At 48.2% G+C, this 89,281-nt stretch carries 56 protein-coding genes, 2 tRNA genes and 1 pseudogene; 26 read left to right on the forward strand and 33 right to left on the reverse strand.

Translation table 11 applies throughout. The features are described from left to right. The 6 genes and pseudogenes from KVT36_RS25695 to KVT36_RS25720 all read right to left on the reverse strand — a co-directional run. Positions 1-977: pseudogene (locus KVT36_RS25695) on the reverse strand (glycoside hydrolase family 65 protein); the annotation flags it as partial. Positions 978-1,082: 105 nt separating this feature from the next. Further along, positions 1,083-1,724: a beta-phosphoglucomutase gene (pgmB, locus tag KVT36_RS25700; protein WP_217606314.1), complete on the reverse strand. Its 642-nt coding sequence runs from the start codon at positions 1,722-1,724 to the stop codon at positions 1,083-1,085. Between the two features lie 171 nt (positions 1,725-1,895). Further along, positions 1,896-3,740, reverse strand: a complete 1,845-nt coding sequence (locus KVT36_RS25705) for a glycoside hydrolase family 13 protein (protein ID WP_217606315.1) — start codon at positions 3,738-3,740, stop codon at positions 1,896-1,898. 207 nt (positions 3,741-3,947) lie between these two features. Further along, positions 3,948-5,549, reverse strand: coding sequence for a RagB/SusD family nutrient uptake outer membrane protein (locus KVT36_RS25710; protein WP_217606316.1), 1,602 nt, complete (start codon positions 5,547-5,549; stop codon positions 3,948-3,950). A 19-nt stretch (positions 5,550-5,568) separates the two neighbouring features. After that, a complete protein-coding gene (locus KVT36_RS25715; RefSeq protein WP_254640201.1) occupies positions 5,569-8,514 on the reverse strand; it encodes a TonB-dependent receptor in 2,946 nt (981 codons plus the stop codon). A gap of 184 nt (positions 8,515-8,698) precedes the next feature. Continuing rightward, entirely contained in the window at positions 8,699-9,703 is a 1,005-nt protein-coding gene (locus tag KVT36_RS25720) for a LacI family DNA-binding transcriptional regulator (RefSeq protein ID WP_217606318.1), read from the reverse strand. Positions 9,704-10,054: 351 nt separating this feature from the next. On the opposite strand from KVT36_RS25720, the gene KVT36_RS25725 reads away from it, so the two are divergent. Then, complete coding sequence (locus KVT36_RS25725; RefSeq protein ID WP_217606319.1) at positions 10,055-10,897, forward strand: DMT family transporter; 843 nt, start codon at positions 10,055-10,057, stop codon at positions 10,895-10,897. 56 nt (positions 10,898-10,953) lie between these two features. On the opposite strand, the gene KVT36_RS25730 is transcribed toward KVT36_RS25725, so the two are convergent. After that, on the reverse strand, positions 10,954-13,362 hold the full coding sequence (locus tag KVT36_RS25730; RefSeq protein WP_217606320.1) for a M1 family metallopeptidase: 2,409 nt from the start codon (positions 13,360-13,362) through the stop codon (positions 10,954-10,956). A 156-nt stretch (positions 13,363-13,518) separates the two neighbouring features. Between KVT36_RS25730 and KVT36_RS25735 the strand changes: the two genes are divergently transcribed. Beyond that, positions 13,519-14,328 carry an AraC family transcriptional regulator gene (locus KVT36_RS25735; protein WP_217606321.1) on the forward strand — a complete coding sequence of 270 codons (810 nt, stop codon included), beginning with the start codon at positions 13,519-13,521 and terminating at the stop codon, positions 14,326-14,328. A gap of 44 nt (positions 14,329-14,372) precedes the next feature. On the opposite strand, the gene uxaC is transcribed toward KVT36_RS25735, so the two are convergent. The 4 genes from uxaC to KVT36_RS25755 form a co-directional block, all read right to left on the reverse strand. Continuing rightward, on the reverse strand, positions 14,373-15,803 hold the full coding sequence (uxaC, locus tag KVT36_RS25740; protein WP_217606322.1) for a glucuronate isomerase: 1,431 nt from the start codon (positions 15,801-15,803) through the stop codon (positions 14,373-14,375). Between the two features lie 11 nt (positions 15,804-15,814). Then, positions 15,815-17,347 (reverse strand): tagaturonate reductase, encoded by a 1,533-nt coding sequence (locus KVT36_RS25745; protein WP_254640202.1) that lies wholly within the window; start codon positions 17,345-17,347, stop codon positions 15,815-15,817. Between the two features lie 103 nt (positions 17,348-17,450). Further along, positions 17,451-19,346 carry a glycoside hydrolase family 88 protein gene (locus KVT36_RS25750; protein WP_217606323.1) on the reverse strand — a complete coding sequence of 632 codons (1,896 nt, stop codon included), beginning with the start codon at positions 19,344-19,346 and terminating at the stop codon, positions 17,451-17,453. A 14-nt stretch (positions 19,347-19,360) separates the two neighbouring features. Continuing rightward, complete coding sequence (locus KVT36_RS25755) at positions 19,361-21,697, reverse strand: glycosyl hydrolase family 28 protein (RefSeq protein ID WP_217606324.1); 2,337 nt, start codon at positions 21,695-21,697, stop codon at positions 19,361-19,363. Between the two features lie 439 nt (positions 21,698-22,136). Here KVT36_RS25755 and KVT36_RS25760 point away from each other — a divergent pair, with 439 nt between their 5' ends. Continuing rightward, positions 22,137-23,150, forward strand: a complete 1,014-nt coding sequence (locus KVT36_RS25760) for a LacI family DNA-binding transcriptional regulator (RefSeq protein WP_089915637.1) — start codon at positions 22,137-22,139, stop codon at positions 23,148-23,150. A 241-nt stretch (positions 23,151-23,391) separates the two neighbouring features. On the opposite strand, the gene KVT36_RS25765 is transcribed toward KVT36_RS25760, so the two are convergent. Further along, positions 23,392-25,602 (reverse strand): hypothetical protein, encoded by a 2,211-nt coding sequence (locus KVT36_RS25765; protein ID WP_217606325.1) that lies wholly within the window; start codon positions 25,600-25,602, stop codon positions 23,392-23,394. A gap of 27 nt (positions 25,603-25,629) precedes the next feature. Then, positions 25,630-28,104, reverse strand: coding sequence for a glycoside hydrolase N-terminal domain-containing protein (locus KVT36_RS25770; RefSeq protein ID WP_254640203.1), 2,475 nt, complete (start codon positions 28,102-28,104; stop codon positions 25,630-25,632). A 316-nt stretch (positions 28,105-28,420) separates the two neighbouring features. Between KVT36_RS25770 and KVT36_RS25775 the strand changes: the two genes are divergently transcribed. The 6 genes from KVT36_RS25775 to KVT36_RS25800 all read left to right on the forward strand — a co-directional run bounded on the left by KVT36_RS25775 (position 28,421) and on the right by KVT36_RS25800 (position 41,479). Beyond that, positions 28,421-32,542 (forward strand): hybrid sensor histidine kinase/response regulator transcription factor, encoded by a 4,122-nt coding sequence (locus KVT36_RS25775; RefSeq protein ID WP_217606327.1) that lies wholly within the window; start codon positions 28,421-28,423, stop codon positions 32,540-32,542. A 450-nt stretch (positions 32,543-32,992) separates the two neighbouring features. Then, positions 32,993-35,845, forward strand: a complete 2,853-nt coding sequence (locus KVT36_RS25780; RefSeq protein WP_217606328.1) for a TIM-barrel domain-containing protein — start codon at positions 32,993-32,995, stop codon at positions 35,843-35,845. Between the two features lie 144 nt (positions 35,846-35,989). Continuing rightward, positions 35,990-37,177: a SusC/RagA family TonB-linked outer membrane protein gene (locus KVT36_RS25785; RefSeq protein WP_217606329.1), complete on the forward strand. Its 1,188-nt coding sequence runs from the start codon at positions 35,990-35,992 to the stop codon at positions 37,175-37,177. After that, positions 37,174-39,102 carry a SusC/RagA family TonB-linked outer membrane protein gene (locus KVT36_RS25790; RefSeq protein WP_217606330.1) on the forward strand — a complete coding sequence of 643 codons (1,929 nt, stop codon included), beginning with the start codon at positions 37,174-37,176 and terminating at the stop codon, positions 39,100-39,102. The genes KVT36_RS25785 and KVT36_RS25790 overlap by 4 nt, the downstream gene beginning before the upstream one ends. Before the next feature lie 26 nt (positions 39,103-39,128). Next, on the forward strand, positions 39,129-40,688 hold the full coding sequence (locus KVT36_RS25795) for a RagB/SusD family nutrient uptake outer membrane protein (protein ID WP_217606331.1): 1,560 nt from the start codon (positions 39,129-39,131) through the stop codon (positions 40,686-40,688). Positions 40,689-40,711: 23 nt separating this feature from the next. Beyond that, a complete protein-coding gene (locus KVT36_RS25800; protein WP_217606332.1) occupies positions 40,712-41,479 on the forward strand; it encodes a hypothetical protein in 768 nt (255 codons plus the stop codon). A gap of 158 nt (positions 41,480-41,637) precedes the next feature. Here the strand turns inward: KVT36_RS25800 and KVT36_RS25805 are convergent, their stop codons facing one another. The 6 genes from KVT36_RS25805 to KVT36_RS25830 all read right to left on the reverse strand — a co-directional run bounded on the left by KVT36_RS25805 (position 41,638) and on the right by KVT36_RS25830 (position 55,288). After that, positions 41,638-44,022, reverse strand: coding sequence for an ABC transporter permease (locus KVT36_RS25805; protein ID WP_217606333.1), 2,385 nt, complete (start codon positions 44,020-44,022; stop codon positions 41,638-41,640). A gap of 150 nt (positions 44,023-44,172) precedes the next feature. Beyond that, positions 44,173-46,899 carry a glycosyl hydrolase gene (locus tag KVT36_RS25810; RefSeq protein WP_217606334.1) on the reverse strand — a complete coding sequence of 909 codons (2,727 nt, stop codon included), beginning with the start codon at positions 46,897-46,899 and terminating at the stop codon, positions 44,173-44,175. 12 nt (positions 46,900-46,911) lie between these two features. Then, on the reverse strand, positions 46,912-47,970 hold the full coding sequence (locus KVT36_RS25815; protein ID WP_217606335.1) for a glycoside hydrolase family protein: 1,059 nt from the start codon (positions 47,968-47,970) through the stop codon (positions 46,912-46,914). Positions 47,971-47,991: 21 nt separating this feature from the next. After that, positions 47,992-49,479: a RagB/SusD family nutrient uptake outer membrane protein gene (locus KVT36_RS25820; protein WP_217606336.1), complete on the reverse strand. Its 1,488-nt coding sequence runs from the start codon at positions 49,477-49,479 to the stop codon at positions 47,992-47,994. Positions 49,480-49,483: 4 nt separating this feature from the next. Then, a complete protein-coding gene (locus KVT36_RS25825; RefSeq protein WP_217606337.1) occupies positions 49,484-52,630 on the reverse strand; it encodes a TonB-dependent receptor in 3,147 nt (1,048 codons plus the stop codon). Between the two features lie 252 nt (positions 52,631-52,882). Next, positions 52,883-55,288 carry a glycoside hydrolase family 31 protein gene (locus KVT36_RS25830; RefSeq protein ID WP_217606338.1) on the reverse strand — a complete coding sequence of 802 codons (2,406 nt, stop codon included), beginning with the start codon at positions 55,286-55,288 and terminating at the stop codon, positions 52,883-52,885. A 246-nt stretch (positions 55,289-55,534) separates the two neighbouring features. Between KVT36_RS25830 and KVT36_RS25835 the strand changes: the two genes are divergently transcribed. After that, positions 55,535-59,836: a hybrid sensor histidine kinase/response regulator transcription factor gene (locus tag KVT36_RS25835; RefSeq protein WP_217606339.1), complete on the forward strand. Its 4,302-nt coding sequence runs from the start codon at positions 55,535-55,537 to the stop codon at positions 59,834-59,836. A gap of 54 nt (positions 59,837-59,890) precedes the next feature. On the opposite strand, the gene KVT36_RS25840 is transcribed toward KVT36_RS25835, so the two are convergent. The 3 genes from KVT36_RS25840 to KVT36_RS25850 all read right to left on the reverse strand — a co-directional run bounded on the left by KVT36_RS25840 (position 59,891) and on the right by KVT36_RS25850 (position 61,588). Then, a tRNA-Gly gene (locus tag KVT36_RS25840) sits at positions 59,891-59,963 on the reverse strand. 95 nt (positions 59,964-60,058) lie between these two features. Further along, the gene (locus KVT36_RS25845) at positions 60,059-60,259 is read right to left on the reverse strand and encodes a hypothetical protein (protein ID WP_217606340.1); all 201 of its coding nucleotides are present in this window, start codon (positions 60,257-60,259) and stop codon (positions 60,059-60,061) included. Positions 60,260-60,529: 270 nt separating this feature from the next. After that, positions 60,530-61,588, reverse strand: a complete 1,059-nt coding sequence (locus tag KVT36_RS25850) for a glycosyltransferase family 2 protein (protein ID WP_217606341.1) — start codon at positions 61,586-61,588, stop codon at positions 60,530-60,532. Positions 61,589-61,811: 223 nt separating this feature from the next. Between KVT36_RS25850 and KVT36_RS25855 the strand changes: the two genes are divergently transcribed. Both KVT36_RS25855 and KVT36_RS25860 read left to right on the forward strand, forming a co-directional pair. Then, on the forward strand, positions 61,812-62,957 hold the full coding sequence (locus KVT36_RS25855) for a HAMP domain-containing sensor histidine kinase (RefSeq protein ID WP_217606342.1): 1,146 nt from the start codon (positions 61,812-61,814) through the stop codon (positions 62,955-62,957). Positions 62,958-63,094: 137 nt separating this feature from the next. After that, a tRNA-Leu gene (locus tag KVT36_RS25860) sits at positions 63,095-63,178 on the forward strand. Positions 63,179-63,334: 156 nt separating this feature from the next. Here the strand turns inward: KVT36_RS25860 and KVT36_RS25865 are convergent. From KVT36_RS25865 to KVT36_RS25875, 3 genes are all read right to left on the reverse strand, one after another. After that, positions 63,335-63,964, reverse strand: coding sequence for an NAD(P)-dependent oxidoreductase (locus KVT36_RS25865; RefSeq protein WP_217606343.1), 630 nt, complete (start codon positions 63,962-63,964; stop codon positions 63,335-63,337). Between the two features lie 75 nt (positions 63,965-64,039). Then, positions 64,040-65,287: an MFS transporter gene (locus KVT36_RS25870; protein WP_217606367.1), complete on the reverse strand. Its 1,248-nt coding sequence runs from the start codon at positions 65,285-65,287 to the stop codon at positions 64,040-64,042. A 22-nt stretch (positions 65,288-65,309) separates the two neighbouring features. Then, positions 65,310-66,461 carry an NAD(P)/FAD-dependent oxidoreductase gene (locus KVT36_RS25875; protein ID WP_217606344.1) on the reverse strand — a complete coding sequence of 384 codons (1,152 nt, stop codon included), beginning with the start codon at positions 66,459-66,461 and terminating at the stop codon, positions 65,310-65,312. Between the two features lie 184 nt (positions 66,462-66,645). Here KVT36_RS25875 and KVT36_RS25880 point away from each other — a divergent pair, with 184 nt between their 5' ends. Continuing rightward, entirely contained in the window at positions 66,646-67,518 is an 873-nt protein-coding gene (locus KVT36_RS25880) for an AraC family transcriptional regulator (protein ID WP_217606345.1), read from the forward strand. 136 nt (positions 67,519-67,654) lie between these two features. Here the strand turns inward: KVT36_RS25880 and KVT36_RS25885 are convergent, their stop codons facing one another. Both KVT36_RS25885 and KVT36_RS25890 read right to left on the reverse strand, forming a co-directional pair. Beyond that, entirely contained in the window at positions 67,655-67,924 is a 270-nt protein-coding gene (locus KVT36_RS25885) for a hypothetical protein (RefSeq protein WP_217606346.1), read from the reverse strand. A gap of 133 nt (positions 67,925-68,057) precedes the next feature. Then, a complete protein-coding gene (locus KVT36_RS25890; RefSeq protein ID WP_217606347.1) occupies positions 68,058-68,435 on the reverse strand; it encodes a hypothetical protein in 378 nt (125 codons plus the stop codon). A 369-nt stretch (positions 68,436-68,804) separates the two neighbouring features. Here KVT36_RS25890 and KVT36_RS25895 point away from each other — a divergent pair, with 369 nt between their 5' ends. Then, entirely contained in the window at positions 68,805-69,041 is a 237-nt protein-coding gene (locus tag KVT36_RS25895) for a PepSY domain-containing protein (protein ID WP_217606348.1), read from the forward strand. Positions 69,042-69,248: 207 nt separating this feature from the next. Here KVT36_RS25895 and KVT36_RS25900 read toward each other — a convergent pair whose 3' ends face one another. Further along, positions 69,249-69,476 (reverse strand): hypothetical protein, encoded by a 228-nt coding sequence (locus KVT36_RS25900; RefSeq protein WP_217606349.1) that lies wholly within the window; start codon positions 69,474-69,476, stop codon positions 69,249-69,251. A gap of 714 nt (positions 69,477-70,190) precedes the next feature. On the opposite strand from KVT36_RS25900, the gene KVT36_RS25905 reads away from it, so the two are divergent. From KVT36_RS25905 to KVT36_RS25920, 4 genes are all read left to right on the forward strand, one after another. After that, complete coding sequence (locus tag KVT36_RS25905) at positions 70,191-71,435, forward strand: DUF2130 domain-containing protein (protein ID WP_254640206.1); 1,245 nt, start codon at positions 70,191-70,193, stop codon at positions 71,433-71,435. 47 nt (positions 71,436-71,482) lie between these two features. After that, positions 71,483-72,109, forward strand: coding sequence for an HAD family phosphatase (locus tag KVT36_RS25910; RefSeq protein ID WP_217606351.1), 627 nt, complete (start codon positions 71,483-71,485; stop codon positions 72,107-72,109). Positions 72,110-72,479: 370 nt separating this feature from the next. Then, a complete protein-coding gene (locus tag KVT36_RS25915; protein ID WP_217606352.1) occupies positions 72,480-73,121 on the forward strand; it encodes a DUF4136 domain-containing protein in 642 nt (213 codons plus the stop codon). Between the two features lie 26 nt (positions 73,122-73,147). Then, positions 73,148-73,768: an OmpW family outer membrane protein gene (locus KVT36_RS25920; RefSeq protein WP_217606353.1), complete on the forward strand. Its 621-nt coding sequence runs from the start codon at positions 73,148-73,150 to the stop codon at positions 73,766-73,768. A gap of 90 nt (positions 73,769-73,858) precedes the next feature. Here KVT36_RS25920 and KVT36_RS25925 read toward each other — a convergent pair whose 3' ends face one another. After that, positions 73,859-74,869: an FAD:protein FMN transferase gene (locus KVT36_RS25925; RefSeq protein ID WP_217606354.1), complete on the reverse strand. Its 1,011-nt coding sequence runs from the start codon at positions 74,867-74,869 to the stop codon at positions 73,859-73,861. An 8-nt stretch (positions 74,870-74,877) separates the two neighbouring features. Further along, on the reverse strand, positions 74,878-76,056 hold the full coding sequence (locus KVT36_RS25930; RefSeq protein WP_217606355.1) for an acyl-CoA dehydrogenase family protein: 1,179 nt from the start codon (positions 76,054-76,056) through the stop codon (positions 74,878-74,880). Between the two features lie 71 nt (positions 76,057-76,127). Here KVT36_RS25930 and KVT36_RS25935 point away from each other — a divergent pair, with 71 nt between their 5' ends. From KVT36_RS25935 to KVT36_RS25950, 4 genes are all read left to right on the forward strand, one after another. Continuing rightward, the gene (locus KVT36_RS25935; RefSeq protein WP_217606356.1) at positions 76,128-76,556 is read left to right on the forward strand and encodes a YciI family protein; all 429 of its coding nucleotides are present in this window, start codon (positions 76,128-76,130) and stop codon (positions 76,554-76,556) included. Positions 76,557-76,956: 400 nt separating this feature from the next. Beyond that, entirely contained in the window at positions 76,957-77,703 is a 747-nt protein-coding gene (locus tag KVT36_RS25940) for a DeoR/GlpR family DNA-binding transcription regulator (protein ID WP_217606357.1), read from the forward strand. Positions 77,704-77,862: 159 nt separating this feature from the next. Then, positions 77,863-80,970 carry a SusC/RagA family TonB-linked outer membrane protein gene (locus tag KVT36_RS25945; protein ID WP_217606358.1) on the forward strand — a complete coding sequence of 1,036 codons (3,108 nt, stop codon included), beginning with the start codon at positions 77,863-77,865 and terminating at the stop codon, positions 80,968-80,970. 17 nt (positions 80,971-80,987) lie between these two features. After that, positions 80,988-82,283 (forward strand): RagB/SusD family nutrient uptake outer membrane protein, encoded by a 1,296-nt coding sequence (locus KVT36_RS25950; RefSeq protein ID WP_217606359.1) that lies wholly within the window; start codon positions 80,988-80,990, stop codon positions 82,281-82,283. 80 nt (positions 82,284-82,363) lie between these two features. On the opposite strand, the gene pyrF is transcribed toward KVT36_RS25950, so the two are convergent. Then, positions 82,364-83,188 carry an orotidine-5'-phosphate decarboxylase gene (gene pyrF / locus KVT36_RS25955; protein WP_217606360.1) on the reverse strand — a complete coding sequence of 275 codons (825 nt, stop codon included), beginning with the start codon at positions 83,186-83,188 and terminating at the stop codon, positions 82,364-82,366. 380 nt (positions 83,189-83,568) lie between these two features. Between pyrF and KVT36_RS25960 the strand changes: the two genes are divergently transcribed. Then, positions 83,569-84,477 (forward strand): sugar phosphate isomerase/epimerase, encoded by a 909-nt coding sequence (locus KVT36_RS25960; protein ID WP_217606361.1) that lies wholly within the window; start codon positions 83,569-83,571, stop codon positions 84,475-84,477. A gap of 86 nt (positions 84,478-84,563) precedes the next feature. Continuing rightward, positions 84,564-85,922 carry a Gfo/Idh/MocA family protein gene (locus KVT36_RS25965; protein WP_217606362.1) on the forward strand — a complete coding sequence of 453 codons (1,359 nt, stop codon included), beginning with the start codon at positions 84,564-84,566 and terminating at the stop codon, positions 85,920-85,922. Between the two features lie 140 nt (positions 85,923-86,062). On the opposite strand, the gene KVT36_RS25970 is transcribed toward KVT36_RS25965, so the two are convergent. Both KVT36_RS25970 and KVT36_RS25975 read right to left on the reverse strand, forming a co-directional pair. Next, on the reverse strand, positions 86,063-86,677 hold the full coding sequence (locus tag KVT36_RS25970; RefSeq protein WP_217606363.1) for an FMN-binding negative transcriptional regulator: 615 nt from the start codon (positions 86,675-86,677) through the stop codon (positions 86,063-86,065). A gap of 4 nt (positions 86,678-86,681) precedes the next feature. Beyond that, the gene (locus KVT36_RS25975; RefSeq protein ID WP_217606364.1) at positions 86,682-87,779 is read right to left on the reverse strand and encodes an Mrp/NBP35 family ATP-binding protein; all 1,098 of its coding nucleotides are present in this window, start codon (positions 87,777-87,779) and stop codon (positions 86,682-86,684) included. A 134-nt stretch (positions 87,780-87,913) separates the two neighbouring features. On the opposite strand from KVT36_RS25975, the gene KVT36_RS25980 reads away from it, so the two are divergent. Both KVT36_RS25980 and KVT36_RS25985 read left to right on the forward strand, forming a co-directional pair. Further along, on the forward strand, positions 87,914-88,561 hold the full coding sequence (locus tag KVT36_RS25980) for a carboxypeptidase-like regulatory domain-containing protein (protein ID WP_217606365.1): 648 nt from the start codon (positions 87,914-87,916) through the stop codon (positions 88,559-88,561). 141 nt (positions 88,562-88,702) lie between these two features. After that, on the forward strand, positions 88,703-89,281 hold a 579-nt coding region (locus tag KVT36_RS25985), incomplete at its 3' end, for a 3-hydroxyacyl-CoA dehydrogenase family protein (protein ID WP_254640204.1).

Here is an 89,281-nt window from a genome sequence, read left to right on the forward strand (position 1 = left end):
AAAATATTGAAACGGATGCCCTGCTGCGCGGCTGCGTCACCGGTGATGATAATATCACTCTCCTCCCATTTGGCGGCCCATGCTGCCGCCTGCTCTTCCAGCATGCGGTCAAAACCTTTGGCGTAAATGTGCGCTATCACCTGTTTGCAGGCGCCTATAAGATCTTCCCTTGCATGATTCTCTGAAGAAAGATTAGCGGCATATTTAAAAATGGTGATCTCCTGGTTAGCACTCACGGATACCACTACACGGCCAGCCACGTATTTTTCTGCTTCTACCGGAAGGGCCGGGGATGCTACTTCCACGCCTTCCCTGCAAACTTTGAATTGCATACCGGTGCATACATCAAAACCCGTTTTCCTGGTGCGCAGGGTCAGGAAAGAGCCCTGGCTGGTGGCTTCACGGCTTACCTCTTCCCAGAATTTTTCGTCATAGTTAGCATCCTGGTTCTTTACATCACCGTCTATAAAAGGCGTGATGGTAAGCTGGCCGTCAAAGTTCAGCGGGGTAATGCGGTAACGGATGGCGCCTGCTTCATCATCTGCAATGCTGCAGAAACGCTGTGTGTGCACGCGCACCTGTTTGCCGCTGTTAAGGGTGGCTGTAAAGGAACGTTCCAGGTAACCGGCCTTCATATTCAGCACCCGACGGAAATTGCTCACCGTGCAGGTGTGCAGATCCAGCACCTCATCATTTATACGTATATCTATACCGATCCAGTTGGCGGCATTCAGCACTTTGGCAAAATATTCGGGATAACCGTTCTTCCACCATCCCACGCGGGTTTTATCGGGATAATACACACCGGCTACATAATTGCCGGACAGTGTTTCACCGGAGTAGGCTTCTTCAAAGTTGGCGCGCTGGCCCATACGGCCATTGCCAATACTGAAAAGGCTTTCAGATATTTTATTGCGATGGGGATCAAATCCTTCTTCGATGATATTCCATTCATCTGTTTTGATGTACTGCTTCATTTTTGTTTTTTTGAGCTGAAAGCAGAAAGGATAAAGCATAAAGCTTATTATGTTTTGCTGCATTCCAGCTTTCTGCTTTATGCTTTATGCTTTGCGCTTTCTGCTTTATGCTTTAAGCTTTCCAAGATTCATATGATCTAACCCGGGGATCACTTCATCTGCGCCTTGCAGTATGGTGGAATCCCCTATGCCAATGACTTTCATGCCGGCGGCTTTGGCTGCTGCTATGCCGGCAATGGCATCCTCAAATACCACACAATGTGCGGGTGATATATTTAATAGTTTGGCGCATTGGAGAAATACTTCGGGATCAGGTTTGGATGCGGTAACGGTATTGCCGTCCACGATCGCATCAAAGAGGTGTAATAACGCTGTCTTTTCCAGGATGAGGCCTGCATTTTTGCTGGCAGAACCTAATCCGGTTTTTAAACCGGCAGCCCGTGCCTGCTGCAGGAATGCCTCTACGCCGGGTAATATGTCCTGCGGCGTCATGCGGTTGATCATTGCTACATACCAGTCGTTCTTGCGGGTGGCCAGCTCCTGCTGTTCCAGCGGCGTTTTATCTACCCCGCCCCATTCCAGGATCAGCTGCAGGGAACGCATGCGGCTAAGGCCTTTCAGCTTTTCGTTCTGTGCTTCGGTAAAATCAAATTCCAGCTCCTGGGCCAGTTTCTTCCAGGATTTGTAGTGATACACGGCTGTATCTACTATTACACCATCGAGATCAAAAATACATGCTTGGATCATAAAAAAGCTGAAGGCAGAAAGCGGAAAGCATAAAACTGCCTGTGTTTTGTTGTTAATGTTTATTGCTATGCGGCAACGGTAATTAAAGAACGCTGAATACCAAACGCCAAACGCTATTTTCAATTCCCTTGTGCTGTTGCAGCGTCCGGCATTTGGCATTCAGCGTTCTGATTATTTTAATTCCAGCACCAGCGTGGTATTCGCCGGGACGCTGATGGTATCTGTTATGGATTGTTCTTTACCGGTGATAATGTCCAGGGCTTTGCTAAACCCATTGATCCGTTCTGTAAATCTTGCAGCAGCCAGGCTTTGGGGAGTGTCATTTGCATTCAGGATCACCATCACGGTTTTGCCGTTGTTGTAACGAAAATACACATATATCCCGTTTTCCGGTACATATTGCATCAGCTTACCGGTTTGCAGCACTTCGTTCTGTTTGCGGTAATTAGCCAGCTTACGCAGGTAGTCAAACACTTCGTTCTCTGCAGCAGTACGGCCGGCAGCGCTGAACTTGTTCACGCTATCACCTGCCCATCCGCCCTTAAAATCTTCCCGCACCAGGCCATCGGGATTACAGAAATTCTTCATTAATATTTCTGCGCCGTAATAAAGCTGCGGAATACCACGGGTGGTCAGCATGCAGGCCAGCGCCATCTTATACTTAGCAATGTTTTCGTTGGTAACGGAAAAGAAACGGCTCAGGTCATGATTATCCAGGAAGATCACGTTACGGGTAGCATCCTGGTATACAAAATCATTGGACAGCATATTATACAGGCCGGTAACGCCGTCCTGCGCTTTGGTTTTGCCATTCACCAGGTCTGAAACAGCCCAGAGGAACTGGAAGTCCGTTACACCCTGTAATTCCGTATCAAAGCCATGGTTAAGGGTATTGCCTTGTGTAAACACGGCCTGGTTAGGCACGCCATGCACAAAGGTTTCGCCAAAGAAAGTAAGCTGGGGATATTCTTTTTTCATGGCCTCCGCCCACTCTTTCATATACCCGGCATCGTTATAACCGTAGGTATCCAGGCGGAAACCATCCACACCTGCATATTCTATCCACCAGATATGGCTTTGTGTAAAATAATTACGCACGTAAGGGTTCACCTGGTTCATGTCCGGCATGTGAAGATCGAACCAGCCATCGGTCATGAGCTTTTTATCGGCTTGTGCTGCGTAGGGGTCAAAGATGGGCTGCTCCTTGAAATTAGAGCGGGTAAATTCCGGCCATTGATGTACCCAGTCTTTGGAAGGCAGGTCCAGCATGGTCCAGTGACGGCTGCCAATGTGATTATGCACCAGGTCCTGGATCATTTTCATGCCGCGCTTATGCAGCTCGTCTGTTAGTTTTTTATACAGCTCGTTGTTACCATAACGGCGGTCAATGCGGTAATTTTCCGTAGCGGCATAACCGTGATAGGATGCGGAAGGCTGGTCGTTTTCCAGTACAGGGTTTAGCCACAACGTGGTAATGCCCAAGTCCTGCAGATAATCCAGGTGATCAATAATGCCCTGCAGATCGCCGCCGTGCCGGTAATACATAGAATCCCGGTTGAGGGTGGTTTGCTGCATACCTTTTACAATGTCGTTGCTTTTATCGCCATTGGCAAAACGGTCCGGCATTATAAGATATACCAGGTCCTTATTGGTGATGCCCTGCGCTTTTGCTGCATGGTTACGGGCTTTCAGCTCATAGTTATAGCTGATCTCCTTTGCGCCGGGTCTGGTAAACCGGAGCTTAAAAGTACCCGGTTTAGCGGCCGTGGTAATATCCAGGTCTACAAACAGGTAGTTTGGATTTTCTACCTTATGCACCTCCTTTAAGGTTACGCCGGGGTATTCCAGCTGCACATTACGTTCCGCTATCTTATCCCCATGTACAATTAACTGCAGGAAGGGCTGCTGCATCCCTGCCCACCAGGATGCGGGCTCGATGCGCTCCAGCGGCGGCAGCTGTGCAGAGGAAGTAGTTACGGTTAGAAATAGTACGATTATTAGACAAAGCTGTTTCATGTAAAACTCTGTTCTTAAATTACGAATTATCAATTACGAATTACGAATTAAAATGCAGCGATTAAATAACGCGATTGTGTTGCAACCTTCACAATAAACAATCTGCCTCCACGTAGTACTCTATTCGCAATTATTCATATCATGATTATTTTCAATGGCATTCATGCACCGCCTTGGCGGGGTCGTAATTGCCAATTCGTAATTGAATCAATATCCTGTGTTTTGTTCCAAATTCGGATTTGCAGTTCTGTCAGCAGCAGGAATGGGATACAATGTGCGGTAATCATCCACTGCCTTGCCTTCCTTCACATTGCCTTTCCAGGGCCACAGGTAGCTGCTGCCGGTAAATTTACCAAAGCGGATCAGGTCTGTTCTGCGCTGTCCTTCCCAGAACAGCTCACGGCCTCTTTCTGCAAGAATGAAATCCTGTGTAAGCTGTGGCGCCGTAATAATACCATTAGCATTTCCGTAGGCACGTGTACGTAAGTCGTTCACATATTGCAGGGCTGTTGCAGCACTGCCGCCGGTACCGCCGCGCACTACTGCTTCTGCATACATCAGGTACACATCTGCCAGGCGGAACATCGGGTAATCCGTATCCGGAAAATCGCCTGTCTGGTCAGAGCCGTGCACACCTGTGCTGCTTACGTTACGGTACTTGCCAATGGCATAACCATCGGTAAATGTAAAGATGTCGTTGATCTCCAGGTTTTGCCCGCTGGTGTAGAACATGGCGCGTTTGTCCGTGTTGCCGGAAGGATCGGCAAACTGTCCTACAAAAGCTTTGGTAGTACGCAAACCGGCCCATCCGCCGTTAATGCCAAAGCTGGCTGCGGGCATGCTGCCGCCTACTGCTGCATGCACCAGGAAGGTCATGCCGCCGTAGGTTTTGGTGCGGATGCCATCAAACGTGATGGGGAAAATGATCTCAGGAGAGGTGTTGTTATCTGTCAGGAACAGCTTACGGTATTCGTCTGACAGTGCATATCCTGCACTAATCACTTTAGTGCAATAAGCAATGGTTTCCGTGTATTTCGGTTGTTTAATATATACTTCTGCATTCAGGTACAGCTTTGCCAGCAGGGTCCAGGCAGCGGCTTTATCTGCGCGGCCATACTCATTCTGGCGGGCATCTACCAGGTCAGCATCAATAGCTTTCAGCTCTGCTTCTATGTAATTGAACAGGTCGGTGCGGTTGATCTGTTTTGGAAAAAAGGATGCGCTCACCTCATCTGTTTCTGTAGAAAAAGGCACGTTACCAAACAGGTCCAGCGCATGCCAGTAAGCCAGGGCTCTTAAGAAACGTGCTTCTGCGCGGAAGTGTTTTGCCTCTTCCAGGTCTGTGCCGCTGATGCTGTGGCTACTCAGCTTATCGTCTGTTGTTTCACGAATGAACTCATTACACACGACTATTTCGTAGAAGATACGATCGTATGTAGCTTTAATAAATTCATTGCTGGAGGTCCAGGTCATTTTGTGATAGTCCGACAAAGTACCGTCGTTCCAGGATATTACTGCTTCATCTGTAGACAGCTCCTGTGCGGACCAGTACTGGCGGATGTAGTTGGAAAAACCTTCGTCAATACCGGTAAGGTCCGGTTTGCCTGCAGGCCCTTGCTGACCGCTGATAGCATAACCTGCATACAGCTTGGCCAGGATGGATTTGTAATTCTTAAAATCGTTATATACACTGGCCGATGTTTGATCGTAGAACGGCACACGGTCCAGGTCTTTGGTGCAGGATCCTGCCAGTAAGGTCATACTCACACAGCCGGCCACTACCCATTTATTGATATATTGCTTTATCATTTTTTCCGGTTTTGGTCAATTAAAAATCAAGATTCACACCCAGGGAATACACGCGGGGACGGGGATAGAACTTATTGTCTATACCTTCGCCTACATTGGTGGTGCCCACTTTATCATTCCCCAATTCAGGATCCAGGCCGCTGTAACCGGTGATCACGAACAGGTTTTGTACGGTGGCGGATACACGCAGGTTTACCTTATCCCTTAACAGGTGTTTGAAGTTATAACCCAGGCTCAGGTTATCCATGCGCAGGAAAGAAGCATTTTCTACGTAATAATCAGAGAAATACTGGTTCACTGCAAAACCGGTTTCATTTATGCTGGTTGACATGTTGGCCAGGTAGTTCTGGTAAGAGAAGTTGCGGTAAGCGCCGTTGTTGGAGCTGGCATTGTTATATACATAGTTGCCAATGCTGCCGCGTAAAGAGAATCCCAGGTTCCAGCTTTTATAACCGAACTGTGAGTTGAATCCTAACAGGAATTTAGGATTGGGTGATTTATAACGGTAACGGTCATCCTGTGTTATCTGCCCGTCCTTATTCAGGTCTTCATACTGCCCTTCTACCGGTTTACCATCTTTATACACTTGTTTGTATACATAGTAAGAGAAGGGTGCGTAACCTACAGAGTGGATCTCAACCGTGTTACCGGTACCGCCGGAAATAGTACCTATGGGTATGCCCTGCGCCTTGGGATCCTGTACCTTGGTAAGGTTAGTGATCTTTATGGTATTGTAGGTGAAGTTAAAACCTGCATCCCAGCTAAAGTCTTTGGTGCTGATGGGCGTAGCATTCAGGGTGAACTCAATACCTTTTGTTTCAATGTTACCTACGTTGGTAAGCAGCTGGTTGGTAAGGTTGGAGCCGGCTGCTACCGGTATTACGCTCAGCAGGTCTTTTGTTTTCTTTACATAATAATCCACGCTGCCGGAAATACGGTTATTCAGGAAACCGAAGTCCAGGCCGGCGTTGTAGGTTTTTGTTTCTTCCCATTTGATGTTGGCATCATAACCTTCCGGGCGCAGGGTAAGGTAATAGCTGTTACCAAACTGATATTGCGCAGTAGGATCACTGAGGGTATAACGGGGCAGGTAAGGATAATCCGTTAAGAGTCCGGCAAAATCCTGCTGGCCTGTAACACCATAGCCTACACGCAGTTTCAGGTCAGAAACGGTTTTGGAATTTTTCAGGAAAGCTTCCTGGTTAATACGCCAGGCCAGTGCTGCTGAAGGGAAAGTACCCCAGTGCTGCCGGAAACGGGATGATCCGTCGCGGCGTATGGTAACTGTTAACAGGTAGCGGTCCAGCAAGGTATAATTCAATCTTCCGAAAAATGATACTAAGGTATTCTGTGTTTTGAATGGTACACCGGCGGCGTTGATGGTATCTCCTTTTGCGTTCAGATCAGCGTAAGTTGGTTCTGTACGGATGAAATCCTGGTAAGAGTAACCACCTGTTACATCAATACGGCTGCTGATGCCTTTCAGGTCTTTTGCATAGTTCAGGTAAAAATCCAGCAGTTTGTTATTGCGCGTTTGTGAATAAGGTTTATTCATACCGCCGCGGTTAAATAAGTTACCTGCATTAGCCGGTACCAGGGTACGACCTTCTGTTTTGGATACATCGTAACCCAGGTTCAGGTTAGCTCTTAATTCCGGCAGGAAATGAAATTTATAATCGAATGCGATATTACCCAGGCTTCTTTTTACTTCGCCTTTATCATTCTTCAGCTCCAGCATGCTCAAAGGGTTGCGGGTAGCCAGCGTGTTAGGCGCGGTGTTATTGGTGGTAGGATCCAGCCATTCAAAATAGTTACCAAATGCATTTGTTGTGTGAATGGGTTGCGTGGGATCAAAAGCCACGGCAGCATTAATGGCTTCCTGGTCTGCAAAACGGTTGTTGGTGATAGCGCCTCTTACATTCAGGTCTATTTTTAAATGATCATCCAACAGGTGCGGGCTTAAGCTGATACTGGCAGACTGGCGGCGCATGCTGGAGGTTTTAAGGATACCATCCTGGTTTGTAAAACCTACTGATACGCGGTAGGGCAGTGATTTCAAAGCGCCGCTAAGGTTCAGGTTATTATCCGTACTAAAAGCAGTGCGGTAAATAGCATCCTGCCAGTTGGTATTGGCGGTGCCCAGCAATGCTTTCTGCGCAGCGGTACCATGCTCGTTCACTACCTGGCGGAACTGGTCTGCAGATAATACCGGCACAATACCTTCTTTCTGCGACAGGGAGTTGATGGTGCTGAAGTTCACACGCAGCTGATCCCCTACTTTTCCTTTTTTGGTGGTGATGATGATCACACCATTGGAAGCGCGTGAACCATAGATAGCTGTTGCAGAAGCATCTTTCAGGATATTGAAGGTTTCAATATCATTGGGGTTAATGAAGCTTAAGGGGTTGGAGGTACCTTTTACTTCGGCGTTATCCAACGGCACTCCATCTACCACTATCAGCGGATCGTTGCTGGCATTCAGGGAAGAACCGCCACGGATGCGGATCTTACTACCGGCGCCCGGTGCACCGCCGTTGGAAGAGATTTGCACGCCTGCTACCCTGCCGGTGATCAGCTGTTCCGGTGTGGTAACAGTACCTTTATTAAAATCTTTGGAGCTGATGGCGGTGATAGATCCGGTAAGGTCGCTTTTCTTTTGGGTACCATACCCTACTACCACTACTTCATTCAGTCCCCGGGTATCTGCGCTGAGCTGGAAATCCTGCTGCAATGCGCCGTTAATGGTGAAAGGCCGCTCTATGGGCTGATAACCGATCATTCTTATTACTACAATAACATTACCGCTGGTAACCGGCAATTTGAAACTGCCATCCGGGCCTGCGATGGTATTCTGATTAGTTCCCTTAATGAACACGGTGGCTCCGGGTAGCGGCTGACCTGTTTCGTCGGTCACCTTTCCGCTGATATTACCTGTTTGTGCATAGGTGATAAGGGAACACGCCATAAAGCACAACAGTAATAAATACTTGAGAAGGCGTAGTTTTTGCATCCTGTGAAATTTTTGTTCAGTTTAGTTAAGCCCGGGAACGATACCGGGAACGTTCCCGAAACGTGGTAAAAAAATATTACATAACGATGCCGCTAAAGTAAATGAATTTCCGGAACTGCAAAAAAAATTTTAAATCCGTTCAGGAACTGGTAGATTTCCGCGGAATGATCTTAGACTTCAGCACTACGTGATCCTGTACCGGCGCACCACTTTCCAGTGATTTGAACAGCAGCTGCGCAGCGTGCACACCCAGGTCCCGTGCGGGTTGCGTGATGGTGGTGAGCGAAGGACTTAACAGCGGTGCAATTTCCAGGCTGGAAAAACTGATGATCTTTACTTTTTTTGGGATGTTGATATTCAGATCCTGGCAAACATAATAACTCACAATGGCCAGGCGCTCTACAGCGGCAAACACCCCATCCGGTTTTATGGTGGTTAAAACTTTGGAGATGATATTGTAGCTTTTTTTATGATCATTGCTGCAATCTATCACCAGGTCTTTGTTAAAGGGAATGCCTTCTGCTGCCAGCGCATCCACATACCCCTGCATACGTACGTTACCGATAGACAGGCTTTTGTTGATCACCAGGAAAACGATCTTCTTACAACCGGCTGCTACCAGGTGCCTGGTGGCATTAAAGCTGCTTTCATAATCGTTGGTAGTTACCTTGGCTACATCTATATCATCATACACCCGGTCAAAAAATACCAGGGGCATATGCCTCTTTTTCAGCTGTTTCAGGTAATTATGATCTTTGGCCTCACCGGAGGCCGACATAATAATGCCATCTACCCGGCCATTGGAGAGATCATTGATAATGGAAACTTCCAGCTGGTATTCATCATCCGTAACGTAGATCAGCGAATGATAACCCTTTTCCCTTGCTACCCGCTCAATCCCTTTGATGGCCTGTGAAAAGAAATCGTTGGCCAGCTCCGGTACAATGATGGCAATAGTATTACTCTTTTTCTCCCGCAGGTTGCTGGCATAGAGGTTCGGCTGGTAGTTCAGCTCCCGTGCGCGGGCCAGGATGCGCTCTTTTGTTTGCGCATTGATATCGCTATTGCCCCGGAAAGCTCTTGACACGGTTGATGTGGACAATTTCAGGTCCTTTGCCAGCTCTTTAATATCAACTTTATCCATCGGCGCGAAATTACAATATATTTGAACGATAAAATTTAGCTAATAAATTGCGTATTTTTATACGGATTAATTTTTTGATATGACTTTGCCCGGAATATTTCACCTTACTGCTGCCCGCCTGAACGCCATTGGCAGCTTTTCCACCCCTCCCCCGCCGCCTTATACAAAGGCAGGCAAATAAGTACAGGCTCCCTGTTACTTTCTATTTATAGCCGGCAGCTAATGCCGGTGCTGTAATCCCCTGCCCTTCCTTTTTTAGATCCGGTTTATTCACCGCGCTTTACCAAGGCTGTGAAAGGCTTTGTGGCAGTGCATTACAATGTTTTTTATTCAATGCTCAAATATATTATCATGGTTTTTGCCGGGGCCTGCTGCTTCGGCATCCTCTCTACTTTTGTAAAAGTTGCCTACCAGGAAGGTTATGCCACCGGCGATATTTCCGGCTCCCAGGCTTGTTTGGGTATGTGCGTTTTATGGTTATTATATATACTGACCCGTAAGCGGGAAGGGGGCCGGGGGCCTGTATGGCCGGTGCTGCTGGCCGGCACCACCATTGGGTTATGCACGCATTTATATTACTTGTCTGTTAAATGGATCCCCGCCTCCGTAGCTATTATTTTCCTGATGCAATTTACCTGGATCAGCATGCTGCTGGAATGGGCATTTTTCCGGAAACGGCCTGCAGCGCTGCAGCTGGCGGCCATGCTGCTGATCATGGCTGGTACAGTAATGGCCAGCGGGGTAGCTGATGCACGGGGAACATTGTCGCTGAAAGGCATCCTGTTATCCATGGGTTCCGCTGCTGTTTACGGCATTTATGTAGTGGCCAGCGGGCGGGTAGGCAATACCTTGCCGGCATTAAAAAAGAGCGCGCTGATGATGACGGGGTCCACGATCATCATCTTTATAATTGCCAGGCCTCATTTTTTATTTGACGGGCAGTTATCAATGGGCTTAGCCAAATGGGCCCTGTTCCTTGCTTTCTTTGGGACTATTATTCCGCCTTTGCTGTTTGCTGCCGGGATCCCGAAAACCGGTGTAGTGCTGGGCGCTATACTCATGACAGCAGAGCTGCCGGTGGCGGTAGTTACGGCGCACCTGGTGTTAAAGGAAAACATGTCGCTGCTGCAATGGGCAGGAGTGGGTGTGATGTTGTTTGCAATGATGATTGGGCAGAAACGAAGTAAGGAGTAGGATTATGAAAAGGTAATGCAGCCAATAGCAGCTGCATTACCTTTTACATTATCATTTCACGGCGCGGTCATTTCTTTAATAGCGGCGCTTGCCATATTGGCCTGGGTATCCAGGTGTGCGGCAGTTTTCCGGTCCTTTATGGATTGCAGGATGGGTACAAACCGGCCCTGCAAATGATAGGGTTTATAATCACGCACATGTTTCAGCGCTTTTTCAAAGTTGTCAGTGAACGTAACATTATCGCTGGTTTGTTCCAGCAGCTTCAGATAACCCACTACTACGCGCGATTTCATATTAGTGAACATGCTGTCCAGCGTGCGGCTGAAGAAATCCAGCTTTGTGGTATCGCCGGACATTACGTACACCGCAGCCAGCGCCCAGTTTAAATAATCTTTACTGTCTTTTTCCAGCATGGCGGCGTAACGTTTTGCTTCCGGCATATTCACGGCTGCCATGGCGCTTAGCGCAGCTGCCTGTACGCCATAGGAACGGCTGTTTATTTTTTCCCGGAACAGGGGCATGTAAGTAGTGTCTTTCAGCCTGCCAATGGCTTTGATGGCCGCGGCCTGCACCAGGGTAAAACTGTCTGTCCTGGCCAGGTTCAGTAATACCGGCAGTGCAGCAGCTTTTACTTCCGGCTGCTGCATGTTCAGCGAATCCATGGCGGTAATGCGCAGGCGGAAGAATTTATCTTTACAGGCGGCTACCAATACTTTGCGGGCATCAGCATCCTGCTGTACGGCTGCTGTTTTTTGAATGGCTTCCAGGCGGTCCATGTACAGGGGGGCATGAAAATACTGACAGGCATATTCCTGCAAAGATTTATGATCTGTTTTTACCGCGATCAATACTTTATCTGCATCTACATTCACCAGCTCCGGGCGGGTGGGCAAAGCAAAGCGGAAAGTATCCGCTTTTTGCTTCATCCATACTTCGTGGCGTTCTTTTTTCCCGTTAGTATATATATCAATGGCGAAAGGAAGAGTAAATATTTTACCGGCCTGTGTTTGCTGTACATACACGGTTTGTGTTTTCGTAGCAGCGTCCCAGTTATACTGAATGTCCAGGTAAGGATGTCCGCTGCCATAGTACCATTGGTTAAAGAACCAGTTAAGATCCAGTCCGCTAGCTTCTTCCAGGGCTAAACGCAGCTGCTGCACTTCTCCTGTTTTAAAGGCGTTCTGCGTAAGGTACAGGCGCAGGCCTTTGTAAAACACTTCCTTACCCAGGTAGTTGCGCAGCATGTGCAGGATACGGCCGCCTTTCTGGTAAGTAACGCGGTCTATCACATCTTCCTGCGTATCGTAATAAAAACGCACCAGGTTCTTTTGTTCGTCTGCCGGGCCGCCATCCAGGTATATTTCCAACGCTTTGTTGTTGGTGTAATCACCGGCATCCTGGCCGTATTTGTATTCCTGCCACAGGGTTTCGCTGTAGTTGGCAAAAGATTCATTCACGGTAAGGTAACTCCAGCTTTCCGTGGTTACATAATCGCCAAACCACTGGTGAAACAGCTCATGTACAATGTTGCCGTCCCAAACGCGGTCATCGATCAGCTGCCGGTCGTTCTGGTAAGTGAAATCGCCATGTACAGTGGCAGTAGTATTTTCCATGGCGCCGCTCACAAAATCCCGTACAATGATCTGCGCATATTTATTCCATGGATAGTCTACACCCAGGGTATTGGAAATAAAGTTCATCATCTCCGGGGTGTTGGCAAACAGCTTTTTTGCATAAGGCGCCTGTGCCGGCTCCACGTAATAGCTTACTTCTTTATTCTTCCATTTGTCTTTATAGATGTAATACATACCGGTGGCCATCATTACCAGGTAAGGCGCATGCGGCAGCTCCATTTTCCAGGTATCTGTACGGGTGCCATCGCCATTGGAATGTTGCGCCGCTAAACGGCCGTTGGAGAGGGTTGTATAAGCAGCAGGCACCCTCATGCGGATCTCTGTGGTCATCTTCTGATTGGGCTTATCGATGGTGGGAAACCAGGCGGAGGATGCTTCTGTTTCGCCCTGGGTCCAGATCTGTACCGGCTTTCCGGGAATAGTGCTATCCGGGTTCGTGAAATATAAACCGCGGGCGCTGGTAATGGCACTGCTGCCTTGCGATTTAACCAATGCCGGCTGCGCGGTATAGGCAATATAGATGGTATACTTTTCGCCGGGGCGGTAAGTTTTATCCAGCCTTATGTGCAATTGGGCGCTGTCATAAGTATATTTTAGCGGTTGCTTTTTACCGGCTTTTATTAAGGCCAGCTCGTGGATGAGCATAGTCTTTGCATCCAGCGTAAGTGAATTCACCGTATAAGCATACGGCTGTAATGTGATCCAGGCCTTACCAAACAGCAGCTCTTTGTGATTGTCAAAACGCACTTCCAGCTCCGTATGCACCAAGCTATTGACCTTCGGAGCCGTCTCCCGGTAAACACCCGGCTGCTGCGCTTTAGCAGGTAACATGATAAGAAGGAAAAAGACCGTTATTAAAAAAAATTGCGTGTTCATCCGTTGGCATTTAATGCCACAAAGCTAGGATGGCGCATTGGCACGGGATAGTACGTTATTGCGGTTTTGTTACTATCTTGCTATTGGTACCTTTATTCATTAAATACATTTATGAGCCGCAGTATCTTACACCAGGGGGATTATTATGGCAACATTCAGAAGAAAGTGCAAACCAAAGGGGTGATCCTTACTTTAAGCAACTACCCTGTTCACACTACGTTGCCCGATCATTTTCATGAAAACAGCTATCTCTGTTATGTACAGCATGGCAGCTACCAGGAGCAATCTGTTTCCGGTAAGCTGATCTGCGAACAGGAAGATATTGTTTTTCACCCGGCGGGTATTGCACACAGCAATGCATTCCCGGTAGCTGCTGCCAGCTGCTTTAATATAGAAATAGATGCGGCCTGGCTCAGTAAATTTGAAGCAGGACCTTTCACCCTTACTAAAATTGCCCGCTTAAAAAGCACGGCATTAAAACTACTGATCCATAAAATGCAGGCGGAGTTCCAGCAATACCATGCCTGGTCTAACCTGATGATAGAAGGCCTTACGCTGGAATGCATGGCTTTATTCCTGCGGGAAAAAGCATTGCATAACGATGTGCCCAGCTGGCTGCGCATGGTAAAAGAAATACTGCATGAACAGCAGGAACCGGTAGCGCTGGCAGAATTATCAGCCATTACACAAATGAGCCCCTTTCATATTGTGCGGGCATTTAAGAAAGCGTATGGCGTAAGTATCGGTGAATATGTAAACCAGCTAAAGACAGACCGCGCCTGCACGTTATTGCGGCACACGCAGCAGAACCTGGCGCAGATTGCCGTGGAGTGTAACTTCGCTGATCAAAGCCATTTCGGCCGCATCTTCAAAAAGATAACCGGCCTTACACCGCTGCAATACAGGAAAGCAACAGCGTAGGCCGGCGTGTAAAAAGGGAAGCTTAAAACAATGTGAAAGATGCGTTATGAAATGGCTACCTGTTGTTCCAGGAACTGCCAGTTGAAATATTGTTGTGCATTAAAATAGCAGATGTCCTGCACCACCTTACCTACCCAGGGCAGATCATCCGGCAGCTCGCCGCTTTCAATTTCCTGGCCAAACAGCTCACATACTATACGGCGGAAATATTCATGGCGTGGATAAGACAAAAAGCTGCGTGAATCAGTGAGCATGCCTACAAAACGGCTCAGCAAACCCATATTGGATAAGGCGTTCAGCTGTTTGATCATACCATCTTTCTGATCCAGGAACCACCAGGCAGAACCAAATTGTACTTTGCCTGCAACAGAACCATCATTGAAATTACCGATCATAGTAGCCAGCAGCTCATTATCGGATGGGTTCAGGTTGTACAGGATGGTTTTGGCCAGCTTGTCCTGCCCGTCCAAACGATCCAGGAACCTGGCAAGGGCGCGTGCCTGTGAAAAATCTCCGATGGAATCCCAGCCGGTATCAGGCCCCAGCTGGCGCAGCATGCGGGAATTGTTATTACGCAAAGCGCCCAGGTGGTATTGCTGCACCCAGCCTTTTTCCCAGTCCCACTCTGCCAGCTCCAGCAGCAATGCGGATTTAAACTTGCGGTTCTCCTCCCGTGACAGTGCGGCGCCCCCTCTTATTTTTTTGAAGATGGCCGCTATTTCCGTACCGGTAAAATCATCTGCATAAATTTCTTCAATACCATGGTCTGATACGGAGCAGCCATTAGCGGCAAAGAAATCGTGCCGGTTACGCAGCGCATCCAGCAGGTCCTGGTAGGTATTGATGGTAACATCAGAAGCCTTTCCCAGCTTTTCCAGGTATTGATTATATTTTACCGGATCATCCACATTCATAGAAGCATCCGGGCGGAATGCGGGCAGGATGGGGATTTCGAAGCCTTCTTTTTTCAGCTGCTGATGGTATTCCAGCGTATCTACCGGATCGTCTGTAGTACATACCAGCGCTACTTTCATTTTCCGCAGCAGGTTGCGTACGGAGAAATCAGGGCCCTGCAGCTTTTCTGTACACTCGTCGTAGATCCTGGCAGCAGAAGATGGATTGAGCACTTCGTTCACATCAAAGTAACGCTGCAGCTCCAGGTGCGTCCAGTGGTAAAGCGGGTTACGTAAAGTATAGGGTACGGTGGCGGCCCATTGCTCAAATTTTTCCCAATCCGGCTTATTACCGGTGCAGTAACTTTCATGCACGCCGTTGGTACGCATGGCCCTCCACTTATAGTGATCGCCGTATAACCAGGCCTGTGTTAAATTCTCAAACTGCATATCCGCTGCTATTTGTACGGGCGGCAGGTGGCAGTGGTAATCGATCACCGGCATTTCTTTCGCATACTCATGGTATAATCGCTGAGCAGTGGCTGTGTTTAATAGGAAATGCTCATCCAGGAACTTTTTCATACTTTATTAATTTATACACTCATCTTAACATGATTAACTTTTTTCAGCAGGCTGCCCGCGCCTTCCTGTAACAGGGCGGAGAGCATATTGGTAACCGCGGTGGCAAAACCTTTCAGCTCCGTAAGATCCGTACCCCACAGCGCGGTATTGCTTAACACAGTTCTCACCAGCACGCCAGGTTCCAGGCTTTTCCACTGGGCATGGTACCAGCCCGCATGATCGTCTGTTATCGTGTATGCCTTGCCGTTTGCAGTGCCTTTGTACTCCCCTTCTGCTGTTTGCTCACTGCGCATAAACAGCAGGTAGGCAGCAAAGCCTAATGCCATCAGCTGCGGCGCTTCCTGCGTGCGGCTGTAATGGCGCAGCAATACAGGCACATTACGCATCTTCATTTTAGAGGTGTATTGCATAGTGATGCTGATCCACTGGTGCGCGAGGTGCGGATTACGGAAGCGGTCCAGCACACTATGTGCAAACTGTGTGGCTGCTGCAGCAGTGATATAAATATCAGTAATAGCCGGTACCATTTCCTGTAACATGAGCGTGGCAATGGCGGCTTCCATATCCGCATCTTCCATGGCCTGGCGTACTGTAGTAAAACCAGCCAGCACTGCCAGTCCGCAGCTAAAAGTATGGGTACCGTTCAGGAGGCGCAGCTTCAGCTCCCGGAATACATTGATGTCCGGCGCCAGCACTACACCGTTGTCTGCTTCACTGAAGCTTAAACGTTGTTTTACCAGATCGCTGCCGGTTTCAATGGCCCATAAACGGTAAACTTCCGACATGATCATGAGCTCATCTTTATAACCCAGCTCCTGCTGCATGGCCTCCTGCTCTTTTGCAGGTAATGCTCCGGGCACAATACGGTCTACCAGCGAGCTGCAGAAATAATTTGACTGCGCTACCCAGCTGGTAAAAGCTTCCGGCAAACTATTACGGGCAGCCAGCTCTAAAACTATATCCTTTAACTTTTTACCATTGTCCACGATCAGCTCCGTGGGAATAATGACCATACCTTTATCTGCTGCGCCGTTAAAATGCTGGTAACGGTGGTACAAGAAGGCCAGTAATTTACCCGGGAAAGAGGCCGGTGGCGCGGCATGTACGTTATCATCCGTGAGGGTGATGCCTACCTCCGTAGTATTGGATATGATCACCTGCATATCCGGATTTTCCGCGCATTGTAAGATGGCCGGCCATTCTGCTGCTGCGCTTAATACACGGCTGATAGATGCGTTCAGGATATTTTCTTCTACCTGCTGCCCCTGCTCAATACCACGTACACAAAGCGTGTACAAGCCATCCTGCTCTGCAAAAGCATCAGTAGTGCCTTTGCCGGTGGACTTTACGATCACCACCCTGCCGTTGAATATGCCGGCTTTATTGGCTTTGTCTATAAAATAATCCGGCAGGCCGCGTAACAGCACACCGGTACCAAACTGTAATACCTTTTCCGGCAGCTGCAAATGGGAGGCTTCCGGTATCTGTACAGCTGTATTGCTTTTTAGTGCTGATAATTGTTCTTTAGACAATTGTTTCATCATGACATTATTTTAGTCCCTGGTCCATGGCTGATAGTCCATGACCTATACTTGTATGATATGTTGTGCTTTGTAATCTATGGTCCATGGATAATGGACCATGGACTTATTTTTTAGCCTGTTTAATCAACCAGTTCACCAGGTCTGTAGCGGCCTGGTAGTTTTCGTATTCCGGCGGCAGCTTTCTGCCATCCACGTACTCATTGTAAAACCAGGGATCGCCTACGGCGAATACGGCGCCCTTGCCTACCTGCGCCACTGACATCAACACATGGTCCCCATCTTTATATACAGCTGTAGCGGGAGATTTCACCGTCATGCTGCTCAGCTCTTTAATATATACTTTTTTGGTGTGCGCAAAAATGGGATGCCCGGCAGGGATCTGTAATGCGCCCTGCTCAAACCGCCGTCCCTGCACATGGTTGCGGCTGTCCTCATTAAAGTGAATACCAAAACGTTCTGTTAACAGGTTAATATGCTGCAGCTCTGCATTGGCAGAATCATTTTCCATGATCACCAGCACACCGCCCGCTTTTACCCAGTTGTACAGCTGCTCCGCATCCTGCGCTGTCATGTAATTAGGCCGGGCTGTTTCCTTTTGCGTATCCGGATCTACTATGAGATAAATGTTGCTGTGCTTCAGGTTGGCGGCAGTAGGCGCTACAGACAAGGTATCCAGCGCTACGCCATAACGGTTAAATACATGGCCTAACAGGGAATAACCATTGTTATCCTTTTCGTTCCATACGTAGTGCCAGCGCTGCATTTGGCCGGAAGCATCCTTACGCCATTCGTTATTAAAGTACTGATCTAAAGTAACGGTAAGCCCTTTGCCGGTATTTAATGCAGGCAGCATTTCCATTTCATTGGCAGCCATAATATAAGCGCCTGCGCCCTTGGGGTCATTGGTCACCACCTTTTCGCTGAGGTAATAGGCATAACTGCCATCGCGGTAGGGATTACCGCCCAGACCCGCTACGCTGCACACGCCATCCAGGTTTACGCCGCCTGCTTCTGCCGGCTTAACGAACTGTTTCTGAATACCGGCAAAACCTTTTTGTGCTACTGCACGATAGGTAAGCGGCAAATATCCTTTTCTTACCCCTTTCTCCAACGCATATACGAACATGCAGGAGCCGGAGGCTTCCAGGTAATTACCTTTTTCCTTTGCTTTATCCATTACCTGGTACCAGCAGCCGGAAGCAGGGTCCTGGTATTTCTTTACTGCAGCGGCATAGCGGTTCAGGATAGCAATGAGCGTATCCCGGCCTTTATGATCTGCGGGGAAATAGTCCAGCACATCTACCAGGGCCATACCATACCAGCCCATAGCCCGGTCCCAGAAATTGGGCGAGCGGCCGGTAGTTTTATCTGCCCATTGCTGTTGCCGGGATTCATCCCAGCCATGGTACAACAGGCCGGTACGATCATCCCGGGAATGTTTTTCCATCAGCACAAACTGGCGGGTAATATCATTGAAAGCAGTATCCTCATGAAACAGGGCTGCATATTCTGCATAAAAAGGTTCGCCCATATACAGGCCGTCCAGCCACATCTGGTAAGGGTAGCGTTTCTTGTGCCAGAAACCGCCGTCATTGGTGCGGGGTTGCGCACGCAGCTGCTCCCGCAGGTGTTCTGCTGCTTTTTTATATTTCTCGTGGCCGGTTACCCTGTATAACAACAGTAACAGCGTGCCGTTCTTTACATTATCTATGTTATAGTCCTGCGCTTTATAGGTGCGTATATTGCCCTGGTCATCTATATAATGATCCATGCTTTGCTGCACATAGCTGAAGTACCTGGCGTCGCCGGTATTTTGCCACAGGCCGGCAATTCCTTCCAGCACTACCCCGTGGTCGTAGGTCCAGTTGGGGGGGCTGGATGCGGAATCTTTCCATTTACGCATCATGGTAGTGGCCATAGCAGCGGACTGCGCGTGAGCAACGGTGGCGCTGAGGGCCAGGGCCAGTATGGTGATGAATAATGCGTTTGTTTTCTGCATGTGATCCTGTTTGCTTACTTTACCTGCAATGCCTTGTTAGTGGCGCCAGCAGTGAATTGTGTACCTTCTTTTGATTTACGTATATCGGTGCCGGTTACCAGTATGTTGCTGCACTTTTCTCCCTGCAGCGCCATAAACCGGTTAGCCTGGTCATACCTGATGTTATTGAATATAAGATCCTGGCTGCTGCGTACTGTGATCAGCGGGTCAGTATCTTTGATGAGCAGGTGCACATCAGACAGGTGTACATTTTTTGCTTCCATGCATTCAATACCCTTCTTTGCGCTGATGGTCATATGATCCATGAAAATGCCGGAGATGGGCATTTCCGGTAAACCGCGTATGAATACCGCTTTAGCAGCATTGTTACATACAATATTGCTGATATGAAAATCCCGGAACTGCGGCGTGGCTTCTGTTACAGGAAAGACCTCCACTTTGGGCGCTTCCCTTTTTTCGCCGGATAAGGGCACCGGGTCTACAGCAGCGTAGTACATATCAAACAAAATAGCTTCGCCGGGAATATCTTTCATCTTAATGTCTGAGATATAGATTTTTTCCACCACACCTCCGCGGCCACGGGTGGTTTTAAAGCGCAGGCCAATATCAGTACCCATAAAAGTACAGTTGGATACAAACAGGTTACGCGCTCCGCCCGACATTTCACTGCCTATTACAAAGCCGCCGTGGGCGTGGTATACCGTGCAATTATCCACGATGGTGTTTTCTGTTGGTTTCCCCCTTTTCCGGCCTTGCTCATCACGCCCGGATTTAATGCAGATGCCATCATCCCCCACATCAAAAGTGCAGCCGGTGATACGTGCATAACTGCAGGATTCCAGGTCTACCCCATCACCATTCTGCGCATACCAGGGATTTTTTGCATATACATTCCGTAAAGTAATGTTCTCACATAACAGGGGATGCAGGCACCAGGCCGGAGAGTTCTGGAAGGTAACGCCTTCCAGCAGCACGTTCTTACAGCTGCTGATGCTGATCAGGTTTGGCCGTAGGAAATCCTTTACATCTTCATAATCGCTCATCTTTTTCCCGGGCATGATAACGCCCACCAGCTTCATTTTGGAAGCATTATAATAGTTACGGGAAGGGTACCAGCCACTGCTGTCCTTACCTTCACCGACCATGCCGCCGGAAGCTACCAGTTTCTTCCACTGTGTTTCCGTGAGCTTATCTTTTTTCACGGCGCGCCAGGCATCGCCCGCGCCATCAATGATACCACTACCGGTAATGGCTATATTTTCCAGGTCAACCCCGGATACCGGCGCCTGGCAGCGTACGGCGCGTAATCCCTCATAGGTTGTTTCCACAAGGGGGTATTGATCGTGACTGGCTGAGAACTGTAATACCGCGCCGGCTGCCAGGTGCAGGTTCACGTTGCTTTTGAGTACAACAGGGCCGGTGAGCCACATACCTTCCGGTATCAGCACTACCCCGCCGCCTTTACTGCTGCAGGTTGCTATAGTAGTATTAATGATCTGTGTGTTAAGCGTAATACCGTCTGCCTTTGCCCCTGCATCTGCAATGTTAAGCGTATCCCGGCGGAAATGCGGTTCGTAGATCTCCGGCAGGTCAAAACGGTACTTGCCTTCAAAGGGTGTTTTGGCCAGATACCGGGCCAGCGGTAAATGTTTTTCGGAGATCTCTTTTGCTACCAGGCTTGCAATGCAGGTAGCGCCATAGGTATTGAAATGCGTATTATCTTCCACTCCCTGGGGCAGCGTGCTGTAATGGCCGGCTGGTGTGGTCTTGAACATTTTTACTGAACCTTCGGTACCCAGCTTTACCAGCAGCGCTTCGCTGCTTTTATGCAGATCTATCAAAGGCACTTTATTAGCGGCTGCTACTTCCCTTACTACGCCGGGATAGTCGCCATGCTGGTCTACAAACTTCCCATTCTCATCAAACTTACGGCGCATTACCGGCGTAAGCAGAATGGGATTGGCGCCTTTAGCGCGGGCCTCCTGCACAAAACGCAGCAGGTTCTCTTTGTAGGTGGTATGCGGGGCTGCATAACGGGTGCTGTCTGAGATCTTCTGATCGTTATGTCCAAACTGGATCATTACATAATCGCCGGGCCTTAGCTGCGCCAGCACACTATCCCAGCGATGCTCATTAATAAAACTTTTGGTGCTTCGGCCATTCACGGCATAGTTCTTTATCTCCACCCCTTTTTCAAAGAACAGCGGAAACAGCTGCCCCCAGCCTCTTTCAGGGTTATCTACCAAAGGCTTATCGGCCATGGTGGAATCTCCTATCATGAATACACGGGGCTTTTGCCCGCTTTGCAACCATCCGAATAACGACAACAGTAAAGTGATATATAATTTCATTAACTCAACAGCTTTAGGCAAAATCAGCAGCGCTAAACACTTCCGGTATGCCCTCTACTTTAAGGCACCGGCGCGGGTAAAGATCAGCAGTCAGTTTGCGGTGATTTATTCATAACGTTCATGTAAGTATGTGCATGGAAAATACCGGATAGCGGCGTGTATACTGTGGATATGCAAAGTTAACACTGTGGCTAACGAATGACCGGTATCTGCGTTAACAATTGTACAGCTATATTCAGTAATACAAAAGCATTTAGGATGATTTTTTTACGCAAACGTTGCCGGGAACGATGCAGGGGGGCCAAAGCAGAAAGCAAAAGGCTGCTTATGTTTTGAATATACGCCGCTGGAAATGCATAACAAGCAATTATTATGCGTAAAGCACACTAATTATTCACTATTAAAACCTGTTAAAAAACCTTATTTTTACTGATCCGTTATGAAATTTGCAGCAGCCACTATAAAGGATATTGCCAAAGCTTTGGGTCTGTCTACCTCCACGGTTTCCCGTGCGTTGCGTGACAGCCACGAGATCAGTACTGAAACCAAACAGCTGGTGCTGGAATATGCCACCCGTATCAACTACCATCCCAATCCCATAGCCCTGAGCCTGAAGGAGAAAAGGAGCCGTTCCATCGGGGTGATCGTAGCGGAGATTGCCAACAGCTTTTTTTCGCAGGCTATTAACGGGATTGAATCTGTAGCAAATGACAAGGGATATAATGTGATCATCTCCCAGAGCCATGAATCATACGACAAGGAGGTAATGACCCTGCAGTACCTGTCGTCCCGCTCTATTGACGGCCTGCTGATCTCCGTATCTACCGCCACCAAAGACCTGCAGCACCTGAAAGCCCTGCATGAGCGCGGGTTTCCTATTGTATTCTTTGACCGTATTGTGGAAGATATTAATACGCATAAGGTAATGGTGGATAATTTCCGCGGCGCCTATGATGCTACCATGCACCTGATAAAACAGGGGTATAACAATATTGCCACTATTACCAACTCGGAGAACCTTTCTATTACCCGGGAAAGAGTGGCCGGATATGTAGAAGCGCTGGCGCAAAAGCATATAAAACCGCGTAAACAGCTGATCAAATATTGCTTTCATGGCGGCATGATGCTGTCTGAAGTAGAGGAAGCCATTACACAGCTCCTGAAAGTACGCCCCCGGCCCGATGCTATTTTTACCGGTTCTGATAAACTAACTACCGGCACCATGCGCGTGCTGAAAAGAAAAGGGATCCGCATTCCTGAAGACATAGCCGTAGTAGGCTTTTCCAACTCTGACCTTATAGAGCTCCTGGACCCGCCCCTGACCGTTGTACGGCAGCCTGCCTTTGAAATGGGACAGGTGGCCACTGAACTGCTGCTGCAGCTTATAGAAAGCAAACGGCCGGTGAAAGATTTTGAAAGGAGGATACTCGCTACAAGTTTGATTGTTAGCTGAAAAGCATAAAGCATAAAGCTCCCTATGTTTTGTTTAAGCACAAAGCCGAAAGCACAAAGGATAAAGCTCCCTATGTTTTGTTTAAGCATAAAGCATAAAGCACAAAGCATAAAGCTCCCTATGTTTTGTTGACAATGTTTTGCTAAGGGCTTTGCTTTAACAGCTTTACTGTTATTGGCCTGGTTTACTGCATTATGTCATACTTTCAGCTTTCTGCTTTATCCTTTCTGCTTTCTGCTCTCTAAGGCATTCTTGCCAATCCCTCCCACTTCACCTTCCATTTCCCATTTTTAGGAAATCCCGGTGCATCCGGGCCGGTGTAGCCATCCCAGCCGGCGCACATCATGGCAATGGCTGAAAGTAAAGCGCCATTACCGGGCAGGTATATACGTAAATTATCGCGCTGGTAATTGTGGCCGTTAGGCAGGAAAGTATTTTTGGTTACCTGCTTCAATAATATGTCCACAGCGGCTTCCGGCTGCCCCAGGCGGGTGGCTGTCATGGCCACCAGGGGATAATCCCATCCCCAGGTTTCTTCCCAGCTCCAGGAGTCCCATATTTTTTTGAAGGTGCGTAACATCATGGTGGAATCTACCAGCGTATCAGGCGGTACAAAACCATCCATACCCAATACTGCCGGATGATCTGTCATATAACGGGGATTGGTATACGAATCGGGTGCGCTGGCTGCTGCCAGGTACAAACCATCCTTACTGGGAAAAGGCGGCAGCTTTGCAATGATGGAATCCCATTCCGGCTGAGGTTCCATATTCAAACGCTTGCGCCATAACTGCGCGGTACGCAAAGCCCAGCGCCAGTAAGCCAGCTCAAACGATGGGTTGGTGGTGGTTACGGGATCAAAACGCTCCTGCGCAGGGATCAGGCCCGGCCCTAATACGTATTCATGTTTGACCGTATCGTACCAGGGATAGGAAGCCATAAAATCTGCAGTGGCAAATACCAGGTCTTTATATTGCTGAAGCGTAACATTATCAGGATGATCGCGGTAGCATAATTCAGCCATATAAATAAAATGCGGCTGCTGCCAGATGAGGAAAGGCCCTACCGGAGAAGGGCTTTCATTGCCGGAAGGATCCGTCATCTTAGGCCAGCGCACCCCTTTAAAACCTTGTTTGGCAGCAGTTTCGCGGGCTTTATCTTTAATAGTGCCATACCACGACAAACTTTTTTCAAGCAGGGCCGGCCGGTTCCATAAAGCAAAATGTGCGGCATGCCACCAATGCATTTCCAGGTGAAATTTTCCGAACCAGCTGTTATAGGTAAGGCCTGTTTCCTGCGGCGGCGTATTACCGGCGCATTGTATGCGGGTAAGGTATTGTGAAAGTACAATCCGCCGCTCCAGCTCTGCTGCCCGGGGATCTGTGCTGCCGGAAAGGTCTACCGCACCGCCGGTTTCCCAGAACTGTTGCCAGTCGTCACGGCTGTCGCCCCAGATATGCTGATGTGCTAAAGTGCTGATGCGCTGATCCGCCAGTGTGAAAGTATTATTGAAAGGACCGCTCTGGCCTTGTGCTTTAGGCGCGGGCGCTGCAGCAGGTGTAAAGTGGCAGCTGAAGGCCAGCATTTCCTCCTCCCCTAAAGGATTCAGCAAATAATCATGCGGCGCTTTTTTTTGCAAAGCCTCATCTCCGTTCCATTGTAATACTACGTTGTAATAAGTTTGATCCAGCTCACGCTCAAACAGCACCTGCCGGTCATTAAGGTACCGTGAAGTGGTTTTATGTTTGTCAGGATGCTGATAGTCGGGCGTGCCTTCCCAGTCACCAGTTGGGTAAGGAAAACGTATATGCACGCTCAGCCGGTGTTGCGCTACCAGCGGTGATTCTACGTTAGCGGCTACCATATCCAGCTGCGGATGGCAAACCGTGCGTACCTTAACAGGCACGCCTTCCACTTCAAAATAGCTGTGGATCTCCCCTTCCCATAAGTCCAGCTCCTGGCGTATGTTCTTAATATCTTCTATTTGTGCAGGCAACCCATTTTTCTTCAGGATGTTTAGCCCTACCACGCCCAGCTGCAGGCGGTGGGGGTTAGCCCGTAAAAAGTCAGATGCATCTTTTTGCCGGCCGCCTTTATCATGCGCATACAGGTAAGGCACCTGCCGGTTATTTACTTTATAGTTCTTCCACACTTCACTGCGCTGATAGCGGTAGGTATTGGGAAAGCTGTGCCAGCCCCATTCTGATTCGGTGCCCAGCGGAACCCCGCCGCGCTCAAAATATTCAGGGAAAGTTTGCAGGCCGGTGGGATCTACGGTAAAAGCAAATTCACCATTGCCCACAGAAAGGGACGACAGTGAATCAAAACGCTGCACGCTTACATTGTGCCGCGTTACCAGCGCATGCCGGTCTATTTTACCCGTGTTTTGCTGTGCAGCAGTTATATGAACGAATAAGCCGGCATAGATAAGTACAAGGAATATGGTTTTCATAATATTGTCTGAACCTAGTTTAGATCACTATTCTGCTATTAACGTATATACGTTACCTGCAGTAGTATTAAACGTGTACAGGTAACCGGTACCATCCCCTTTCAATGCGCTGAGGGCCAGGTTGTTGCTGCCTTTTATGGGCTGCAGTACCCGCAGGCGGCAGGGACCACCATTCTTTGCAAGTATAGTAGCTTTTTTTAATTTTCCATCGGCCCATTGCATATCAATAACAAAACCGCCACGGGCCACCAGCCCTTTTACCGCTCCACTGGCCCACGCATCCGGGATGGCAGACAGCAGCTGGATGGCATACAGCTGGCTTTGCAGCGGCATTTCGGTGATGCCGGAAGTGCCGCCAAAATTACCATCTATCTGGAAAGGCGGGTGCGCGCAAAATAAATTTGAATAGGTGCCGCCGGCGTTATGATAGTCAGTAGCGTCGTTACTGCTTATTTTCAGCAGCTCGCGTAAGAGCTTATAGGCATGGTTACCATCCAGCAAACGCGCCCATACATTGATCTTCCAGGCTTTGCTCCAACCGGTGCCGCCATCGCCACGGATGGCCAGCGTACGTTTGCAGGCTTCTGCAAATGCGGGTGTGGTAAGCGGGGAAATTTCCCTGCCGGGGAATAAGCCAAACAGGTGCGAGATGTGCCGGTGCTCCGGATCCTCATCTTCCCAATCCTTATACCACTCCTGCAGGTTGCCTTTTTTGCCTATCTGCAATGGCAGCAGCTTGCTTTTCTTTTGCAGCAAAGTATCGCGGAAAGCCATATCGGTTTGCAGGATGGAATCCGCGTCTGCCAGGTTGCTGAACAGGTCGCGGATAATAGACATATCCATAGTGGTTGCTATAGAAACAGCGCTTTTTACACCGGCTTCTGTAATGAACACATTTTCCGGCGAGGTAGCAGGCGCTGTTACCAGGTGGCCTTTACCATCGCTCACCAGCCAGTCCAGGCTGAACTGCGCAGCTGCTTTCATGATAGGGTAAGCAGTATCACGCAGGAACTTTTTATCACCGGTAAAACGGTAATGCTCCCAAAGGTGCTGGCACAGCCAGTTTCCGCCCATAGCCCAGTTGGCCCACTGCGGATCGCCTTTACCAAGATTGCCTACGGGATTGGAAAGCGCCCATATGTCGGTATTATGATTAGCAGCCCAGCCGCGGGTATTGTAAAAATGTTTGGCGGTATAACGCCCGGTGCTGGCCACATTCTGGATAAGCGTTAACAGGGAGCGGTGCATTTCCGGCAGGTTCACGGCTTCCGCAGCCCAGTAGTTCATTTGTGTATTGATGTTAATGGTGTAGTTGGAGCTCCAGGGTGCGCGCAGCTCTTTATTCCAGATACCCTGCAGGTTGGCAGGCACGCCATTTAAGCGGGAGCTGGAAATTAACAGGTAACGGCCAAACTGGAAGTATAGGGCTTCCAGCTCAGCATCCTGCGCGCCGGTAGCATAACGGCGTAAACGCTCGTCTGTAGGCAGTTTGGTGCGGTCTTCGCCGGGCGATGGCGGCAGGGTAAAGCTTACGCGGTTAAAGTAATGATGAAAATCATCTACATGGCGCCTGCGCAGCTCATTAAAGGGAAGCTGTGCAGCAGCCTGTAAATAACCGGTGGCCAGCTTGTGCTCATCTTTGCCTTCACTATCCGGGCATTTATCAAAACCATTAAAGCTGGTAGCGGCGGAAACTAAGATCACGGCCTGCGTAGCATTACTGATGGTAATACCGCCGCTATCTGCCTTTATGCTCCCGTCTGAGCTGCTGGCGCGGAGCTTCAGCTCAAAGCGCATGCCCTTACAGCCTTTGGTATCTTCGTAAATAATAGGCTCCTTGTTATAGTTCACATAACTGGGGTCGATCTGTGCAGGCGCTCTTCCTTTCAGCGTTATTTCCTGCTGGCCGCTTACCAGCTGCTGATGCCGTAGCTGGCTGCCTGCGCTGATCTTACAGTTTAGCTGCTGTTTTTTATTTGCTGTTAGCCTGATCACAATAACCTGGTCTTTCCCGGATGCAAAGATCTCTCTCGTATAACCTACACCGTTACTGGTGAAGCTGGTTCCGGCAATAGCATCGGCCACATTCAGATCGCGGGAATAAGCAGCAGGCGTGCCAGGCAGCTGTTGTTTAATATGAATATCGCCCAGCGGCAGGTACGACTGGCTGTACAGACCCTGCATTTCTTTGAGCTCATCGGAAGCGGCAGCATAATCGCCCTTAAAAAGTTTGGCGCGTATGGAGGGTAAATGTTTATATGCATTAGGATTCACCTGGTTATTTACCGGTCCGCCCGACCAAAGGGTAGCTTCATTTAGTTGGATCAGCTCATCACCTGTTCCTCCAAAGATCATGGCGCCCAGGCGGCCATTGCCCACAGGCAGGGCATCCGTCCACTCCTTTGCGGGCTGCTGATACCATAGCTTTAATGTGTTTCCTTTTTGTTGTGCCGTAGCAATGCCCGTTAATAACAGCAGGGCCGGTAATAGTTTCAGTTGCATCAGTTTACATAAGTTGGAGCATCCAAAATACAACTTCGTTTGCATTCTATTTTCACAAAAACTGATGGAAAATTAAACTAATCTAGCTGCAACCAGGCCCGTTCCAAACCCGCTACGGTCACTGATTCGTCAAAATGCAATCGTTTGCGTAAAAATACCGGCTAATGTTTGAACAAGGGGTTACTTTTACTCTATAATATTATGGACCTGAGTACCATAACGTGGAATTTAGCACAAAGGTCGAATTCTTTCGACCTTTTTAATTTAATTTTAGGGCAGTACAAGAAATGGAGCCGTTATGGCATCTGTCCGCTTCATGAGAAGATACACTGTTATATTTTTCCTGTTATTACTACTGCCGGTATTGCGCGTTTTTCCACAAACACCGCCTTACCAGTTTTCCCATATTGATATTGACCAGGGGCTTTCCAACAACCAGGTGAACTGTATCTTCAAAGACAGCAAAGGCTTTATGTGGTTTGGCACCATATCGGGCCTGAACCGTTATGATGGTTATACCTTCCGCATCTTCAAACATGATGTACGCGATTCTGCTTCCCTGCCGGATAATTTTATAGAACGTATCACTGAAGCGCCCGGCGGCCTGTTATGGATCTATGCCCGCGACGGGCAGCATGTATACGACCCTGCCAGGGATGCTTTCCTTTCCGCACAACCGGTATTACAGCAAATGGGCATACCCGGCGCAGCGGTAAATGATATTATACGCGATGCGCAGGGCGGCTACTGGTTCATTCATCCCACCAACGGCCTGTATTATGCTGCAGCCGGTAAAACGCCCGCTTTACGTATCCAGCATACAAAGGACAGCAGCACTATTTACGACAACAGCCTGGCAGCTGTGACCTTAGCCACAGATAATAATTTATGGCTGCTGCACAACAATGGCATGCTTGAAAAAATGGACAGGCGCAGCAAACGTATCACCTACCGTAATGATCTTTTATTCCGCCAGAGCAAAGGCGTTCCGCAACCCTATTCCCTGCTGGCCGACCGGGAAGGCGACCTGTGGATCTACATCAGCAGTGATGCGCAAGGCATCTGGTATTTTAACCATGTTACACAGGCTTTTTCACACTACGATCAGAACAGCCAGCCCATACGGCTGAACAATAATATTGTACGCGGCGTGGTACAGGATAACCAGGGCCGCATATGGATAGGTACTGATCATGGCGGCGTGAATATTATCGACAAACAACGGCAAAGCATACACTATGAAGTGAACCAGCCGGAAAACCCAAAAAGCCTTTCGCAGAACAGTATTACCATGCTGTATAAAGACAATACCGGCATTATATGGGTGGGCACTTATAAAAAGGGCATCAGCTATTACCATGAGGATATTGTAAAATTCCCCTTGTACCAGCATCAGCCTTTTAATGCGCAAAGCCTGCCGTATGACGATGTGAACCGCTTTGTGGAAGATGCAGCCGGCAACTTGTGGATAGGCACCAACGGCGGTGGGCTCATCTACTTTAACCGTAACACCAATACCTATACGCAGTACCGGCATGATGCACATAATGCCGGCAGCTTAAGCAGCGATGTGGTGGTAAGCCTGTGGATAGATCGGCAGCAGCAGTTATGGGTAGGCACTTACTTTGGCGGGCTGGACCGCTTTGCCGGCGGGCAGTTTGTGCATTATAAAAATGATCCGGCCAACCCGGCATCCCTGAGTAATAACAGTGTCTGGGAAATATTTGAAGATAGCCGGCATCAGCTATGGGTAGGCACTTTAGGTGCAGGCCTGAACCTGTTTGATCCCGCCACGCAAAAATTTCACCCTTACCGTAAGGGGCAGCCCAACTCCATTCACTCCAATTATATTGCCGCCCTGCTGGAAGATAAACAAGGCAACCTGTGGATAGGTACTGATAACGGGGTAGAGATCCGGGATGCCCAGACCGGGCGTTTTACAACCTATAATAAAAACCTGAGCAACAACAACGTTATTTGTTTATTTGAAGACAGCCGCGGATGGATCTGGATAGGCACCCGGGAAGGGCTGAACCTGTACTACCCGCAGCTAAAACAATCCCGCATTTTCCGCAGGGAAGATGGATTACCGGATAATTCGGTGCTGAATATACTGGAAGATAATGATCATAACCTTTGGATGAGCACTCCCAACGGGCTTTCTAACCTCACTATCGCAGGCGGTAAGTTCCGCTTTTTAAATTATGATGCGGCAGATGGGCTGCAGGGCAAGGAGTTCAATGAAAATGCAGCGTTAAAAACACGGCGTGGGGAGCTGCTGTTTGGCGGTGGTAACGGGTTTAACCTGTTTTACCCACATACCATTACACAAAATAAAAATGTGCCGCCCCTGGTATTAACAGATTTCCAGGTATTTAATAAAAGTATGGGGGCCGGTGAAAAAATAAACGGCCGTGTGCTGCTGCCGCGGGATATTTCCGCTACCCGGCAAATTACACTGAAGTATAAGGAGAATGTTTTCTCCATTGAGTTTGCAGCGCTCAGCTATTTTCACCCGGAGAAAAGCCGGTATGCCTATAAGCTGGAAGGTTTTAATGAAGGATGGCTAACCACCAATGGCGGCCAGCGTAAAGCCACCTACACCAACCTGGACCCGGGCGATTATGTTTTTCACGTAAAAGCCTCTAATAATGATGGTGTGTGGACGCGCCAGCCGTTGGAGCTGCATATTAAAATATTACCTCCCTTCTGGAAAACACCGCTGGCCTTTTTATTATACGGCGTGCTGATATTAGGCGCGCTGTTACTGGCACGGCGGCTGATGCTGGAAAGGGAACGCCTGCGTTTCCGTATAGAACAGGAAAGGCAGCAGGCGCACCGCATGCACGAGCTGGATGCGCTGAAGATCCGTTTTTTCACCAACGTATCCCATGAGTTCAGAACCCCCTTAAGCCTGATCATTACCCCGCTGGAAAAGATCATTAAAGGCACAAAGGAAGAAGGTACTAAAGGGCAGCTGGAGCTGATACAACGGAATGCCCGCCGCCTGTTAAACCTGGTGAACCAGCTGCTGGACTTCCGTAAAATGGAGGTACGGGAAATAAAACTGCATACTTCGGAAGGCGATATAGTGGCGTTTATCCGCGAGCTGACCGCCTCCTTCTCCGATCTTTCTGAAAAGAAACAGGTGAAGCTGGATTTCCGCAGCCAGGTGAATACCCTGGTAATGGCTTATGATGCGGATAAGATAGAAAAGATCATCTTTAACCTGCTGAGCAATGCTTTTAAATTTACGCCGGAGCTGGGCAGTGTAGCAGTAGAGCTGCAACTGGCCGAAGACGGCAGGATCCTCACCATCCAGGTAAAAGATACCGGCATTGGTATGCCGCCGGAACAACAGGAACGCATCTTTGAAAGATTTTTCCAGCATGAGGGACAAGGCTCCCTGCTGAACCAGGGCAGCGGTATTGGATTAAGCATTACCAGGGAATTTGTAAAGCTGCATGGCGGCACTATTACGGTAGACAGCGCACCTGAAATGGGCAGCTGTTTTACCATACAGCTACCGGTAAAAACCAATGCCGCCCAACCTGCAACCGTTACAGACGGAGGCGGGGATACAGTTCCCTCTCCTGCTCCCGTTCCGGTAACGCCCATGCCTGTACGCTCCGGCAAAAAACCGCTGGTATTGCTGGTAGAGGATAATGAAGACTTCCGTTTTTACCTGAAAGATAACCTGGGACTGCATTACCAGGTAATAACTGCAGAGAACGGGCAAAGCGGCTGGCAAATTTTGCAGCAAACCCTGCCAGACCTGGTGGTGAGTGATGTAAGCATGCCGGTAATGGATGGGCTGGAACTGTGCCGCCGCATCCGGGCTAACCAGCGCACCGCGCATATACCAGTAATACTGTTAACAGCCCGCACTACAGAAGCCGACCAGCTGGAAGCGCTGGAAAAGGGCGCCACGGATTTTATTACCAAACCATTCAGCTTTGAAGTGCTGCTGTCCCGCATCCGGAACCTGATTACCCAGCAGGCCACCCTGAAAAAATCGTTCCGGGAGAAAATAGAAGCAAACCCCAGCACCATCGCCATCTCATCTGCCGACGAACAATTTATACAACAGGCCTTACAGGTGGTGGAGAAACATTTACCGGACCCGGACTTTTCCGTAGAGGACCTGAGCCGTGCCCTGTACATGAGCCGCGTATCCGTTTACAAAAAGATCCTATCCCTTACCGGCAAAACGCCTATTGAGTTCATCCGCTCCATACGGCTTAAACGCGCAGCACAGCTGCTGGAAAAAAGCCAGCTGACCGTGGCAGAGGTGGCGTATGAAGTAGGGTTCAATAATCCCAAATACTTTTCCCGGTATTTTAAAACGGAGTATAACGTATTACCCTCCGCCTACGGACGGCAGCGGGCGCCGGAAAATGATACAACAAATGATGATGCAACAAATGATACCCCATAAATAACCAAAACAGGCACCTGCCCCCGGCAGGTTATTGATAGTTTTGTGCATTGATGATCATTATATATGCCTGAGAGAGACTACCATCACCGCCGCAAGTTGTACCTGACCGTAGAGATATTGTTGTATGCCCTCATTACCACCGGTCTGGTGGCAATGATGCTATTGCTATGATTATCAACATGGTTCCACAAAAGAATACCTGTCAGATTAACATTTTATACACTTCCCGCTATCATTTGCATACCCTCGGGGGTATGGTTTGTTAACATAATCACCCCAAATCGAAAACATTCCCATCCCCTGCCATTGGTGCAGTACAGCTAGATTTGGAATTACGAATTATCAATTACGAATTACGGATGATGTGCTTCAGAAATTACTTGTGGTACATAAAAATGCGCAGTACCCAATTCGTAATTGACAATTCGTAAATAAACTTCTCCACGTATGATAAGAAAAACGCTCTTTCCGTTTGTGTTATGCACGTTATGGTTTCAATGCTGTTTGGCCGGAAATGTAGAAAGGCTCAAAGATGGTTTATTAATTCACTTACAGCAACCTGCTAAGAACGGCGCACGACAGGTGCAGCTGCAGGTAGTATCTGACAGGATCATTCACGTATCTGCCGGCCCGGGTGAGGCCATTTCCACCTCCCCCAGCCTGATGGCGCTGGTTACCGGTTCCCCTTCTGTTAAATGGGAGTCTGAAGAAAAAGAAGGTATCGTAACCCTGAAAACCAGCGCGCTCACCGCCACGGTGTCCCTGCAAACAGGTGAGGTTAGCTTCCGGGATGCCAAGGGGCAAACCATTCTGCAGGAAACAGCTGCCGGCGGTAAAACCTTTACGCCCGTGAATATTGATGGAAAAGCGCTGTATCGCATTCAACAGGTATTTGAATCCCCTGCAGATGAAGCGTTTTATGGACTGGGGCAACACCAGACCGGTTTAATGAATTATAAGAACCAGGACGTAGACCTGACGCAGTATAATTCCATTGCCGCTGTGCCGTTCCTGTTATCCAGCCGCCACTACGGCATTTTATGGGATAATTATTCTATTACCCGTTTTGGCGATGACCGCCCTTATGCGCAACTGGGTGCATTTACCTTATATAATAAAGATCATAAGGCCGGCGGGCTCACAGCTACCTATGCCTCCCGCCGCAAACCGGATAGCGTGTACCTGCGCCGGGATGAAAACAAGATCGATTACACTTTCCTGCCGGACCTCCATAATATACCCTCTGCTTTTCCAATGGATAAGGGAATGGTTACCTGGGAAGGTTTTATATCACCTGCTGAAGACGGGCTACACAAATTTTTCATGACCGCCTCCGGTTATATTAAGGTGTGGGTAGATGGCACCTTGGTGCTGGATAAATGGCGTGAAGGCTGGAACCCTGGCCCCACGGTATTTCAGCACACCTTACATAAGGGACAGCAGCATGCGCTGAAAGTGCAGTGGATCCCGGAATCGTCACAGGCCTTTGTATCCCTGAAATGGCTAAGCCCTACACCAGCTGCTTTGCAAAACAAGTGGACGCTGACCTCCGAAGCAGGTGAAAAGCTGGATTACTATTTCGTTTACGGAAGCAATGCGGATGAAGTGATCAGCGGTTACCGGACCATTACCGGCCGCGCAACCCTGCTGCCACTGTGGGCAATGGGTTTCTGGCAAAGCCGTGAGCGTTACAAAACGCAGGCGGAAATAGAACAAACCGTGAGTGAGTTCCGTAAAAGAAAGATCCCGCTGGATAATATTGTGCTGGACTGGTCTTACTGGAAACAGGATGCCTGGGGCAGCCAGGAGTTTGATGCAGCGCGCTTCCCCGACCCTGCAGGCATGATCAGCCGCCTGCACAACCAATATCATACACACTTCATGATCTCCGTATGGCCTAAGTTCTACGAAGGTATCAGCAACTATAAAAGCTTTGATGAAAAGGGATGGCTGTACAAACAGAATATTAAAGACCGGCAGCGCGACTGGATAGGCAAAGGATATGTATCTACTTTTTACGACGCCTATAATGCAGATGCCCGCAAGCTGTTCTGGAACCTGATCAATAAAAACCTGTTCAGTAAAGGGGTAGATGCCTGGTGGCTGGATGCTACGGAGCCGGATGTGTTATCCAACGCTTCTATCACACACCGCAAAGCATTGATGAACCCTACTGCTTTAGGCCCTGCAGACCAGTATTTCAACGGGTATGCATTGGCGAATGCAGGCGGCATTTACGAAGGCCAGCGGAAAACCAAACCGGACCAGCGCGTATTTATTCTTACCCGCTCTGCCTATGCAGGTATACAACGTTATGCTGCAGCCACCTGGAGCGGCGACATTGCCTCCAGGTTCGATGAGCTGGCCAGGCAAATACCCGCCGGCATTAACTTTTCCCTTTCCGGCCTGCCTTACTGGACCACAGATATAGGTGGTTTTTATGTAGAGGATAAATATGACAGCCCTGCGCCTAAAGGAGCGGCCCTGCAGGAGTGGCGTGAGCTGAACACCCGCTGGTTCCAGTATGGCGCTTTTTGCCCGCTGTTCCGCAGCCATGGCCAGTTCCCCTACCGGGAAATGTTTAACATAGCGCCGGACAACAGCCAGGAATACCAATCCATGCTGTATTACGACCAGCTGCGTTACCGGCTGATGCCTTATATATACTCACTGGCAGGCGCTACTTACCATCATGACTATACGATCATGCGCGGGCTGGTGATGGATTTTGGCGCAGATACCGCAGTACAGGATATTAAAGACCAGTTTATGTTTGGGCCTTCCCTGCTGGTAAACCCCGTATACACCTACCAGGCGCGCGACCGCCGTTTGTACCTGCCTGCCAATACCGGCTGGTATGACCTGTATACCGGCAAGTACACGGCCGGCGGCGCTTACATTACTGCCAATGCACCACTGAACCGTATGCCGCTATATGTAAAAGCAGGCAGCATACTGCCCTTTGGCCCTGCGTTGCAATATACCGGCGAACGCCCGGCAGATACCATCACATTATATGTATACACAGGAAAAGATGCGCAGTTTGATCTTTATGAAGATGAGGGACTGAACTATAATTATGAGCAGGGACAGTTCAGCAACATACCGCTTAGCTATAATGAAGCTACGCAAAAGCTTACCATTGGCAAACGGGAAGGCAGCTTCCCCGGTATGCTGCAGCAAAGAACTTTCCGCGTGATAAAGGTAAGCCCGGAAAAGGCTGCAGCGCTTGATTTCAACCAGACTACCAGAGACGTAGTAATATACAACGGTCAGGAACAAACGGTGCTGCTGCAATAGCAGCGGCGCTACCTGCCTGCCTGTGCCACCTGATGAGGGGACATTATAACAATATTAATCAGCTTGAACCATCCAATAAGTTTCACAATGCGATCTGATGAAATAAGATCCAGGGTGGCCTTTAAAAATTCAAAAGCGTTTCACATGAAAAATGCGTACAAAACATGCTCTACCCGCGGGCTTTACAGCCTCCTGCTCCTGGCCCTGGTACTGGCCGGGCACAGTGCTACCGCCCAGGTGAACAAACACCCGCTGTCCGGGAAAATAACGGCAGCAAAGGATAACAGCCCGCTGCCCGGTGCCAGCGTAGCGGTAAAAGGTACTACTACCGGTACCATTACCAGCGCCACCGGCGATTTCACCCTGCAGGTGAGCGATGCCGATTCACTGGAAGTTTCACTGATAGGCTTTAACAGACAAACCATAGCGGTAAAAGGCCGTACCAGCATTACCATTGCCCTGGAAGATGGTACTACCGGCCTGGATGAAATAGTGGTGGTAGGTTACGGAACGGAAAAGAAAAGGCTCAACACCGGCGCTATTGGCCGTGTGAACGGGGCTGCGCTGGAAGAAACCCATACCCTGCGGGTAGACCAGGCATTACAGGGCCAGACTCCTGGTATACAGGTAACCTCCAATTCCGCACAACCCGGCGAACCCATGAAAGTTCGTATACGCGGTACCGGTACTATAGGTAATTCCGATCCGCTTTACATTGTAGACGGCATGCCCGTTTCAGATATCAGCTATCTGAACTCCGGTGACGTAGCCTCTATGGATGTGCTGAAAGATGCTGCATCTGCCGCCATTTACGGCGCCAGGGCTGCAAACGGCGTAGTGATCGTTACCACTAAAAAAGGCCGCAAAGGCAACATGCAGGTATCATATGATGGTTTTTACGGACAGCAGAACCCGGCCCGTAAATTACCGCTGCTGGATGCGCATGAATATGGTATCATCATGAATGAAGCCGCCATTAATTCCAACCGCGCTCCTTACTTCTCCGTAGAACAGATCAACCAGCTGGGCAAAGGCACCGACTGGCAGGAAGCAATATTCAACAAACACGCACCCACGCAAAGTCATACGGTAAACGTGTCCGGTGGCTCTGAAAAATCAGTGTATTCATCCTCATTATCCTACATGAAACAGGAGGGTACCATTGGTTTTAAAGGACAGTCGCAGTATGAGCGCCTGGCTTTCCGCTTAAGCTCTGAACATTATATGTATAAGGATGTGGTGAAGTTTGGCGAGAACTTTACCTACACCCTTTCCAATAAAAAAGGTGTTGGCGTAGGTACATCTATAATAACACCGTTCGCCCTATTGTGAATGTAAGCCCGCTGTTCCCGGTGTATGATTCTGCCGGTAATTATGCCAAATCCAATTTTAATCCAGATGAAGCCAACCCGGTAGCGATCATGGATTACCAGAACCAGAACAGGAGCAAAACCGACCGTATAGTAGGTAATGCCTACCTGGAAGTGATGCCCATTAAGGGCTTGAAGCTGCGCAGTGATTTTGGCCTGGACCTGAACTACCTGAATGAGAACCGTTTTACCCCGGTATATGACCTGGCAACCAACATCGTGAACCTTCACTCCCGCGCTTTCCAGGGCATTACCCAAACCCGCACCTGGAACTGGGATAACACCATTTCTTACCAGCGCGATTTTGGTAAACACAGCGCTACCGTGCTGGTAGGTACCACCGCCAATGAAACCAATGTGTTTTTTGTAAATGGTTATAAGGAAGATGTGACCATTGCAGACCTGGACCACAGCATTATCAACAACGGCACGAATGAAGACACTAAGCAGATCTACGGCAGCCGCAGTGAAGATGCCCTGCTCTCTTACTTTGGGCGTATCAACTATAACTACGACGAAAAATACCTGTTCACTGCTATTTTCCGCAGGGATGGTTCTACGCGTTTTGGCGCTAACAACCGCTTTGGCAGCTTCCCGGCTTTCTCTGCCGGATGGGTGGCCAGCAATGAAGAATTTATGAAAACCAACTGGCTTGACTTTCTGAAGGTCCGCGCCAGCTGGGGCCGTAACGGTAACCTGCCTGCAGTATATGCTTATGATAATATTGCTACAACCAGCTACCTGTATATGGCTACCATTAGCTCTGTAAACCAGGATTATTACTTTGGCAACGGTGATGTAAAATTCACAGGCTCCTCTCCGGACCGCGTACCCAACCCGGACCTGAAATGGGAAACTTCCGAACAGCTGGATCTCGGTTTTGATGCGCAGCTGTTAAAAGACTTCAATGTAAGCTTTGACTGGTACCGTAAAACCACCCGCGACTGGATCATTACCGTGCCGGTGCCTGCCCTTGCCGGCACCAAGCCCCCTACTGTAAATGGCGGCAGCGTAAAGAACCAGGGTGTGGAAGTAGCGCTGGGTTATACTCACCGGTTTGGAGAGCTTTCCTTTGGTATTAACGGCAACGTAACACTGAATAAGAACGATGTAATAGATATTCCCAATGCGGAGAAAGTGATCGTAGGTGATGCCAATGTACCCTTTGTAGGTATTGATGAAATATTCCGCACACAGCAGGGCCACCCGGTAGGTTATTTCTACGGTTTAAAAACAGATGGCATTTTCCAGAACGAAGCGGAAGTACAAAGTTATACGGGCAAGAACGGTCTGATACAACCCAACGCCAAACCGGGCGATGTACGTTTTGCAGACCTGAATGGTGATGGTGTGATCGACAGCCGCGATAAAACAGAGATCGGCAATCCCAACCCTGACGTGACTTACGGCATTAACCTGAACCTGGGTTATAAAGGTTTTGATCTTTCCGTATTCCTGTATGGTGTTTCCGGTAACCAGGTGTTTAACGGTGTCCGCGATTACGCAGCCCCTTTAAGCAACTACACTACAGAAATACTGGGCCGCTGGCATGGTGAAGGTACCTCTAACTACTTACCGCGTATGACCATGGGTGATGATGCCAACCAGAACTGGACACGTTCCTCTGACCTGTTTGTGAAAGATGCTTCCTTCCTTCGGGTAAGAAGCATTAACCTGGGCTACGATTTTAAAAAGGGATTGTTCCCCCGCCTGCCTTTGCAACAGTTACGGTTATACGTATCCGGCAGCAACCTGTTCACCTTTACCAAATATAAGGGCATGGATCCGGAAGTTGGCTATGGGCCTTACCCCTGGGCATCCGGTATAGATGTGGGCACTTACCCGCAGCCTAAAACAGTAATTGTGGGCGTAAACGCACGGTTCTGATCTGTAAACCAAGAAAACTCATTAGGATGAAAAAGATCTTTGTAGCAGCTATTATACTTACCACCGCAATCTCCTGCAGTAAGAGTTTCCTGGAAAGGGAACCCATAGACCGGAAGGTGGAGGAAACATTTTATAAAACACCGCAGGATGCCCTGGAATCCCTGGTGGCGGCTTATGACGAGCTGCAGTACGGCGATTATGACAACATACAGCTGGTAACTGAAATTGCCAGCGATGATTGTTTTGGCGGCGGCGGTGAATCTGATATTCCATGGAAAAGGTGGGACCGTTTTGAAAACGATAACAATACCAACCTGAATAACTGGACCAAGTATTACACCGGTATTTACCGCGCCAACATAGTGTTGAGCAAAATGGATGGTGTGAACTGGGGCAGCGATACTACGCTTAAAACCCGTTACCTGGCAGAAGCACATTTCCTGCGCGCTTACTATTATTTTGACCTGGTGCGCATGTTCGGGAATGTACCGCTGGTAACCACTCCCCTTTCACCCGGGCAGTATAATGTGCCGCAGGCCACCCCGGAGGCAGTGTACCAGCTGATTGCAAGCGACCTGAAATTTGCAGCGGCAAACCTGCCTGCCATTGCCTACTCCGGCATTCCGGCAGCAGAATACGGCCGCGTTACCAAATGGGCGGCAGAAGCGCTGCTGGGCCGTGTGTTCCTGTACTACACCGGTTATTACGGACAGAATGATATAGCCGGTACCGTTACCAAACAGGAAGCCCGTACTTATATAGATGATGTGGTGAATGCCAGCGGTTATACGCTGATAGATTCTTTCCCCCGTCTGTGGCAGTCGGCCCTTTCCCGTTTTGCCGGCGAGGATAATGCAGAAACAGTATTTGCCATTAAGTTTACCTACAAAGGCCTGGGCGACTGGAATAAACACGATGGTAACCGTATGCAGGTGATGATAGGTTTCCGGAATGATGCAGTGCCGCCTTATTATAAAGGCTGGGGCGCAGGGCCGGTGAACCCCAAGTTATGGGAAGCCTATGAAACAGGTGATACACGCCGTGCTGCCTCTATTATTTCCGTAGAAGCAGAAGGATTGAGCTACCCGGCCATTTATCCGCAGAAAACAGGTTTTATGTGGAAGAAATACATGCCCATGATGGCCTTAAAAGCAGAAGACTTTAATGGCGATTTCCAGATAGATAACTTCTACGATTATGTAGCCATCCGCTTTGCAGATGTGCTGCTGATGGGTGCAGAGCTGAACCTGGATGGAGACCTGGGCAAAGCGCAGCAATATTATAACCGTGTGCGTGACCGCGCTTTCCTGGATCAGAACCATCGCAGAATATTAACACCCGGCGCTGCCGGCAAAAAGCTGATCATGGATGAACGCCGTTTTGAGCTGGCGCTGGAAGGCCACCGTTACTGGGACCTGTTACGACAGGGAGTGCCCGTTGCCCAGCAGGCTATTAACAATACCAGCACCGATGCGCAGTTCAGCGTAAGCTTCCGCCCGGAAACAAAAGGACTTTTCCAGATACCACAGCAGGAGCTGAACCTTTCTAACGGCAGCCTGAAACAAAACGCAGGATGGAATCAATAATGATCAACCAAAACAAACAGTATATGCACAAACATATTCGTCATATTATCACTTACTGCCTGCTGCTTTGTACGCTGGCAGCCTGCGATCCGCGGGAAGACCGGGATATGCTGCCCGCGCCTTTACAAAGCAAGGACCTGCAATTTTCCGTAACCCAGCAACAGGGACATGATAACATAGTGTACCTGGAAAATAAAACGCAGGGCATTATTCCCTTCTGGAATTATGGCACCGGTATATCCAACAAAGCAAAGGATACCATTAACATTCCTTTTGCCGGTACCTATTACATTAAGTTCGTGGCGTATAGCGGCGGCGGCCCGGTAGAGGATTCTGCCAAGATAACGGTAACAGAGAACGACCCCAATTTTTTCAGCAGCCCGATGTGGAACCTGCTGACGAATGGTGAAGAAGGTAAAACCTGGGTATGGGCCATGGATACACCCGGCGGCGCGCCTTACGGAAATGGCTCCGGAGGCGCTACTGCGCCGGAATGGTGGAAACCCACACCGGCAGATGTTATTTCCTGGGGGGTAGATAAAGATGAAATGACCTTTGACCTGAAAGGCGCTGCTAATTATACTAAAGTAACGCCCAAGGGCACAGAGAAAAGTTTATTTGTGCTGGACACGCTGAATAAAACCATCAAGATCTTAGGTTCTGATATCAGCTACGGCGCCAAGATCACGTATGTGGTGGTAACGCTGAATGCAAATGAGCTAACGCTGGCGCAGCAGGGCGATGGATGGCGCAACATCTGGATGTTCAAACGCAAAGGATTTAAATATTAAAGAAGCTAGTGCACTAGGTTTTAGTTTAAATAATGAATAATGCTATACCGGGGTTGTCTAGCCCTGGTGACATTTAACACGTTTACGAATAGATAGGACATCAAAGGCCCCGACGGAATAAAACATTCCGTCGGGGCCTTTGATATTTGATGCTACTACTATTCTGTCTTTAAACTTTTTATAGGATTAGACAACGCGGCTTTAATACTTTGATAGCTTACGGTTAACAATGTGATGATGATAGCGCCGCTGCCGGTTGCTACAAAGATCCACCAGGACATGTTTGTGCGGTAGGTATAGTGCTGCAGCCAGTTATGCATAAAGAAATAAGCAGCCGGCGTGGCAATGCACAGCGCAATGATCACCAGCATCACAAAATCTTTTGACAGCAGGCTCCATAAATTAAATACCGTAGCGCCCAGCAGCTTGCGGATACCTATTTCCTTCACACGCTGCTCTGCCATGAAAGAGGCCATGCCAAACAATCCCAGGGCAGATATGAAAAGGGCCAGCACCGTAAAGAACACAGACAGCTTGCCGATACGTTTTTCATACTCAAATTTGGAAGCATACTCTTCATCTACAAACTGGTAGTTGAACGGCTCTGCAGGGGAATACTTTGCGCACACCGCTTGCAGCCTGCCCAGCGCAGTTGTTAGGCTTAATTTCGGATTAAGCCGGATATTCAGAATGCCGCCATCATCATTTGCCTTGATATGGAAAATGCTTTGTTTTACGGGTTCATAAGGGCTTTCCATCACTACATCATCTATAACACCCAATACGGTAAAAGACCGGTTGCCCCATTTTATAATTTCACCAACAGGGTTTTTAAGCCCCATGTATTTAACAGCAGTTTCATTTAAGATCAATCCAAAGCTGTCTGCAGCAAACCTGGCAGAAAAGTCCCGTCCTGCCTTTAGCTGCCAGCCTACGGTTTTACCGTATTCAGTAGTTACGCCTATGGTATTGAAAGTTGCTTTCTTATCGGGTTCTTTTCCCTCCCACTCCCAGCTAAAGGAATCATCATAATGATCATTTTCCGTGATGGGCGTATTGGATTCAGCCATTTCCGTGATAGCACCGGATGCCAGCAGCTCATTGCGCATAGCGGCAAAACTGTTGTGATAATTGGCCGTGCGCATAATAATGGTGATCAACCCTTCCCGGTTGTAACCAATAGGGCGGTTCTGTGTGAATTGTACCTGCCGGAACACTACAATGGTAGCAATCATCAAAACAGCAGAAACGGTGAATTGCAGCACTACCAATGCTTTGCGGGGCACTGCTGCAAAAGGGCCTGCCCTGAAGGTACCTTTCAATACTTTTACCGGTTTAAAAGCAGATAAGTAAAAAGCAGGGTAACTGCCGGCTACTATTCCGGTGAGTATAACAAAGCCGATGCAGGCGCTCCAGAACCAGGGATTACTCCAGGCAACGGATATTTCCTTACCCGCCACCTGGTTAAAGAACGGCAATAACAATAAGATTAGCAGTAAGGAGCAGGCAAATGAGAAAAACGCTGCCAGCAAAGATTCCAGGAAGAACTGGCTTACCAGCTGGGTACGCCGGGAACCGACTGCCTTACGGATGCCTACCTCCTTTGCACGTTTTTCACTGCGTGCAGTGCTCAGGTTCATGAAATTGTAACAGCCCAGCATCAATACAAATCCGCCATAAATGCCAAACAGCCATACATATTCTATGGCGCCACCAGTGTTTACGCCATTCTTAAAATCGGCATATAAATGCCATTTGCTCATGGGCTGCAAAAAAAGCTGGGTGTGCGAATCTGCATCTTTTTTGCTCATCCTGTTCAGCTTTACATTTGCAATTTTTGCAGATACCTTATCTATATCAGCATGATCTGCCAGCTGCACATAAACCTGGAAAGAGTTATTGTACCAGTTATCCTCACTGCCCTGTGTCCAGCTGGTAAGATCCAGGAACGGGGCTATGAATTTCACTTCGCTGAAGCTGCTGTTCAGCGGTATATCTTCATATACGCCGGTAACGGTTTCAACAAGATCATCATTTATCTTCACTATTTTTCCTACCGGGTCAGCATCTCCGAAAAGTGTTTCTGACAAGGATCTGGAAAGCAATATGGTTGAATGCTCTTTAAGCCCTGCCCTTGACCCTTTCACCATCTTTAACGACAGCATTTCCGGTCCTTCGGGTTGCATAAAGCTGCCCTGTAAACCGGCCCGTTTCTCACCCGCGCTTACCAGGGAGTTCATGCTCCATGTGGCAAGCACCACATGCTTAAAATCGCTGCCGTAGCTATTTTTCAGCTCCGGCCCAAGCGGCATGGGAACGCCCTTGCCCGTATTAACCCTGCCGTTAAATGTTTGATTTTGCATTACCTGCGCAATGCGGTCATAATGCTGGTGATACTGGTTAAAAGACAGCTCATCCCACACCCACAGGCCTATTAAAATGGCTACAGCCATACCTGCCGACAGTCCGGCGATATTTATGAAAGAGTATACCTTGTTCTTCACAAGGTTGCGGAAAGCAGCTTTGAAATAGCTTTTAAACATAGGGAATAATATTAGTTGTTACGAAAGCGGCAAGCTTCCGTTCCAAGTAATATACCAGTGTGATTTTTAATTACAGATCAATTATTTACATATTTATTTATATGTAGAATGTCCGTTTTTAATACAAACGCTGTCCGGTATTAAAAAACCCTACCTCTTTTTTAACGGCACCAGTCTTACCGGGCCCAATAACCCGGAAGGCGCCGGCGCCCAGTTGGCAGCAGAAAAAGGCTGGTAAAATACATTCACAAAATTGATCTCGTAGAAAATGCGCCACTCCTTCCCTTGCCTATCGTAAGCGGCTATACGGTTTGCGGGCAGGTTGATCACTTCCACTTCCAGTACATTTTTACCCGGCTGCAGATATTTACCAATACGTGTGCTGAAAGGCAGCGCCCATAGGGTATCCAGTGGCCGGCCATTTACTGTGATGCGCGCGCTTTCCCGCACATCGCCCAGCTCCAGCAGCCAGTCATCGGCAGCAGCAGCCGGTTTATCAAAGCTAATGCGGTAACGTGCAGCGCCTGCATAGGTTTTGGCAGCGCTATCCGGCAGCTGCGTCCAGGAGTATAAGCTATCCAGTGTAAAGGTTTTAGCAATAGCGGGCGTAGTATCTGTAAAAGCCAGCTCCCATTTGCCTGTGAGCGGTTGCGCTTCAGCTGCCGGTTGCCAGTAAGCCCATGCAGGCCCCTGCAAAGGAAACGCAGCATTGGATGTTTTCAGGATCAGCGATTCACCCGCCTTTAATTGTACGTGTACTGCTGCTTTACCTTGCTGTTGGCGAAGCTGCGCAAGCCCGCTGTTGCCGGTATAAGCATCAAACCAGGCAGCGGAAGCAGCGGCTGTGCCTAATGTTATCCAGCCATCATAATCGTGTGCCTGCTGGTTGGCTATCATGTAATAATGACCGCTAGCGTGCCTGCGGCGGGTGAACCGTAAGCCGCTATCCACCATGGTTTCCCGGGTTGCGGGCAGCTGTTTTTCCAGGGCCGCGGTAGTAGTGACCTTATTGTTCAATGACTGTTTCAATTGGGTGAATGCCTGTCTGTTTTCTTTCAAATGCGACAGCCCGGGTACATCTTTAGGTAAATGATCCAGAAATATAATTTTTGCGCCGGCTTTTGCCAGCTTGTTTAATTGCTGCAAAGTGGCCAGCGGCATATATTCACAGGCCGGTACAACAATGGTGCGGTAATGGTTACCGGTGGTTTGTATCTGGCCATTGGCTACTTTAGTTTGCTGCAGCTGCCGGTCAGAAATAAAGTCTACGTTATAACCCTTATCTACCAAGGTAGTGGCCACATCATAAAATGGGAAAGGTTTCATCCACTCTGAAGTTTTACCGATCACAAACTGGTAGTAACGGTCGCTCATAGGCGACTGCCATACATCATACACAGGCCAGTACAATAGGATATCATTATCCGATTCCCCATCCTGCAAAAAAGATTGCGTGCGGGTAATATAACCGGTGAACGCCGGCATATACCGCCAGAAGGTGTTATAGGGCGAAAATTCCACCGATGCATAGAACAGCCATCCCGGCCATGGCGCATCTTTAGGGGAATAAGGCGTGCCATGAAAAAGCACATGGTTTATGCCGGACAGCAACAGGTTATCCAGCTCGGGCCTGCATTGCGATAAGGGTGTTTTGAAATGCTCCGTTAGCCAGGTAAAGGTTTCTGCTGATACATATTTTTTGCCCGTTACATGCGCTGCCGAAGCGGCAAACCTTAGCATCAGCGGGTTGGATTCTGTATGCCGGATCTCGTTTGTATCAATGTGCAGGCCCGGTATATTGAAATGGGTGGTGCCGAATGATTCGCACTCCGGCACATCCACAGCAGCATACAGGTCCAGCAGGTTGGCGGGCGAGCCATGTGCCTGGTTACGTGTAGTGCTGCCCATTTTATGCGCCCAGCTTACCCAGTTATGGGTAAAATTTTCCAGCAGCATATCAGACATGGTTACACGATAATCGTTCACCACCCTGCGTACCGTATCCGGATCGCCATGCCCCAGGAAAGCCGGTAAATAGTCTTCCAGCTTGTATCCCCTGCGCTGTGCAAATTCCTGTAGCAGATCGGCCGACCAGTCAGCCCCAAACACTTCATAAGAATCATTGAAAAAGGTATGTGGTACAGGCGCTTTTGTTTTTTCAAATGCCCTGCTAAAGCCCTGCAAATATTCCGTTACCACTCTTTTTGAAAAGTGGTCCATTACCCAGCCTTCCCCACCCGGTGAAGCACGTTTTACCTTTTGCCCGGTTTTACCATTGAACAGTGCAACCAGCTGCCAACTGCCGGCAGGCGCGGTCCATTCTAAAACACCGGCGGGGTTAACTTTTGCAGTCAGGTTCAGGCGCTGCCCCTGCGGGCCGTAGGCCATGAGCGCCTGCAATGGCGCAGGAGGCTGCTTTTCTTTTACATTTGCTTTTATGGGTTCTTTTAAAGATTGCCCTGCCTGCAGGGTAAATTCTTTAAAGTATACTTTACCGGCTGCATCTTCCAGCGGAATACCAGGGCCGCCAAAGGGCCAGCCGGTACCGGTGTTCATATCTACGGTCATGCCTAAACGGCTGCTTTCATGAATGGTATAACCCAGCATTTGCATCCAGTGGGGCGATAAAAAATCAATGAACTTATTTTCAAATCCCCTGGTGCCATAAATAGGCGTGATCTCAACCCCGCCAATGCCGGCCTGCTGCATAGCCTGTAAGTTATAGGCCAGGCCGGGCGTATCCACCGCATTCCCCAGCCACCACCAGCGCGTCCAGGGGCGGGTTTCTTTTTGAATGGACGGCCATTTCAATCCCTGGCCAGCAGCCAGGTAACAGCAGCTCAGCAAACAGGCGGTTAATAATACGGTCTTTTGCATAACGTATCCCAATTATTTTATCTTAAAAATAAAGGCAGAAGCGGTCATATATTGCCCACCCTGCGCTGCGGTGAACAGGTAAGCAGGCTTACCCTTATGCATTAACAGCTGCGGCCTTTCAAAACGGCCATAACGTTTCAGATGCGGGGCCGGCGCTGGTTCCTGTATGTAATGAGCCGCATCGTAATAAGCAATGGATGGCGTGGTCCAATGCAGCCCATCCTTTGCTTCCATATACAAGCCTACCTTTTGACTGTATACGCCCATATCCCGCGCCAGCATTTTAAACCGGTCCTGCTCATACCACACAAAAGCATCTTCCAGCTGTTTGTTATCCCCTAATTTAGAAAAATCTATCACCGGGTTCTGCGCATATTTATGAAATGGGCCTTCCGGCTTACTGGCAATCGCCAGTCCATACTTACGGTTGCCCCGGATGGCAGCTCCGGCATCCCGCTCGTAATCGGCCGTGTTCCATGATTTGTAGTATAACCAGTATTCGCCATTGGGATGAAACACCAGTGAGGGATTAGTGGTGCAATGATCATCCCAGCTTCCGGTAGCACCCGGTTCCAGGATAGGCATTTCACTGCGCTGCCAGGGACCTTCCAGGCTGTCTGCAACGGCAAGGCCTATACGTTTGGTATTGGTTTTACCATTGCAATTGCCCATGTAATACAAATAATAGCGGTTACCCAGCTTTCGTATATGCGGGTTATGGCAGGTAGTAGCATCCCAAAAGCCGGGGCGTGGCCGCAGCACCGTATCCACATACTCAAACTTCCCCTCGGGGTGATCTGCTACTGCATGCGCAATCTCCGAACTATTGATCCAGCCGCCCATACCTTTTGCTGCCGGCCAGCGGGAAAAGAACACATGGATCTTCCCATCCGGCCCTTCAATGGGGCTGTTACACCATACATACCAGTCCTTCATTTCCAGCGCACGGCCTACAGGATGCAGATGCTTGCTGAATTCAGACACCGGAGCATCCGCACGGTACTGCGCCGCGAGCCTTGCTCCAATCAGAGAACCACCAAGCGTTATAAGAAAATTCCTTCGAGTAAACATGCTGTATTAAATTACGAATTATCAGTATCCTGCGTTCTGATCATACAGTCCTGGTTTAATATTGATCTCCGTTTGCGGTACGGGATATAAGATAAACTCATTTTTCATGGGCTTCATCACTTTCTTTTCATCTTCCTTCGCCATCCAGGCATTCATTACAGTTACTACCTTGCCGGTACGTACCAGGTCGTGCCAGCGCAGGCCTTCTGCGGCAAACTCACGGCGGCGCTCTTCCAGCAGGGTATCTGCATTTACGCCGCTAATGCCGGCCAGCCCTGCACGGGTGCGTACCTGGTTTACAATATCATCCACCGTTGCCTGGCTGCCACCCGTATGCAATAAGGTTTCTGCATACATCATCAGCACATCGGTATAGCGCAGTACCGGCTGGTTAATGCCCCAGTCGCGCAGATCAACACCATAACGTTTAGGGTCCAGGAACTTTTTGAAATAGTTCTGGTTCACAAAGTTGCCATTCTCATCTGTAAAGCCCTGTATCACGTTAAAGGTTAAACGTACATCGCCGGCCGGGTAACTGCTAATGAGATCATTGGACACATATTTAAAATCATTGCCACTGGCTACCGGGATCTTGTAGGCCCGCATATAACTGCCGGGCAGCATTTCCGCAGGTATTACCGTACCGGTGCCGGTACCGCCGCTTTTAAACTGCACCTCGAACACAGATTCCGAATTGTTCTCATTATCATAGCTGAAGATCTGCGCGTAGTTATTGATGAAAACATACTTACCGCTGTTGATGATCTCCAACAGCAGGTCGCGGGCTTTGGCATATTCATTGGAATTTAATACCGGGCCTTTATCCAGCAGCACCGGGCCGGAGCGGGTTAAATATACCCGTGCTAAAATACCTTTAGCCGCATACAGGGTAGCCCGGCCTTTACTGCCGCCACTGTAGGATGCGGGTAATAACTGTGCTGCACTTTCCAGGTCAGCAATGATCAGGTCATAAATTTCCTGCACGCTTGCACGGTTAATACTTTGCGCAGCTGTAGCGCTAACCAGGTGATCTATTTTAGGCACACCGCCAAAGAAACGAACCAGGTCAAAGTACATGAGCGCGCGTATGAACTTTGCTTCGCCGGTGAACTGGTTGCGGATCGTTTCATCCGGCACCTTATCTGCATTGATATTATCCAGCACGGAATTACAGCGCATAATGGTATTATAACAATCGCTCCATGCGCTGGACATGAGCGCATTGGAAGAATTGACGGTAAAATTATTTACCGGGTTCCAGTCGTAAGTACCGCCTTCTCCCGGCACATACAAATTATCTGACCGTATTTCCGACAAAAAGAGATGGCGGGTAGGATAAGTGGACAGCCCGTTGTAAGCCGCATTCACAGCCTGCTCAAAGTCCTGCTGGTTGCGGTAAAAGTTCACCACGCTGGGATCAGAAATGGGCTTTACATCCAGCTTGTTGGTACAGCTGCCCAACAGGAATGCCACGGTAACCACACCTAATATTTTAAGTAACTGTTGCATAGGATCAGAATGAAATGTTAAGACCAAGAATGTAAGATTTTGCCAAAGGGAATGCGCCATAATCATCCCCGGAATCATTGATAGCTTCCGGGTTAAAGCCGCCGTTGTAATGATCTTTACCCCACACATTTTCTGCCGACATATAAATGCGGCCGCTATTTACGCCGGGAATATGCTTCAGCAAACGCGATAAGTTGTATCCCAGCGTAACAGTGCGCAAACGGAAATAGCTGGCATTGTATAACCAGCGGGAATCCTTCAGGCGGCCGTATTTGATTGGATTGGCCTTGGGCACAATACCATTACCGGGATCTGCTTCCGAACGCCAGCGGTCCCGCCAGATACCCAGCGAATTATCTGAAATACCGCTGCCCTGCCGGTCAATAGCACGGCCAAACGTAGAATAGATCTTGTTGCCCCACTGCCCCTGGAACAGGAAGCTGAGATCAAACCCCTTGTAGTTAAAATTATTAGTGATGCCCCAAACATAAGTAGGGTCAGGCTGCCCCAGGATCACCGCATCTTTTACATCAATCACTTTGTCGTTGTTAGCATCAAGATATTTGGGGTCACCTGCTTCCTCGCCTGGTATAATGGTGCTGGATGCCGCTTCTGCAGCTGTTTTCAGGATGCCTATATTTTCCAGCACATAAAAAGCGCCAATGGGCTGGCCTACGGTAGTAATGTGATGGCCCATGTTATCGAAATTGCCAAAGATGATAGGCGTGTTGTTAGGTCCCAGCTGCAACACTTTATTGGTGTTATGGCTCAGGTTCATATTAGTGGTCCACTCAAATGCACCGGTAAAGTTGCGGGTGGAGAGCTCCAGCTCCCAGCCTTTATTACGCACTTTACCAATGTTGGTAATTGCGGTGCTGAAACCGGTAACAGCTGCCACCGGTATACTTAACAACAGGTCTGTATTCAGCTTGCGGTAATAATCAAATGACAGGAAAATGCGGTTATCAAACAAACCCAGGTCCAGCCCTGCATCTATGGTTTCTGATTTTTCCCAGCCCAGGTCAGGATTGGGAATGTTGGTAGCGGTTTGTCCTTTTACCAGCGCGCCTTCGCCGGTGCCTAACACATAATTGGAAAAACCCAGCAAGCCTATCTGGCTGAAATCGCCAATGTTATTATTGCCTGAAAGGCCCCAGCTGCCGCGCAGCTTCAGCTCACTCACTGCGCCAATGTTTTTCATAAAAGGCTCTTCCAGCACCCGCCAGCCAGCAGATACAGCGGGGAAAACACCCCACTTGGTATTGGCCCCAAAACGGGAAGAACCATCGCGGCGGATAGAGGCTGAAAGCAAATATTTATCGCGGAAACCATACTGCACCCTGCCAAAGTAAGAGATGAGGACGTTCTTAGTTTCGCGTGTATACGTGTCTGATAGTGTCAGGGTAGTAGCGCCGTTCAGGGTATAAATATCATCGGTGCTGTAGTTGGAACCTCCTATGCGCGCTTCTTCAAAATTAGTCTGGTTAAAGGAATAACCGGCTACTGCCGCTATATCATGGCTGCCAAAGGTTTTATTATACGATAAGGTGTTTTCATTTACCAGCGTGGTTTTACGGAAAGTGCGGGAGGAGCCGGTACCCGGGTTCCCGTTCCTGATTATACTGGGTGAAAATGCTTTACGGCGGTAATCTGCATTATCTATGTTCAGCGTGGATTTAAACACCAATCCATCAAACAATTTATAATCTCCATAAATACTGCCCAAGGTACGCAGGGTGCGCTCCTCTCCCATCTGCTCCCGTAACACCGCTACAGGGCTTATGGTGGAGCTGGCCCAGGCATACCGCGCATTGGGCACCACGCCGGTTTCCAGGCCCACGCTGTCTTCTACAATAGGGGTGGCGCTAACGGCTTTATGCAATTGCGCATCCTTACCTTCTGCACCAGGATCTGTAACTACGCCATAAGAAGGCGCCAGGTTAAGGCCCAGGTTAATACGGTCATTTACCTTCAGGTTCACATTAGAGCGGAAAGAATATCTCTTATAACCGGTATAGATCACAATACCATCCTGGTTCAGGTAATCGCCGGAAATGCGGTACGTTATTTTATCCGTACCACCTGAAGCAGACAGCTGGTAACTATGCACCAGGCCTTTTTGAAACAGCTCATCCTGCCAGTTAACATACCGCAAACCCGGGTGCCCCGGCTGGTACCAGCGTGCATCATAGATCTTGGAGAAATCAAAACCACCCAGCTTTTGCCTGCGCAGGGCAGGATCGTCTGTAGCAAGGCGGCCCAGCGCAGGATTTACATAGTTATAATCAATGATCTCGCGGGCACGGTCTATCCACTCTTCTGCAGAGAGCATGTCCAGCTTTTTAAGGGTTTGCTGCCAGCCCACATAGGTATTGAACTCCATACGGTTCTTGCCTGCCTTGCCGGATTTGGTGGTGATGATCACTACGCCGTTGGCTGCACGGGAACCGTAAATAGCCGCGGCAGAAGCATCCTTTAAAACCTGCACGGAAGCAATATCATTAGGATTGATATTATCCAGCGCTGAGCCCTGCGAAAAACCGCCGCTGGCACTGGCGCTGGCTACTTCCAGCGGAAAACCATCTATCACGTACAGGGGTTCTGTACCGGCATTAATAGAACCGGTGCCCCTTACCTTTATCTGGAAACCCTTACCAGGTGCGCCACTGATCTGTTTTACCTGTACGCCGGCCATTTGCCCTACCAGCGCCTGGTCAACACGGGCAATGGGCCGCTCATCCAGGTGCTGCGCATTCAGTGTAGCAATAGCGCCGGTTACATTGGCTTTCTTTTGTGTGCCGTAACCTACCACCAGCACTTCATTCAGGCCCTGGTTACTCTTTAACAGGTTAACCGTAATATTACGTGTGCCCGACACCGTTACCTCCTGCGTATCGTACCCTACATAGGTGAATACCAGCACAGCGCCTGCGTTTGCAGCAAAGGTAAAATGGCCGGTTGCATCAGTGGAAATGCCTTTGTTGCTGCCCTTAATACGCACATTCACACCGGGCAGCGGAGCATGATCCTGCTCATCCAATACCTGCCCGCTGATGCGGTTATCTTTTTGAAAAGCATAGGTAAATGACTGCGGCAGTAAAAGCAAACTGCATAACAGCCACCTTAAATAGTGAGAAGTAACATTTTTCATGTTGCGGAATTTTTCAAGTTTAATTAGCGGTTAAGCCAACGGAATGCCCCTTTCATAACAGGAGATAATAGAACAGTACACAAACAATGATGAATACGAGTATTAATAACTTCTCCAGCATTTGCAGCCTTGCAATACGTTTCATTTCTTTTTGGCGATTATTATTGAGTGGCTCCATGTTCAATAACTCATTCACCTAAATTAGCCACCAGTATGCCTCCCCGCCATGGAGTATTGTACAATTGCCTGTGATTATTGGTAGTTTCCCTGTATGGTTATGCGGTTTTCAGCTCCGGCCGGCACATCGCGTACATACAACACCTTAGCGGCCGCATCATACTGCCACTTAGCGGCAGTTACAGCCTTTGGTTTTTCAGCCAGGTGTACTTTCAGCTCAAAGGTTTTCAGCGGGCTGTGATAAGGGCCTGCTGCCGGCTGTATGGTAATAGCAATATTATCTTCTGAAGTTTGGCTGTGAATGCTGGTAATGGCAAACTGCCCCTGCTGGTATAACAGGCTTTTACCATCATCTGTATACAGGCGGCAGCTGGCGCTGTCGCCGGGATATATATCCAGCGTTAGTGTATCAATGATCCTTTCCCCTACATATTGCAGCGGCGCCTGGGTGGGAATAATGCTGCCTGCTTTTATGAACAGTGGTATTTTATCCAGCGGTGTAAGCACGTTCAGGTATTGCTTGCCGGGATAGGTTTTACCGGTCCAGTAATCTATCCACCTGCCTTGTGGCAAATACACCGTGCGGGTAGCAGCGCCTTTTTGCGTAACCGGGCATACCATTAGGCTGCTGCCCAGCAGGTACTGGTCTGTAATGTTGTACACATTCACATCATCCTGGTAATCCAGCACCAGCGCACGCATGAGCGGCATGCCGGTAGTGTACATTTCATATGCATGGTTGTATAAGTAAGGCAACAGCTGGTAACGCAGGCGGGCATATTGCTTAAAAATAACCTGCGCTTCCTTGCCATAATTCCAGGGCTCTTTGTACCCCGGATGATCCATACCAAATACCATGGCTACAGGGCTTAACATGCCGAACTGGCACCAGCGGATGTACAGCTCCGGATCGGCCGGGTGCTCAAAACCGCCCATACAGTGGGCCCAGTAGCCTACGCCGGATAACCCGATATTAAGGCCTGCTTTTATAACCGGCTCAAAGTACTGCCACTCACTGGGCCAGTCGCCGGCAAAAATGAAAGGATAACGCTGTATACCGGCATACCCTTCGCGCGTATGGTTCATACCACGCAAATGATTATACGCTGCAAAATTTTCATAGGCCGCTTTAGCGTACGCAATGGGGAAAACATTGTGCAGCGCACGGGCCTTCTCATCTGTAGGACCCGTTTTATTACTCTCATTGGCCAGGTGCCCAAAGGCGCTGCCCTCATCTGTTTTAAAGAATTTTGCACCGATGCGGGCCACTTTCATGGCTGCATTTTGCCACCACCAGCTTACGGCCGTGCTGTCAAAAAAGTTCACAAACTCACCGGGCCGGCCGTTTTCAGGATAGGTATAACCCAGGGCGGCAGCGCTATCCAGCAGGTGATTGTGCAAACCGTTATCCAGCCGGGGGCGGATGTGCAGCCCCACCATGTTATAGTGCAGCGCATACAGGCTGTCCATCATAGCGCGCGGGTTGTGGAAGGTTTCCCGCCACTCAAAACTGGTAGCGCCTTTGCCGCCATTTTTGCCAAAGAGGCGCCAGGTAGAGTCCAGGAACAAAAGATCTACCGGTATGCCCAGCTCCCGGAAACGGCGGGCCAGCGCCAGCACATAAGCAGCGGAGGTAAGCTGCTCATGCCCCCAGGTGCCGCCACTGTAAGTACCCACATGCAGGCCCATGGCAAAAAGCGGCATCAGGGGCGAGCGGCCTGTGAGCGCGGTATATTGCTCCAGGATACCGGCAAAGCGGGGACCATAAATAAAATAGTAATCCAGCTCCCCTTTACCTTGCGCAGCAAAGGTGTATTGGTCCGGGCGGGTGCTGCCCATATCCCACTCCGTAGCAGCAGAAGTATGCAGGAAAATGCCGTAACCCCGGGTGCTCATAAAAAAGGGAATGGGGCTGTAATTGGCCGCCAGCACATTGTAGGCGCCGGTAATATGCGGCATGCCGGCGCCGCGGCCCACATTCAGCTGCAGCTTTTTGCCGCGCCGGTCCAGGAAATCCATACGCTCCCCGAAACCAAAGAAATGCTCATCCGGCTGCAATGTTTTGCGGCAAAGGGTAGTGTCGCCGGAGAGCACAGCGCCATCAGCGGGTTCTTCAGACAGTAATTTTCCATCGGCAGTATATACATTAATGTTAAACGGTTTTTTGTTCACCACAATTTGCAGGGCAGCAGTACTGAACCGGAAAGCCTCTCCTGTTTCTGTTGCCTGTACCGGCAGCTCCCCCCATTGATATTGTACCACCATCCATGGCTCGTCCGGCGCAAAAGTGCCGCTGCGGCTCATTCTCACCCGGAACATGGCAGCTGTACAAAATTCCAGCTGCACCCGGGCCTGGGTAGTGGTGAAATAAAAAATGTTGCCTTTCCTCGAAAAATCCTGCTGGTAGCTGCCCACCTGCGCTTGTGCAGCCAATGAGCCGATACAGAAAGCCGTGCAAAGGGTGATAATGGTCCTGAACATATTTCCGCGTAATTGTAAGTGAAGGAATGCCTGCCTGTAAAGTTGCCTGTAAAAAGGAGGCTGCGACATGGAAAAATTGACTTTATGCTGTAAAAATGTACCGGCAACAGGCCCAGTAGGAAAGCATAGGATGGATCTTACCATTTAAAATGCCAAATTCAGTATGCTGGATCTTCAGACCTGGAAAAGTGCAGATGAATTGAAAAACCGGGATCCGGGACTTTATAAATTCTGTTAAATATCGTTATGCAATTCCTGAAATGCGTTCTAACCATTTGCAGCAGCTTGTTATTTACTCAAACCCTTACCGCTGCGCTCACTATCCACCCCACTGCCAAAACCGGGTTAAGTAATAATGTATGCCTGGAACAGCTGACCACCCACGACGGTCTTTCCCAAAACACGGTACGCTGCCTGATGCAGGATAAAAAAGGGTTTATCTGGATCGGTACCCTTAATGGCCTGAACCGCTATGACGGCAAAAAATTTATTGTGTACCGGCCGGAGTACGGCAACCCGCACTCCATCAGCGACACGCGGATCCGCGAGCTGCATGAGGACCAGCATGGATTTATCTGGGTAAAAACATTTGAAGGGCGTTTTCATTGTTTTGATCCGGCCCGGGAGGATTTCATTGAATTTACCAATGACAATAAGGCGCCTGCGTACGATCAGTATTTTGCAGCTGCCAATGGCGACATCTGGCTATATGGGCATAGCACCGGCTGCCTGCGTATTCAGTATAAGCAGGGCAAGTTTGTAACACAACAGTATAATACCCCCACCGTAAATTTTATTTTTGAAGATGACGATCACCATTTATGGGTGGGTACCAGCAAACGTTTGCATAAATTAGATGCGGCAGGGAAAATGCTGACCGTATTTCAACAATCACCCCCGGAAGCTGATTTTCTGCAAACCATACCCGGAAAAGACCAGTTATATTTTATTACGCGGAACAACGGCGTATTTACCTACCATTTACAGCGCCGCACCTTTAGCGCATTGCGCATGGATCAGTCATTATCCCTTACCAGCGGAGCTTTGCTGAACCATCAACAGCTGCTGTTGGGCACTTCCCGGTCCGGCGCATTTGTATTACAGCTCAATACCGGGCACGTAACGCCTGCCAGCACCGTGTTTGGGGAAACCATACCCGGGCATATAGACCTGGTGAAAAGCCCGCAACAAGCCATCTGGATCAACAACCACTCCGGCGCCGTATGGTATTATGATACCCTGCAGCAGCGGAGCAGGCGTTTTAACCTGATAGCGCCGCAGGTGATAGCGCGTGTGGATGATGACCGCTTTACCATTCACACGGATAATAAAGACAATACCTGGATCACCACCTATGGGGGCGGCCTGTATTGTTATAACCGCCGTACAGATTCGCTGCAGCATTTTGATTACAATGCCGGTAATGCCAACGGGCTAAGCTCCAATTACCTGTTAAGCGTGCTGGCCGACCGCTCGGGGCTGGTATGGGTAGGCACTGAACATACGGGGCTGAATAAGCTGATGCCGCAGTCGTTTACCGTATCGCACTTTTACCCGGACCCAAGCACGCCCAAACATTACAGCGCCAATATTGTAAAAACGTTGTTTGAAGACAGCCGTGGTAATATATGGGTAAGCACCAAGAACGGATCGCTGAACCTGTATAACAGCCAGCTGCAGCAGATCCGCACCCTGAACCACCTGTTTCCCCGGCAAACGCCCAATGTATATTGCATACAGGAAGATGCGCGCGGTTACATCTGGTTAGGCACCAAAGGGCAAGGTTTATATATTACCCACCTTGACTCCCTGCAACGGCCGGCACGGCATTTTACCTTACCGGAGCCGGCAGGCGGGGGTAATCAGAATAACCTGGTGTACGCCCTTTTGCAGGACCGGCAGCAACGCATGTGGATAGGCACGTTTGGCGCGGGTTTTAACCTGGCTGCGTACAAAGGCGGCAGCCAGATCACCTTTACCAATTTCCTGGGCGCTCATGAAACGCTGAAGGATATACGCTGTTTACTGCAGGACCGCGCAGGACAAATATGGGCCGGCACCAATAACGGGCTGGTAGTATTTAACCCGGCAAAACCCAACGACTTTAAGGTATACCAATCTGACCAGAACAACCCGAACGGCCTTACCAGCAATGTGATCAAAACCCTGTGTGAAGATCACCACGGGCGTTTGTGGGTAGGCACTTACGGCGGCGGCCTTTGCCATTTTATACCTGGTACGGGCACACGTAGTGCTTATTTTGAAACCTATACCACGCAGCAAGGCCTTTCCAATGATATTGTAAACGGGCTGCTGGAAGACGATCAGGGTGACCTGTGGGTAAGCACTGAAAATGGCCTGACCCGTTTTAACCCGGACAAAAATACTTTTGAGGTCTTCTATTTTTCCAACAGCACGCTGGGCAACCTGTTTGCAGAAGCCTCCTGCTGCAAGCGCCGCAACGGGCAGCAGCTATGGGGCAGCATGGATGGCTTTTACAGCTGCCTGCCCGCGCGCATGAAAACAGACAGCCTGGATGCGCCGGTGGTGCTTACCGGGTTTAGTATTGCAGGCACTACACAAAAACAGGCCAATACACTTCCTGCTGAAATAAAACTGGAACCTAACCAAAGAGTGTTCAGCCTTGAATTTGCCGCGCTGGCATTCCGCAACCCACAGAAAAATAAATACACTTATATACTGGAGAATTATGAAGAAGAATGGAACACGCCTACCAGCTATAACATTGCCACTTACCGCAACCTGCCGCCGGGAGAATATACTTTCCGCGTAAAAGGCACTAACAATGATGGCAGCTGGAGCCGGCAGGAAGCCAGCATACACATTACCGTGCTGCCGCCCTTCTGGCGTTCTAACCCGGCATTCCTGTTATATGCGTTGGTTATTGCAGGGCTGTTCTTTGGCATCCGTATAGTGCGGCAGCGCATTAACCGCCTGCAGCATGCTGTGGCGCTGGAAAAGGAGCTAACGGAATATAAGCTGAACTTTTTCACCAACATTTCCCACGAGTTCCGCACGCCGCTTTCCTTAATTGTAAGCGCCATGGAAAACCTGCTGCCCGGCAAACAAAGCGCCTGGCAAACCGGCAAACATCTGCACATTATGCAAAAGAATGTGCATCGCTTAATGCGGCTGATAGACCAGCTGCTGGACTTCCGCAAGATCCAGCACCAGCGTATGAAGCTGCAATTACAGGAGCTGCCTGTTATTAACCTGTTACAGGAGCTTTGCGACAGCTTTAATGACCTGGCGGAACAAAAACATATTCACCTGCAGTTCCATAGTAACGTGCCCGAATACACGATGTGGGTAGATGATAATAAGCTGGATAAAATGTTGTACAACCTTTTATCCAACGCACATAAATTTACGCCTGCAGGCGGCAGCATTGCGGTAAATGTAATAGTGAACGAAAGCGCGGGCACCCTGCAGGTGCAGGTATCAGATTCCGGTATTTCCATCCCCGAAAGCAGGCGGGAACAGATCTTCCAGCGGTTCACCCAACTCGACTTCTCTCCAACGGGAACGGGTATAGGGTTATCGCTCACCAAAGAATTAGTAGAGCTGCACAAGGGATATATTGATTTCCATAATAACCCGGATACCGGCGTGACCTTTACTATTACCCTACCTCTTTCTAAAACGGCGTACACCCCGGAAGACCTGGCAGCACCGGATACGGTGGCTGATCATCCTCATAACCCCTCTTCACTCATTGACTATATACCGGATGCAACGGGGATGGAGCTGCCGGAACCTACCTCCCGTTATAAGATCCTGGTGATAGAAGATAACCCGGATATTTGCGATTACCTCTCTTCCCAATTAAGCCAGTACTTTCATGTATATACCGCCAACAATGGGCGGGAAGGTTTGGCGCTGGCCATAGAAACCGCGCCGGACCTGGTAGTGTGCGATGTAATGCTGCCGGAGATGAATGGTTTTGAAATTACCCGCCGCATACGTAATGAGTTCCAGACCTGCCATATACCGGTGGTGCTGCTAACGGCCCTTAGCTCCGGCGAACACCAGCTGCAGGGCGTGGATGCCGGTGCGGATGCCTATATAGCAAAACCCTTCAGCACCCGTTTTCTGCTCACCAACATCATCCGTATTATTGAGCAGCGGGAAAAGATCCGTAAACGTTTCTCCAATGATCCCGGCTTTTTTGAAGTGAACATTGCGGAACATGAGGCCGACAAAAAATTCCTGGACCGCCTACATTTTATTATTACCCGTAACCTGGATAACACCCAATTTTCAGTAGACGAATTTGCTGCTGCCGTGAAGCTGGGACGCACGCTGTTCTACAAAAAAGTAAAAGGGCTTACGGGTTACTCCCCTAATGAATACATAAGGCTGGTACGGTTAAAACAGGCGGCAGAGCTGTTGAATACAGGAGATTACACAGTATCGGAAGTAACGTATAAGGTGGGGATGAATGATCCGTTCTATTTCAGTAAATGTTTTAAAGCGCAGTTCGGTATTCCACCGTCGGCTTATCTGAAGAAGGTAAAAGCGGGATGAGTATAAAACAAAAAGACCTGACAAGTTTTGCAACCTGTCAGGTCTTTACCTGAGAGCGGAAGACCGGGCTCGAACCGGCCACCCCGACCTTGGCAAGGTCGTGCTCTACCAAATGAGCTACTTCCGCATTATTAAAAGAACTTCAGTTATTTGCAAGTTTTGATACCTGCTTATTTTTGAAATTGGGATTGCAAAAATAAGGAAGTATTTGAAATAACCAAATTATTTATACTTAGGATTGTACAGTGTGCTTTCCGGTACGGCCACTTCTGGTTTACCCGGGTAACGGTGTTGATACAGCTTGTAGCAGCCGCCTAATACAAAAGCCAGCGTGCAAAATATTGTTACATAAAAAAGGAAACGGGAAGAGCTAACCCAGTTCTGGGAAAAATCGTTCTTATTTTCTACTGTATTCTGTTCCATGATTTATTCTTTTCGCGGTGCAAACTTACACTATGTCAAATAATAATCAAAGTAATATTTGAAAAAAACTGGATGAAGGCTTAATGCTTAACGCTGAACGCTTAATGCCATTGTGTTATGCTTTAGGTGCTCAGTGTTAAGCGTTAAGGTCACGGGAAGCGTTTAGCTTTTAGCTTTTAGTGTTCTGCACTCTGCGTTCAGCATTCCGTGATATGCCTGGTAAGCAGTTTATGATGCTGCGGGGTGTGTAGCATTAAGCGTTAAGCGCATTTAACGTTCAGTATTCCGCGTTTGGCGTTCCTTCTCATGCTCCAGCTTGGAAAATTCTTTACGGCCCAGGAAGTAATAACGCCAGATCATAATACCATGGAATACGCCCTGCATATCCAGCAGCTTTTTCCAGGGCAGATGATCCTGCTTCAGGTCATATTTACGGCGCCACTTATGATAATCCTTATAGGCGCGTATAATGGCCGTCATATCCTTCGGTTTGCCCGCTACCAGGCTTTTTACAGCTGCCAGCACATCCAGGAAGAACCTTTGTGACAGCACAATCCAGCGGTCGAACGGATGCAGGTTCTTCCACAACATCATCAGGTTATTGCGAAAGTTGAGGTACAGCTTACGCGGGTTACCCTGGGGCAGGCTGCCCCCGCCTACATGATATACCAGCGAATCCGGGCAGTAGCTGATGCGGTAGCCGGCACGCTGCAGCCGCCAGCAGAGATCTACCTCTTCCATATGCGCAAAGAAATCGGCATCAAAACCCTTTACTTCATGAAAACATTTGGAGCGGATGAACAGTGCTGCACCGGTAGCCCAGAACACATCCTGCACATCATCATACTGCCCCTTGTCTTTTTCCGTGGTGTAAAGGATACGGCCGCGGCAAAAGGTATAACCCAGAATATCCATCCAGCCACCGGCAGCGCCGGCATACTCAAACTCATCCTGCTGGTAATAAGCGCGCAGCTTGGGCTGGCAGGCGGCTATTTGCGGATCTTGCTGCATAAGGGCCACCACGGGCTCTATCCAGCCGGGAGATACCTCCACATCCTGGTTCAGAAGCACATAGATATCCGCCTGCACATGCTGTAAAGCCTCGTTATAACCACCGGCAAAACCATTGTTGGATGGGTTCCGGATGATCTTTACCTGCGGAAAATGGGTTTGGGTAAAGGCAACGCTGTCGTCTGTAGAGGCGTTGTCGGCCAGGTACAATTCCAGGTTGCCGTAAGTGGACTGGCATACCGAAGGCAGGAATTTTTCCAAAAACCCCCTCCCGTTCCAGTTAAGAATGACTACGGCTACTGATGGCAATACGGACAACAGCTCTTCGTTTACGCGTGATGAATATTTTGCGTTGCAAATATAGCAGAAAAGTCGAGAGTGAGTAGTCCATGGCCGATGGTCCATAGTCCATGGCTTGGTGCCGTGGGATAGGCCGTTCGTGGAGGTGCGGTTACCCCACCTGCCCTATCCCACTCAGAAATGCGCAGCAGGCTATGCACCATGGACCATAGACTAAAGATTTATATTAACTTACGCCCAAATGTTTAAACAGTATATAGGCTGGAAGTTTGTATTGGTTTCCATGGCGGTGGTGATCATTGTAGCTACCATCTGGTTTGTGAGCAGCTTATCCCAACGGATACAGGAAGAAGAGACCAAAAAAGTAGCTACCTGGGTAGAAGCCAACCGGGAGCTTTTACAGGCGCCGGCAGACGCCAACCTGAACCTGGCCGTGGAAATAGTAACCACCAACACTACCATCCCCCTTATATTAACCAACGAAACCGGCGATATTATTGACAGCCGCAACCTTGATACGGTAAAAGGCCGCAATCCCCGCTACCTGCAGGACGAGCTGGCCGTTTTCAAGAAAAAACATCCGCCCTTTATCATGGAGGTGGATGCCAAACAAAAGATCTACAATTACATTTATTATGGGGATTCCCTGATCCTGAAGCAGGTACGGTATTACCCCTACATACAGCTGCTGGTGGTAACGCTGTTCATTGGCGTGGTGTTATTTGCCTTATCCACTACTAACCGCGCCACTCAGAACCTCGTATGGGTGGGCCTTGCCAAAGAAACGGCCCATCAGCTGGGCACCCCCTTATCTTCCATGGAAGCCTGGCTGGAAATACTGAAAGAGAACGAAGCCAACGCCAGCATGGTCACGGAGCTGGGTAAAGATGTGGACCGCCTGAAGCTGATCACCGACCGCTTTTCCAAGATCGGCAGTGTGCCCAAGCTGGAGGAAAAGAACGTGGTAGCGCAAATAGAGCACATGACAGCGTATATCCGCAAACGGGCGCCCCAGAAAGTGCAGTTTACCGTACATACCAAAGATACAGACATGCCCGCCATGATATCCCCTCCCCTGTTTGACTGGGTAGTGGAAAACCTGCTAAAAAACGCGCTGGATGCCATGGAAGGCAAAGGTGCTATCGATATTTACATTGATAATCACCCCACTGACATTACTATCGACATCACAGATACCGGCAAAGGTATTCCCAAACCTTATTACGAAAAAGTGTTCAAACCCGGCTTCAGCACCAAAAAGCGTGGCTGGGGGCTGGGGCTTTCACTGGCCAAACGTATTATTGAAGAATACCATAAGGGGCGGCTGTTTGTAAAGGCATCGGAATTAGGTAAGGGAACTACTTTCAGGATTATTTTGCGGAAGTAGGGGGATTAACTGATGCATAAAGCGCTGCATTAAGATAACTGTATAAATGTCATAGCTGGATTGAACCTTAGTTGGCAGGAGCCGATAATAAATTTGTACATTCTCAAAAACGGATTATTTTTGCAGCCACTTCAAATGCGGAGGTGGCGAAATTGGTAGACGCGCTACTTTGAGGTGGTAGTGCCTGAAAGGGCTTGGGAGTTCGAATCTCCTCTTCCGCACTTAAGGGGAAATTTTTCAATTTCCCCTTTTTTTATCTACTTCTAAAAACCCTTTGTCGCCATTATCTGCAAATCACGAGATAAAAACGGTAATACTTTTTGAGTGCGATAGCCCCTCTCCTTATAATAAAGGCCATCATTTATATAAAAACGGGATTAAGCAACCGTTAACGCAATATGATGATGTAAATACCTTGGATGTTCCGCTTCTTTGACAAGGTAATCTGCTACATCTGCTCTGGAGATCTTGTTTATTTTTACTCCTTTAAATAATTTACTTATCACCTTGTAGTTTGATGTTAGTGGCCCATTCGTTAACATTCCAGGTTTCACAAACTCCCAGTTCATAGGGCTTTCAGCGATTATTTTTTCTAATAGGGTCTTGTCCTTATACTGGTCCTTTAAAAAAAGATTGATGACAAGGCGCAGAAAAAAAGTTAAATAACGGGCGCTTTCGCCGGTGCCGAAGCCGGTGACTATAATCACTGCCCCCTTGTAATCCAATTCGGATGTGACCATTAACAGGGTTTTAGCCAGGTTGGAAAACAAGGTCGTCCCTTTTTTCTTTTTAGTCCCAACAGTCACGATCACTGCGTCCGTTCCGGCAATAGCGTTTTTAAGATCGTCCGCCGATAATGCAGTGCCGGTTATCTTAGTTAAAGACTCATGTTCGGGCAGAGATGTATTATTTCTTGAAAGTCCCCTGATCGAATGCCCCCGCTTCAATGCGGACTTTACAGTTTCTGCACCTATTCCCGCAGAAGCACCTATGATGGCTATTTTCATTTGTCTGCTTTATTTAGAATTTAATTTATTAGTGAAGAAAGATTTTGCAACAGAGATTATTTTCAAATCGCATATTCAGTATACATTAAAGTTCACACCAGCACTGCTTAGTTGCTTTTTACTAAACAGTCTATAGAACAGGGCAGTGATCAAAAGGGCTGCAATTCCCTGGCACAGCATAGTTACCGGAGCGCCTATTTGTTGTGAAAGTGTGCTGATAAGTAAGCTTCCCAGGGGTAACATTCCGAAGAATACCAATACAACATAGCCCATTACACGGCCTCTCATCTGAGGATGTGCCTCCATTTGAATGATCGTAATACTTGTTGATATGGGTGTTATGGATCCTAAACCCAGGATCAAGGCAAATGGCAGCGCCAGACGTAATGTTCTCATTTGGGAAAACAGGATCAATCCAGCAGCCAATATAGCGATGCTTACCAGTACAATTTTTCTTAGATCGATGCCGTTGGGCGCTGATGCTATCAATAATGTGCCAGTCAATGCACCAAGACCGATGCTGCTGCTGATATAGCCGTAAGTAGCGGCATTCCCTTTAAAAACTACTTTAGCAAAGACCGGCTCCAGCGTATCATAAGGTAAGATCAGCAGACTCAGACAGGCGATAAGCAGGATAATAACGGTGAGAGCGGGCGTTTGCCGGAGATAGCGGAACCCCTCTGCCAATTCGAAAATTACTTTTTTCTTTACGTGAGGTGGCTGGTGCTTTGGAAACTTCATCAGCAGCAGGGAACTGATCACAGCAATAAAACTTATGGCATTTATAATAAAGCAGGTACTTGCACCAAAACGCTGTAAGATCAGCCCCGATAATGCCGGCCCTGTAAGCTTGGCTAAATTTGCCATGGCGGAATTAAGCGAAATAGCGTTGGTCAGATCTGCTTTATCATTAATCATTTCATGTACGATCGTTTGCCGGGCCGGAACGTCAAGCGCATTAATCACTCCAAGAACAACGCTAAGCGAAAGTATTTCCCATATTACATAATGATTAGTTAAAACTAAAGCTGCAAGGAATATTGCTTGCATCATTGCTGCGATTTGGGTAAAAAGCAAGATCTTATACCTGCTATACCGGTCAGTAATTACGCCGCCAAAAATGGAAAGCAGGAATGAGGGAAATAGTTGCGCAAACACGGCCACGCCTATCATGGAAGCGGAATGAGTAAATGCATAGACAATCCAGATAACCGCTGTTTGCTGCATCCAGGTACCTATTTGTGATACTGATTGACCAGCGAAGAACAGGGCAAAGTTCCGGTTTTGGAAAGCGCGAAAAGTATGATGTTTTAACATTTGCATCACAGAGCAAACCATTTATTTTTTACAATTGTGACAATCGCGCGGCACTATAACCGTCGTTGAGCATCCAATGCGTAAAGGCGGCGTATCGCCGGGCAAAATCTTTGGAATCCTTCGACTGTTCCACGTCTTTGGAAAAATTGCGTACCGTCTCAAAATAAGGCATACGCTGGGTCTGATAGCGCTTAAGCGCAGCAGGCAAATCGGGTCCTGCCTTTATAGCATTGGTAAGCACCATTACGTCTTCGATACCTAATGCACCGCCTGCCGCGATGTGGGGGGAAAGGCCATGTGCTGCGTCACCAATAAGCGCTACACGCTTTGATACCCAAAAAGGCAACTCAGGAACATACATGATCTGATTAAACAAGATCTTATCTTCAGGGGTTGACCCGATCAATCTGATAAGTGATTCCCCCCAATTTCCATCATTCAGGTTCTGCGCACGACGCAAGGCTTCTTCTTTCTTCGTTCCTTTGGGTTCAGCGCTATCAAACTGATTAATCATCCAGAACACCTGGTCGCCCGAAGTTTTGGCTAGCCCGCCTCTGGTACGGTCAGCTCCGACGGTTAATATCGTATTGTCAATTTGCTGATCATTTAACGGAAGGACAGCTCTCCAGACATGATGGCCTTTATGCTCCATTGCAGGATGCCCTGGCAGCATTTGCTGGCGCACCGTAGAATAGACCCCGTCCGCTCCAATTAAAAGGTCGGCATCGAGCCTTTTGCCGTCTGTCAATGTAACCGTTACCTTATTGTCTCCTTCCTCAAAACTTGCCAGTCTGCTGTTTAGTAGTATATTTTCCCGCCCGGCCGCATCAGCTAGTATAGTGTTCAATATTGGCCTTGAAAAGAGGGTGAAGGCATAATCATCAGGATCAAAACCAGCGGCCCGGAAGCGCTGCCCGGAAGCGTCGTAGAACCATGCTTCCAAGGAGGTGCCAGTAGAACGGATCTGCTCACCAACTCCAAGATCGTCAAATACATCCAATGCATTTTTCCATAAGTTAATAGACGCACCTGCTGCTCTGATCTCTGAAGCCTGTTCAAGCACACATACATCTGCACCCAAATGCCTGAATGCGATTCCAGCTGTCATACCCACTAAGCCGCCTCCTGCGATAACTACCCGAAGCTTTGTACTTCCCGGGTTCATTAAATTATTTGCCATTGTTTTATATTCCTTTATGTTATAATCTTCGGATGCAAAGATAGAGGGAGGATTAATCTCAAAATAGCAGAATAACGGGCATTTATATCAGGAATCGCGGATTTTCAATACATTTATATGCTAGTAGCTAACACCCGGTTTCAGCTTTTGAGGCTGGGACGTAAAACAATACTGCTTGTAAAAAATGGCAAAAAGGAAAATTGTGCGTATTCCTGAGTTTCGCATGGCTGATCCGGGATCCAAGGGTATCAAGCTTAGCAGACTCGACCCTGGTACTGAGGTTTCCGGTGAGCACAGTATTGCCTCTCCTCATCGTGATGACCACTACATGCTGATTGTTGTAGAGCAGGGAAAACTAGGTGGGAATATTGATTTTGAGGAAATCGGGGCAGAGGGGCCTTTTCTCATGATTGTGTTTCCCGGACAGGTGCATCTGCTTGCACCGCAAACGCCAATATCTGGCTGGATCATTGATTTTGATCCGGCCGTAGTTGATCCACAATTACGAAACGAACTGGACACCAGGTGTAAAGATCTTTTGCCGATGTACCAATCTCTTTCTGATGCCGCCTTTCAGCAGATTCAAAAATTATTAACTGTAATACAGGTTCTGTATAAGCAGCCTTTGGACACGAGGCATAAAGCAATTGCAGTCATATTAACCGGCGTTTTACACATTATAGATGGCCTGGCTTTAAATATTGCGGGAACAGGGAGCCCAAAAAAGAACAGGCCGCAACAGATCAAACAGCAATTCCTGGCCTTGCTTTACCAGCATTACAGTGAGTGGAAGAAACCCTCCGAATATGCGGAAAAGCTTGCCATTTCTACTGCTCATCTTAATGATACATTAAAGCAACTCACCGGCAGATCAACAATGTCAGTTATTCAGGAACATTGCATAATGGAAGCAGAGCGTTTATTACATTTTACAGATCTAAGTGTAAACGAGATCAGTTACCGCCTTGGGTATCCCAATCCAAGTCACTTCATTGCGATTTTCAGAGCGCAAAAAGGTATTACCCCTTTGCGGTATCGTGCATCAGTTACCTCATAGAAATGAGCGATCCTCAAAAAAGATTTCAAACACAAAATGATTTATAACCCAGGTACATAATAAAAGATCCCACCATTGAGCGGGATCTTTTATTTTAAGAGAGGTTTGCGATGAAAATTCGCCGTGTATCCCCCCCCTATCTGGTACGGTTTAAGAGGCTCATCACCTCAGCTATCTGTTTCATTACCTTCCGTGTGGCCTCTACATTATCAGCCGCTTCTATGAACGATGATCTTAGCGCCAGCAGGCTATCCATAATGGTTACCGGTATTGGTGCATACTTTTCGAGAATAGTGAAGATCTCATCTACCTGCGGCGCTGCATAACTATGGATCTTGAACGTATAAGGCGGATCAAGGAAATAAAGTTTGATCTCAGAAAACCGCAGAATATCCTTATTACTCATTTTCATTTTGCAAAGATACAACTTAAGCACCAGTAGCCGGTTTCTGGTAATTGAAGGGGCCGATCCGAAAGTAAAAAGTACTTTTAGACCGGCCCCATTTTTATAACCTCACAACATAAAATAATTTAACTGACTATCTCGTACAATCTGCCGTCCATGTACCAGTATTGTTTGATACCAGCATCTTTAACGTGCTCGCGGTAACAGTAATACCTGTGATCCCATCACCTATACTCACATAAGTATTGTCATCTTTCTTCTGGAATTTCACCCCTGTAATATTGGGAATGTTACTTCCAAAATCAAATGAATAAGAGTCTCCAACCTTAACTACCGTTACACGCCCATCGCTATCAGTAATGGTTTCATCGCCATTATTGAATGTAATGTTTCCGTTGTAGGTTCCTACAAAAAAATCGTTGTCTGCCGGGTCATCATCCTTGCTACATCCGACAGTAAAAATCAACGTGGCAATAAGCAAGGCGCCCAGAATTCGCATTAGGTTCTTCATAACTATTTTTACCAGATTAAAAGACAAGTACCGTACCAAGTGCAGAATGAGTATTCACACATTATCAGATGAAACAACTTGGGGAAGTGCCTTATATATACTAACTGTACAATTAGCGAAAATTTTACCTCAGTAACCTATACGAGTGCGCAAAGCCACCATTTTCCCCATTGCGTAAATCGTTTTCCGCATCCCGCAAACAACCTCAACGGCTGTATTCTAGCTTCGTGCCATTTCTGGGAGAAAGGCAAACAAGTGTTTTTATAAGCGATGAATGATCATTTCACATGGTATTTCAAATACTGTATGGTATCAATGTGAAAGACGGGCGGATTCCTGTGGGGTTTGTTAACTCTAATATTACCCGATATGGCGAATGTAAAAAATGTAAAGCGCTGGTTCCTTGTACACAAGTGGACCAGCCTTATTTGCACCCTCTTTCTTCTGATGTTATGCCTCACTGGCCTGCCGCTGGTGTTTTATGAGGAAATAGAGGACCTGCAGGGGAAAGCCCAGGCAGCGCCGCCCATGCCGGAAGGCACGCCTATGGCCAGCCTGGACGATATTATCAAAGTAGGTCAGCAACAGCCGCCTAGCCAGGATTAACAGGATCTTACAAAGTGAAGCAGTAAATCGGAAAAAATCCGGCTATTTGCTCTAAAATTTACAACTATTAGGATGAATCACTTTCTTATAAAAAAAGAACCCGCCATTTTGGCGGGTTTGCTATTTTGAGGATATAAAGGCCATTAATTAAGCTCCTTTTATACTTCAACAATAGATGAAGGCAGCTTCTTGAAATAATGTCAGAGGTTACAAATACTCGTTGCAAATGCGTTTGCCGATCTCTGTTAACAAACCTTCATCTATAATGCTTTCACGATAGATGGCATGTGAACAAACCTGGTCATTGGCTACAAACAATATATCCTGACCACCTACCTGCGCGGATATACGGCGAAGCGTTGGTTTTTTCTCAATTGCCAGATAAACATCATATTCGTTTCCCTTATAGGGCACAGTTAATTGTTGCTTTTCCATACAAGACCTATAGCAAAAAAGATACCTAATTCATCAATTTTCATCGATCCATAAACGTTAGCTTTCCTTACATATTTTCGCTTTTTATCATCTTATAATTATATCTCACTTATTCATACTATTAATAATTTGTAAGCCCTTCGGGAGTAAATCTTATAACTTTCCTTGTGGCCTCAAGCTTATTAACAGCAGAGGAAGGTATAATGTTTAGTTTTTTTGGAAGATTTATGCCGGGGCTGTCAGGTGTAAAGAATGTACGCTATTTCCAATACACAATATGGCGCTTAAATTCCCTTTTACGGTTCCACAGCTCTCAAAAAACATATCCTGTATATTCCTCTTAACAATACCTTAATCCCCGCTTAACCTCCCCCTAACATCTCTTCCCGAAATTCGAAGTACAAAGTTTTAACCATCAATTATATTCATTCTAACAACCGGATTTTTACACGATACGCAGGATGACGCAACGGACAGCGCGTTTCCAACTGGAAGAAGAAGCCTATGCCTTTGCCACAATCCCCGCCCCTTATTGTTTGTTTTTTGCTATGTTAACCAGGAAGGGAAGGTTCTCCTTCCTTTTTTGTTTTTACCTACCTTTACACGCTGATACAATGCGTAGCGCTGTATTACATTCATAAAAATCAACACTATTCTTGCTTTTGAATTATGGGAACATCAATCACATGCCCTAATTGCAAACACCAGTTTGTGATGGAAGATGCTTTTGCCGCCGACATTGAAAAGGAAATGCGGGGTAAAATGGAGACGGAGTGGCGCAAACGGATGGAAGGATTACAAGCCGAAAAACAACAGCTGGTACAACAACGCCAGCAGATAGAGCTACAGAAACAGGCACAGGAAGAAGAGCTGAATAAACGCCTGCTTGCTGAAAAAGAAAAAATGCAGGAAAGCCTGTCAGACAACATACGCAAGAACCTCAGCGCCGATTTTGAGAACCAGCTGCGTATGCTGCAGCAAACCAACCAGGAGCAGGAAGAAAAACTACGGGAGGCCCGCCGCCAGGAGCTGGACTTCCTCCGCAAAGAACAGGAGCTGCGCAATAAGGAAGAAGCATTGGAAATAGCCTCGCAAAGAAAGATCCTGGAAGCACGTAACCAGCTTACAGAAGTGATCCGCAAAGAAGAAACAGAACGCAGCCAGCTAAGGGAATCAGAGTTTCAGCTGCGCATGCGCGAAATGGAAAAACAGCTGGAAGACCAGCGCAAGCTGGCCGAAGAAATGAAACGCCGCGCAGAACAAGGCTCCATGCAGCTGCAGGGCGAAGAGCAGGAGCTGGTGCTGGAAGAAATGTTACGGGCCGCCCTCCCTTTTGATGAAGTGCTGGAAGTAGGCAAAGGCGTTAGAGGCGCCGACTGTATACAAACCATCCGCAACCAGTTTGGGCAGGTCTGCGGTAAGATCATTTATGAAAGCAAACGCACCAAAAATTTTTCAAAAGAATGGGTAGAAAAGCTGAAAGCCGATATGCGCAGCCAGGGCGCGGATGTAGCCATACTGGTTACCCAAACCATGCCCAGGGATATGGACCGCTTTGGCGACCGTGATGGCATATGGATCTGCACCTTTACAGAAGTAAAGGCCCTGGCCCTGGTGCTGCGCGATGGTGTAATGAAAGTAGCCGGCGCGCTGAAAAGCCAGGAGAATAAAGGCGATAAAATGCACATGCTGTACAACTACCTTACCAGCAGCGAGTTTGCAGAACAGTGGAAAGCTATCCGTGAAGGCTTCCAGGCCATGAAGCTCTCCATACAAAAAGAAAGGGAAGCCATGGAAAAACTCTGGAAGGCCCGCGAAAAACAGCTGGAAAAAGTATTGCTGAATGCCGCCCATATCAAAGGTTCTGTAGAAGGTATTGCCGGCACCGACTCCGTAGATCTGAAGCTGCTGGAAGATGCGGCAGATGAGCTGCTGCTGGGTACCGACAACGATAAATAAAAAAAAGAAGGGCTACCATATTATTAATTTATTATTATCTTTAATATATGCAAACCCATCAGAAACAATACGCTACCATCATATTTGACCTGGGCGCCGTGCTTATTGACTGGAATCCGCGGTACCTGTTCAACAAGATATTTTCCACCCCCGCGGAAACGGAACATTTCCTGCGGAATATATGCACCTCCGACTGGAACGAGGAGCAGGATGCCGGCAGGGCCCTCACCGACGCTACGGAGCTGCTGGTAAAGCAATACCCCGGTTACGAAGCGCAGATCCGTGCCTATTATGGCCGCTGGAAAGAAATGCTGGGCGGCACTATTGATGATACCGTAGCCATCCTGGAGCAGCTTAAAAGCACCGGCCAGTATAAATTATATGCGCTCACCAACTGGTCTAACGAAACCTTCCCTATTGCGCTCACCCAATACCCCTTTCTGCAGTTGTTTGATGGCATTGTGGTATCCGGCCGTGAAAAAATGAGGAAACCCCACGCCTGTTTTTATGAGCTATTGTTGAACCGCTACCACGTTAATGCAGCCGATGCCTTATTTATTGACGATAACCTGCGCAATGTTACTGCCGCTGAAGCCTGCGGTATAGAAAGCATTCACTTCACCTCTCCTGATCAGCTTAAACAAGTACTCACAGCTAAAGCAATTTTAAGTTAATACCGGACGTTATACATAAGACCCTGATCAATTATCTACTTAACAAAATATTAGGAAGACATTAACATTTCTACAATAAACTTCTGTAACCATACGGGATTCTAATGCGTTGAATATAAAACGCTGGTAAGCTTTCCTAACTATTCTGTCAAACCCGTACGTATACTGGATTTGGCATACTTAGTGTATGATCAAGATCTGGTGAGGCACTAGAACCACAAAGGAGTATTAAACGCGAAACCGTGCAGAACAATATTTCTATGCACTTCCGGAAACCACATTTGGTTACCTGCGGCTGTGGAAGCGGCATAGGAGAAATATTGCATGCAGGGATCAGCTATCTGATCAACAAAATTAAATTTCAAGAGAGATGAAAAAGAGAAGACTTTGGTTTATCATGAGTGCTGCGGTAGCCTTTACCACCCTGATTTCCCTCAATAGCTGCCGTAAAGATCCGCTGAATGATATGACGGATGAAGAGTCCCGGATCTATATTACCAACCGGGATAGTACAGCAAATTTTAGTTCCTACGCTACTTTCAGCATTGTAGATTCTGTGGCGGTAGCCAGCAATGGTACAGAGGCAAAACGTGCGCTCACAGACTACGATAAACAATTGATAGCAGCTGTAAAATCGGCCATGCAGGCAAGAGGTTATACCCTGGTGGATAAAGCTGCAAAACCGCAGCTGGCCGTGAACCTGACCCGTATTGATGATACCTACAGCAGCAGCTATTACGATGCCGGCTACTGGTCTGGCTGGGGCGGTTATTACGATCCGTTCTATTGGGGCTATCCCGGTTATGGTTATTACTTCCCCTCTTATTACACCGTGTACTATAAAGAGCGGGCCGTATCCATTGACCTGGTGGACCTGAAGAACGCCCAGGCGGATAAGCAGCTGAATGCTATATGGAATGCGATGTTCAGAGGTTCCGGTGTGTGGGACAGTAATAACATCACTAACATGGTGACCGCCGCATTTGCGCAATCAGCTTACCTGAAGAAATAATAGTAGTTACTTTAAAACTGAAGACGATGTTACGCTTAAAGAATTGGATCTTGATCATAGCAGGGTGCCTGGGTATGCAGGCTGCATCCGCACAGGTACGCCCTCCTTTGTCCTTTAATATTAATTATTCCATTGCACAACCCTTTGGTTCTGTGAAGGATTATAGTGATAAAACCAGCTTCCGCGGATGGCAGGCCGGCCTGCAATACATGATCTCCGACCAGATCGGGGTAGGTATAAAAAGCGGCTTCCAGGATTTTTATGAAAGAGCGCCCCGCGCGGTATATCCTACAAAGGGTGGCGATATTTCTGCAGTACAAACACGTACCTTGCAGGTAATACCGGCTCTGGCCACAATACAATATCAATTTACCAAGCCGGATGCAATAGTTATACCCTATGCGTCGTTAGGTATAGGAGCGGCCAATATGAATTACGAGAAATACTGGGGTGAATTTGTAGATAAGGATAACAGCTGGCATTTTATGGTCAGCCCGGAATTAGGAATTAATATACCATTTGGCAAAGCTTCGCCGTTATTATTTAATGCAAGTATCGAATACAACTACGCTTCCTACAAATTAGCCGAGATCACCAACTTTAGTACGTTACAAGGAAATATTGGTTTGCGCTGGCATATCAACTAAAGTTTGTCCATATTCTATCAAGGGAAGCCGTGTAAATATCGGTTGCCCCGCTAGCAGAAGGCTGGCGGGGCTTTTTTATGCAGTGAAGGCTCACCTTTCACTCATGAACTTTTTAAAACCGGGAGAATATTTTTCCTGCACTTTGCCCGCTGCATCTTTGTAAATGAAATACGCTTCCAGCCCGTATTGCGGGTACCTGCGCAGGAAAGCCAGGGCTTTATCTACCCCCATTAGTATAAGGGCATTATCAAAACCATCTGCCGTAATACAGTCTTTGGCAATTACCGTTACACTGATAATATTATTATGTAAGGCCTGCCCGCTGTGCGGATCAATGGTATGGGCAAAGCGGGTACCGCCCTGGTCAAAAAAACGGCGGTAGTTGCCGCTGGTGGCAATGGCTTTGCTGGAAAGGTATAATAAGGTTTGTACAGGATAATCGCTGCTATCGGGCGATGGGCCTTCAATGCCAATGCTCCAGGTTTTGTGCTGTGCGTTCTGCCCACGGGCGCATAATTCCCCGCCTACATCTACCAGGTAATTTTCAATACCCTGCTGCTCCAGGAAGCGGCCCAGCACATCTACCGTGTATCCCTGTGCAATGCCGTTACAGTCTATTTGCACGCCGCTTTTTTGCTTACTGAGCACAGACCCGTTCACCTGCAAATAGCGATAACCTACCAGCTGTAAACGCTGCTGCAGGGTATCTGCCGGCGGTATACCCTGCCAGGCCGGTTTCACAGGGCCAAAACCCCAGGCATCCACCAGCGGCTTTACAGTAACATCAAATGCACCGCTGGTAGCGCGGCTTACCTGCAAAGCACGGGTAATAACGGCCTGCATATGCGCATCCATCTGCACCTGCCGGCCGGCATTAAACTGGCAGATCAATGATCCGGGCTGGTATAATGATAAGGATCGGTCGATGGCCGAAAAAATAGAATCAATACGGGTTTGCAGCGATACCGTATCCCGGCTGATGTATTTAACAATGTAATAAGTACCCTGGGCTTTGCCTTCACTTACCTGTAAATGCTGCGCAAATGTGGAACCAGGAAAGAGGATATATGATATGAGTAATAAGATGCAGAATACCTTCATACTTCGTTTCAATGGAATGCATCAATACCTGTAATATCCATACCGGTGATCAGCAGGTGAATTTCATGAGTGCCTTCGTAGGTGTTCACACTTTCCAGGTTCATCATGTGGCGCATAATGGGATATTCGCCGGTAATGCCCATGCCGCCTAAGATCTGGCGGGCATCGCGGGTTATGTTGGCAGCTATTTCGCAGGAGTTCCTTTTAGCCATGGAGATCTGTGCAGGCGTTGCTTTCCCTTCATTCTTCAATACACCTAAGCGCCAGTTCAGCAGCTGTGCTTTGGTGATCTCCGTGATCATTTCCGCCAGCTTTTTTTGCGTAAGCTGAAAACCGGCAATGGGACGGTCAAACTGGATCCTTTCTTTGGCGTAGCGCAGGGCAGTATCATAACAGTCCATGGCAGCGCCTATTACGCCCCAGGCAATGCCGTAACGGGCGGAGGACAAACAGCTCAAAGGTCCCTTCAGCCCTTTAACATTCGGTAATATATTGGCTTTAGGTACGCGTACATTATCAAATACCAGCTCGCCGGTGGCGCTGGCGCGCAGGCTCCATTTGCCCTTGGTTTCCGGGGTGGTGAAGCCGGTCATGCCCCTTTCTACTATAATGCCGCGGATATCGCCCTGGTCATCCTTGGCCCATACTACGGCAATATCTGCAAAGGGAGCATTGGAGATCCACATTTTGGCGCCATTCAGGATCACATAATCCCCGTCTGCTTTAAAATGCGTGATCATACTGGCGGGATTAGAGCCATGGTCCGGCTCTGTGAGCCCAAAACAGCCCATCATTTCACCGGTGGCCAGCCTGGGCAGGTATTTACGTTTCTGCTCTTCGCTGCCAAAAGTAAAAATAGGATACATTACCAGGGATCCCTGTACAGAGGCGGTGGACCGCACACCGCTATCGCCCCGTTCCAGCTCCTGCATCATAAGCCCGTAGGCAATATGATCCAGCCCGCCCCCACCGTATTCTGTGGGAATGGTAGGACCCAAACACCCCAGCTGTCCCAGCCCGTGAATGATCTTGGACGGGAAGGTAGCCTGCTGGCAATAGTCTTCAATAACCGGTGATATTTCCTTTTTTACCCACTGGCGTACCGCATCGCGGACTAGCAGATGTTCTTCGGTTAACAACGCATCTACTGCAAAGTAATCTGGCGACTGGAAAAGATCTTTCCCCATGTGAATCACTTTTATCAGCAATATACTGATTTAGGATTTTAGATGTAACTTGGGCCCAAAATAAGGGAGTTATGTCGAGCAAATTATTCCCTGCGATGTTGCTGGTAGGGTTTTTGGTTGTACTGATCGTGTCATTTAAACCCACTGCTGTTACCCGCTCCATTGCTAATAAAGCTGTTTCCGATACACCTAAGGTAGAAATGAAAAAGTATTGGATGGTTTTCCTGAAAAGGGGGCCACAACGTAACCAGCGTGCAGCAGATGCAGCCCGTATACAAGATAAACATCTGGCCAATATTAACCGCCTGGCAGCTTCCGGCAAGCTGATGGTAGCCGGCCCTTTTGGGGATGATGGCGACCTGCGGGGCATTTTCATACTGGATTGTGCAGACAGCGCCGAAGCGGTAGATATTGTACGTACTGATACTGCGGTGATCACCGGCCGCCTGGCCTTTGAAATAAAACCCTGGTGGACTGCCAAAAACTGCGTGTTTAAATAAAATGCTGAACGCTGAATGCGAAATGCTGAACGCTCCCCTGCATGTTTGAGTAACCCACCTGCCTATTTATAATTACATACGATTTTACTGTTTCTATGCGCTTTTACCTGAGGTGCGATGCGTCTTTAATAAGAAATGCATGCGCTTTTAATATGGACTGCTCATGAACTTCACTAGGGATTCACTAGGGAAAAACATGGGATCCAGTAGGGAAACTCATGAGAAACTCATGGGAAAGACACGGGAAACAGGCCCTTCAACTTTCAATATTTTCTTATCCTCCACAAGATTAGTTTGCAGGTTTTTGCAGGTTTTTTACTATCACTTGCTTCTTTTTGCTTGTTTGTTTGCGTTTTTGTGCCGATATTAAAGTAACCAATGTCTATTTCGCTGTTCCGTTATGCTTAAAAAAGAAAGGCAAACCTATATACTTCACCAGGTAAACCTGCATAACCGGGTATTATCTGCCGATCTGAGCCAGGAGATCAAGGTATCGGAAGATACCATCCGGCGCGATCTGGCAGAGCTGGCAGACCAGGGAAAGCTTATTAAAGTACATGGCGGGGCTTTATCACAGGGATATCATTTCTCCGTGCATGCACAACAGGTATACGCGCTGGATGAAAAAAAGTGCATTGCGCAAAAAGCCGCAAAACTGATCCAGGATGGCATGTTTGTGCTTACCACCGGGGGCACTACCATCATAGAGCTGGCCCGGGCATTGCCGCCGGAGTTAAAAGCTACCTTTTTTACCGTAAGCCTTACGGCAGCCATTGAATACATGCAGCATCCGAACATTGAAATTATTCTCATAGGCGATAAACTATCAAAAAATGCGCAGATCACTGTGGGGGGTGAAGCGCAGGCCAAGATCAAACAAATTAAAGCAGATATCTGTTTCTTAGGGACCAACGCCATTGATGCTACTCATGGATTAACGGAAAACGATTGGGAGGTCATGCAAATTAAAAAGGCCATGGTAACCAGCGCACAAAAGGTAGTAGCGCTTACCATTGCAGAAAAGGTGAATACCGCACAGCGCATACAGGTATGCGATATACACGGCATTCATACACTTGTTACTGAGCTGGCGCCAGATAGCCAGGTATTATCCGCTTATAAAAAACAAGGACTGGAAATTCTTTAATCTACGATCTCAGATTTTAGATCTGCTAAAAGCGAAGACTGTAGCGGCTTCCACTTATGTGATATATTTTTTATGAATGTAGATAATGATTCCATTTCACACAATCAAATCTAAAGATCGTAGATCGTAGTACATCTAAATTTAAACTTGTAAACAGTTATGAACAATTTGTTATTACCAGCATGCAGGAAATGGCGGCTATTATGCCTCTTCCTGTTAACCGGGTTAAGTGTTACGCAGGCCTTTGGGCAGGTGCGTATAGCCGGTAAAGTTACCAGCCCCGAAGGCGCCGGCATACCCGGCATCACAGTACAAATAAAAAGTACTACCTATGGCGCGGTAACCGGCACAGATGGCGGCTTTAGCTTTAATGCCACCTTAAAACCCGGCTCCTATACCGTAAAATTCTCCGGCGTTGGTTTTGCCAGCAAAGAACAAGCCTTACAAATAGGCGATGCCAGCACCTACAGCATGATCACCCAGCTGTCTGAAGATGCTTTAGGCCTGGATGAAGTAGTGGTGACTGGTACTACAGAAGGTACTACCCGTAAACAATTAGGTAACTATATCAGTACGGTGAAAGCAGAGCAGCTGACCAAAGGCGCTACCGGTAACGCCCTTGCAGCCCTGCAGGGCAAAACTGCCGGTGCGCAGATCTCGCAGAACTCCGGCGACCCTGCCGGTGGCATCTCTGTAAGGCTAAGGGGTATCAGCACTATTACCGGCTCTTCTGACCCGCTGTACATTGTGGATGGTATTATTGTAAATAATGCCACCAACCGCGTAACCAATACTGCCGGCACTTACGACGGCGCTAACTTTATTGGCACTGTTGGCCAGAACAGGATGGTGGATATTAATCCGGCCGACATTGACCATATAGAAGTGCTGAACGGCGCTGCAGCAGCCGCTATCTATGGCTCACGCGCCAATGCAGGGGTGGTGCAGATCTTTACCAAAAGGGGCAGCTCCAGCGCACCGGTGGTAAGCTTCTCCACCAGCATGATGGTAAGCCAGCTGCGTAAAAAGCTGGATGTGAACCAGGCGCCCATTAAATTCGGCGGCTCACCGGATGTGCAAACGCAGGACATCTTAACCCCTACGCTTACCAATACCACACCGGTGCAGCGGTACGATTACCAGGACTATATTTTCCATACCGGTTTAGGTACAGATAATAACGTGTCTGTAAGCGGCGGCAGGGACAAAACAAAATATTATGCCTCTGCATCCTATTTCTACAACCAGGGCATTATTAAGAATACAGATTTTCAGCGTTACAGCTTCCGCCTGAACCTGGATCAGCAGCTCACCGACTGGATGAGCTTTAATGCCGGTGTGAACTACATTAACAGCGCAGCGGATGAAAAGCCGGATGGGAACTCTTTCTACTCTCCCATGAACTCTGTTACTATTATTGCCAACGAGCACGATATTTTTACCCGTGATGCTGCCGGCAACCTGAAGGCAGTAGGTGAAAGAGGCCGTGTAAACCCGGTATCTGTAATAGAAGATTTTAAGCAGAAACAGCAAACCAGCCGCGTACTGGCCAATGTGGGCCTGAAAGTGTACCCGGTAAAGAACCTTACCCTGAGCTATAACCTGGGTATTGATAACTACAGCCAGCAGGGCAATACCTTTATGCCGCCCTTTGCCTACAATGTAAGCACTGGTTTCTTTGGCGGCGGCCCTACCCTGGATGCTACGCAGAATGGTTATGCCAGTACCGCTACCGATAACTTTTTCCAGATCAACCACGACCTGAGCGCCAACTACAAATGGAATATCTCCGACAAGTTTGGCGCTACCACACAGGTAGGTTACTCTGTACAATATGAAAAGAACAACTACCTGCTTACACAAGGCAGGGGCCTGGCGCCGTTTGTAGAGGCGGTGAACAGCGCAGCTACTCCCTTACCTACGGCAGACAGCCGCAGTGAGATATCCATTTCCGGTGTGTACCTGCAGCAGGGCTTCCAGTACAGGAACCAGCTGTTCCTGACCGGCGCGGTGCGTATGGATGGCTCTTCCGTATTTGGTAAGGATGAGCGCAACCAGGTATATGTGAAAGCCAGCGGCAGCTATGTGTTATCAGAATCTGATTTCTGGAAAGATGCCAGCGTAAACAACTGGTGGAACTTACTGAAAGTGCGTGCCGCTTACGGTGAATCCGGTAACCTCACCGGTATTGGCGCGTATGACCGTTTTAATTCTTATACACCTAATGCATTTAATTCAAAAACATCTTTTGCAGGCAGTACTATTTTAGCTAATGAAAATGTTGCACCGGAACGCCAGAAGGAAATTGAAATTGGTACAGACATGGCTTTCCTGAATAACCGCATTGGCTTACAATTTAACTACTATAACAAAAAGGTGAATGACCTGCTGCTGAACCGCGTGGTAGCCCCTACCACCGGCTATTCCAGCTACCAGAACAATATTGGTTCCCTCCAGAACAAAGGGATAGAGGTAGTACTGAACCTGGTGCCGGTGGTAAACAAAAATTTCCGTTGGGACGTAACCGGTATATTTAACCGTAACCGTAACAAGGCATTGAAAATAGGTCAGGCGCTGATCCTGTATGCTACCAATGGCGGCGCGCCAGTGGCTATCCTGGAAGGCCAGCCGATCGGCGTATTCTATGGTTCTTTCTTTGCGCAGGATCCAAATGGTGCTGAGCTGAAGAATGCAGCTGGTATACCGCAAATAGAAAAGGGTACACAGAACAGTCCTTTATCGTATACACCTCAACGTGATGCTGCAGGCCTGCCCACCGGTACTACGCTCCGTAAGATCATAGGTGATCCTAACCCGGATTATACGGCATCTTTGGTGAATGAGTTCAGCTATAAAAAACTCAACGTACGCGTGCAGTTAGATGCGGTGCAGGGCAATGATGTATTTAACGCTGACTTCCGCACCCGCCAGGGCGTAGGAAATGGTAAAGTAGCAGAACAGGAGTACCTGGGACAGCTGCCCCGCGGTTATATATCCGGTGTATACAGTGTAGAACAGTGGCGTATTGACGATGGGTCTTTTGTAAAACTGCGCGAAGTATATATCGGCTACAACATAGGTAAGATCAAAGGTTTCCGCGATCTGACCGTAAATGTGAGCGGCCGTAACCTGATATCATGGGATAATTACAAAGGTTACGATCCGGAAGTGAATGCAGCCGGGCAAAGTACCGTTTTACGCGGTATTGACTTTGGCCCCGTACCGGTGCCAAGAACATTTAGTGTGGGCCTGTCTGCAAAATTCTAACTATTAAAAAGCATTGTATGAAAAAAATAATAGCGGGTATCTGTATCGCCAGTACGTTGTTGAGTGTATCCTGTAAAAAGGATTTCACTAACCCGTCTGCAGCAAAAGAAGATGATGTTTTCACCTCCACGCAGGCGGTAACAGCCGTTGCGGTGGGTTTACAACGTATTTATTCAACCAACCGCGCAGGCTCATTATATAACATTGTTACGGCAAATGGTTTCAGCACCAATGAGCTGTTGTTGCGTAATGAGGGGAACGTACCGGAATTTCAGCTGAGCGTTGGAGGCGGTACTGTTGATGGCACCAATACCATACTGGCCAACATCTGGGCCAATAGTAATAAGATTATTTTTGATGCCAACCGTGTGATTGACTATGCAAATACCATGGATGACAAAGCCTATGCCAGTGGCTTAATCGGGTATGTAACAATTTTTAAGGCGTTGGCTCTGGGCAATATGTCTATGTACTGGCAGCAAGCACCAGATAGCGCAGGCACCTTAACTACCAATGCATCTTTTATTGACCGGGTAGCAGGCTTTAATAAAGCCATTGGCTGGATTGACCAGGCTTTAACAACCATAGCCGCCACCGCACCCAGTACCGGTTTTATGAATAATATTCCAAAGGGCATAGATGTTACCAACACATTAAAGGCATTAAAAGCCCGGTATGCTTTATTTGCCGGCAATTATGACCTGGCGCTTGCCACGGCGCAAAGTGTAACGCTAAAACCAGCTTTAATGCTGTATGACCCGGTATTTCCGAATCCGATCTGGGAAACTGCATCTTCTACCAACAACGTATGGCAGGTTATAGATTCTACCCTGGGCTTACCCGTAGGGCTGCGGCCTGACATGGCGGATAAACGGGTGCTTTATTATACCTGGATTGACACCACCGGGAATGCTCCCCGTTATAAGATCAATGGGTTTGGCCGTAACAACACTACGCCCTTTCCAATTTACATAGCTGGAGAAATTACCCTGATAAAAGCAGAAAGTTATGCCCGTAAGAATGATCTCACAAACGGGTTGATCGAATTAAATAAAGTGGTTACCAAAAAAGCTGCGGAAGATTCACTGGGTGTTGGCGCTGCCTTACCTGCCATTACAGGCCCGCTTTCACAGGCGCAGCTGCTTACGGCTATTTATCAGAACCGCTGTATAGAGCTGTATATGTCCGGCCTGAAAATGGAAGATATGCGCCGCTTTAACCGCCCGCTTACAGAACGCAGAAGGAACTTTTTCCCCTATCCGTTTGCTGAAAGGGATAACAATCCCAACACACCTGCGGATCCTGATTTTTGAGGAAACGTTATAAGCATAAAAAAAGAAGTAGGATCAGCGTCCTACTTCTTTTTTTTTATGCTATTCCAATATCTTATTTCCTACATTGTTTGCGATACTGCCTGCGATAAATACTCCGCCATTTCCCGCTGGTATTGCAGCGCCGCCTGGCGGGCATCTGCGGCAAAATCATCGCCGTTACCGGCATAGATTATAGCGCGGCTGGCATTCACCAACAATCCGCAATCTTTATTCATAGCCAGGGAAGATATTTCCTGCAGGCTGCCGCCCTGTGCGCCTACACCGGGCACCAGGAAAAAATTGTCCGGTGCCAGTTGGCGGATAGCTGCCAGCTGCGAGGTTTGCGTAGCGCCTACCACAAACATCAGGTTATCAGGCGTACCCCATTCCATGGTGGTGCGGATCACTTTTTCGTACAGGTATTCATCTCCTACCCTTTGCATTTGAAAGTCCTGCGCGCCTTGGTTGGATGTAAGGCCCAGCACAATGGCCCATTTTTCCGAAAACTGCAGGAAGGGTTCTACACTGTCGCGGCCCATGTAAGGGGCTACGGTAACAGCGTCGAAATTATAGGTATCAAAGAATGTTTTGGCATATTGGGTGGCGGTGTTGCCTATGTCGCCGCGTTTGGCATCGGCAATGGTAAAAATGCCGGTGGGAATGTATTCTACCGTACGTTGTAAGCTTTCCCAGCCGCGCATGCCCATGCATTCGTAAAAAGCGGTGTTGATCTTGTAGGATACGCACAGATCGCGGGTAGCATCAATAATGGCTTTGTTAAAGGCAAATACCGGGTCTGCGTGTGAGAGCAGGTGTTTCGGGATCTTGTGGATGTCCGTGTCCAGGCCAACACACAGATAAGATTGTTTTTCCTTGATCAGGCCCACTAATTCCTGTCGATTCATAGTCAGTTAAATTTGGGGCGCAAAGTTAAGCAAAACTTAATCATTGCAGGTGATTGAAATATTTGATTTGATCCATTGTTCGTGGCACATTGTCCACTGCGTATATTAACAGGTAAGCTTCCTGGGTTACTCGGTTGTTGTTCTGGCATGATGGCTACTGTTGGCAAAATCAGACTCACCCATTAAAGTTCTGCTATTTTTGGCAAATTCAGCCGATCATTTTTTCACAATTCCGGGTACTGAATGTGGATTGCAGGGAGCAGCCCGCCTGGCATTTAAATTTTGATCTTCCGGATTTACTTATTAACTTATCCACCGTAAGCAGATTATAACACCCAGAGGTTAACTGCAGTACCGCATGACCTGATCTTCACCCGTTTATGAACAGTACATGCCTGGCTGCACCCTCCACGTTCACTGAAAAAATTACCATGCAACAACGCTTTTTTTTACTCTTTTCCATCTTCCTGACACTGACCCTGCAATCGAATGCACAAAAGTTGCCTTCTATTGGCGTTTGCAGCAGTTATAAGAACGACAGCATATTTGGCCCAGCCGGTTATGTATATATAGAAGATGGGGTAAGCCACCTGCTTGCGCCCACGGTGAGCGAGGAGCAGTTTAAGGCGCAGGTAGCCGACCTGCAGCATACCCGCTGCAAAGTAGAAACCTGTAACGGTTTTATTCCCGGTACTATTAAAATTGTGGGACCGCAGGTAAATGAGGCCCGGGTACTGGGTTATATAGATACGGTAATGCAACGTGCGCAAAAAGCCGGCATACAGCTGATAGTGCTGGGCAGCGGCGAGGCCCGTAGAATACCGGAGGGCGTGGATCATGCCGTGGTGAAAAAGGAATTTATAACGCTTTGCCGCAAAATGGCGGAAGTAGCGGCGCGTTATGACCGCATTATTGCTATAGAATGCCTGAACCGCACGGAAACCAATTTTGTAAATACGCTGGAAGAGGCGAATGAAGTGGTGAACGGCGTTCACCATCCGAATTTTAAACTAACGGCCGACATGTACCATATGTTAATGGAACATGAACCCGCAGCCCATATTGACAATGCCCGCGGTAACCTGGTGCACTGCCATATTGCAGAAAGGGAAAAACGCGCTGCACCGGGTGTAGCCCAACAGGATTTCCGCCCCTACTTTGCTGCCCTGCACCGCATTGGCTTTGAGGGCCGCATTATGGTGGAATGCCGCTGGGATAACATGGCTGCGCAGGCTAAACCGGCACTGGAATATTTACAAAAACAGCTGGAAGAAACTTATAAGGACTAACAACCTCATACAATTTTAAAACTGGTACATATTAACGGCTAACGGTTAAACGCCGGCAGCTGACAGCTCAAAAAATTATCTGTTATATGAACAACTCACGTCGTGATTTCCTGAAAAAATCTATTATGGGCGGGGCCGGTATCACCCTCACTGCTATGGGTATGCCAGCCAGCAGCTATGCGCGTATCCTGGGCGCTAATGACCGTGTAAATGTAGGACTGGTAGGCTTTTCAGACAGGGCGCGCCAGGCGCTGCTTCCCTGTTTTTTTGCCAACAACAAGGAGCTGAACTTTGACCTGATCGGCGTATCTGATATCTGGAACCGCCGCCGCGATGAAGGCAAAGCTTTCCTGGAAAATAAAACAGGCCATAGCATACAGACCTATGTGAATAATGATGAACTGTACAAGAATAAAGACCTGGATGCAGTGATCATTGCCACGGCTGACTTCCAGCATGCTTACCATACCATTGAGGCAGTAGGCCATAAAATGGATGTGTACTGCGAAAAACCTTTTGCTGAAACCATGGAGGATGCACGCGCTGCGCTGAAAGCGGTAAAAGGCTCCGGCAAAATATTCCAGGTAGGTACGCAACGCCGCAGTGGCCCCAGCTACCATGCTGCTGCTAACTTTATAAAAGAAGGCAAATTCGGGCCTATTACTATGGTGGAAATGACCTGGAACGTGGACCAGCCCGGCCGCTGGCGCCGTCCTGAACTGGTAAAATCCATCCGTGAATCTGATACTGACTGGAAACGCTTCCTGGCAGGCCGCCCGCAGGATAGCTGGGATCCGCGCAAATACCTGGAGTTCCGCCTGTTCTGGCCTTATTCCAGCGGCATTTTTGGCCAGTGGATGACCCACCAGATAGATACCGTACACTGGTTCAGCGGATTGAAACATCCCCGTTCTGCTGTAGCTAATGGCGGCATTTATGTATGGAAAGACGGCCGTGCAAATGCAGATACCTTAACCGCAGTGTTTGAGTACGGGCCGGAAGATGATCCCAAGAGCGGCTTCCAGGTAATGTACAGCTCCCGCTTCCATAACTCTGCCGGCGGTATTAAAGAGATCTATTTCTCCAACGGCGGCACCATTGATATGGATAGCAATAAGATCAGCCATACCGGCGGCTTAACAGAAAGGGAAGCGCAGGAAATGGGCATGCATGCCAACCTGCTGCCGGATATTACCCTGGCCAGCGATGCTGTTAAAGCTACTACCAGCGCCAATACCGGCGGTGATGCATTAACCAACGGGCATGTGCGTAACTGGATGGAGTGTGTACGTTCCCGTAAGGAAACCAATGCGCCCATAGAAGCGGCTTACTCCCACTCTATTGCACTGATCATGGGCAACGCTGCTTACCGCACCGGCCAGAAAGCAACGTTTGATGAAGGCAAGCAGGAAGTGATGGTAGGCGGGAAAGCGTTTATTATGTAAAGAATGCAAAATGTAAAATTTTAAATCATAAATGTAAAAGTGAAATGCCGCGATACGAGTACTGACTCATGTTCGCGGCATTTCACTTTTACATTTAAAATTTTACATTTATGATTTTACATTCTTTTGGGTCAGCCCTATCATTTCCTCCGTTTCTCCATCTCCTCCGCAATCCGCAGCGCATCTTCATCGCCACGTTGTTTCAGGTGATGGATCACGCTGTTATAATCACGATCATTCTTATTCTGGCTGAGCTTATAACGTGCCTGCACATCTGCTATCGTCATTTCAAAACCTACAATAGCTTTGAGGTTATTGTGTAATTCTTTTTCCGGGATGTCGTGCAAATGCACGGGATGTTCGGAGGCGGCCTCATAATGGTTCATCAGCTTTTCAAGAGACGCTGCTAATTCTTCGTCCGTTAAAATGCGCATGGGGCCATAGATGTGTACCGCAATGTAATTCCAGGTGGGTATCTTCTCCTTCTCATACCAGGAAGAGGAGATGTATGCATGCGGGGCTGTGAAAATAGCCAGGGCCGGGCCGCTGGTAAAGCTCTCCCACTGCGGGTTATTTTTTGCGATATGTCCTTTCAGCACAAAAGCCCCATCTGCCTTTTCCTCCAGCTCAATGGGAATATGTGTGGCCAACGGCGTACCGGCAGCTACATTGACCAGGATACCAAAACCGTTTTCGCGGATAAAGGAGGAGATCTCCTGCCAGTTGGTTTCCTGATTTATTTTAGGAACGTGCATAAGATCACAATACTATTTCTACGATCTTCGTTGGCTCCATATTGGCATTGCGCATGGCTATGCTGCGGGCAGCATTACCGGCAAATTCAATGAACGCATTTTTCGTGATCTCATCTTTGCCTACCATTACCGGCTCGCCTTCATCACCGCCTTCGCGGATGCTTTGCACCAGGGGTACCTGTCCCAGGAAAGGAATTTCCATATCTTCTGCCAGGCGTTTACCACCGTCTTTTCCAAAAATGTAATATTTGTTATTGGGCAGCTCTGCCGGTGTGAAGTAGGACATGTTCTCCACCAAACCAATGATGGGTACATTCACCTGCTGGCCATTGAACATCATGATGCCTTTTTTAGCATCGGCCAGGGCTACGTCCTGCGGGGTGGTTACAATCACTGCGCCGGTAACCGGAACGGTTTGTACCAGCGTCAGGTGAATATCGCCGGTGCCGGGCGGCATATCAATTACCAGGTAATCCAGATCGCCCCAGTATACATCCGTAATAAACTGGCGCAGTGCGCTGCTGGCCATGGGGCCGCGCCAAACCACGGCCTGCTTTTCATCTATCAGCAACCCGATAGACATCAGCTTAATACCGTATTTTTCCAGCGGCACTATCATGCCTTTACCATCCACATTAGTCATTAAAGGCCTTTCACCACGTACGCCAAACATAATGGGTACAGAGGGGCCGTAAATATCGGCATCCATCAACCCCACGGTGGCGCCGCCTTCTGCCAGGGCCAGCGCCAGGTTGGCCGCTACAGTGGATTTACCTACGCCGCCTTTACCGGAAGCTACTACAATAATATTTTTAACGTTAGGCAATACAGCTCTGCCGTCTTTACGGTTAGAGTTTACGTTGGCGGTCATATTCACCTGCACCTGCGCCTCTTTGCTCACCATCAGGTGGATGGCGGTGATACAGGCGTTGCGGATCATATCTTTCAGCGGGCAGGCGGGCGTGGTAAGTACTACGGTAAATGTTACTTTATTGCCGTCTATCTCTATGTCTTTCACCATGTTCAGTGTTACCAGGTCTTTGCCAAGGTCCGGTTCTTCTACATTGCTCAAAGCCTGTAACACCTGCTCTTTTGTGATCATAAAAAGTTGTTAAATTTGATTCCAGACTGCAAAGTTAACCTAATCGGGGGTTAATTTGGGCTATAAATTATAGTTTTTGTCAATGTGGTCATAAGCAATGGAACATTTGACAATTTCTTTTATCTTAGGACCACATGCGAAAGATTAGTTCCTACATACTGTTATTCTTTTTCTTATTATCTCCCTTCCTGCTGAAAGCGCAATTCACGCAGTTCAAAGACAGTATTATCCAGATCTCCGGTATTACTATGACGGCAGACAGCCTGCGGGCCATTCCGGCAGTAAGCGTGGTAATAAGAGGCCAGGGCCGGGGTACCATCTCCAATAGCCAGGGTGTATTTTCCATTGTGGCGTTTAAAGGAGATACCTTGTCGTTCACAGCGGTAGGTTTCAAAAGGAAAGTGTTCCGCATACCTACTGACCTGAAAGGCAATAATTTTTCCATAATACAGCTGATGGTGGAGGATACTACTTACCTGCCGGTAACCATCATTAAGCCCTACCCCACCAAAGAAGAATTTGAAAAAGCTTTCATTGGCGATGATATACCCGATGATGAATATGAAATAGCCCGTAAGAATACGGATGCCGCCAGAATGCGGGCCCTGGCGCGTTATTTGCCGGTGGACGGGCGTGAGGCGTCGAACATGTACATGAAAAAACAGGCGCAATCCCTCTATTACGCCGGGCAGCAGCCACCCCAGAATATCTTTAACCCGCTGGCCTGGGCACAATTCATACAGGCCTGGAAACGGGGCGATTTCAAAAGAAAAGACGATTAGTTAATGTGCAGATATGCAAATATGCAGATGGGCAGATGGATTGACATTTGCAAAAATGTTTGTACCTGAAATTTTCTCATATTTGCACATCTGCACATTTGCATATCTGGACATTGTTATCGAACACTAAAACAAAAACGCATGCAACAAATAGCTGTTATTGGCGCCGGAACTATGGGAAACGGCATAGCCCACGTATTTGCACAGCATAATTATAAAGTAAACCTGATAGATGTTTCTGCGCCTGCGCTGGAAAAAGCCTTGGGCGTTATCGGGAAAAACCTGGACCGGCAGGTGGCCAAAGGCAGCATTAACGAAATCGTGAAAACCGAAACCCTGCAAAACATTACTACCTATACTTCCCTTGCAGACGGTGTTAAGAACGCAGGGCTGGTAGTAGAAGCAGCCACGGAAAACATTACCCTGAAACTGAAAATATTTGCAGAGCTGGACCAGCACGCGCCGGCAGATGCGATACTGGCCACCAATACCTCCTCTATTTCCATTACCCGCATTGCTGCAGCCACCAAAAGGCCGGAGAAAGTAATAGGCATGCACTTTATGAATCCCGTACCGGTTATGAAACTGGTAGAGGTCATTAACGGTTATGCTACGGATGCGGAAGTTACCCGCACCATTGTAACGCTGTCTGAAAAGCTGGAGAAAGTGCCCTGCGTGGTGAATGATTACCCGGGCGTTATTGCTAACCGCATCCTGGTG

It is taken from the genome of Chitinophaga sp. GbtcB8 (assembly GCF_019091455.1).
GTDB lineage: Bacteria > Bacteroidota > Bacteroidia > Chitinophagales > Chitinophagaceae > Chitinophaga.

Coding starts and splice junctions, on each gene's coding strand:
- pgmB (WP_217606314.1), bottom strand. CDS start 1,724: ATGATCCAAGCATGTATTTTTGATCTCGATGGTGTAATAGTAGATACA.
- KVT36_RS25705 (WP_217606315.1), bottom strand. CDS start 3,740: ATGAAACAGCTTTGTCTAATAATCGTACTATTTCTAACCGTAACTACT.
- KVT36_RS25710 (WP_217606316.1), bottom strand. CDS start 5,549: ATGATAAAGCAATATATCAATAAATGGGTAGTGGCCGGCTGTGTGAGT.
- KVT36_RS25715 (WP_254640201.1), bottom strand. CDS start 8,514: ATGGCGTGTTCCCTTATCACCTATGCACAAACAGGTAATATCAGCGGA.
- KVT36_RS25720 (WP_217606318.1), bottom strand. CDS start 9,703: ATGGATAAAGTTGATATTAAAGAGCTGGCAAAGGACCTGAAATTGTCC.
- KVT36_RS25725 (WP_217606319.1), top strand. CDS start 10,055: ATGGTTTTTGCCGGGGCCTGCTGCTTCGGCATCCTCTCTACTTTTGTA.
- KVT36_RS25730 (WP_217606320.1), bottom strand. CDS start 13,362: ATGTTACCTGCTAAAGCGCAGCAGCCGGGTGTTTACCGGGAGACGGCT.
- KVT36_RS25735 (WP_217606321.1), top strand. CDS start 13,519: ATGAGCCGCAGTATCTTACACCAGGGGGATTATTATGGCAACATTCAG.
- uxaC (WP_217606322.1), bottom strand. CDS start 15,803: ATGAAAAAGTTCCTGGATGAGCATTTCCTATTAAACACAGCCACTGCT.
- KVT36_RS25745 (WP_254640202.1), bottom strand. CDS start 17,347: ATGATGAAACAATTGTCTAAAGAACAATTATCAGCACTAAAAAGCAAT.
- KVT36_RS25750 (WP_217606323.1), bottom strand. CDS start 19,346: ATGCAGAAAACAAACGCATTATTCATCACCATACTGGCCCTGGCCCTC.
- KVT36_RS25755 (WP_217606324.1), bottom strand. CDS start 21,697: ATGAAATTATATATCACTTTACTGTTGTCGTTATTCGGATGGTTGCAA.
- KVT36_RS25760 (WP_089915637.1), top strand. CDS start 22,137: ATGAAATTTGCAGCAGCCACTATAAAGGATATTGCCAAAGCTTTGGGT.
- KVT36_RS25765 (WP_217606325.1), bottom strand. CDS start 25,602: ATGAAAACCATATTCCTTGTACTTATCTATGCCGGCTTATTCGTTCAT.
- KVT36_RS25770 (WP_254640203.1), bottom strand. CDS start 28,104: ATGCAACTGAAACTATTACCGGCCCTGCTGTTATTAACGGGCATTGCT.
- KVT36_RS25775 (WP_217606327.1), top strand. CDS start 28,421: ATGAGAAGATACACTGTTATATTTTTCCTGTTATTACTACTGCCGGTA.
- KVT36_RS25780 (WP_217606328.1), top strand. CDS start 32,993: ATGATAAGAAAAACGCTCTTTCCGTTTGTGTTATGCACGTTATGGTTT.
- KVT36_RS25785 (WP_217606329.1), top strand. CDS start 35,990: ATGAAAAATGCGTACAAAACATGCTCTACCCGCGGGCTTTACAGCCTC.
- KVT36_RS25795 (WP_217606331.1), top strand. CDS start 39,129: ATGAAAAAGATCTTTGTAGCAGCTATTATACTTACCACCGCAATCTCC.
- KVT36_RS25800 (WP_217606332.1), top strand. CDS start 40,712: ATGCACAAACATATTCGTCATATTATCACTTACTGCCTGCTGCTTTGT.
- KVT36_RS25805 (WP_217606333.1), bottom strand. CDS start 44,022: ATGTTTAAAAGCTATTTCAAAGCTGCTTTCCGCAACCTTGTGAAGAAC.
- KVT36_RS25810 (WP_217606334.1), bottom strand. CDS start 46,899: ATGCAAAAGACCGTATTATTAACCGCCTGTTTGCTGAGCTGCTGTTAC.
- KVT36_RS25815 (WP_217606335.1), bottom strand. CDS start 47,970: ATGTTTACTCGAAGGAATTTTCTTATAACGCTTGGTGGTTCTCTGATT.
- KVT36_RS25820 (WP_217606336.1), bottom strand. CDS start 49,479: ATGCAACAGTTACTTAAAATATTAGGTGTGGTTACCGTGGCATTCCTG.
- KVT36_RS25825 (WP_217606337.1), bottom strand. CDS start 52,630: ATGAAAAATGTTACTTCTCACTATTTAAGGTGGCTGTTATGCAGTTTG.
- KVT36_RS25830 (WP_217606338.1), bottom strand. CDS start 55,288: ATGTTCAGGACCATTATCACCCTTTGCACGGCTTTCTGTATCGGCTCA.
- KVT36_RS25835 (WP_217606339.1), top strand. CDS start 55,535: ATGCAATTCCTGAAATGCGTTCTAACCATTTGCAGCAGCTTGTTATTT.
- KVT36_RS25845 (WP_217606340.1), bottom strand. CDS start 60,259: ATGGAACAGAATACAGTAGAAAATAAGAACGATTTTTCCCAGAACTGG.
- KVT36_RS25855 (WP_217606342.1), top strand. CDS start 61,812: ATGTTTAAACAGTATATAGGCTGGAAGTTTGTATTGGTTTCCATGGCG.
- KVT36_RS25865 (WP_217606343.1), bottom strand. CDS start 63,964: ATGAAAATAGCCATCATAGGTGCTTCTGCGGGAATAGGTGCAGAAACT.
- KVT36_RS25870 (WP_217606367.1), bottom strand. CDS start 65,287: ATGCAAATGTTAAAACATCATACTTTTCGCGCTTTCCAAAACCGGAAC.
- KVT36_RS25875 (WP_217606344.1), bottom strand. CDS start 66,461: ATGGCAAATAATTTAATGAACCCGGGAAGTACAAAGCTTCGGGTAGTT.
- KVT36_RS25880 (WP_217606345.1), top strand. CDS start 66,646: ATGGCAAAAAGGAAAATTGTGCGTATTCCTGAGTTTCGCATGGCTGAT.
- KVT36_RS25885 (WP_217606346.1), bottom strand. CDS start 67,924: ATGAGTAATAAGGATATTCTGCGGTTTTCTGAGATCAAACTTTATTTC.
- KVT36_RS25890 (WP_217606347.1), bottom strand. CDS start 68,435: ATGAAGAACCTAATGCGAATTCTGGGCGCCTTGCTTATTGCCACGTTG.
- KVT36_RS25895 (WP_217606348.1), top strand. CDS start 68,805: ATGGCGAATGTAAAAAATGTAAAGCGCTGGTTCCTTGTACACAAGTGG.
- KVT36_RS25900 (WP_217606349.1), bottom strand. CDS start 69,476: ATGGAAAAGCAACAATTAACTGTGCCCTATAAGGGAAACGAATATGAT.
- KVT36_RS25905 (WP_254640206.1), top strand. CDS start 70,191: ATGGAAGATGCTTTTGCCGCCGACATTGAAAAGGAAATGCGGGGTAAA.
- KVT36_RS25910 (WP_217606351.1), top strand. CDS start 71,483: ATGCAAACCCATCAGAAACAATACGCTACCATCATATTTGACCTGGGC.
- KVT36_RS25915 (WP_217606352.1), top strand. CDS start 72,480: ATGAAAAAGAGAAGACTTTGGTTTATCATGAGTGCTGCGGTAGCCTTT.
- KVT36_RS25920 (WP_217606353.1), top strand. CDS start 73,148: ATGTTACGCTTAAAGAATTGGATCTTGATCATAGCAGGGTGCCTGGGT.
- KVT36_RS25925 (WP_217606354.1), bottom strand. CDS start 74,869: ATGAAGGTATTCTGCATCTTATTACTCATATCATATATCCTCTTTCCT.
- KVT36_RS25930 (WP_217606355.1), bottom strand. CDS start 76,056: ATGGGGAAAGATCTTTTCCAGTCGCCAGATTACTTTGCAGTAGATGCG.
- KVT36_RS25935 (WP_217606356.1), top strand. CDS start 76,128: ATGTCGAGCAAATTATTCCCTGCGATGTTGCTGGTAGGGTTTTTGGTT.
- KVT36_RS25940 (WP_217606357.1), top strand. CDS start 76,957: ATGCTTAAAAAAGAAAGGCAAACCTATATACTTCACCAGGTAAACCTG.
- KVT36_RS25945 (WP_217606358.1), top strand. CDS start 77,863: ATGAACAATTTGTTATTACCAGCATGCAGGAAATGGCGGCTATTATGC.
- KVT36_RS25950 (WP_217606359.1), top strand. CDS start 80,988: ATGAAAAAAATAATAGCGGGTATCTGTATCGCCAGTACGTTGTTGAGT.
- pyrF (WP_217606360.1), bottom strand. CDS start 83,188: ATGAATCGACAGGAATTAGTGGGCCTGATCAAGGAAAAACAATCTTAT.
- KVT36_RS25960 (WP_217606361.1), top strand. CDS start 83,569: ATGAACAGTACATGCCTGGCTGCACCCTCCACGTTCACTGAAAAAATT.
- KVT36_RS25965 (WP_217606362.1), top strand. CDS start 84,564: ATGAACAACTCACGTCGTGATTTCCTGAAAAAATCTATTATGGGCGGG.
- KVT36_RS25970 (WP_217606363.1), bottom strand. CDS start 86,677: ATGCACGTTCCTAAAATAAATCAGGAAACCAACTGGCAGGAGATCTCC.
- KVT36_RS25975 (WP_217606364.1), bottom strand. CDS start 87,779: ATGATCACAAAAGAGCAGGTGTTACAGGCTTTGAGCAATGTAGAAGAA.
- KVT36_RS25980 (WP_217606365.1), top strand. CDS start 87,914: ATGCGAAAGATTAGTTCCTACATACTGTTATTCTTTTTCTTATTATCT.